General features: G+C 71.8%; 104 protein-coding genes, 2 tRNA genes and 3 pseudogenes (2 of these 109 running past the window's edge). 52 read left to right on the top strand and 57 right to left on the bottom strand.

Annotation, left to right across the window (positions count from 1 at the left end; all coding sequences use genetic code 11):
• Window positions 1–392, top strand: the 3' portion of a protein-coding gene (locus ASG83_RS11495) for a dihydrofolate reductase family protein (RefSeq protein ID WP_055862141.1). The gene continues 250 nt to the left of window position 1, outside the view; the window shows 392 of its 642 coding nt (coding positions 251–642); its start codon lies beyond the left edge, outside the window; its stop codon occupies window positions 390–392.
• 152 nt (window positions 393–544) lie between these two features.
• On the opposite strand, the gene ASG83_RS11490 is transcribed toward ASG83_RS11495, so the two are convergent.
• The gene (locus tag ASG83_RS11490; protein ID WP_055861470.1) at window positions 545–817 is read right to left on the bottom strand and encodes a hypothetical protein; all 273 of its coding nucleotides are present in this window, start codon (window positions 815–817) and stop codon (window positions 545–547) included.
• 249 nt (window positions 818–1,066) lie between these two features.
• Between ASG83_RS11490 and ASG83_RS11485 the strand changes: the two genes are divergently transcribed.
• On the top strand, window positions 1,067–2,122 hold the full coding sequence (locus tag ASG83_RS11485; RefSeq protein WP_055861467.1) for a TerC family protein: 1,056 nt from the start codon (window positions 1,067–1,069) through the stop codon (window positions 2,120–2,122).
• On the opposite strand, the gene ASG83_RS11480 is transcribed toward ASG83_RS11485, so the two are convergent.
• Together ASG83_RS11480 and ASG83_RS11475 are read right to left on the bottom strand one after the other, a co-directional pair.
• Window positions 2,080–2,535, bottom strand: a complete 456-nt coding sequence (locus tag ASG83_RS11480) for an NUDIX hydrolase (RefSeq protein ID WP_055861464.1) — start codon at window positions 2,533–2,535, stop codon at window positions 2,080–2,082. The genes ASG83_RS11485 and ASG83_RS11480 overlap by 43 nt on opposite strands.
• 4 nt (window positions 2,536–2,539) lie before the next feature.
• Entirely contained in the window at window positions 2,540–3,286 is a 747-nt protein-coding gene (locus ASG83_RS11475) for an SDR family oxidoreductase (RefSeq protein WP_369813331.1), read from the bottom strand.
• A gap of 136 nt (window positions 3,287–3,422) precedes the next feature.
• Here ASG83_RS11475 and ASG83_RS11470 point away from each other — a divergent pair, with 136 nt between their 5' ends.
• The 5 genes from ASG83_RS11470 to ASG83_RS11450 all read left to right on the top strand — a co-directional run bounded on the left by ASG83_RS11470 (window position 3,423) and on the right by ASG83_RS11450 (window position 7,056).
• Window positions 3,423–3,905 carry an NfeD family protein gene (locus ASG83_RS11470; RefSeq protein ID WP_055862138.1) on the top strand — a complete coding sequence of 161 codons (483 nt, stop codon included), beginning with the start codon at window positions 3,423–3,425 and terminating at the stop codon, window positions 3,903–3,905.
• Window positions 3,902–4,858: an SPFH domain-containing protein gene (locus ASG83_RS11465; protein ID WP_055861458.1), complete on the top strand. Its 957-nt coding sequence runs from the start codon at window positions 3,902–3,904 to the stop codon at window positions 4,856–4,858. The genes ASG83_RS11470 and ASG83_RS11465 overlap by 4 nt, the downstream gene beginning before the upstream one ends.
• On the top strand, window positions 4,859–5,635 hold the full coding sequence (locus ASG83_RS11460) for a glycerophosphodiester phosphodiesterase family protein (protein WP_055861455.1): 777 nt from the start codon (window positions 4,859–4,861) through the stop codon (window positions 5,633–5,635).
• Window positions 5,636–5,775: 140 nt separating this feature from the next.
• Window positions 5,776–6,144 carry an RNA polymerase-binding protein RbpA gene (locus ASG83_RS11455; RefSeq protein ID WP_055861452.1) on the top strand — a complete coding sequence of 123 codons (369 nt, stop codon included), beginning with the start codon at window positions 5,776–5,778 and terminating at the stop codon, window positions 6,142–6,144.
• A gap of 42 nt (window positions 6,145–6,186) precedes the next feature.
• Complete coding sequence (locus ASG83_RS11450) at window positions 6,187–7,056, top strand: hypothetical protein (RefSeq protein ID WP_055861449.1); 870 nt, start codon at window positions 6,187–6,189, stop codon at window positions 7,054–7,056.
• On the opposite strand, the gene ASG83_RS11445 is transcribed toward ASG83_RS11450, so the two are convergent.
• The 10 genes from ASG83_RS11445 to ASG83_RS11400 are packed head-to-tail and all read right to left on the bottom strand — an operon-like array spanning window position 7,053 to window position 17,785.
• Window positions 7,053–7,841, bottom strand: a complete 789-nt coding sequence (locus tag ASG83_RS11445; protein ID WP_055861446.1) for a polyprenol monophosphomannose synthase — start codon at window positions 7,839–7,841, stop codon at window positions 7,053–7,055. The genes ASG83_RS11450 and ASG83_RS11445 overlap by 4 nt on opposite strands.
• Complete coding sequence (gene lnt / locus ASG83_RS11440) at window positions 7,838–9,469, bottom strand: apolipoprotein N-acyltransferase (RefSeq protein WP_055861443.1); 1,632 nt, start codon at window positions 9,467–9,469, stop codon at window positions 7,838–7,840. Before lnt ends, ASG83_RS11445 begins: the two co-directional genes overlap by 4 nt.
• A gap of 38 nt (window positions 9,470–9,507) precedes the next feature.
• Window positions 9,508–11,970, bottom strand: a complete 2,463-nt coding sequence (locus tag ASG83_RS11435; RefSeq protein ID WP_055861440.1) for an RNA helicase — start codon at window positions 11,968–11,970, stop codon at window positions 9,508–9,510.
• A complete protein-coding gene (gene tatC / locus ASG83_RS11430) occupies window positions 11,967–12,734 on the bottom strand; it encodes a twin-arginine translocase subunit TatC (RefSeq protein ID WP_055861437.1) in 768 nt (255 codons plus the stop codon). Before tatC ends, ASG83_RS11435 begins: the two co-directional genes overlap by 4 nt.
• A gap of 45 nt (window positions 12,735–12,779) precedes the next feature.
• Window positions 12,780–12,995: a twin-arginine translocase TatA/TatE family subunit gene (gene tatA, locus ASG83_RS11425; RefSeq protein ID WP_055861434.1), complete on the bottom strand. Its 216-nt coding sequence runs from the start codon at window positions 12,993–12,995 to the stop codon at window positions 12,780–12,782.
• Window positions 12,996–13,036: 41 nt separating this feature from the next.
• A complete protein-coding gene (locus ASG83_RS11420; RefSeq protein ID WP_055861431.1) occupies window positions 13,037–14,065 on the bottom strand; it encodes a YafY family protein in 1,029 nt (342 codons plus the stop codon).
• Entirely contained in the window at window positions 14,058–15,074 is a 1,017-nt protein-coding gene (locus ASG83_RS11415; protein WP_055861428.1) for a YafY family protein, read from the bottom strand. Before ASG83_RS11415 ends, ASG83_RS11420 begins: the two co-directional genes overlap by 8 nt.
• Window positions 15,075–15,081: 7 nt before the next feature.
• Window positions 15,082–16,050, bottom strand: coding sequence for an FKBP-type peptidyl-prolyl cis-trans isomerase (locus ASG83_RS11410; protein WP_055861425.1), 969 nt, complete (start codon window positions 16,048–16,050; stop codon window positions 15,082–15,084).
• A 29-nt stretch (window positions 16,051–16,079) separates the two neighbouring features.
• A complete protein-coding gene (locus ASG83_RS11405) occupies window positions 16,080–17,081 on the bottom strand; it encodes a tRNA (adenine-N1)-methyltransferase (RefSeq protein WP_055861422.1) in 1,002 nt (333 codons plus the stop codon).
• Entirely contained in the window at window positions 17,078–17,785 is a 708-nt protein-coding gene (locus ASG83_RS11400; RefSeq protein ID WP_255357382.1) for an HAD family phosphatase, read from the bottom strand. Before ASG83_RS11400 ends, ASG83_RS11405 begins: the two co-directional genes overlap by 4 nt.
• A gap of 82 nt (window positions 17,786–17,867) precedes the next feature.
• Here ASG83_RS11400 and ASG83_RS11395 point away from each other — a divergent pair, with 82 nt between their 5' ends.
• Window positions 17,868–18,806 (top strand): PAC2 family protein, encoded by a 939-nt coding sequence (locus tag ASG83_RS11395; RefSeq protein ID WP_055861419.1) that lies wholly within the window; start codon window positions 17,868–17,870, stop codon window positions 18,804–18,806.
• Window positions 18,807–19,252: 446 nt separating this feature from the next.
• Here ASG83_RS11395 and ASG83_RS11390 read toward each other — a convergent pair whose 3' ends face one another.
• On the bottom strand, window positions 19,253–20,092 hold the full coding sequence (locus ASG83_RS11390; protein ID WP_055861417.1) for an undecaprenyl-diphosphate phosphatase: 840 nt from the start codon (window positions 20,090–20,092) through the stop codon (window positions 19,253–19,255).
• A 7-nt stretch (window positions 20,093–20,099) separates the two neighbouring features.
• Window positions 20,100–21,443 (bottom strand): M20/M25/M40 family metallo-hydrolase, encoded by a 1,344-nt coding sequence (locus ASG83_RS11385; RefSeq protein ID WP_055861415.1) that lies wholly within the window; start codon window positions 21,441–21,443, stop codon window positions 20,100–20,102.
• A gap of 90 nt (window positions 21,444–21,533) precedes the next feature.
• Here ASG83_RS11385 and ASG83_RS11380 point away from each other — a divergent pair.
• Window positions 21,534–21,617, top strand: a tRNA-Leu gene (locus tag ASG83_RS11380).
• Between the two features lie 154 nt (window positions 21,618–21,771).
• Complete coding sequence (locus ASG83_RS11375) at window positions 21,772–23,214, top strand: FAD-dependent oxidoreductase (protein ID WP_055861412.1); 1,443 nt, start codon at window positions 21,772–21,774, stop codon at window positions 23,212–23,214.
• On the opposite strand, the gene ASG83_RS11370 is transcribed toward ASG83_RS11375, so the two are convergent.
• Window positions 23,153–23,860: a Pr6Pr family membrane protein gene (locus ASG83_RS11370; protein WP_055861409.1), complete on the bottom strand. Its 708-nt coding sequence runs from the start codon at window positions 23,858–23,860 to the stop codon at window positions 23,153–23,155. The genes ASG83_RS11375 and ASG83_RS11370 overlap by 62 nt on opposite strands.
• A gap of 2 nt (window positions 23,861–23,862) precedes the next feature.
• Window positions 23,863–24,225, bottom strand: coding sequence for a DUF2834 domain-containing protein (locus ASG83_RS11365; RefSeq protein ID WP_055861406.1), 363 nt, complete (start codon window positions 24,223–24,225; stop codon window positions 23,863–23,865).
• On the opposite strand from ASG83_RS11365, the gene ASG83_RS11360 reads away from it, so the two are divergent.
• The 12 genes and pseudogenes from ASG83_RS11360 (at window position 24,214) to ASG83_RS11315 (ending at window position 35,043) form a co-directional block, all read left to right on the top strand.
• Window positions 24,214–25,092 carry a hypothetical protein gene (locus ASG83_RS11360; protein WP_235451464.1) on the top strand — a complete coding sequence of 293 codons (879 nt, stop codon included), beginning with the start codon at window positions 24,214–24,216 and terminating at the stop codon, window positions 25,090–25,092. The genes ASG83_RS11365 and ASG83_RS11360 overlap by 12 nt on opposite strands.
• A gap of 89 nt (window positions 25,093–25,181) precedes the next feature.
• The gene (locus ASG83_RS11355; protein ID WP_369813327.1) at window positions 25,182–25,616 is read left to right on the top strand and encodes an ATP-dependent DNA ligase; all 435 of its coding nucleotides are present in this window, start codon (window positions 25,182–25,184) and stop codon (window positions 25,614–25,616) included.
• On the top strand, window positions 25,613–25,888 hold the full coding sequence (locus tag ASG83_RS11350) for a hypothetical protein (RefSeq protein WP_055861402.1): 276 nt from the start codon (window positions 25,613–25,615) through the stop codon (window positions 25,886–25,888). The genes ASG83_RS11355 and ASG83_RS11350 overlap by 4 nt, the downstream gene beginning before the upstream one ends.
• 90 nt (window positions 25,889–25,978) lie before the next feature.
• Complete coding sequence (locus ASG83_RS11345; RefSeq protein ID WP_156376821.1) at window positions 25,979–26,758, top strand: hypothetical protein; 780 nt, start codon at window positions 25,979–25,981, stop codon at window positions 26,756–26,758.
• Complete coding sequence (locus ASG83_RS11340) at window positions 26,758–28,326, top strand: DNA polymerase Y family protein (protein ID WP_055861398.1); 1,569 nt, start codon at window positions 26,758–26,760, stop codon at window positions 28,324–28,326. The genes ASG83_RS11345 and ASG83_RS11340 overlap by 1 nt, the downstream gene beginning before the upstream one ends.
• 48 nt (window positions 28,327–28,374) lie before the next feature.
• A pseudogene (locus ASG83_RS13270) lies at window positions 28,375–29,012 on the top strand (PHP domain-containing protein); the annotation flags it as partial.
• Between the two features lies 1 nt (window position 29,013).
• Window positions 29,014–29,151, top strand: a pseudogene (locus ASG83_RS13465) (hypothetical protein); the annotation flags it as partial.
• 2 nt (window positions 29,152–29,153) lie between these two features.
• On the top strand, window positions 29,154–31,854 hold a 2,701-nt coding region (locus ASG83_RS11335), incomplete at its 5' end, for an error-prone DNA polymerase (protein WP_235460192.1).
• 21 nt (window positions 31,855–31,875) lie between these two features.
• A complete protein-coding gene (locus ASG83_RS11330; RefSeq protein ID WP_055861395.1) occupies window positions 31,876–32,583 on the top strand; it encodes a type 1 glutamine amidotransferase in 708 nt (235 codons plus the stop codon).
• A 62-nt stretch (window positions 32,584–32,645) separates the two neighbouring features.
• Window positions 32,646–33,458: a DUF1206 domain-containing protein gene (locus tag ASG83_RS11325; RefSeq protein ID WP_055861392.1), complete on the top strand. Its 813-nt coding sequence runs from the start codon at window positions 32,646–32,648 to the stop codon at window positions 33,456–33,458.
• On the top strand, window positions 33,455–34,252 hold the full coding sequence (locus ASG83_RS11320; RefSeq protein ID WP_055861389.1) for a DUF1206 domain-containing protein: 798 nt from the start codon (window positions 33,455–33,457) through the stop codon (window positions 34,250–34,252). Before ASG83_RS11325 ends, ASG83_RS11320 begins: the two co-directional genes overlap by 4 nt.
• Window positions 34,249–35,043 carry a DUF1206 domain-containing protein gene (locus ASG83_RS11315; protein WP_055861387.1) on the top strand — a complete coding sequence of 265 codons (795 nt, stop codon included), beginning with the start codon at window positions 34,249–34,251 and terminating at the stop codon, window positions 35,041–35,043. Before ASG83_RS11320 ends, ASG83_RS11315 begins: the two co-directional genes overlap by 4 nt.
• A gap of 9 nt (window positions 35,044–35,052) precedes the next feature.
• On the opposite strand, the gene ASG83_RS11310 is transcribed toward ASG83_RS11315, so the two are convergent.
• The 4 genes from ASG83_RS11310 to ASG83_RS11295 form a co-directional block, all read right to left on the bottom strand.
• Window positions 35,053–36,126 (bottom strand): alanine racemase, encoded by a 1,074-nt coding sequence (locus ASG83_RS11310; protein WP_055861384.1) that lies wholly within the window; start codon window positions 36,124–36,126, stop codon window positions 35,053–35,055.
• Between the two features lie 50 nt (window positions 36,127–36,176).
• Window positions 36,177–37,958, bottom strand: coding sequence for a DEAD/DEAH box helicase (locus tag ASG83_RS11305; RefSeq protein ID WP_055861380.1), 1,782 nt, complete (start codon window positions 37,956–37,958; stop codon window positions 36,177–36,179).
• 11 nt (window positions 37,959–37,969) lie between these two features.
• The gene (locus tag ASG83_RS11300; protein ID WP_055861378.1) at window positions 37,970–39,277 is read right to left on the bottom strand and encodes a DNA polymerase IV; all 1,308 of its coding nucleotides are present in this window, start codon (window positions 39,275–39,277) and stop codon (window positions 37,970–37,972) included.
• A 103-nt stretch (window positions 39,278–39,380) separates the two neighbouring features.
• Window positions 39,381–39,650: a GlsB/YeaQ/YmgE family stress response membrane protein gene (locus ASG83_RS11295; RefSeq protein WP_055861376.1), complete on the bottom strand. Its 270-nt coding sequence runs from the start codon at window positions 39,648–39,650 to the stop codon at window positions 39,381–39,383.
• 212 nt (window positions 39,651–39,862) lie between these two features.
• On the opposite strand from ASG83_RS11295, the gene ASG83_RS11290 reads away from it, so the two are divergent.
• On the top strand, window positions 39,863–40,639 hold the full coding sequence (locus ASG83_RS11290) for an SGNH/GDSL hydrolase family protein (RefSeq protein WP_055861373.1): 777 nt from the start codon (window positions 39,863–39,865) through the stop codon (window positions 40,637–40,639).
• On the opposite strand, the gene ASG83_RS11285 is transcribed toward ASG83_RS11290, so the two are convergent.
• The gene (locus tag ASG83_RS11285; RefSeq protein ID WP_055861371.1) at window positions 40,640–41,869 is read right to left on the bottom strand and encodes a D-alanyl-D-alanine carboxypeptidase family protein; all 1,230 of its coding nucleotides are present in this window, start codon (window positions 41,867–41,869) and stop codon (window positions 40,640–40,642) included.
• A gap of 35 nt (window positions 41,870–41,904) precedes the next feature.
• A complete protein-coding gene (locus ASG83_RS11280; RefSeq protein ID WP_055861369.1) occupies window positions 41,905–42,930 on the bottom strand; it encodes a LacI family DNA-binding transcriptional regulator in 1,026 nt (341 codons plus the stop codon).
• A 181-nt stretch (window positions 42,931–43,111) separates the two neighbouring features.
• Here ASG83_RS11280 and ASG83_RS11275 point away from each other — a divergent pair, with 181 nt between their 5' ends.
• From ASG83_RS11275 to ASG83_RS11255, 5 genes are all read left to right on the top strand, one after another.
• Window positions 43,112–45,163, top strand: coding sequence for a beta-galactosidase (locus ASG83_RS11275; RefSeq protein WP_082599216.1), 2,052 nt, complete (start codon window positions 43,112–43,114; stop codon window positions 45,161–45,163).
• On the top strand, window positions 45,160–46,053 hold the full coding sequence (locus ASG83_RS11270; RefSeq protein ID WP_235451463.1) for a carbohydrate ABC transporter permease: 894 nt from the start codon (window positions 45,160–45,162) through the stop codon (window positions 46,051–46,053). The genes ASG83_RS11275 and ASG83_RS11270 overlap by 4 nt, the downstream gene beginning before the upstream one ends.
• Window positions 46,050–46,976 carry a carbohydrate ABC transporter permease gene (locus ASG83_RS11265; protein ID WP_082599215.1) on the top strand — a complete coding sequence of 309 codons (927 nt, stop codon included), beginning with the start codon at window positions 46,050–46,052 and terminating at the stop codon, window positions 46,974–46,976. The genes ASG83_RS11270 and ASG83_RS11265 overlap by 4 nt, the downstream gene beginning before the upstream one ends.
• A 98-nt stretch (window positions 46,977–47,074) precedes the next feature.
• Window positions 47,075–48,406, top strand: a complete 1,332-nt coding sequence (locus ASG83_RS11260; RefSeq protein WP_055861366.1) for an ABC transporter substrate-binding protein — start codon at window positions 47,075–47,077, stop codon at window positions 48,404–48,406.
• A gap of 41 nt (window positions 48,407–48,447) precedes the next feature.
• A complete protein-coding gene (locus ASG83_RS11255) occupies window positions 48,448–50,526 on the top strand; it encodes an alpha-galactosidase (RefSeq protein ID WP_235460189.1) in 2,079 nt (692 codons plus the stop codon).
• A gap of 7 nt (window positions 50,527–50,533) precedes the next feature.
• Here the strand turns inward: ASG83_RS11255 and ASG83_RS11250 are convergent, their stop codons facing one another.
• Entirely contained in the window at window positions 50,534–51,334 is an 801-nt protein-coding gene (locus tag ASG83_RS11250; RefSeq protein ID WP_055861365.1) for an RNA methyltransferase, read from the bottom strand.
• Window positions 51,335–51,452: 118 nt separating this feature from the next.
• On the opposite strand from ASG83_RS11250, the gene ASG83_RS11245 reads away from it, so the two are divergent.
• Genes ASG83_RS11245 through ASG83_RS11230 form a run of 4 tightly spaced genes read left to right on the top strand, consistent with a single transcriptional unit; the run spans window position 51,453 to window position 54,007 of the window.
• Window positions 51,453–52,319, top strand: coding sequence for a Sir2 family NAD-dependent protein deacetylase (locus ASG83_RS11245; protein WP_055861361.1), 867 nt, complete (start codon window positions 51,453–51,455; stop codon window positions 52,317–52,319).
• 50 nt (window positions 52,320–52,369) lie between these two features.
• Window positions 52,370–53,014: a histidine phosphatase family protein gene (locus tag ASG83_RS11240; protein ID WP_055861358.1), complete on the top strand. Its 645-nt coding sequence runs from the start codon at window positions 52,370–52,372 to the stop codon at window positions 53,012–53,014.
• The gene (locus tag ASG83_RS11235) at window positions 53,014–53,490 is read left to right on the top strand and encodes a YbaK/EbsC family protein (protein WP_055861355.1); all 477 of its coding nucleotides are present in this window, start codon (window positions 53,014–53,016) and stop codon (window positions 53,488–53,490) included. Before ASG83_RS11240 ends, ASG83_RS11235 begins: the two co-directional genes overlap by 1 nt.
• A 49-nt stretch (window positions 53,491–53,539) precedes the next feature.
• Window positions 53,540–54,007, top strand: coding sequence for a hypothetical protein (locus ASG83_RS11230; protein ID WP_055861352.1), 468 nt, complete (start codon window positions 53,540–53,542; stop codon window positions 54,005–54,007).
• On the opposite strand, the gene ASG83_RS11225 is transcribed toward ASG83_RS11230, so the two are convergent.
• Both ASG83_RS11225 and ASG83_RS11220 read right to left on the bottom strand, forming a co-directional pair.
• Entirely contained in the window at window positions 54,004–55,089 is a 1,086-nt protein-coding gene (locus ASG83_RS11225; protein ID WP_055861349.1) for a glycosyltransferase family 1 protein, read from the bottom strand. The two genes, ASG83_RS11230 and ASG83_RS11225, sit on opposite strands and share 4 nt — an antisense overlap.
• 25 nt (window positions 55,090–55,114) lie before the next feature.
• Window positions 55,115–55,999: an alpha/beta fold hydrolase gene (locus ASG83_RS11220; protein WP_055861345.1), complete on the bottom strand. Its 885-nt coding sequence runs from the start codon at window positions 55,997–55,999 to the stop codon at window positions 55,115–55,117.
• A 123-nt stretch (window positions 56,000–56,122) separates the two neighbouring features.
• Between ASG83_RS11220 and ASG83_RS13265 the strand changes: the two are divergent.
• The 3 genes and pseudogenes from ASG83_RS13265 to ASG83_RS11210 all read left to right on the top strand — a co-directional run.
• A pseudogene (locus tag ASG83_RS13265) lies at window positions 56,123–56,708 on the top strand (alpha-amylase family glycosyl hydrolase); the annotation flags it as partial.
• Between the two features lies 1 nt (window position 56,709).
• On the top strand, window positions 56,710–57,814 hold a 1,105-nt coding region (locus ASG83_RS11215), incomplete at its 5' end, for an alpha-glucosidase C-terminal domain-containing protein (protein WP_235460187.1).
• Between the two features lie 9 nt (window positions 57,815–57,823).
• A complete protein-coding gene (locus ASG83_RS11210) occupies window positions 57,824–58,543 on the top strand; it encodes an exonuclease domain-containing protein (RefSeq protein WP_055861340.1) in 720 nt (239 codons plus the stop codon).
• Between the two features lie 111 nt (window positions 58,544–58,654).
• Here ASG83_RS11210 and ASG83_RS11205 read toward each other — a convergent pair whose 3' ends face one another.
• The 3 genes from ASG83_RS11205 to glgA form a co-directional block, all read right to left on the bottom strand.
• Window positions 58,655–58,903, bottom strand: a complete 249-nt coding sequence (locus tag ASG83_RS11205; protein WP_055861338.1) for a type B 50S ribosomal protein L31 — start codon at window positions 58,901–58,903, stop codon at window positions 58,655–58,657.
• 128 nt (window positions 58,904–59,031) lie between these two features.
• Window positions 59,032–59,814: an ABC transporter ATP-binding protein gene (locus tag ASG83_RS11200; protein ID WP_055861337.1), complete on the bottom strand. Its 783-nt coding sequence runs from the start codon at window positions 59,812–59,814 to the stop codon at window positions 59,032–59,034.
• Between the two features lie 12 nt (window positions 59,815–59,826).
• Complete coding sequence (glgA, locus tag ASG83_RS11195; protein WP_055861334.1) at window positions 59,827–61,014, bottom strand: glycogen synthase; 1,188 nt, start codon at window positions 61,012–61,014, stop codon at window positions 59,827–59,829.
• A gap of 46 nt (window positions 61,015–61,060) precedes the next feature.
• On the opposite strand from glgA, the gene glgC reads away from it, so the two are divergent.
• Together glgC and serB are read left to right on the top strand one after the other, a co-directional pair.
• Window positions 61,061–62,296 carry a glucose-1-phosphate adenylyltransferase gene (gene glgC, locus ASG83_RS11190; protein WP_055861331.1) on the top strand — a complete coding sequence of 412 codons (1,236 nt, stop codon included), beginning with the start codon at window positions 61,061–61,063 and terminating at the stop codon, window positions 62,294–62,296.
• Window positions 62,297–62,333: 37 nt separating this feature from the next.
• Window positions 62,334–62,972, top strand: coding sequence for a phosphoserine phosphatase SerB (gene serB / locus ASG83_RS11185; RefSeq protein WP_055861329.1), 639 nt, complete (start codon window positions 62,334–62,336; stop codon window positions 62,970–62,972).
• Window positions 62,973–62,996: 24 nt separating this feature from the next.
• Here the strand turns inward: serB and fabG are convergent, their stop codons facing one another.
• Window positions 62,997–63,707 carry a 3-oxoacyl-ACP reductase FabG gene (gene fabG, locus ASG83_RS11180; RefSeq protein WP_055861325.1) on the bottom strand — a complete coding sequence of 237 codons (711 nt, stop codon included), beginning with the start codon at window positions 63,705–63,707 and terminating at the stop codon, window positions 62,997–62,999.
• A 68-nt stretch (window positions 63,708–63,775) separates the two neighbouring features.
• Between fabG and ASG83_RS11175 the strand changes: the two genes are divergently transcribed.
• From ASG83_RS11175 to ASG83_RS11165, 3 genes are read left to right on the top strand one after another with little or no spacing between them, the layout of a single operon-like run.
• Complete coding sequence (locus ASG83_RS11175; protein WP_082515065.1) at window positions 63,776–64,060, top strand: DUF3099 domain-containing protein; 285 nt, start codon at window positions 63,776–63,778, stop codon at window positions 64,058–64,060.
• Window positions 64,057–64,308, top strand: a complete 252-nt coding sequence (locus tag ASG83_RS11170; protein WP_082515064.1) for a hypothetical protein — start codon at window positions 64,057–64,059, stop codon at window positions 64,306–64,308. The genes ASG83_RS11175 and ASG83_RS11170 overlap by 4 nt, the downstream gene beginning before the upstream one ends.
• Window positions 64,305–65,129: an SURF1 family protein gene (locus tag ASG83_RS11165; protein WP_055861322.1), complete on the top strand. Its 825-nt coding sequence runs from the start codon at window positions 64,305–64,307 to the stop codon at window positions 65,127–65,129. Before ASG83_RS11170 ends, ASG83_RS11165 begins: the two co-directional genes overlap by 4 nt.
• Window positions 65,130–65,136: 7 nt before the next feature.
• Here ASG83_RS11165 and ASG83_RS11160 read toward each other — a convergent pair whose 3' ends face one another.
• The gene (locus tag ASG83_RS11160) at window positions 65,137–66,735 is read right to left on the bottom strand and encodes an ABC-F family ATP-binding cassette domain-containing protein (protein ID WP_055861319.1); all 1,599 of its coding nucleotides are present in this window, start codon (window positions 66,733–66,735) and stop codon (window positions 65,137–65,139) included.
• Between the two features lie 110 nt (window positions 66,736–66,845).
• On the opposite strand from ASG83_RS11160, the gene ASG83_RS11155 reads away from it, so the two are divergent.
• Window positions 66,846–67,460, top strand: a complete 615-nt coding sequence (locus ASG83_RS11155) for a biotin transporter BioY (protein ID WP_055861317.1) — start codon at window positions 66,846–66,848, stop codon at window positions 67,458–67,460.
• 67 nt (window positions 67,461–67,527) lie between these two features.
• Here ASG83_RS11155 and ASG83_RS11150 read toward each other — a convergent pair whose 3' ends face one another.
• From ASG83_RS11150 to sufB, 5 genes are read right to left on the bottom strand one after another with little or no spacing between them, the layout of a single operon-like run.
• The gene (locus ASG83_RS11150; RefSeq protein ID WP_055861316.1) at window positions 67,528–67,857 is read right to left on the bottom strand and encodes a metal-sulfur cluster assembly factor; all 330 of its coding nucleotides are present in this window, start codon (window positions 67,855–67,857) and stop codon (window positions 67,528–67,530) included.
• A gap of 4 nt (window positions 67,858–67,861) precedes the next feature.
• Window positions 67,862–68,626, bottom strand: a complete 765-nt coding sequence (gene sufC / locus ASG83_RS11145; RefSeq protein ID WP_055861313.1) for a Fe-S cluster assembly ATPase SufC — start codon at window positions 68,624–68,626, stop codon at window positions 67,862–67,864.
• Window positions 68,627–68,639: 13 nt separating this feature from the next.
• Entirely contained in the window at window positions 68,640–68,966 is a 327-nt protein-coding gene (locus tag ASG83_RS11140; RefSeq protein ID WP_055861310.1) for a non-heme iron oxygenase ferredoxin subunit, read from the bottom strand.
• 2 nt (window positions 68,967–68,968) lie between these two features.
• Entirely contained in the window at window positions 68,969–70,153 is a 1,185-nt protein-coding gene (gene sufD / locus ASG83_RS11135) for a Fe-S cluster assembly protein SufD (protein ID WP_082515063.1), read from the bottom strand.
• Between the two features lie 2 nt (window positions 70,154–70,155).
• Window positions 70,156–71,574, bottom strand: coding sequence for a Fe-S cluster assembly protein SufB (gene sufB / locus ASG83_RS11130; protein ID WP_055861305.1), 1,419 nt, complete (start codon window positions 71,572–71,574; stop codon window positions 70,156–70,158).
• Between the two features lie 231 nt (window positions 71,575–71,805).
• On the opposite strand from sufB, the gene ASG83_RS11125 reads away from it, so the two are divergent.
• The gene (locus tag ASG83_RS11125; protein WP_369813394.1) at window positions 71,806–72,765 is read left to right on the top strand and encodes a heme A synthase; all 960 of its coding nucleotides are present in this window, start codon (window positions 71,806–71,808) and stop codon (window positions 72,763–72,765) included.
• Window positions 72,766–72,778: 13 nt separating this feature from the next.
• On the opposite strand, the gene ASG83_RS11120 is transcribed toward ASG83_RS11125, so the two are convergent.
• Entirely contained in the window at window positions 72,779–73,699 is a 921-nt protein-coding gene (locus ASG83_RS11120; RefSeq protein WP_055861299.1) for a heme o synthase, read from the bottom strand.
• Between the two features lie 264 nt (window positions 73,700–73,963).
• Between ASG83_RS11120 and tkt the strand changes: the two genes are divergently transcribed.
• The 6 genes from tkt to pgl all read left to right on the top strand — a co-directional run bounded on the left by tkt (window position 73,964) and on the right by pgl (window position 82,184).
• Complete coding sequence (gene tkt / locus ASG83_RS11115) at window positions 73,964–76,054, top strand: transketolase (RefSeq protein ID WP_055861297.1); 2,091 nt, start codon at window positions 73,964–73,966, stop codon at window positions 76,052–76,054.
• An 82-nt stretch (window positions 76,055–76,136) separates the two neighbouring features.
• Window positions 76,137–77,246: a transaldolase gene (tal, locus tag ASG83_RS11110; protein ID WP_055861294.1), complete on the top strand. Its 1,110-nt coding sequence runs from the start codon at window positions 76,137–76,139 to the stop codon at window positions 77,244–77,246.
• Window positions 77,243–78,838 (top strand): glucose-6-phosphate isomerase, encoded by a 1,596-nt coding sequence (locus ASG83_RS11105; protein WP_055861291.1) that lies wholly within the window; start codon window positions 77,243–77,245, stop codon window positions 78,836–78,838. The genes tal and ASG83_RS11105 overlap by 4 nt, the downstream gene beginning before the upstream one ends.
• Before the next feature lie 24 nt (window positions 78,839–78,862).
• Complete coding sequence (zwf, locus tag ASG83_RS11100; protein WP_055861287.1) at window positions 78,863–80,404, top strand: glucose-6-phosphate dehydrogenase; 1,542 nt, start codon at window positions 78,863–78,865, stop codon at window positions 80,402–80,404.
• Window positions 80,401–81,324 (top strand): glucose-6-phosphate dehydrogenase assembly protein OpcA, encoded by a 924-nt coding sequence (locus tag ASG83_RS11095; RefSeq protein WP_055861284.1) that lies wholly within the window; start codon window positions 80,401–80,403, stop codon window positions 81,322–81,324. The genes zwf and ASG83_RS11095 overlap by 4 nt, the downstream gene beginning before the upstream one ends.
• A gap of 41 nt (window positions 81,325–81,365) precedes the next feature.
• Window positions 81,366–82,184, top strand: a complete 819-nt coding sequence (gene pgl, locus ASG83_RS11090; protein WP_055861281.1) for a 6-phosphogluconolactonase — start codon at window positions 81,366–81,368, stop codon at window positions 82,182–82,184.
• 106 nt (window positions 82,185–82,290) lie between these two features.
• Here pgl and ASG83_RS11085 read toward each other — a convergent pair whose 3' ends face one another.
• From ASG83_RS11085 to coaE, 12 genes are all read right to left on the bottom strand, one after another.
• Window positions 82,291–82,650: an RNA polymerase-binding protein RbpA gene (locus tag ASG83_RS11085; protein WP_055861278.1), complete on the bottom strand. Its 360-nt coding sequence runs from the start codon at window positions 82,648–82,650 to the stop codon at window positions 82,291–82,293.
• Between the two features lie 12 nt (window positions 82,651–82,662).
• Window positions 82,663–82,911 carry a preprotein translocase subunit SecG gene (gene secG / locus ASG83_RS11080; protein WP_055861275.1) on the bottom strand — a complete coding sequence of 83 codons (249 nt, stop codon included), beginning with the start codon at window positions 82,909–82,911 and terminating at the stop codon, window positions 82,663–82,665.
• Between the two features lie 66 nt (window positions 82,912–82,977).
• On the bottom strand, window positions 82,978–83,769 hold the full coding sequence (gene tpiA / locus ASG83_RS11075; protein ID WP_055861272.1) for a triose-phosphate isomerase: 792 nt from the start codon (window positions 83,767–83,769) through the stop codon (window positions 82,978–82,980).
• Window positions 83,760–84,974: a phosphoglycerate kinase gene (pgk, locus tag ASG83_RS11070; RefSeq protein WP_055861268.1), complete on the bottom strand. Its 1,215-nt coding sequence runs from the start codon at window positions 84,972–84,974 to the stop codon at window positions 83,760–83,762. Before pgk ends, tpiA begins: the two co-directional genes overlap by 10 nt.
• A 21-nt stretch (window positions 84,975–84,995) precedes the next feature.
• A complete protein-coding gene (gene gap, locus ASG83_RS11065; RefSeq protein WP_055861266.1) occupies window positions 84,996–86,006 on the bottom strand; it encodes a type I glyceraldehyde-3-phosphate dehydrogenase in 1,011 nt (336 codons plus the stop codon).
• Window positions 86,007–86,132: 126 nt separating this feature from the next.
• A complete protein-coding gene (locus ASG83_RS11060) occupies window positions 86,133–86,759 on the bottom strand; it encodes a superoxide dismutase (RefSeq protein WP_055861263.1) in 627 nt (208 codons plus the stop codon).
• A gap of 143 nt (window positions 86,760–86,902) precedes the next feature.
• The gene (gene whiA, locus ASG83_RS11055) at window positions 86,903–87,880 is read right to left on the bottom strand and encodes a DNA-binding protein WhiA (protein WP_055861261.1); all 978 of its coding nucleotides are present in this window, start codon (window positions 87,878–87,880) and stop codon (window positions 86,903–86,905) included.
• 58 nt (window positions 87,881–87,938) lie between these two features.
• The gene (rapZ, locus tag ASG83_RS11050) at window positions 87,939–88,811 is read right to left on the bottom strand and encodes an RNase adapter RapZ (RefSeq protein ID WP_055861258.1); all 873 of its coding nucleotides are present in this window, start codon (window positions 88,809–88,811) and stop codon (window positions 87,939–87,941) included.
• On the bottom strand, window positions 88,808–90,805 hold the full coding sequence (uvrC, locus tag ASG83_RS11045; RefSeq protein WP_055861255.1) for an excinuclease ABC subunit UvrC: 1,998 nt from the start codon (window positions 90,803–90,805) through the stop codon (window positions 88,808–88,810). The genes rapZ and uvrC overlap by 4 nt, the downstream gene beginning before the upstream one ends.
• A 14-nt stretch (window positions 90,806–90,819) precedes the next feature.
• Window positions 90,820–93,714: an excinuclease ABC subunit UvrA gene (uvrA, locus tag ASG83_RS11040; RefSeq protein ID WP_055861252.1), complete on the bottom strand. Its 2,895-nt coding sequence runs from the start codon at window positions 93,712–93,714 to the stop codon at window positions 90,820–90,822.
• A gap of 54 nt (window positions 93,715–93,768) precedes the next feature.
• Window positions 93,769–95,841: an excinuclease ABC subunit UvrB gene (uvrB, locus tag ASG83_RS11035; RefSeq protein ID WP_055861249.1), complete on the bottom strand. Its 2,073-nt coding sequence runs from the start codon at window positions 95,839–95,841 to the stop codon at window positions 93,769–93,771.
• Between the two features lie 9 nt (window positions 95,842–95,850).
• Entirely contained in the window at window positions 95,851–96,471 is a 621-nt protein-coding gene (gene coaE / locus ASG83_RS11030) for a dephospho-CoA kinase (protein ID WP_055861247.1), read from the bottom strand.
• Window positions 96,472–96,543: 72 nt separating this feature from the next.
• On the opposite strand from coaE, the gene ASG83_RS11025 reads away from it, so the two are divergent.
• Window positions 96,544–97,140 carry a DUF4126 domain-containing protein gene (locus ASG83_RS11025; RefSeq protein ID WP_055861243.1) on the top strand — a complete coding sequence of 199 codons (597 nt, stop codon included), beginning with the start codon at window positions 96,544–96,546 and terminating at the stop codon, window positions 97,138–97,140.
• A 122-nt stretch (window positions 97,141–97,262) separates the two neighbouring features.
• Here the strand turns inward: ASG83_RS11025 and rpsA are convergent, their stop codons facing one another.
• From rpsA to polA, 3 genes are all read right to left on the bottom strand, one after another.
• Window positions 97,263–98,705, bottom strand: a complete 1,443-nt coding sequence (rpsA, locus tag ASG83_RS11020) for a 30S ribosomal protein S1 (protein ID WP_055861240.1) — start codon at window positions 98,703–98,705, stop codon at window positions 97,263–97,265.
• A gap of 224 nt (window positions 98,706–98,929) precedes the next feature.
• Window positions 98,930–100,594, bottom strand: a complete 1,665-nt coding sequence (locus tag ASG83_RS11015) for a DUF885 domain-containing protein (RefSeq protein ID WP_055861238.1) — start codon at window positions 100,592–100,594, stop codon at window positions 98,930–98,932.
• 10 nt (window positions 100,595–100,604) lie between these two features.
• A complete protein-coding gene (polA, locus tag ASG83_RS11010) occupies window positions 100,605–103,268 on the bottom strand; it encodes a DNA polymerase I (protein WP_055861234.1) in 2,664 nt (887 codons plus the stop codon).
• 79 nt (window positions 103,269–103,347) lie between these two features.
• Between polA and ASG83_RS11005 the strand changes: the two genes are divergently transcribed.
• Window positions 103,348–103,773, top strand: coding sequence for a hotdog fold thioesterase (locus ASG83_RS11005; protein WP_055861232.1), 426 nt, complete (start codon window positions 103,348–103,350; stop codon window positions 103,771–103,773).
• A 44-nt stretch (window positions 103,774–103,817) separates the two neighbouring features.
• On the opposite strand, the gene ASG83_RS11000 is transcribed toward ASG83_RS11005, so the two are convergent.
• Window positions 103,818–104,453: an ANTAR domain-containing response regulator gene (locus ASG83_RS11000; protein ID WP_055861229.1), complete on the bottom strand. Its 636-nt coding sequence runs from the start codon at window positions 104,451–104,453 to the stop codon at window positions 103,818–103,820.
• A 46-nt stretch (window positions 104,454–104,499) separates the two neighbouring features.
• Here ASG83_RS11000 and ASG83_RS10995 point away from each other — a divergent pair.
• Window positions 104,500–104,582, top strand: a tRNA-Leu gene (locus ASG83_RS10995).
• Window positions 104,583–104,599: 17 nt separating this feature from the next.
• Here ASG83_RS10995 and ASG83_RS10990 read toward each other — a convergent pair.
• Window positions 104,600–105,712 (bottom strand): AAA family ATPase, encoded by a 1,113-nt coding sequence (locus ASG83_RS10990; protein ID WP_055861226.1) that lies wholly within the window; start codon window positions 105,710–105,712, stop codon window positions 104,600–104,602.
• Window positions 105,713–105,931: 219 nt separating this feature from the next.
• Here ASG83_RS10990 and ASG83_RS10985 point away from each other — a divergent pair, with 219 nt between their 5' ends.
• Window positions 105,932–106,732, top strand: a complete 801-nt coding sequence (locus ASG83_RS10985) for a hypothetical protein (protein ID WP_055861223.1) — start codon at window positions 105,932–105,934, stop codon at window positions 106,730–106,732.
• Window positions 106,733–106,833: 101 nt separating this feature from the next.
• On the opposite strand, the gene pyk is transcribed toward ASG83_RS10985, so the two are convergent.
• The 3 genes in view from pyk to gltB are tightly spaced (at most 60 nt apart) and all read right to left on the bottom strand, a layout consistent with a single transcriptional unit that may run on beyond the window.
• Window positions 106,834–108,291, bottom strand: a complete 1,458-nt coding sequence (pyk, locus tag ASG83_RS10980; RefSeq protein ID WP_055861220.1) for a pyruvate kinase — start codon at window positions 108,289–108,291, stop codon at window positions 106,834–106,836.
• 60 nt (window positions 108,292–108,351) lie between these two features.
• A complete protein-coding gene (locus ASG83_RS10975; RefSeq protein ID WP_055861217.1) occupies window positions 108,352–109,809 on the bottom strand; it encodes a glutamate synthase subunit beta in 1,458 nt (485 codons plus the stop codon).
• On the bottom strand, window positions 109,802–112,288 hold the 3' portion of the coding sequence (gene gltB, locus ASG83_RS10970; protein ID WP_055861215.1) for a glutamate synthase large subunit. It continues 2,097 nt past the right edge of the window; only the last 2,487 of its 4,584 coding nucleotides appear in the window; the start codon falls outside the window, past its right edge; the stop codon is at window positions 109,802–109,804. The genes ASG83_RS10975 and gltB overlap by 8 nt, the downstream gene beginning before the upstream one ends.

The following is a 112,288-nucleotide window of genomic DNA, read 5'->3' as shown; positions in this document are numbered from 1 at the left end:
ACGCCTTCCCGGACGACCCGGACTGGCGCGGCTGGTGGGGCGACGAGCCGCCGTTCCGCGTGCCCGTGCTCGTGCTGACCCATCGCGAGCGCGCGCCGATCGAGTTCGAGAACGGGACGCGGTTCGAGTTCCTGGCGGCGAGCCCGGAGGATGCGCTCGCGCGTGCCCGGCGGCTCGCGGGCGACGCCGACATCCGGATCGGCGGAGGGCTCGGCGTCGCGCGCGCATTCCTCGCCGCGGATCTCGTCGACCGGCTGCACGTCGGCATCGCGCCGATCGTGCTCGGGCGCGGCGGGCGGCTGTGGGACGATCTGCGGCGACTCGACGAGGGCCGCACTGTCACGAGCGAGGTCGCCGAGAGCGGAGTCGTCCACGTCACGATCGCGCGCTGAGCCGTGCCGCCACTGTCAGCCAGCTGACATAATGATGATTATCGGAAACTGGGTCGGCGCAACGACGAGGGTCGGATTCACGAGCTCACCATCGGGCATGGGCCGGGACTAGCGCCGCTCAGCCGCGAAAAGCGAGCAAGTCTTCGGTGTGGTCATGAAAGGGGCGACGGCCCCTGCGCCGTGGGCGGTGATCCCGGGCGGTGTCCGAGCGAGAACCACGCCAGGACGCCGAGCGGACCACCGATGATGACGACGACGATCCAGGCGGTGACTCCCCGGACGCCCAGCCGTTCCACCTGACGCTGGATCGAGCGGATGGCGATCGCGAGCATGACGAACCAGGCGATCAGGATGACCGAGAGCGGCGAGTCGAAGAACGCCGGCACGGTCGGCTCGAGGTCGTACTGCGTGGCCTGGACGGTCATCCGTTCATCACACCATCGGATCGGCCCGCCCAGGTGACCCGAGAGCGAGAATCCGCCGAGAGGATCGCTCCGGATGCGCTCGGAAAGCCTGACGTGTGGTTCACTCGTTCTCGGAGGGGAGTATCCCCGACCCGCGTCGCGTCGTCATTACGTTCCGTCCGCACGGATCCGGCGCCACGGGCCGAATCTGACCGTTCCGGCCGGGAAAGACCTCCTGAATCGCCTCATCGACCATTCAGGAGCTCCGTCATGGACGTACCCCTCTGGCTGTGGTTCGCCGTTCTCGGCGTCATCATCGCCATGCTCGCGATCGATCTCTTCGCCCACCGCAAGGCCCACGTCATCGGCGTGCGCGAGGCCGCCGTGTGGTCCATCATCTGGGTGACGCTCGGCGTCGCCTTCGGCGGCTACATCTGGGCCGAGTACGGCGCCGAGCTCGGGCAGCAGTACTACGCCGGCTACCTCGTCGAGAAGTCGCTCGCCGTCGACAACGTGTTCGTGTGGGCGATCATCTTCGCCTTCTTCCACGTGCCCCGCGAGTACCAGCACCGCGTGCTGTTCCTCGGCGTGCTCGGCGCGCTCGTCTTCCGCGGCATCTTCATCGCCCTCGGCGCGGTGCTCATCGACCAGTTCTCCTGGATCCTCTACCTGTTCGCGGCGTTCCTGCTCTACACCGGCTGGATGATGATCCGGAAGCGCAACGAGCACATGGACGTCGCGAACTCGACGATCCTCAAGGTCTTCCGCCGGGCGATCCCGATGACCGACGCGTACCACGGTCAGAGGTTCCTCATCCGCAAGGCCGGCGTGATCGTCGCCACTCCCCTGCTCGCCGTGCTCGTGCTCGTGGAGGTGACCGACATCATCTTCGCGATCGACTCCATCCCCGCCATCTTCGGGATCACGAGCGAGCCGTTCATCGTCTTCACCGCGAACGCCTTCGCGATCCTGGGGCTGCGGGCGATGTACTTCCTGCTCGCCGACCTCATGCACCGCTTCATCTACCTCAAGCTGGGCCTGGCGTTCGTCCTGATCTGGGTGGGTATCAAGATGCTGCTGCTCGACGTCTACAAGATACCCACGAGCTTCTCGCTCGCGGTCGTCGCGCTCATCATCACCGTCTCGATCGTCGCGAGCCTCCGGGCGACGCGCGGTCAGAGCCGTCACGAGATCGTCGTCGAGAACGCTCCCCCGTTCCGCATCGCGACCGAGGAGGAGATGGCGGAGGCCGAGCCGGTGTGGCGGCGGTCCGCCCGCGTCGATCAGGACGGGGTGATCGAGCGCAGCAGCCGCGGCAGGTCGTAGGGCTCGAAGGGCTGGCCGGTGGCGAGCAGCTCGTCCGCGGTGAACCACCCGTGGGCGGTCACGTCGACGTGCTCGTCATCGGTCCAGTTCGTCGACACCGGCTCGAAGCGCTCGCAGCGCAGAAGAAAGTACTCGGCGTGACCGCGGTCGTGATCCGCGGCATCCCACGTCACCTCGAAGTCGAGGCTCCACACCGGATCGCCGACGCTCTCGACCACGAGCCCCGTCTCCTCGAACAGCTCGCGGATCGCGGCCTGCTCGTGCGACTCCCCCGGGTCCACTCCCCCGCCTGGCGTGATCCAGCGGGCGAAGCGCGTCGTGTCGGGCGATGCCGTGAAGAACAGGAGCGCGGCTCCCGACGGGTCGACGAGCAGAATGCGGGATGTCCGGCGCAGGCCCGGCGTCGGGGCCACGGTGCTACTCCCCCGCGGTCGGCGCGTACTCGGTGAAGTAGGCCACGTCGCCCACGAGACGCGTGCTGTCCGCGGGGACCGGGTCGACGGCGGCCCGGGCGACCTCGGCGGCGAACTCGCTCACGTTGTAGAGCTTCCCCACGGCCTCCTTGCGGGCCTCGATGGCTCCCGGGTTCGCGCGATCGAGGAGCGTCGCGGTGACCGTGCCCTCGATCATGTCGCCGGAGACGACGGTGAAGCCGATGCCGGCGGCCTCGAGCTGAGGGATGAACTCGCGCAGGGCATCCTCGCCCGCTCGCTTCGACAGCGCGACGGGCTCGTACTCGGGCATCGTCGGCACGGTGCGGATGAAGTGCGCCTGGTGGCTCGTGACGAACACGATGCGCGCGCCCTCGTGGAGCAGCGGGAGGGCCTTCGTGAGGACGGTGACCTGCGCGTCGCGGTTGAGGCGCAGCGCGTAGTCCTCGCCCATGCCGGCCTCCATGCCGCCCGAGGCGTTGAGCACGAGGATGTCGATGCGCCCGAAGCGATCCTGCACCTGCTGCATCATCGCCTCGACCGACGCCGGATCGGTCAGGTCGGCGCCGACGGCGAGACCCTCGGTGCCGCCGGCCTCGAGCTCGGCGAGCAGCTTCTCGGCGCGCGGCGCCTTCGAGCGGTAGTTGATGACGACGTTCGCGCCCGCGGCGGCGAAGAAGCGCACGGTGTCGGCGCCGATGCCGCGGGAGGAGCCGGTGACGAGAGCGGTCATGCCGGCGAGCGAGCCGGCGGCGAGGGGGCTGTTCACGAGTCTCGACACTACCGGTCTTCCGGCGCCGTGTCGGGCCCGGAGGAGCGTCGGAGGGCGGTGATAGCGTGAGGAACAATCGACCGTGGAAGAGGCGCCGTTGCCCGACATCGTTCAGTACCTCTGGATCATCTGGATCGTGTTCGCGCTCGTCTGCGTGATCATCGAGCTGCTGACGCTCGAGTTCACCTTCCTCATGATCGCCGCCGGCAGTCTCATCGGCGGGCTGGGCACGAATCTCGCCGGCGGCGAGTGGTGGCTGCAGATCGGCCTCGCCGCGGTGATCTCGGCCCTGCTGCTGTTCACGATCCGACCGCTGCTGCTGAAGACCCTCCGGCGGGGCGGCGATGAGCGCGGGGCGCTCACCAACGTGGATGCCCTGCGCGGGATGCGCGGGCGCGTCACGACCGACTTCCGCGACGGCACGGGCTACGTCCGCCTCAGCAACGGCGAGACCTGGACCTCCCGGCTCGACGCCGCGCACGAGACCATCACCCTCACCGAGGGCGACCGCGTGGTCGTCACCCGGATCGACGGGGCGACCGCCGAGGTCGCACCCGAGGAAAGGAGCACCACCGCGTGATCAGTCCCTCCGAGTTCATCGGGCAGCTCTTCGTGGTCGCCCTCCTGGTCGTCCTCGGCATCTTCGTCGTCGTGGTGCTGCTGCGGTCGATCCGCATCGTGCCGCAGGCGTACGCGGGCGTCGTCGAGCGCCTCGGCCGGTACCACAAGACGCTCAACCCGGGCCTCAACCTGCTCGTGCCCTTCATCGACCGGCTCCGGCCGCTCGTGGACATGCGCGAGCAGGTCGTCTCCTTCCCGCCGCAGCCCGTCATCACCGAGGACAACCTCGTCGTCTCGATCGACACCGTCATCTACTTCCAGGTGACCGACGCGCGTGCGGCGACCTACGAGATCGCGAACTACCTCGCCGGCGTCGAGCAGCTCACGGTCACGACCCTTCGCAACGTCGTCGGCGGCCTCAACCTCGAGGAGGCGCTCACGAGCCGCGACAACATCAACGGTCAGCTCCGCGTCGTCCTCGACGAGGCGACCGGCAAGTGGGGGCTCCGGGTCAACCGCGTCGAGCTCAAGGCGATCGACCCGCCCGCGAGCATCCAGGACTCGATGGAGAAGCAGATGCGCGCCGAGCGCGACCGCCGCGCCGTCATCCTCACCGCCGAGGGCACGAAGCAGTCGCAGATCCTCGAGGCCGAGGGCGCGCGGCAGTCGGCCATCCTCAAGGCCGAGGGTGACGCGAAGGCGCAGATCCTCCGGGCCGAGGCCGAGGCCGAGGCGATCAAGACGGTCTTCGCGGCGATCCACGTCGGCGACCCCGACCCGAAGCTCCTCGCCTACCAGTACCTGCAGACGCTGCCGAAGCTCGCCGAGGGCGCATCGAACAAGATGTGGATCATTCCGAGCGAGCTCACCGAGGCGCTCAAGGGCGTGACGAACGGCTTCGGCATGGGCGGCGGCGCACCGCGCCCGAGCGCCCCGCACACGGACCCGGTTCCCCCGGGGGCGACGTCGTAGGTGCGGTCGGAGTCGGCTGAGGCGTACTTCTCGCCCGCGCGCCCCCGAGTGCTCGCGCACCGGGGGCTCGCGGTCGACGCGCCGGAGAACACGCTGCTCGCGTTCGCGCACGCCCTCGCGCTCGGCGTCGATCACGTCGAGACCGACGTCCACGCCTCGAGCGACGGGGTCGCGATCGTCTCGCACGACCCCGAGCTCGATCGGGTCGCGGGTCTCGCCGGCCGGGTCTCCGAGCTCACGGCCGCCCAGCTGCAGGGCATCGACCTCGGCGAGGGCCAGGGCTTCGCGACGCTCGCCGAGGCCCTCGAGGCGTTCCCCGACGCGCGGTTCAACATCGATCTGAAGAGCATGGATGCCGTCGCCCCCGCCGTCGACGCCGTCCGGCAGACGCGCGCCCACGATCGCGTCCTCCTCACCTCGTTCAGCGAGCGTCGCCGTGCGGCGGCCCTGCGGCTCCTGCCCGACGTCGCGACGAGCGCCTCGGGCCCGCGCTTCGCCGCCGCCCTGTTCGCCGCGCGCCTCGGTCTCGTCCCGCTCGTGCGACGGGCGCTCGAGGGCATCCACGCGGTGCAGATCCCGCTCCGCGCCGCGGGGCTCGAGACCACCGCTCCCCCGCTGCTGCGCGCCTTCCAGTCCGCGGGCGTCGAGGTCCACATGTGGACGATCAACGACCCCGCCGTCATGGCGAGCCTGCTCGATCGCGGCGTCGACGGCATCGTCACCGACCGTGCCGACCTCGCGATGGCGCTCATCCGGGAGCGCGACCCCGACCGCTGACCACCCTTTCCCGATCGTCGACGTAGGGGCGCGTGACACTGGCAATGGTCTGGGAAAGGCGTTCCTCGACTCGACCGCGCACCCCTGACGGGTCTATACCTTTACATGGATTCGGGTACGCGACGAGAGGGGAGAGCACGATGGCCGATCGGACTCTGCGAGGCATGCGCCTCGGATCTCAGAGCATGCAGAGCGAGGAGGGCGTCGAGTTCGCCTCCCGCCAGCGAGCGCAGTATTTGACCACCGATGGCGAGCTGTTCGAGGTCGTATTCTCCGCCGACGCCGAGCTCCCCGACACGTGGGAGTCGCCGAAGTCCGGCCGCGAGGGCGTCCTCCTCGCCCCGGACGGCACGCCGATCGACATCGTCCAGGCCGACGTGAAGGCCGTGCGCACCCACTGGGACATGCTGCTCGAGCGCCGCTCGATCGCCGAGCTCGAGGAGCTCCTCGAGGAGCGCCTGCAGCTGCTCCGCCAGCGTCGCGGCACCGACGAGCGCCTCGGCGCGTAGCCCGCACCGCCGTCCGGAATCGAGCCTCTAGGCTCGATCATCATGGCGCTCCCCTCGCACGACACCCTCGTCAGCTACCCCGACGGCGCGACGGCGTCCACCGGCACCGTCCTCCACGTCGAGCCTCTCGATGACGGCCTCAGCGCCGTCATCCTCGACGCGACAGCCGTCCACCCCATCGACACGGCCTGGCCCGACCAGCCCTCCGATCGCGGCGTCCTGCGCGGCGCCGCCGGCGAGGCGCGCATCGAGCGCGCCGTCATGGGCGGGATCCACGACGGCGCGCTGCTGCTCGGCACCGACCTGCCGGTGCGCACCGGCACCGAGGGCTGGACCTTCGTCGTCGCCCACCTCGTCGACGGCGCAGCGCCCGCCGAGGGCGAGAGCGTCGAGGTCGTCGCCGACGCCGACCTGCGGGCGGCGCTCAGCGCGGGGCACACGGCCTGCCACCTCGCCTCGCTCGCGCTCGATGGCGCGCTCTCGGACTCGTGGACGAAGGAGACGCCGCGCGACGCGCTCGGGAATCCCGCATTCGACCAGCTCGCGATCGTGACCTCGCGCATCCACGAGCACGGGTCGATCGACACCTACCGCATCGGGAAGTCGCTGCGTCGCAAGGGCTTCGCTCCCGCCGGTCTCGACGACGTCGCCGCCGTCGCGGCGCGGGCGAACGCCCTGCTCGCCGGGTGGGTCGCCGCGGGCGGCGCTGTGCGCATCGAGCGTGCCGACGCCGCCATCACGACGCGGCGCACGTGGGTGTGCGCACTGCCCGAGGGCGAGGTGCGGATCCCGTGCGGAGGCACGCACGTCGACGACCTCGCCGCGTTCACGAGCATCGAGGTCGCGCTCGAGCGCACCGACGTCGAGGGCGGTATCGAGCTCGTCATGACGACGACCGCGCGCATGGCCTAGCCGGGCAGCGGGCCCCGTCCCAGGCGGAGGGCGAATCCCCAGGCGGTGACGCGCCACAGGGCCTCCCCGACGATGCCCGCGTGCATCTTCGAGCGGCCCGTCGCGCGCTCGACGAACGCGATCGGGTGCTCGAGCACGCGCCCTCCTCGGCGCTCGATGCGCCAGGCGAGCTCGACCTGGAAGCAGTAGCCGTGCGAGGACACGACCGATTCATCCAGACCGGTGAGGGCAAGGGTGCGGTAGACCCGGAATCCGGCCGTGAGGTCCTGGATGCGCGAACGAAGCATCCCCCGGGCGTAGCGGTTGCCGCCGCGCGAGATCGCCCGCCGGGCCCAGGGCCAGTTGACGACCGCGCCGCCGGGCACCCAGCGCGAGCCGATCACGAGGTCGGCGGACTCGGCGTCGGCGAGGGCGATCATCGCCGGCAGCTCGGCCGGATCGTGCGAGCCGTCGGCATCGATCTCCACGACGAACCGATAGCCCTCCACGGCCGCCCGGGCGAAGCCGGCGAGGTAGGCCGAGCCCAGGCCGTCCTTGCCGGGGCGGTGCAGGACGCGCACGCCGGGGTCGCTCGCGGCGAGCTCGTCGGCGATCCGGCCGGTGCCGTCGGGCGAGGCGTCGTCGACCACGAGGACGTCGGCATCGGGCACCGCGACGCGGATGCGCGCGAGGACGCCCCGCAGGCTCTCGGCCTCGTTGTAGGTGGGCAGAACGATCAGCGTGCTCGCGCCGGAGCGGCTCGCCCCCGCGCCGAGACGATCGCGCGCTGCGCGGTCGGCGGTCATGCGACCTCTCCCCGACGCTGGGATGCGCGGCCGGCGCGGCCGGCGCGGCCGGCGCGGGACGCGGCGCCCGCGACCAGCAGCGCGCCCGCCGACAGCAGGCAGAGGAACCACTCGAGTGCGCGGCCCAGGGCGTGGGCGGGAGTCACGACCTCGCTCAGGGGGACCTCCTGGACCATGACGCCCGCGGTGAAGAGCGGCAGATCGTCGATCGTGGAGCCGTCGGGCGCGATGATCGCGCTCGCACCGACCGTCGAGGCCTGCACGACGCTGCGCCCGGACTCGATCGCGCGCAGGCGGGCGATCGCGAGCTGCTGCACGCTCTGGTCGGTGCGGCCGAAGTCCGCGTTGTTCGTGGGGGCGAGCAGTACGGTCGCATCCTCGTCGATCATGCGGGCGAGGAGGTCGTCGTCGACGATGTCGTAGCAGATCGCGACGCCCGCGACGACGCCGTCGGGCAGCTCGAGCACGGTGTCGCGCTGCCCGAACGAGTAGTCGCGGGGCACGAGGTCGAAGAGGTCCGGGGCGAGGGGGTAGAAGAACTCGCGCTCGGGCAGGTACTCGGCGAACGGCACGGGATGGATCTTGTCGTACTGATCGATCGCGCCGCGGCCCGCCTGCCACAGGAGGACCGAGTTGAAGGTCTTCTCGCCTGCGGCCGTGATCGTCCCGACCACGACGGGGGCGTCGAGCCGACTCGAGACCGAGTCGAGCGCGGCGGCGGCGTAGTCGGAGCGCAGCGGGTCGAGGTCGGAGCCGTTCTCCGGCCAGACGACCACGTCGAGCGGCTCGTCGAGCTCGTACAGCGGCACAGTCGCGTCGAGGTGGTCCTGGAGGATGTCTCCCGGCTCGTACTGCGCGAACAGACCCGTCTGCGAGTCGCCCTGCACCGCGCCGACGCGCACGCTGCCGCTCGTCGCCGTCGGGAACGCCGGCCACACCAGCAGCGTCGCCGAGAGGCCGGCGACGAGCACGGCGCGCGACAGGGCGGGGGTGCGTCGCTCGACCGCGACGGCCGCGAGCACCGCCGCGAGCAGCGCGACCAGGAAGCTGAGCCCGGACAGACCCGCCCACGCCGCCCAGTGCGCGAGCGGCCCCTCCGACTGCGAGATCGCGAGCCTGCCCCACGCGAAGCCGCCCCAGGGCCACACGTTCGAGACGCCCTCGCGCGCCGTCCACAGCCCCGCGAGGACGATCGGGAGCAGCAGCAGACGGCCGGCGACGCCGGGGAAGGCCACGGGCATCCACCGCCAGGCGAGCGCGATCGGGATCGCGCCGAGCGCGACGAAGACGACCTGCGCGAGCGTGAGGGCGAGCCACGGCACGATGCCGAGGTAGACGGTCAGCCACTCGATGAGCGCGCCGTAGTAGACGAAGCCCGCGACGGCGCCGACGAGGAGCGCGCCGCCGGCCGAGCGCCCGCGGAGGCTCCAGAGCACGAGCGCGGTTCCGAGGATCGTGAACGGCCACCAGCCGAGGTCGGGGAAGCCGAGGTCCATCGTCCAGCCGCCGAGGGCCGCGACGAGCACGGCGACACCGAGTCGCGGCCCGGCAGGGGCGGGCGCGGCGAGCGCGAGCGGCGGGGTGCTGGGCGACGGCGCGGCGGCGCGCGGGCCGTCGGGAGCATCCATCACGATTCGATCCTAGAGAGCGTCGAGGGGGCGGATGCTCACGCCACCGAGCTGTAGGCGACGATGCCGCGGCGCACCCGGTCGAGGGCCGCGCGCGCGGTACGCCCGACCTGCCCGTCGGCGACGAGCGAGATCTGGTCGAGGAGGTCGATCGTCTGCTTGCACCAGCGCACGAAGTCGCCCGCGGCGAGGTCGGCGTCGCGCAGGACGACCTCGAGCTGGGCTCCGCTCGCCCACTTGTGCATCGGCAGGGCGAGCGTCGTCGCGAGCGGGTTCGACCCGGGCAGCCGGTGCGCGTGCTCGAGGTCGTCGAGGTCGGCCCAGAGCAGCTGCGTGCGCTCGAGCGCGACGCGGAACGGCCCGCGCGGGAGCGCGTACTCGGGCGCCTGGCCGTCGTCGCGCCGGGCCTCGAAGACGATCGCGCACGCCATCGCGGCGAGGGCGGGAGCGTCGAGATCGTCCCACAGCCCTCGGCGCAGGCTCTCGGCCACGAGGAGGTCGCGCTCGCCGTAGATGCGGCGGAGGGCTCGGCCGTCGGCGCTGAGCCCGAGACGCCCGTGCTCGTCCTTCACGAGGTAGCCGAGCTCGCCGAGCACCTCGGTCACGCGATCGAACACCTGCGCGACGGCCCCCGTGCGGCCCCGGATCTGCCGGCTCACCTTGTCGCTGTCGCGCTTCAGTCGCCACCAGCGCTCGGCCCACCGGGAGTGGGCCTCGCGGTCCGCGCAGCCGTGGCAGGGGTGCTTGCGCATGCGCGAGCGGACGCCCTCGATCTGCCGCTGGCGGCGATCGCGCTCGCCCCGACCGCCCTGCTCGCCCGTGCGGGCGCGCTCGCGCTCGAGGTCGCTGAGCTCGCGGCGCAGCGCGGCATACTCGCCGAAGTCGCCGAGGTGGCACTGCATGCTCTTCTCGTATCCGGCGAGCGACTCCTGCTGCTTGCGGACAGTGCGGGCGAGGTCGACGACGGCCCGGTCCGCCTGGAACTGCGCGAACGAGCTCTCGAGGATCTCGCGCGTGCGCTGCCGGCCGAACTGCTCGATGAGGTTGACGGCCATGTTGTACGTCGGCCGGAAGCTGGAGTTGAGCGGGTACGTGCGGCGGGAGGCGAGGGAGGCGACGGCCTGCGGGTCCAGGCCGCCCGTCCACTGGATGACCGAGTGGCCCTCGGTGTCGATGCCGCGACGGCCCGCGCGGCCGGTGAGCTGCGTGTACTCCCCCGGCGTGATCGGCACGCGCGCCTCGCCGTTGAACTTCTCGAGCTTCTCCAGCACGACCGTGCGGGCCGGCATGTTGATGCCGAGCGCGAGGGTCTCGGTCGCGAAGACGACCTTGAGGAGCTTCTTCTGGAAGAGCTCCTCGACGACCTCCTTGAACGCGGGCAGCAACCCCGCGTGGTGCGCGGCGACGCCGCGCTGCAGGCCGTCGAGCCACTCCCAGTAGCCGAGCACGGCGAGGTCGTCGTCGCGCAGCGTGCGGCAGCGCTCCTCGACGATCTGGCGGATCTCCTCGCGCTCCCACGACTCGGTGAGCTTGAGTCCGGCCCGCAGGAGCTGACGAACCGCGCCGTCGCAGCCCGCGCGGGAGAAGATGAAGAAGATCGCCGGCAGGAGGTTCCGCTGAGCGAGGATCGCGGCGATCTCGGCGCGGTCGGCCTTGCCGTCGGCGCCGGGCCGCTTCTCCCACCGGCGGGGGTGATGCTGCCGGCCGCGGTGCGGCGCGTGCCCTCCGGCCTTCGCGAGCTGCACGAGCTCGGGGTTCACCCGGTTCGTCGCGGCCTGCCCGCTCGAGTCGAAGAGGTCGACGAGCTTCGAGCGCACGAGCACGTGCTGCTCGAGCGGCACGGGCCTCGTCTCGGAGACGATGACGTCGGTGTCGCCGCGCACGGCCTGCAGCCAGTCGCCGAACTCCTCGGCGTTCGACACGGTCGCGCTGAGCGAGATGAGCCGCACCGGGAGCGGGAGGTGGATGATGACCTCCTCCCACACCGCCCCGCGGAACCGGTCGGCGAGGTAGTGCACCTCATCCATGACGACGTACCGCAGGTCGGTGAGCAGCGCCGAGTCGGCGTAGAGCATGTTGCGCAGCACCTCGGTCGTCATGACGACGATGCGCGCGGAGGCGTTGATGTTCGTGTCGCCCGTCAGCAGGCCCACCTCGCTCGCGCCGTACTGGGCGACGAGCTCGTTGTACTTCTGATTGCTGAGCGCCTTCATCGGCGCGGTGTAGAAGATCTTCGCGCGCGGGTCGAACATCGCGAGGAAGACCGCGAACTCGGCCACGATCGTCTTGCCGGCGCCGGTCGGTGCGGCGACGAGCACGCTGCGCCCCTCCTCGAGCACCGCGCACGCGGCCTGCTGGAAGGGGTCGAGATCGAACGCGAGCTGGTCGCGGAAGGCCTTCAGGCGGGGATGCTCGCGCAGCGCCCGCGCGGCGGCGAATCGCTCGGCCGGGCTGGGCTCGGGGGCGACCCCGCCGGCGCCGCTCGTTGAGGACGGGCTCATGCGGGGGCCGCGTCGATGCCGTACTCCGCGGCGAGGGCGGCGTCCTTCTTGGCGTGCCGTCGATCGTTGAGGACGGCGATCCCGGCCGCCAGGAAGTAGAGCCCCACCATCGGGATCGCGAGGATGAACATCGACATGATGTCCGCGGCGGGCGTCGCGAACGCGGTGAAGAGGGTGATCGCCAGGATCGCCCAGCGCCACCCCTTGAGGATGCTCGCGCCCATGAGCACGCGGGCGAAGTTCATCACCACGAGCACGACGGGCAGCACGAAGCCGATACCGATCGCGAGGATGAGCTTGAGAGAGAAGTCGAGGTAGACCTTCGCGGTCAGGAGCGTCGCGGTCCCCTCAGCGGCGAAGCCGGTGAGCAGCTCGACGATGTGCGGGAGCACGAACCAGCCGGCGGCGCAGCCGGCGAGGAACAGCGGGAGCGCGGCGCCGAGGAAGCCCACGGCGTACTGCTTCTCGCGGCGGTGCAGCGCGGGAACGATGAAGGCCCAGAGCTGATAGAGCCACACCGGCGAGCCGATGACGACCCCGAGGACCAGGGCGATGACGAGCTTCGTGTCGAACGCCTCGGTGACGGCGGTGTAATTGATCGTGGCATCGCGGCCCTGAGCCTCGGCGACGACCCTCAGCGGCTCGCTGAGCGCCGCCCACACGGGATCGGCGAGGAACCACCCCCCCACTGCCGCGAGGATGATCGTCACGGCCGTGATGGTCAGACGCTTGCGCAGCTCGACGAGGTGCTCGCCGAGCGACATCCGGCCCTCGGCGTTACGGGGCCGGGCGGGACGGACCGCCACCGGTCAGGACTTGGGGGCGGTGTCGGTCCCCTCCGCGCTCGGGGCGGTCGACGGGGCCGGATCGGCGGGGGCGTCGGGGTTCTTCACCTCGTTCTTGAAGATCTTCATCGACTGGCCGAGGCTGCGCGCGAGAGCCGGGAGCTTCGGCGCCCCGAACAGGAGCAGGATGACGACGAGCAGGATGATCGCGTGCCAGCCGGTGAATGCATTGCCGAACATGGGTGGTCGTCCTCACGGGAAGGGGTCGGAGAGTCTCGAGTCTAAGCGGTCGGCCCCGTGCCCGGGCCGAGCACTCGCTCAGACGATCCCGTGCCGTGACGCTGCTCCGCCGCGGCGAGAGCGTCATCGGCCCATCGCGCGGCGGCGAGTCGGGCATCCGGCGGATCGGTGATCGCCCCGACGCCCGCGATGCGGGCCGCGAGGCGGCCGATCACGCCCTCATGGGCGAGAGGGATGCGCGCGATCGCGCGATCGCCCGCGTACTCGACGGCGTCGTCTGCTCCGAGGTAGTCCGACAGCAGCGGCAGCGCGCTCGCGGGCAGCTCGACGGTCACGAGCAGGTCGCCGGCGTCGCCCCGGAACAGCTCGCCCGCGTCGGTCGTGCTCGGCGCGTGCTCCTCGGCCGGGCCGATCGCCTCGGCGCTCGCCATGCGGTCGAGCCGGAAGGTGCGCTCGGCGTCGCGCGTGAGGCACCAGCCGCGCAGATACCAGACGTCGTCGACCGACTCGAGCCGGATCGGGTCGACGTCACGCTCCTCCCGGTCGCCGCGCGTGGTCACGTAGTCGATGCGCAGGCGCTCCCCCGCCGTGACGGCCGCCGCGACGGTCTCGCGCAGCGCGTCGGAGGTGCGCGACTGCACCGAGACGGGGGCGACCTCGCCGCTCGCGCCGCGGGCGAGCTTCGTCATGAGGCGCTCGACATCGGCGCGCTCGCTGAAGCCGGGCATCGCCGAGACCGCCTGCAGGCCGGCGAGCAGGGCCGCGGCCTCGCGCGAGGACAGACGCGGGCGCTGGTCGAGCGGGGCGTTGCGGAAGCGGATGACGTCGCGCTCCTCGAAGTCGTCCCAGTCGATGTCGAACAGACCCTGCGCGAGGTAGAGCCCCTCGGGCCCCGGGTCGCCCGTGCCGGTCAGGTAGCCGACGAGCGCGCGCATCTGCTCGGGGCTGACGTCGAACTGCGCGGCGGCCTCCGCGACGCTCACGCGCACCTCGTCGATGAGGTACGGCACGAGCCCGAGCAGCAGGGCGAGCTTGTCGCCCGCGCGCTGCGGCGGCCTGCGCTCAGCCATGCGCGCTCACCACCCGGCGCCAGCGCTCCACGACGGCCTCGCGCAGCGGCTCGGGGCCGAGGACGCGGATGTCGGCGCCGAAGGCCGCGAGCTCCTCCGCGAGCACGGCGAGGTCGGTCGTGCGGACGATGAGGGTTTCGCCGTCGACGACGGTGCCGGCGCGATTGCGCAGGACGACATCCGCCTCGCTGCCGGGGCGCGGGACGACCGCGGCGGTCGTCCGCTCGAACACCTCCTGCAGCTCGCGCTGCACGCGCGCGGCCTCGTCGGGGCGAGGAGCCCGAGCCTCGACGTCGTCGATGCGGACCGCGCCGACGATGCGGCGCAGGAGAAAGGTGCGGGGGGCATCCACGCCCTCGTCGTGGGCGTGGAGGTGCCAGCGCCCCTCGTGGTTGACGAGCGCGAGCGGCGAGACGCTGCGCAGCTCGGGCTCGGCCGCCCCGGGCTTGAGGTACGGGAAGGAGACCCGGCGACGGCGGTCGATCGCCTCGGCGAGCGGGTCGTGCGCGGCCTCCCTGGCGCGGATCGACGGCGCGAAGCCGATGACGCTCTGCTCGACGGCGTGCCCGAACGACTTGAGCTTCGTGAGGGCGCGGCGCGACTGCTCCGACAGCGAGCTCTCGCGCCACACCTGCGCGGCGAGGCCGAGCAGTGCGACCTCCTCCGCCGAGAACTCGATGTCGTCGGGCAGCTGGTAGAGCGACTTGGGGATGCGGTACCGCTGCAGCCGCGTGTCGCCCTCGGCGCCCGGCTGATCGACCGTCTCGAGCGGGACGCCGAGCTCGCGGACGTCCTCCTTGTCGCGCTCGAACTGCCGCTCGAGGCTCGCGCGGTCGGAGGAGTCGTCGAAGCGCTCGGCGTAGCCGGCGACGGTCGAGAGGATGTCCTGCTTGGTGAGCCCCTGCTCCGTCGCCATGAGCGCGAGGATCAGGTTGAACTGCCGCTGCTCGGGCGGCACGCGACGGCGCGCGGCGCCGGCCGCGTCGACCGTCGTCCGTCGCCCGGCCATGCGCCGACTACTCCTCGATGCCGAGGACGTCGACGACGAAGACCATGGTCGAGCCCGCGGGGATCGACGCGGGCGCCTGGCCCTCGGGGTACCCGAGCTCGGGCGGGATGACGACGACGACCTGCGAGCCGACCGTCTTGCCCTCGAGCGCCTGAGCGAGGCCAGGGACGATGCCCTGCGGGTCCTCCTCGAAGCTCACCACGGGGAAGGTCGAGGCGGAGCCGCGCTCCCAGCTGGAGTCGAACACTTCGCCCGTCTCCCACACCACGCCCGTGTAGTGGAGAACGGCGCGGTCGCCGGCCTCGAGCGCGGCACCGTCGCCGAGGACGAGGACGTGGTCGATGAGCTCGGCCGACGGGTCTTCGTCGGGGATGGTGATGCCGGGTACGCCCTCGGGCGTCGTCACGACCGCGGGGACGCCCGATGCGCCGAGCTGCGGCGCCCCGTCGGCCTTCGCGAGGTAGGCGTCCTGGACGTCGATCACGAGCACTACCGGGTCGCCGTCCTCCAGGCCGGTCTGCGGGTCGAGCGCGCCGGCGCCGAACACGTCGGCGATGGTGGCGGTCACGGCGATGCGCGAGCCGACCTCGGCGCACTGGACGGCCTCGGCCATGACGTCGATCTCGGCGCCCGCGGTGCGACGCAGCGGCGCGGCCTCCGGGTCGTACTCGGAGGCGGTGATGAGCTCGCCGGTCTCGCCGTCGAAGAGGCTGACCTGCAGGTCGACGATCTGGCCAGCGTCAGCCGTCTCGCCGTCGCCCGGAACGAGGACGGCCTGCTCGGGCCCGTCGCTGAGGAGCGGAGTCGGGAACTCGACCTCGGGCGGCGAGAGGAGCTCGCCCGTCGCCTCCACGTAGCTCGGCTGGTCACCGGTCGGGACGGCGGGCGCGCACGCCTCGGCACCCGACGGGGCGCACGCGGTGAGCGTGCCCAGGAGTGCGGCGGTCAGGATGATGGCGGGTGCGGAAGTGCGCACGGAACCTCTTCTCGGATCGGGTGCGGCCGTCAGAACTCTACCGGGGCGTCGCCTGCGCGCTTCGCCGAGCGCTCGGCGAGCGACTGAGCCTCGCGGACGGCCTTGCGGAGGCGCTTGGGGCTCGCGATGCGGTCGCCGAGGGCGCCCGGGGTCCAGATCTCGACATCCTCATCGCCGTGCTCGGTCTTGCTGCCGCGCTTGGCCTTGACGAAGCGCGCGGTGCCGTCGGCGAGCCGGCGGGCGGTGAGAAGGAAGCCCGTGTGGGCGACCATGCGGTGGTCGGGGCGGACGGAGAGGCCGTCGACGTTCCAGCCGCGGACCATCGTCTCGCTCGAGAGCGGCTCGGTGAAGCGCTCGGCGGCGCGGATCGCCTCGGCGACGCGGCTCAGCTGCGTGGCGGTCGCGACGTAGACGACGAGGACGCCGCCCGGCGTGAGGGCGTCGCCGACGGCCTCCAGGCACTCCCACGGGGCGAGCATGTCGAGCACGACGCGATCGACCGTGCCGTCCTCGCACGTCTCGGGCAGGGAGGCCTGCAGGTCGCCGATCGTGATCGTCCAGTTCGCGGGCGCCTCGCCCAGGAAAGCGGAGGCGTTGCCGCGGGCGATGTCGGCGAACTCCTCGCGGCGCTCGAAGCTCAGCAGGCGGCCGGTCGGTCCGATCGCGCGCAGGAGCGAGAGCGACAGAGCGCCGGAGCCCACGCCCGCCTCGACGACCGTCGCGCCCGGGAAGACGTCGCCCATCGCGACGATCTGGCCGGCGTCCTTCGGGTAGACGATCGCGGCGCCGCGCGGCATCGACATGACGAAGTCGTTCAGGAGCGGGCGCAGCGCGAGGTAGGGCACCCCGCTGGAGTTCTCGACGACGCTGCCGTCGGGGAGGCCGATGAGCGACTCGTGCGGGAGCACCCCGCGGTGGCTGTGGAAGGCCTTGCCGCGCTCGAGGGTCACGGTGTTGAGCCGGCCCTTCGGGTCGGTGAGCTGCACCTGGTCGCCCTCGATGAACGGGCCGGACTGGCGGCGGAGGGTCATGCGGGGGCTCCCGTCGTGGCGCGGTGGTGACGGTGGCGCTCGAGCGCGGCGCCGAGGTCGGCGATGCCGCGGCCGTCGAGCGTGGTCCACAGCTCGTGGGTCGGGGCCTCGTGCAGGCTCACGTGGCACGGGACGCCGATCGTCGCCGCGCCCGAGGCGACGGCGGAGACGAGGCCGAACTCGCTGTCCTCGATGGCGACGCAGTCGCGGATGCTCACGCCCAGCCGATCGGCGGCCGTCAGGTAGGGCTCGGGGTGCGGCTTCGCGTTCGTCACGTCGTCGCCCGCGATGACGACGGCGAAGGCGTCCTCGCCGATCGCCGCGGCGACGCGCAGCGCCATGCGCCGCAGCGACATCGTGACCAGAGCGCTCGGGATGCCCTCGGCGCGGAGCGCGGCGAGCAGCTCGCGCGCCCCCGGGCGCCACGGCACGGCGATCTCGATCTGCTCCATGACGTGGTCGGTGAGGCGCTCGATGATCTCCTCGCGCGCGAGCGCGACCCCGGCGTCCTGGAGCACTCCTGCCGCGTCGAGGAGGCCCGAGCCGACGAGCCGGAGGCCGTCCTCCTGCGTCCAGACGCCGCCGAACGAGGCCACGAGCTCCGTCTCGGCGGAGAGCCAGTAGGGCTCGGTGTCGACGATCGTGCCGTCCATGTCCCACAGGACTGCGGCCGGCGCGGCGGGGGTTCGACTCGGTGCGGTCACGACGGGCCAGTCTAGTTGCGTTCTATTGTGGAGACCGCGCTGCGGGCGACGGGCCGGCGGCGCTCGACCGAGAGCGAGCGACGTGACCCAGAGCGACCTGTTCCGAGGCGGGCGACTGCTCGTCGTCGCCTTCGAGGGCTGGAACGACGCGGGCGAGGCGGCGAGCGGAGCGGTCAAGGCGCTCAAGGAGGTGCTCGACGTCGTGCCCATCGCCGACGTCGACCCCGAGGACTACTACGACTTCCAGCTCAACCGCCCGACCGTGGAGTTCGACGAGGAGGGCCGGCGTCGCGTGCGGTGGCCCGGGGTCACCTTCTACGGCCCCGCGAACGACGATGGGCTGCCGCGCGAGATCGCGCCCGAGCGCTCGGCCGGTGAGCGAATCCTCGACGTGAGCGGCACCAACCACGACAACATCTACCTGCTGCTGGGCACCGAGCCCTCGCGCGGCTGGCGCACCTTCGCGACCGAGACCATCGACCAGGCGCTCACGGCCGACATCACCGGCATCGTCATTCTCGGCGCGCTGCTCGCCGACGTGCCGCACTCCCGGCCCATCACCGTGCACTCCACGAGCGAGAACGCGCAGGTGCGGGAGGAGCTGGGCGTCGAGCGCTCGACCTACGAGGGTCCCGTGGGGATCCTCAGCATCATCGCCGCTGCGGCGGAGGAGGTCGGGATCCCGGTCGTGTCGCTATGGGCCTCCGTGCCGCACTACGTGCACAACGCCCCCTCCCCCAAGGCGACGCTCGCCCTGCTCGACAAGCTCGAGGAGTTCGTCGACGTCACCATCCCCCGCGGCGACCTCATCGACGAGGCTCGCGCCTGGGAGGACGGCATCGACGCGCTCGCCGAGGACGACGACGACATGAAGTCGTACATCGTCTCGCTCGAGCGGGCGCGCGACGCCGTCGAGGCGCCCGAGGCGAGCGGCGAGGCGATCGCGCAGGAGTTCGAGCGCTACCTGCGCAAGCGCGGCGACGACGAGCCGCCGCAGTCGGCGAGCGAGCCGCCCGCGTAGGGGCGCAGACACTTCTCGCGTCGCGAGTACCGCGGCTCGCGGCTCGCGTCCTCCGGCTGACGTCCGGCCAGGTGCGCGCCCTCCGACACGTTCGGAACGAGCGACGGTGTTCCACCGCCCTCGGGCAGCCCGCGGGCGCGTGCAACAATTCCGGAGATCCGGTGCTGCCGGTGCGGGGTGTCGCGCAACTGCGACGCGCGCGGCGCCCGATCTCCGGAGAACGTGCACGCGCGACGCCGCGATCGAGTTCGCGCGGCTCAGGTCTGCCGCGAGTCGAGCGAGCTGCCCGTGCGCTCGCTGACACCTCCACGACTCGGGAGTCCTGGGCGGGCACCGCGTGCGACACGCCGGTGGAGTATCCCGTCAGCGCGCCATGGGGCGCAGGGTTCCTGAATTCTGCGGGCGGGCGGGCAGTCGGGCGAGCGGCGGCGGATGCTCGGCTCGGGCTAGAGAGGGTCGATGACTCCCGCGCCGAGGAGGATGAGCAGCACAGTGCCGAGCACGACGCGGTAGATCACGAACGGCAGGAACGACCGGGTCGAGATGTACCGCATGAGCCCGGCGATGACGAGGTAGCCGACGCCGAACGCGATGACCGTCGCCGCGAGCGTGTCGAACCAGCCGAACGGGCTCGCGCTCGGCTCGCGGATCGCCGTCACGAGCTCGTAGAGACCGCTGCCGAACACCGCGGGGATCGCGAGCAGGAACGCGTAGCGGGCAGCCGCCGGCCGCGTGTAGCCGAGCGCGAGGCCCATCGTCGTCGTCGCGCCCGAGCGCGAGACGCCGGGGATGAGCGCGAGCATCTGCGCGGCGCCGTAGAGGAGGCCGTGCGGATAGGTGAGCTCGTCGAGCTCGCGCGTGCGGCGCCCGAGCCGGTCGGCGACGCCGAGGATGAGGCCGAACACGATGAGCACGACCGCGACGAGCCAGAGCGAGCGGAAGGTCGAGCGGATGTACTCCTGAGCGAAGAAGCCCACGAGAACGATCGGCACGGTGCCGATGATGATGAGCCAGCCCATGCGCACGTCGGGGTCGGTGCGCGGCACGCCCGAGGAGGGCGAGAAGTGCCGGAACCAGCGCCCGATGATGCGCGTGATGTCCGTCCAGAAATACAGGAGGACCGCGAGCTCGGTGCCGATCTGCGTGATCGCGGTGAACGTCGCCCCCGGGTCGGTCGCGCTCGGCAGGAACTCGCCGGCGATGCGCAGGTGCGCGCTGGAGGAGATCGGCAGGAACTCCGTCAGGCCCTGGATGAGGCCGAGGATGATCGCTTCGAGGAGGGACACGCGGCTCCTAGTAGGTCGACAGCAGGTCGGTGAGGGCGCGGTGCCCGAAGTCGAGGGCGCTGAGCGGCACGCGCTCGTCGACGCCGTGGAACATCGCCGGGAAGTCGAGGTCGGGCGTGAGCTTCAGGGGCGCGAAGCCGTAGCCGGTGATGCCGAGCTCGCTGAGCGCCTTGTTGTCGGTGCCGCCGCTCAGCAGGTACGGGATGACCTGCGCCTCCGGATCGTGCCGCATCAGTGTCGCGACCATGGCCTCGACGAGGGCGCCCGAGAAGGGGTTCTCGAGCCCCACGTCTCGCGTCACGACCTCGATCTCGACCTCGTCCGGGAGCATCGCGCGCACCTCGGCGAGCACGGCGTCCTCCTCGCCCGGCAGGGTGCGGATGTCGATGAGCGCCTCGGCCGTGTCGGGAATGACGTTGTGCTTGTAGCCGGCCTTCAGGAGCGTCGGGTTGCTCGTCGTGCGCAGGGTCGCCGTGAGGAACCCCGCCGCGGTGCCCGTGCGCAGCAGCAGCTCGTCGGCGCCGGAGCCGTCGGCGCCCACGGCCTCCGGGTCGGTGCCCAGGATGCGCGAGAGCTCGGCGAGCAGCTGGGTCGTCGTGCCGGTGAGCCGCACCGGCCACTCACGGCGCCCGAGCAGGGCGACGGCCTCGGCGAGCTTCGTCACGGCGTTGTCGCGGATGACCCGTGAGCCGTGCGCCGCCGTGCCGCGCGTGCGCAGGCGGATCCAGACGAGGGCCTTCTCGCCCGTCTGCAGCAGGTACGCGCGCTGGCCCTCGATGTCGACCGAGTAGCCGCCGACCTCGCTGATGGCCTCGGTCGCGCCCGCGAAGAGCTCCCGACGGTGGGTGACGAGGTGGTGCGCGCCGAAGGCGCCGCCGTTCTCCTCGTCGGAGAAGAACGCGACCACGAGATCGCGGTTGGGCCGCCCTCCCCCGGCGAGGATCTCGCGCAGGGAGGTGAGGATCATCGCGTCCATGTTCTTCATGTCGACGGCGCCGCGCCCCCAGAGCATCCCGTCACGGATCTCGCCGCCGAACGGGTCGACCGACCAGTTCGCGGGGTCGGCCGGGACGACGTCGAGGTGGCCGTGGACGACGAGGGCCGGGCGCTCGCCGCGGGCGGTGTCGACGGGGTTCGCGTACGAGCCCTCGACGCGCGCGACGACGCTCGTGCGGCCGGGCGCGGCGTCGATGAGCTCGGGCTCGAGCCCCATCTCGGAGAGGATCGCGGCGACGTACTCGGCCGCCTCCGTCTCGCCGTTGCTGCGCCCCTCGCCGTGGTTCGTCGTGTCGAATCGGATGAGGTCTCGGGCGATGCGGGCGGTCTCGCTGAGCTGCTCCTGGCCTGCCATGCCGACCACGCTACCCCGCGTGCTGGCGGCACCTCGGAACGTGCTATCGTCGTCTCTCGGTTGCCCCGCCACGGCGGAGGAACCGGACCAGCGCGGGTGGCGGAAATGGCAGACGCGCTAGCTTGAGGTGCTAGTGCCCGAAAGGGCGTGGGGGTTCAAGTCCCCCCTCGCGCACGCTGGTCGGTGAGTGATCACCAGCCAACCATTACTGGTTGAGACAGTCCGCTCCGAAGAGCGGTGAACGGCCCCGAGGCTCCGGCCCGGGGCCGTTCTGCTGTCTGCGGAGCCCCGACCGCGAGGCCGACGCGCGCGGGTAGGCTCGCCCGCGATGGGCATCACACGGCGCACCTTCCTGGTCGGGGCCACGGGCCTCTCCGTCGCGGTGCTCGCGGCGTGCACCGATGAGCCGCCGCAGCCCTCGCCCGAGCCGACGCCCGCGCCCGCGGTCGGCCCGACCCGCCCGGCCGGCGTCGCCCGCAGCGACTGGCTCGGCGACTCGTTCTCGCGCGGATCCACGAGCTTCCTGCCCGTCGGCGAGTCGCCGCGGCTGCGCGACGAGCTCGCCTCCCCCTGGCGCGATCGGCTGTTCTTCGCGGGCGAGGCCACCTCGACGGATGCGCCATCCACGGTGCACGGAGCCCTCGCGTCGGGCGAGCGCGCCGCCGCCGAGCTCCTCGCGGTCGCCGCGCCCGGAGAGCGCGTCGTGATCGTCGGGGCGGGCATCGCCGGCGCGGCCGCCGCTCGCCTGCTCGTCGACGACGGCCCGGAGGGCCTCGAGGTCATCGTGCTCGAGGCGCGGGGCCGCACGGGCGGCCGGATCCATACGATCGACAGCGACGCGTGGCCCGTGCCGGTCGAGCTCGGCGCGCAGTGGGTGCGCGAGATCGGTCGGCACGACCTGCTCGAGCGGCTCGTGCGCGCGGGCGTCGACGTCGCGATCGCCGATGCGGCGCGCGGGTTCGACGAGGCAGGCGAACCGATCGCGATCACGCGGCCCTCGACCTCGGCGACGCTCGAATCCGTCCTGCTGCCCGTACTGGAGGCCGCGCGCCAGGCCGCCGCCGCCGTCGAGCCCGACGTGGCGCTCGCGACCGCGCTCGCCTTCCTGAGGCCGTGGGACGGCACGCCCGGCATGGAGGGGGCGCCGAGCGAAGCGCAGTCGATCGCGCTCGCGCTCTCCGGGCTCGTCGAGCCCCGGCTGGGGGCTGCGACGGGCGAGCTCTCGACGCGCGAGGGGCTCGCCGAGCTGCCGCTCGGCGCCGAGAACCTCGTCACGGGCGGGTGGGCCCGGCTCGTCGACGCTCTGCTCGAGGACGTCGACGTGCAGCTCTCGAGCCCCGTCACGGGCATCGCGGTCGGCGACGACGACGTGAGCGTCCGGCTCGGGGTGGGCGACTCGTTCTCGGCCGACCGCGTCCTGCTCACGGCTCCGCTCGGCGTGCTGCAGGCGCGCGGCATCGACCTCGAGCTGCCGGCCGTCAAGGACTCCGCGATCGCCCGCCTCGGGGTCGGAGCGGTCGAGACGATCTGGCTGCGCTTCGACGCGCCCTTCTGGGAGGAGGAGGCCGCGATCTGGGTGCTCGCCGACCCGGAGGCGGCCGTGCCGCTGTGGGTCAACCTGCAGGCCGTGACGGGCGAGCCCGTGCTCGTCGGCGTCGTCGCGGGCGCGCGGGCGATCGGCTTCGGCGCGCTCGGCGAGGGCGACGCGGTCACCGCGGCGCTCGCGGGCCTCGCTCCTCTCGTGGTCGGGCGCGAGCCCACGACCGGCTGAGGGCGGGCATCCGTTCGAGGGGGATGCGCGGCAGCACGCGCACGACCGCTCCGACGAGCGCGAACAGTCCCAGCGCGGCCGCTCCGTAGGCGAGCAGCTCAACCACGCCGCTCACCTGGTCGGGGTCGAGGAAGAAGTACGGGTACCAGCCGACGATCGCGCCGCGGATGAGCGTCGCGAGGCCCCAGCCGAGCGGGTAGCCGACGACGATGAGCATCACGCGCGGATCCGTGCGGCGCTCCCCCGGCGAGAGCAGCCAGTCGAGCAGCAGCCATGCGGGCAGCACGAAGTGGAGCAGCTGATCGCTCAGCGGCACGTCGAGCCGGTAGCCGCGGGTCGCCGCCTGCGAGGCCAGGAGCGCGAAGACGATGCCGGCCACGAGCATCCAGCTGAGGACGGCGACGCGCGCCACGGGCATCCACGCCGGATCGCGGGAGCGGCGCAGCGCGAGCGCGCCCGAGACGATGCCGAGCGCGATCGCCGCGATGTTCGACTGCACGGTGAGGTAGCCGAAGAAGTTGGAGGCGATGAAGACGCTGAAGCCGAGCCCGTACTGGAAGCGAGCCACGAGCGCGATGACCCCGATGAGCGCCGCGAGCAGGCGCAGGCCGCCGACCACCCGCCGTGCCGTCGCGCGCTCGCTCACCGTTACGAGGGTGCCATGCCCTCCGCGGGCTCGGTGGCGCCGAGCTCGGTGAGGCGGCGCTCGCGGTTCGCGAGGAAGAGCGGGAAGGTGAACGCGATCGCCGTGAGCCCCGAGAAGGCGATGTACGCCCACAGGTGCCTCATGCCCAGGCGCCGCCCCTCGATGACGATGAAGGCGCACCCCGCGACCGCCATGATCAGCAGGTCGGTCGTGAGCGAGCCGACGGCCGGGCCATTATTGAACCAGTCCCCCACGAAGTCGTTGCGCTGAAGAATCGCGATGACGTTGTACGTCCACGTGCCGACGAGGCCGATGATCGCGAGAACGAGGAACACGATGGCGCGAGGAGTCCAGTGACGGGTCATGCCGACATCATCGCCCCGTTCGGCCTGCTGCTCGACGTCGACGGGCCGATCGCGAGCCCCGAGACCCGCACGATCGTGCACGCCTCGATCGTGGAGGACCTGCTGACCCTCGCCCATGCGGGGATCCCGGTCGCGTTCGTCACCGGCCGCAGCGACGCCTTCATGCGCGAGCAGGTCGTCTCGCGCCTTCTCGAGCACGGGATGCGCGAGGACGTCGCCCTCTTCGGCGTCTTCGAGAAGGGCGGGGCGTGGGCCCCGATCACGGCCGCGGGCCTCGGCGAGGTGCAGGTCGACCCGACGGTCGCCCTGCCCGACGCTGCCCGCACGGAGGTCGAGTCGATCGCGCGCGAGCGCTTCGCCGACGCGATGTTCGTCGACGAGGGCAAGCGCGTCATGGTGTCGCTCGAGCAGCGCGTCGATGTCTCGTCGGAGGTCTATCGCGAGGCGCAGGAGGAGTTCGAGGACGCGGCGTTCGCGGCGCTCGCCGCCCGCGGGCTCGGCGTCCGCCACCGCGACCGGGTCTCCCCCGACGCCGATGGCGCTGTGCCGTTCCGCATCGACCCGACGATCATCTCGACCGACATCGAGTCGGTGCGGCTCGACAAGGATCACGGTGCGCGGCGCGTGATCGACTGGTTCGCTGCGCGCGGCACGACGGCGCCGCGCTGGTACTCGGTGGGCGATTCGCGCTCGGACTACCTCATGGCCGATCACGTGCACGCGATCGGGCTCGAGGCCGTGCACGTGGACGTGCGCCCCGCGGACGGGGTGCTGGAGCGCCCGTACCCGATCGACGTGCGCGGAGAGCTCGTGCACGATCACGCGGGTGCCGACTTCCTGAGCGAGCGGGTCGCGGCTCTGGAATAGGGGGGTACGGTCAGAGGGCCGACCCGCACGACTCAGCCGGTGCAGCGCCTGCTCGCCCCCCGCGAGCAGCACCCGATCGTGAGGAACCGATGGGCCAGCTGATCTACGCGTCGACGTTCGAGGCGAGATTCGACGACCGGGTGCTCGCGCACCTGCAGATCGTGATCGTCGCCAAGCTCCGGCGCCAGGAGTCGTTCGCGTTCTCGTGGTCGAAGCCCCGCGAGGAGGGCAGCGGGCGGGCGAGCCTGTGGCTGCACCCCGCGATCCCGCTCGTGTTCACCTTCCACGGCGGCCGCGCGCCGACCATCAGCCGCGCCTGGATCGAGGCCCTCATGAGCTCGGCCAACAGCTCGGCGGGGCTCCGCATCGTCCCCGAGCCGAGCGGCGTCGTGCCGCCCGTCACGCGGGTCCACTCGTCGCTCCTCATCGCGCCGGACGACCGCCTCATCGCCGACAGCGGCGACGGCGCGATCGCCGACAGCGCCATCACCGACAGCGCCATCACCGACGGAGGTCGCTCATGAGAGTCGTGCAGGCCAGCATCGGCGAGAGCCGCAACTATCTCGCCGACAACCAGGATCTCGACGCGCTCAAGGAGGAGATCGTGGCGGCGTGCGTCGCCGGCGGTGCCTTCGTGGATGTCCGGCTCTCGGGCGACCGCGTCATGAGCGTGCTCATCACCACGTCGACCTCGATCTCGTTCGAGATCCGCGAGGTCGGCGAGGAGGAGTTCCTCGACGACGAGGCCTCGGAGAACGGCCGCCTCCACTTCGACGGCGACTACTGGGTGGAGTAGGGCGGGGCCGCTGAGGTGGCACCGCTGGCGACACGCCGTCGAATGTCGGTGGCGGTTGCGATATTCGAACGTATGTTCGACCATGGAGGCATGCCCGCTCTCGCCCTCTCCCCCGCCGCGTCGGCCGACGCGGTCGCGGGTGCGGGCTCGGGCGGCGGCGCGCGACTGCAGACGGTCGACACGGTGCAGGCGCTGCAGGCGCGCATCGACGCGCTGCAGCGCACGACGCTCGACTCGAGGCTCACGCCGACCCACGAGGCCCTCGCCGACCTCCTGCCCGACGGCGGGCTGAAGGAGGGGGCGGCGTACTCGGTGAGCCCGTCCAGCGCGCTCGTCATGGCGCTCCTCGCCGGGCCGTCTGCCGCCGGGTCGTGGTGCGGGGTCGTCGGCATGCCCGAGTTCGGGGTCGAGGCCGCGGAGGCCATGGGAGTCGACCTCGACCGCCTCGTGCTCGTCCCGCATCCCGGCGATCAGTGGCTCACCGTCACGGCCTCCATCGCCGACGCTCTCGGCGTCGTCGTCGTGAAGCCCGGCCGCGCCGCGGGCGATGCGGCCGTCGCGCGGCTCGCGAGCCGCCTGCGCGAGCGCGGGTCGACGCTGCTCGTCGTGGGCGCGTGGCCGCAGACCGAGGCCATGATCAGCCTCACCGAGAGCCGGTGGTCGGGACTCGGGCACGGCTCCGGCTGTCTCACGAGCCGGGAGGTCACCGTCACGGTGACGAGCAGGCGCTCGCCTCGGCCCGTGAGCGGGCGGCTGCTCATGCCCGACCCCGAGCAGGGCATCCGTCGTCTCGACCCGCGCGCGGTGCCGGGCGCCGCGTCGCGCACGGCCGCCGAGCGGGCGCGCGAGGCCTGGCGCGAGGTCGGCTGATGCTGCGGGCGCTGTGCCTGTGGGTGCCCGACTGGCCGGTGCTCGCGGCGGTGCGCGACGGCGCCGCGCGCGCCGGGGTCCCGCTCGCGGTCGTCGCGGCCAATCGCGTCGTCGCGTGCTCGTCCGCCGCGCGCGCCCAGGGGGTGAGGCGCGGGCAGCGGCGGCGCGAGGCGCAGTCGCTGTGCCCCGTGCTCGTCGTGCTGCCTCACGACGACGACCGCGACCACCGGCTGTTCTCCCCGCTCGTCGACGCGCTCGAGTCGCTCGTCGCGGGCGTGCAGGTCGTGCGCCCCGGCCTCGTGATGCTCGGCGCCCGTGGTCCCGCGCGCTACTACGGAGGCGAGCGGGCGGCGGCCCTCGCGCTGCGTGCCGCCCTCGCCGAGGAGGGGGTGCCCGACGCGCGCATCGGCATCGCCGACGGCGCGTTCACAGCCGATCTCGCGGCGAGGGATGCCCTCGCCGACGCCCCCGTCCGCATCGTGCCGCCCGGCGCGGCCGCGGCCTTCCTCGCTCCGCAGCCGGTCGCCGCGCTCGACGACCCCGAGCTCGCGGCCCTGCTCGGGCGGCTCGGGGTGCGCACGCTCGGCGAGTTCGCGCAGCTGCCCGCCGAGGCCGTGCGCGATCGCTTCGGCGAGCGGGGGGCCCACCGGCACGCGCTCGCGAGCGCTCTCGATGCGCGCGGGCTCGTGCCGCGCATCCCGCCCCTCGACCTCGAGCGCGTGCTCGAGCTCGAGCCTCCCCTCGATCGCGTCGACCAGGTCGCCTTCGCCGTGCGGCGCCTCGCCGACGAGGTCGTCGAGACGCTCGCGGGGCATCGGCTCGTCGCCACGGCGGTGCGCATCGGGTTCCGCGACGAGCTCGGCGGCGAGAGCGAGCGCGCGTGGCTGCACCCGCGGTCATTCAGGCCGAGCGAGATCGTCGACCGCGTGCGCTGGCAGCTCAGCGGGGCGACCCGCACGGCGGGCTCGGCGCCCGGCGCTCCCACCGGTCCCGATCTGCGCGCCGCGATCGCGCGCGTGCGCATCGTGCCCGAGAGCCTCGACGCCCTCGCGCACCACGAGCCGGGGCTGTGGGGCTCGGGGCCTGACGAGCGCGTGCACCACGCCCTCGCGCGCGTGCAGAGCCTGCTCGGCCACGAGGCCGTGCTCACCGCGCAGCGCTCGGGCGGCCGAACGCTCGCCGAGCGCCGCGTGCTCGTTCCCTGGGGCGACCGCGCGGTGCTCCCCCGGCCGCTCGACCGGCCGTGGCCCGGGGCGCTGCCGCAGCCCGCGCCCGCGACCGTCTACGCCTCGCGCCACCCCGTGGTGGTCGTGGATGCCCGGGGCGAGACCGTCTCGGTCGACGAGCGCCTGCGGCTCAGCGCCGCGCCCGCGGGGTTCGCGCCGAGCGCGGGCGGCGCCGTGAGGCCCATCGCCTCGTGGGCGGGCCCGTGGCCGCTCGAGGAGCGCTGGTGGGATCCGGCGCGCGCGCGGCGGGCGCACCGGCTGCAGGTCGTCGACGCCGGAGGGGTCGCGTGGCTGCTCGTGCTCGAGGGCGCGAGCTGGTGGGCCGAGGCGAAGTATGACTGAGCGCGCGGGAGCTGGGCATCACGCGGCGCACGAGGGTCGGTGCCGCTGATGGCAGGCTGGTACAACCCGCCCATCCCGTGGAGCGAGTTCGAGCGCGCCCTCCGCGACGGCACGCGCCCCGGCACGGCTCCCCCGCCCGGCGCTGACGGCGGCGACTCCCCCGCCTGGTCGCACAAGCGCGCGCCCTACCGCGCGGCCGAGCTCGACCGCCCCGACCCCGAGGCGGTCGTCCCCTACGCCGAGCTGCACGCGCACTCCTCGTTCTCCTTCCTCGACGGCGCCTCGAGCCCGGAAGAGCTGCTGGAGGAGGCCGCGCGCCTCGGTCTGCACGGCCTCGCGCTCACCGACCACGACGGCCTCTACGGCGTCGTGCGCATGGCCGAGGCCGCCGAGCCCTACGGCCTCACGACCGTGTTCGGCGCCGAGCTCAGCCTCGGCCTCACGGGGCCGCAGCAGGGCGTCGCCGACCCCGAGGGCACCCACCTGCTCGTCCTCGCGCGCGGACAGTCCGGCTACCACCGGCTCGCCGCCGCCCTCACCGAGGGTCAGCTCTCCGGCGGCGAGAAGGGCCGCCCCGTGTACGACCTCGACGCGCTCGCCGAGCAGGCCGCCGGCGAGTGGGTCGTGCTCACCGGCTGCCGCAAGGGCGCCGTGCGCGCCGCGCTCGGCGACCGCGCGGTGCCGACNGCGCGCGCAGGTCGAGGCGGCGGGCTCCGCGCTCGATGGGCTCCTCGCCCGCTTCGGCCGCGAGGGCGTCGTCGTCGAGCTCATGGACCACGGGCGCCCGCTCGACTCCGTGCACAACGACGCCCTCGCGGCCCTCGCNNCCGCGATCGAGGCCTGCCCGTCGTGGCGACCGGCGGCGTGCACTACGCGACGCCCGCCCGGCATCCCCTCGCCACCGCGTTCGCCGCGCTGCGGGCGCGGCGCAGCCTCGACGACATGGAGGGGTGGCTGCCGCACGCCGGCACCGCGCACCTGCGCAGCGGCGCCGAGATGGCCGAGCGCTTCGCCCGCCACCCGGGCGCCGTGGCGCGCAGCGTCGAGCTCGCCGACGCGCTCGGGTTCCCGCTGCGGCAGGCGAAGCCGCAGCTGCCGAAGCAGGAGGTGCCGCCCGGCCACACGCCCATGAGCTGGCTGCGCGAGCTCGTCTGGGCGGCCGTGCCGCGCAAGTACCCCGACGTCAGCGACGCCGACCGCGCGCGCATCGGCCGCGAGCTCGACGTCATCGAGCAGAAGGGGTTCCCCGGCTACTTCCTCATCGTCCACGACATCGTCCAGTTCGCCCGAGGCCGCGGCATCCTCTGCCAGGGGCGCGGCTCGGCGGCGAACTCGGCCGTCTGCTACCTGCTCGACATCACCGCGGTCGACTCGATCGGCTACAAGCTGCCGTTCGAGCGGTTCCTCTCGGCGCTGCGCGACGAGGAGCCCGACATCGACGTCGACTTCGACTCCGACCGGCGCGAGGAGGTCATCCAGTACGTCTACGAGCGCTACGGCCGGCGCAACGCCGCCCAGGTCGCGAACGTCATCTCGTACCGGCCGAAGAACGCCGTGCGCGACATGGCGCGCGCGCTCGGGCACTCCGTGGGGCAGCAGGACGCGTGGAGCAAGCAGGTGGAGCGCTGGGGCGCCGTGCTCTCGAGCGACGACCACGACATCCCCGAGCCCGTCGTCGCGCTCGCCCAGCAGGTGCTCACCTACCCGCGGCACCTCGGCATCCACTCGGGCGGCATGGTGCTCACCGATCGACCCGTCGGCGAGATCGTGCCGATCGAGCACGCGCGCATGGAGGGTCGCACGGTGCTGCAGTGGGACAAGGACGACTGCGCCTGGATGGGCCTCGTCAAGTTCGACCTGCTCGGCCTCGGCATGCTCGCGGCCCTGCAGTACGCCTTCGACCTCATCGACGACCACCTCGGCGACCGGTGGGAGCTCGCGACCCTGCCGAAGGAGGAGCAGGCGACCTACGACATGCTGTGCCGCGCCGACTCGATCGGCGTCTTCCAGGTCGAGAGCCGGGCGCAGATGAGCCTCCTGCCGCGCCTGCAGCCGCGCCGCTTCTACGACCTCGTCGTGCAGATCGCGCTCGTGCGCCCCGGGCCCATCCAGGGCGGCGCCGTGCACCCCTTCGTGCGCCGCAAGCTCGGGGAGGAGCCGATCACCTACGACCATCCGAAGCTCGTCGAGCCGCTCGAGCGCACCCTCGGCGTGCCCGTCTTCCAGGAGCAGCTCATGCAGATCGCCATGGCGGTCGGCGGCTGCACGGGCGACGACGCCGACCTGCTGCGCCGCGCGATGGGCAGCAAGCGCGGCCTCGAGCGCATCGAGTCGCTGCGCGAGACCCTCTACGCGGGCATGGCGGGCAACGGCATCAGCGGGCGCCTCGCCGACGAGATCTACGGCCGCATCCAGGCCTTCGCGAACTTCGGCTTCGCCGAGAGCCACTCCATCAGCTTCGGCCTGCTCGTCTACGCGAGCTCGTGGCTCAAGCTGCACTACCCCGGCGTCTTCCTCGCCGCGCTCCTGCGCGCGCAGCCGATGGGCTTCTACTCCCCCGCCTCGCTCGCCGCCGACGCCGAGCGGCACGGCGTCGAGGTGCGCACGCCCTGCATCCTGCGCTCGGGCGTCGAGGCGGGGCTCGAGCGCGTCGACCTCGTGGTCGACGACGCCGTCGCCGCGATCGGGGCGGATGCCCGCCGCGCGACCCCGACGGGGCTCGCCTCCTGCACCTGCCGCATCCAGCCCCCCGTGCCCGAGTTCCGCCCCGACTCCACCGACGGCGACCTCGCCGACTGCGCCCGGCACCGCCGCGACGCCGACCTCGCCGTGCGGCAGGGGCTCGCGGCCGTGTCGGGCATCGGCCGCCCCACCGCCGAGCGCATCATCGCCGAGCGCGAGCGAGGCGGCCCGTACCGCGATCTCACCGAGCTCGCGTACCGCACGGGCCTGACGGGGGCGCAGCTCGAGGCGCTCGCGACGGCCGGCGCCTTCGACGTGCTCGGCCTCTCACGCCGGGCCGCGCTGTGGGCGGCGGGAGCAGCCGCGCAGGCCAGGCCCGAGTACCTGCCCGGCACGGTCGTCGCCGTGCAGCCGCCGCTGTTCAGCGACCTCGACGACGCCGAGACGATGGTGGCGAACCTCGTCTCGACGGGCATCGCCCCCGGCGACCACCCCGTGCGGTACGCGCGCCCGGCCCTCGCGCGCCGCGGCGTGCTCGCCGCGATCGACCTCCGGACCACCGAGCCGGGGCGCCGCGTCGAGATCGCCGGGGTCGTCACCCACCGCCAGCGCCCCGCGACCGCGAGCGGCATCACCTTCCTCAACATCGAGGACGAGACGGGGCTCGTCAACGTCGTCTGCTCGGTCGGGCTCTGGAGCCGCTACCGCCGCGTGGTGCGGGAGAGCCGCGCCCTCATCGTCCGCGGCACGCTCGAGCGCTCGCGCGAGGGCGTCATCGCGATCGTCGCCGACCGGGTCGAGACCCTTCCGCTGAGAGCCAGCCTCGCGAGCCGCGACTTCCGATGATCGGGCCTCTACGGTGGGGGGATGACCTGGCTCGTGCTGCAGCAGATGTCCTTCGAGGGTCCGGCGCTCATCGGCGTGGTCGCGGCGGCCCGCGGACTCGAGCTCCGCGTCGTCCGCACCGACTCCGGCGAGCCCGTCCCGAGCCCTGACGCCGTCGAGGCGTACGAGGGTGTCATCGTCCTCGGGGGCGCGATGGGCGCGCTCGACGACGACGCGCATCCCGCCCTGATCGCCGAGCGCGCGCTCGTCGCCGCCGCCATCGAGCGGGGCGTGCCCGTGCTCGGCATGTGCCTCGGCGCGCAGATCATCGCCGTCGCCGCGGGCGCCCAGCTGAGCCGCGGCGACGAGAGCGAGGACGGTCTGGGAACGGTCGAGCTCACCGACGCCGGGCTCGACGACCCCGTGATCGGCCCCGCCGGGCCGACCGTGCCGGTCTTCCACTGGCACGAGGACACCATCACCCTGCCCGAAGGGGCCGTGCTCCTCGCGAGCAACGAGAACTACCCCCACCAGGCCTTCCGGCTCGGACGCACCGTCTACGGGTTCCAGTTCCACCTCGAGATGGGCCCGGATCAGCTCGCGGGCATCGCCGACGAGCTGCCCGCGCACGCCGACCGCGACCCCGAGCGGGCGCGGGCCGTCGAACGGGTCGGGCGCGGGGTCTTCGATCGCTACTTCGCCCTCGTCGAGGCCGAGCGCACGGGCGCTGCGGCCGGCGGGTCGGCCTAGCTCCTGAGCCGGATCACGGCAACCCCGCTCCGCGAATCCCTTTCGCCCTCTAGCCTGGGCCCATGACCTCTCGCACCGAGGGCGGAGTCGTGCGCCCGCACGGCGTCGCCATCCCCACCCGGACGTACCGCGTCGTCACCCGGACCGGTCTCGCCGTGAACGGCGTCCTGCACGTCCTGCTCGGCGTCATCGCGCTGTCGATCCCCATCGCCGTGCTCATCACGCCCGACTCCGAGCGGGTGGGGGCCCTGCGCGCCGTCGCCGCCAACCCGGGAGGAGCCGTGCTGTTCTGGGTCATCGCGATCGGCTACGTGATCCTGGGCGCGTGGATGCTCGCCGCTCCGTTCCTCGAGCGCCACCGCGACCTGCCGCCCCGTGACCGCGCCGTCAGGATCGGCCGCGGCGTCGCGTACCTCCTCCTCGGCGTCAGCAGCGGGAGCATCGCCGCCACCGGACGCAGCAACCCGCAGGAGGAACCCGGTGCGCTGGCGGCCTCGGTCGTGCAGCTTCCGCTCGGCCCCGTCGTGCTGATCATCATCGCCCTGCTGACCCTGACCGTCGCCACGTACTTCGGCCTCAAGGGATGGCGGCGCGGCTTCCTCGACGACATCCGCCTCCCCGCGAAGTCCTCCGGCCGCCGCCCGATGCTCCTCGCGGGGCGCGTCGCCTACCTCGGCAAGGCCGTCGCGCTGGGCGTCCTGGGCGTCCTGACCCTCGGTGCCGCGTTCGTCCCGGCCGGCCCGGCCGGGGTCGACGGGCTTCTCGCCGCCCTCGCGCTCTCCCCCGCGGGCCCCCTCCTCCTCGCCGTCGTGGGGCTCGGACTCATCGCCCACGGCTTCTACACCGCGGCGCGCGCACGACTGGCCCGGCTGTGAGGGCCCGCGCCGTCCGCGAGGTGCGCGGCAGCCGGCCGTTCCAGCTGGCCGCTCGCGCGGGATTCGCCACGAACGGGCTCCTGCACGTGCTCATGGGCTTCCTCGCCCTCGGGGTCGCCACGGGCGCCGGCACGGGAGGTCGCGACGCCGACCCCTCCGGTGCGCTCACCGCGATCGCGGCGACACCCGGGGGGATCATCCTCATCTGGGTGCTCGCGGCCGGCCTCGTCGCGCTCGCCCTGTGGCTGCTCGTCGAGGGCCTCCTGCTGCTGATCCCCACGGGCGAGATCGGCGACGGCCTCATCACCGCACTGAAGGGCGTCGTGTACGCCGCCCTCGCCGCATCGGCCGTCACGATCGCGATGGGCGGCCGCTCCGACTCCACGGAGGACGCGCGCGAGCTGAGCGCCGTCCTCATCGCGACCCCCGGCGGCGTCTTCGTCCTCGCGCTGCTGGGCCTCGTCATCGTCGGCATCGGCGTGTACTTCGTCGTGAAGGGTCTGCGCCGCCGCTTCCGTCGCGATCTGCGCGTGCCGTCGGGCACGACCGGTCGCACGGTCGTCGCCCTCGGCGTCATCGGGTACGTCGCCAAGGGCGTGGCTCTCGTCTCCCTCGGCATCCTCGCCGTCGTCGCCGCGGTCACGACCGACCCGAGCGAGGTCACCGGACTCGACGGCGCCCTGCGCGCGCTCACCGAGCTCCCCTTCGGCGTCATCCTCCTGAGCCTCGTGGGGCTCGGCCTCGTCGCCTACGGCGTCTACTGCGCGGCGCGCGCACGCTGGGCGCGCCTATGAACGGATCCGCGACCGTGCAGAACGTGCACGGGAGTCGGATCTTCACCCTCCTCGCCCGCTCGGGCTGGGTCGTGACGGGGCTGCTCCACGTCATCATCGGCGCGCTCGCGATCGCGGTGGCCTTCGGCGATCGACGCGTCCTGCCGGATGAGGTCGGCGCCTTCGAGACGATCGCCGCGGCACCGCTCGGCGACGTCCTGCTGGTCGCGGTCATCGTGAGCCTCGTCGGTCTGGGGGTCTGGATGATCGCCGACGCGTTCCTCAATCGCGGCCCCATGCACCGCTGGACCTCGGGGCTCGCGAGCGCCGCGCAGGGGCTGGTGTATCTCGCCCTCGCGATCCCGCCCGGCGTCCTCCTGTTCGGCGGCGACCTCATGTCGGGCCGCAGCGCACGCGCGCTCAGCGCCGCCCTCCTCGACTCGACCACGGGCGCCGTGGTGCTCATCCTGATCGGTGCCGGCATCGCCATCGGCGGCGGCTACTTCGTGGTGAAGGGCGTGCGGCGCCGGTTCTCGTGGGAGCTCCGGCCGATGTCGCGGCGACGCGGCCGCGCCGTGCGCGCGCTCGGCGCGGTCGGCTACGTGGCCCGCGGCATCGCCTTCCTCCTGCTCGCCGGGCTCATCATCGTCGAGGCGATCGAGGTCGATCCGACGGACGTCACGGGGCTCGCCGGCGCTCTGGGAGCCCTCCGGCGCGGATTCCTCGGCCCGTTCTGGCTCGCGTCCATCGGCGCCGGACTCATCATCTACGGCGTCTACAGCATCGCGCGCGCCCGACTCGCGACGATCTGAGCCGCCGGCCTACGCGTTCGCCCCGCGCGCCGCGACGGCCCAGACCCCGGCCTCCGCTTCCGCGGTCTCCACGACGAGCTCGTCGGCGAGGGCGACGGCCATGCACACGTGGTTCGGGGCGATGCTCAGCCGGGAGCCGAGGTCAGGAGCCTCGACGCCGTCCGGCAGCGCGATCGTCGCGTGATGCTCCGAGAGGGCGACGATGCGCGCCTCCGGCAGGGCGGGCACGCGCCCGAAGCCCGTCGTCCACCCCGGGCGGTCGGCTCCGAGCGTCTTGCTGCCGGCATCGACGACGACGACGCCCGGCCGACGGCTCACGACGGTGGCCCGGGCCTGCAGCGCGATGGCCCCCGGTTCGCACGACCCGAGCTCCCACTGCTGGGCGTCGCCGAGCGCGTAGACGCCCGGTCGCAGCTCGGTCAGCACGCCGCGATCGGCCGCGCGGGCGCTCGGCGTCGATCCCCCGCTCACGACGGGGCACGGGATGCCCGCGGCCGCGAGCGCGTCGCGCGCCCTCGCGAGCGCCCCGGCCTCGTCGCGCGCCGCGAGGCCGCCCGCGCCGACCCCGTAGGCGTGCCCGGGGAAGGTGAACACCCCGTCGACCGCGAGTCCGGCGTCGAGCGCCGCGGCGGCGACCTCCGCGGCGCGCTCGGGCGCGAGACCAGAGCGGTGGTGACCGCTGTCCACCTCGACCGCGATCGCGAGCGGGGGCGCGTCGGGGCGGCCGGCGCGCACGGCGTCGGCGAGCATCCGCACGCCCTCGACGGAGTCGGCGCCGACGCGCACGCGCGCCGCTGCTGCGAGCGCGCGGAGGCGGTGGGCGCGGGACCCCTCGGCCCAGACGGGATACGCGATGAACAGGTCGGCGAACCCGGCCGCGGCGAAGATCTCGGCTTCGGCGACCGTCGCCACGGTGAGCCCGACGGCGCCGTGCGCGAGCTGGCGGCGCGCGATCTCGAGCGTCTTGTGCGTCTTCGCGTGCGGGCGCAGCGCGACGCCGACGGCGCGGGCGTGCGCGGCCATCTCAGCGAGGTTCGCCTCGAGCACGTCGGCGTCGATCACGAGGTAGGGGGTGTCGCGCATGGCACCATCCTGCCGCGCGAGGCGCCGACGCGACGGCGCGGGGCCCGCCGTCAGCCCCCTGCGGCCATCTGACGGCGGAGGAAGTCGATCCGCGACTGCAGCTGCGCGACGCTCGCCTGGCCGACCGCGGGCCCGCCGCACACGCGGCGCAGCTCGGCGTGGACGTGCCCGTGGGGCTGCCCGGTGAGCTTCGCGCGGAGGCCGACGAGGCTGTTGAGGAGCGTGCGCTGCTCCTTGAGGGTGCGGTAGAGCGGCGCCGGCTGGCGCTCCGACGGCGGACGCTCGGCGACGCGGCGCATCTGCCGCTGGTAGCGCGAGCGCAGCAGCTCGTGCACCTGGTCGGGCTCGAGGATGCCAGGCAGGCCGAGGAAGTCGAGCTCCTCGAGGCTGCCGACCTCGGCCTGCTGGCCGAACTCGACCCCCTCGTAGAGCACCTTGTCGAACTGGGCGTGCGACTCGAGCGCCGCGAACGCGTACGTCTCGGTGAGCGCGTCGCTCGCGCTCTCGCCCGTCTCGGCCTCGCGCATGAGGTCGTCGGCGAGCAGCTCGTCGCCGGTGCCCTCGCGGTCGAGGGCGTGGTCGCGCTCGCGCTCGAGCTCGTTCGCGAGGCCCATGATGGGCGGCACGCTCGGGATGAAGATCGACGCCGTCTCGCCGCGTCGCCGGGCGCGCACGAAGCGGCCGATCGCCTGCGCGAAGAACAGCGGCGTCGACGAGCTGGTCGCGTAGACGCCGACCGCGAGGCGCGGCACGTCGACGCCCTCCGAGACCATGCGCACCGCGACGAGCCAGCGGCCGTCGCCGTCGGCGTACTGCTGGATCCGCTCGCTCGCGCCCTTGTCGTCGGAGAGGACGACCGTCGGGGCCTCCCCGGTGATCCGGTGCAGCAGCGCGGCGTAGGCTCGCGCGGCCGTCTGGTCGGTCGCGATGACGAGGCCCCCGGCGTCGGGGACGGCGTGGCGCACCTCGGTGAGCCGGCGGTCCGCCGCCGACAGCACCCCGGGCATCCACTGCCCCTCGGGGTCGAGGGCGGTGCGCCACGCCTGCGCGGTGACGTCCTGCGTGTCGCCCTGCCCGAGGTGGGCCTCCATCTCGTCGCCCGTGGTGGTGCGCCAGCGCACCTTCCCCGCGTAGGCCATGAAGAGCACGGGGCGCACGACGCCGTCGGCGAGAGCCCGCCCGTAGCCGTAGGAGTAGTCGGTCTGCGAGACGCGGATGCCCTGCTCGTCGGGCACGTACGACACGAACGGGATCGGCGCGGTATCGGAGCGGAACGGCGTGCCGGTGAGCGACAGCCGCCGCGCGGCGCCCTCGTAGGCCTCGCGGATGGCGTCGCCCCAGCTGAGCGCGTCACCGCCGTGGTGCACCTCGTCGAGGATCACGAGGGTCGAGGCGGTCTCGGTGAGCGTGCGGTGCAGGTAGGGCTTCGCGGCGACCTGCGCGTACGTCACGGCGATGCCGTGGAACGAGCGCGGGATGACCCGCTGACTGTTCCGGAACGCCGGGTCGAGCCGGATGCCCACGCGGTGCGCCGCGTCGGCCCACTGCCGCTTGAGGTGCTCGGTCGGTGCGACGACGATGACGCGATCGACGCTGCGGCGCGCGAGCAGCTCGGTCGCGAGGCGCAGGGCGAAGGTGGTCTTCCCGGCGCCGGGCGTCGCGGCGGCGAGGAAGTCGCGGGGCTCGCGCTCGAAGTAGCGGTCGAGGGCCTCGGCCTGCCAGGCGCGCAGGCGGCTCGCGGTGCCGCGAGCGGCCCGCTCGGGGAAGGACGGGGAGAGATGCTCGGCCGCGAAGGTGCCCACGTGGGGGGCGGTGCGGTCGGGGGTGCTCACTCGACCCGATGCTAGTCGAGGCCGCCGACATCGTCGGTCGACGGGGCCGCGCCGTCGGTCGAGGAGTCCGTCCCGTGGGTCGAGAGCGCCGACCGCCGCCGCCGCTCCCCCGGCGCGAGCAGGGATGCGCGCTGGATCGCCCCGCGGCCGAACCGCTCGGCGACCGCGTCGAGCGTCGTCTCCGTCTCGCGCCACGGCTCGTCGTCGTCCCAGAGGCCGCGCGCCACCGACCCCGCGGGGAGCAGGTTCTCGGCCCTGACCCCGATGAGGCGGATGCCCGTGCCCGCCGGCCGCGCCTCCCCCAGCAGCGCCCGCGCCTCGCGCGAGAGCCGCTCGGCCACGTCGCTCGGCTCGGCGAGCGTGCGCGAGCGCGTGATCGTGCGGAAGTCGCCGAAGCGGATCTTCACCGCGACCGTGCGCGCGACCCAGCCGCCGCGCCGCAGCCGCTCGGCGACGCGCGTCGACAGGCGCAGCAGCTCGCGATCGAGCGCGTCCGCGTCGCTCACGTCGCGCTCGAAGGTGACCTCGTGCCCGATCGACTTCTCGTCGCGCCCGGGCGTCACGGCGCGCGGGTCTCGACCCCAGGCGAGCTCGTGCAGCCGCGCGGCGCCCGCCTCGCCGATGACGGCGCGCAGGGAGTCGAGCGGCGTCGCGGCGAGGTCGCCGATCGTGCGCAGCCCGAGTCGGGCGAGCCGCTCCTCCGTCGAGGCGCCGACGCCCCACAGCGCGGTGATCGGCTGGGGGTGGAGGAAGGCGATCGTGTCGGCCTCGGGGACGACGAGCAGGCCGTCGGGCTTGGCCTGGCTGGAGGCGAGCTTGGCGACGAACTTGGTGGCAGCGGCCCCGACCGAGGCGGTGAGGCCCGTCTCGCTCCGGATGCGCTCGCGCAGAGCGGTCGCGATCGCGAACGGCGGCCCGAACAGCGGAACGGCCCCGCGCACGTCGAGGAACGCCTCGTCGATCGAGAGCGGCTCGACGAGGGGGGTGGCGTCGCCGAGGATCCGCATGACCTCGCGAGAGAAGTGCTGGTAGCGGTCGTAGTGGGGCTCGAGCACGATCGCGTTCGGGCAGCGGCGCAGCGCGAGGGCCATGGGCATCGCGGAGTTCACGCCGTAGCGCCGGGCCTCGTAGGTCGCGGCCGTGACGACCGATCGCGCCCCGCGTTGGCCGACGATGACGGGCCTCCCTCGCAGCTCGGGCCGCTCGAGCAGCTCGACCGAGGCGAAGAACGCGTCCATGTCCAGATGCAGGATGCTCGCGCTCGTGTCGGCGGTCGGCGCGGCCGTGACCTGCCGCCCGCTGCCGTCCTGCTTGCTCACGCGGACATCCTGGCATCGACCGCCGACGACCGACGACCGCCGGACACGCGAACGGGGGCGGACCGCCGAAGCGATCCGCCCCCGTGGGCGGTACTGGTCGCGATTACGCGCGACGGCCCTTGCGGCCGACGATCGCGCCGTAGATCAGGAGCACGATGATGGCGCCGGCGATGGCGAGCAGCCACGTGCTGAGGTCGAAGAACTCCTCGAGGCCGGTGCCGAAGAGCACGCTGCCGAGCCATCCGCCGAGGAGTGCGCCGAGGACGCCGAGGACGAGGGTCATCAGCCAGCCGACGTTCTGCTTGCCCGGGAGGATCAGCTTCGCGATGGCGCCGGCGATGAGCCCGAGGAGGAGGAAAGCGAGGAAACCCATGGGATTGCCCTTTCGTTGTGGCTGAGAGCCAGGTGCCTCTCAGCCTTCGTTCGAACGACTCGGTGGAATCGCTCGGCGAACAGTCAAGCACACCCCCCGTGCGGGGGCCACGAAGCTTACAGATTCCTCCCAGCTAGCCCTGGCGAGGCCGGACGCACCCGGTTCGGCACCCGGAACTGCGCGGGAGCGGCCCCGTCTGTCACGATGGGAGCATGTCTCAGCTGCACCCCTGGTCGCGGTACGTCGCGATCGGCGACTCGTTCACCGAGGGCATCGGAGACCCCGAGCCCGACTCCCCCGGCGGTCACCGCGGGTGGGCCGACCGCGTGGCCGAGAAGCTCGCCGAGCGCACCGACGACTTCGCCTACGCCAACCTCGCCGTCCGCGGCCGTCTGCTCCAGCAGATCGCCGACGAGCAGATCGAGCCGGCCCTCGCGCTGCGGCCCGACCTCATCTCGATCTCCGCGGGCGGCAACGACATCATCCGGCCCGGCACCGATCCGGACGAGGTCGCCGCGCGCTTCGAGCGGGCGATCGTGCGCCTGCGCTCGGATGGCGCCACGGTGGTCATGTTCAACGGACCCGACATCGGCATGACGCCCGTTCTGCGGCGCGTGCGCGGCAAGGTCGCGATCTACAACGAGAACCTGCGGTACGTCGCGGCGACGCACGACGCGATCGTGGTCGACATGTGGGCGCTGCGCGAGCTGCAGGACTCGCGGATGTGGCACCCCGACCGGCTGCACTTCTCCGCCCTCGGCCACCACACGATCGCCCGGGCCACGCTCGACGCGCTCGGCGTCGCCCACGACCTCGAGCCGATGAGGCCCGAGCCGCTCCCGGTGCGCACGTGGCGGCAGGCCCGCACGGAGGACATGGGCTGGGCGCGCGAGTACCTCGTGCCGTGGGTCGTGCGGCGCATCCGCCACCAGTCCTCCGGCGACCGCATCACCGCCAAGCGGCCCGACGCGCTGCCGCCGCGCCGCTGATCACTCCGCGAGGATGCCCCACTCGCGCAGCGGCCGCATCAGCCGCCACCAGGGGTCGGGGCCCGCGATCCGTCCGCTCCACTCGAGCGGGACATCCACCTGCTCGTCGCCGAGCTGCACGATCATGAGCGGATCGGACGGCGCCGCGCCGCCCGGCGGCAGCGACGGGATCGGCACGAACGACTGGCTCGACGCCCCGCCCCAGACCAGCTCGCGCGCGTCTTCGGCGATGCGCAGCTCGGCCTCGTCGCCCCACGGCGCGCGCCAGCGCGCGACGACCTCGCCTGCGGTGCCGAGCGAGACCGTGCGGTAGTCGTCGACGACGCTCGTCAGCAGGGCGCGCGAGTCGGCGGCGGCCCGGGCGTGCACCTCGGCGTCGAGCACGACGCCCACCACCTCCACGGTCCCGCCGTCGACCTCGGCGCGCCCCGAGAACAGCAGGCACGCGCCGGCCTCCTCCGTCGTCCCGGTCTTGAGGCCGGTCACGCCGTCGAGCCCGAGCGCGGTGTTGCGGTTCTCGAAGGCGCCGACGCCGGGCACGTCGATCCGCTGGAGCCCGGCCGAGTCGGCGATGACGGGATTCGCGACGGCGAGCCGGGCGAGGTCGAGCAGCGCGCGGGGGGTCGCGGCGCTCTGCGGCGAGAAGCCGGTGGCGTCGGCGACCTGGAGGCCGTCGAGACCCGCGCGGTCGATCCACGCGCGAGCCGCCTCGACGTAGGCGTCGACCGAACCGAACGCCCAGATCGCGAGGGTGTCCGCGTAGTTGTTGGCCGACCAGACGAGCATGAGGTCGATGAGCTGGCGCTGCGTCAGCTGCAGTCCCTCGCGCGCCGGCGCGACCGAGCCGTTGCGCGCGGTGTACTCCTCGTCGAGCGCGCCCGCGGCGGCGTCGAGGGTGATCGTCGGTCCCTTCTCCCCCGCGGCGAGGGGCTTCGCGTCGAGCACGACGAGCGCCGTGACGACCTTCGTGATCGAGGCGATCGGCCGCGGCGTGTCGAGGTCGGTCCCGGCGTAGACCTCCCCGCGCTCCTCGAGCGGTCCGACGGCGCTCGCCCCGTATCCGGGCAGGGCGACGGTCTCGACCGGGGTCGCGACGCTCGCCCGCGCGATGGCCTCGCCCGTCACGGCGGGCACGGGCGTCATGAGCGCGACGGTCGAGTACAGCCCGGCGCCCGTCGCAAGAGCGCCGGCGGTGATCCCGGCGACGAGGGCGAGGGGACGGCGGCGCATACGCCCAGTCTACGAAGCGGCGACGGATGCTCGGCTCAGGCCGAGGCGCGCCAGATGACCTCGGTGTCGAGAACGACTCCCCCATCGCCGCTCGTGCCTCCCGAGCGGATCTGCTCGAGCACGAGCTCGGCCGCGCGGGCTCCGAGCGATGCGGCGGGCTGCCGGACGGTCGACAGCAGCGGCTGGCTGCGCAGCGCCCAGGCCGAGTCGTCGAAGCCGACGACGCCGACGTCCTCCGGCACTCGGCGCCCGCGGGCGCGCAGGACGTCGATCGCCCCTGCGGCGACCGCGTCCGACGCCGCGAAGACGCCGTCCACGGCCGGGTCGCGCTCGAGGAGCTCGGTCATGCCCGCGACGCCGGCGTCGAAGGTGTAGAAGGGCTGTCGCGAGACGAGATCGGCGTCGTAGTGCTCGCCCAGGGCATCCCGGAAGCCGGCGAGGCGATCGCGGCCGGAGTCGCGGTCGAGGCCGGCGGCGATCATGCCGACGCGTCGGCGGCCGGTCGCGGCGAGCCGCTCGGAGATCTGCTGCGCGGCGCCGCGGTTGTCGATGCCGACCCAGGCGAGCCGAGGCTGGTTGTCGGGTCGGCCGATCATGACGGCCGGAAGGCGCAGCTCGGCGATCGCGCGCGAGATCGGGTCGCCCTCGCGCGCGGAGACGATGATGGCGCCGTCGACGAAGCCGCCGCCGAGGTAGCCGCTCACGCGCTCGGAGTCGCGGTCGGTCTCGATCACGAGCGTGACGAGCTGGTAGTCGGCGGCCGAGAGGGCGCTGTTGGTGCCGAGGAGGATGTTGCCGATGTTGGGGTCGTCGACGAAGACCGAGTGCGGCTCGTGCACGATGAGCGCGATGGCTCCGGAGGACTGCCTGGCGAGGTTCCGCGCGGCGGTGTTCCGCACGTAGCCGACCTTCGCGATGGCCGCCTCGATCGCCTGGCGCGCGGCCTCCGAGACGTACGGCTCGCCGTTGAGAACGCGCGAGACGGTGCCGCGCGAGACACCCGCTTCGGCCGCGACGTCGAAGATCGTGGCGCGTTTGGGGCGCGACGGCGGCGGGGTCATTTCGCCAGTGTAACCACGCGCGACACGCCGGAACGCGCGGTGCATCGTTGACACTCCGACGCCGGGGTGCCTATTCTGTGCACGCTCCCAGAAATCCTCCGAGCGATCGTCACGGGCCACTCTGTGCACGCTCCCAGATTCCTCGAGCGACAACGATGTTGACGATGGAACAGGACGGTCCGTGAGCCTCACCCCCGTACTCCCCCGCACGGCCCCGGCCGCTCTCGTGCCCGGCTGGCCGACGCGGTCGATCGTGCTGGGGTGCGACTACAACCCCGAGCAGTGGGGTCGCGAGGTCTGGCGCGAGGATGTTCGGCTCATGACCGAGCTCGGCATCGACCTCGTCGCGATCAACATCTTCGGGTGGGCGCACCTCGAGCCTCGCGACGGCGAGTTCGACTTCGGCGGGCTCGACGAGATCATCGGCCTCCTGCACGAGGCGGGCATCCGCATCAATCTGGGCACGGGCACCGCCTCGCCGCCGCCGTGGCTGACGCGCCTGCACCCCGAGATCCTGCCGCGCGACAGGAGCGGCGTCATCGCCTACCCCGGTGGTCGCCAGGCCTGGTGCCCGAGCTCGCCCGTGTACCGCGAGCGGTCGCTCGCTCTCGTCGAGCGCGTCGCCACCCGCTACGGGCAGCACCCCGCGATCGCCCTGTGGCACGTGAGCAACGAGCTCGGCTGCCACAACGCGCACTGCTACTGCGACGTCTCGGCGGCCGCGTTCCGTCGCTGGCTCGAGGCCCGCTACGGCACGATCGAGGCGCTCAACACCGCGTGGGGCACCGCCTTCTGGAGCCAGCGCTACAGCGAGTGGGCCGACATCCTGCCCCCGCGCACGACGCTCTCGGCCGGCAACCCGGCGCAGCTGCTCGACTTCCAGCGCTTCTCCTCCGACGAGCAGCTCGCGCAGTACCGAGCTGAGGCCGCTGTCATCCGCCGCGCGTCGTCGGCGCCCGTCACGACGAACCTCATGGTGACCGACCACATCTCGGCGCTCGACTACTGGAGCTGGACCGCCGACCTCGACCTCGTCGCCAACGACCACTACCTCGACCACCGCCTCGCCGACCCGCTCGCCGAGCTCGCCTTCAGCGCCGATCTCACGCGCGGCCTCGCCGGCGGTGCGCCGTGGATGCTCATGGAGACCTCGACGAGCGCCGTCAGCTGGCAGCCGGTCAACCACGCCAAGCGCGAGGGCGAGCTCGCACGCACCGCGCTCGGCCATGTCGCGCGCGGCGCCGACTCGGTGTGCTTCTTCCAATGGCGCGCTTCGCAGCGCGGCGCCGAGAAGTTCCACTCCGCGCTCCTCCCCCACGCCGGCGCGACCGGCCCGGCCTGGCAGCAGAGCGTCGAGCTCTCAGCGCTGCTCGACCGCCTCGAGCCCGTCGTCGGCACGCGCGTCGAGGCGCGCGCCGCCATGGTCGTCGGGTTCGACGCCCGCTGGGCCGCCGAGGTCGACACGCATCCCAGCCAGCTGCTGCGCTATCTGCCCGAGGCGCGCCGGTATCACGCGGCGCTGCGCTCGCTCGGCGTCACGGTCGACATGGTCCGCCCCGGCGATGCGCTCGAGGGCTACGACCTCGTCGTCGTCCCCACTCTCTACGCGGCATCGGATGCCGCTGCCGACGCGATCGCTCGGGCCGCGTCGAGCGGCGCGACGGTTCTCGTCACTCCCTTCACCGGCATCGCCGATGACGAGGCCGCGATCCGCCTCGGCGGCTACCCGGGAGCCTTCCGCGAGCTGCTCGGCCTCGTCATCGACGAGCTGCGCCCTCTCGCCGCCGATGAGACCGTCACGCTCGAGAGCGGCGCGACGGGCACCATCTGGAGCGAGGCGCTGCGCGCCGAGCGCGCCGAGGTGCTCGATCGGTTCGCGACCGGCCCCGCGGCCGGGTCTGCCGCGCTCACGCGCGCCGTGCACGGCGCGGGCGCCGCGTGGTACGTCGCGACGGCACTCGAGGCCGACCCGCTGCGCGACCTCATGCGGCGGCTGTGCGCCGAGGCGGGCATCCCCACGATCGAGGTCGGAGACGATGTCGACATCGTCGTGCGCTCTGCCGCCGACCGCAGCATCATGATCGTCATCAACCACCGCGACGAGCCGCTCGCACTCACGGGCCTCGCGCTCGCGGGTGTCGACCTCGTCTCGGGCAGCGAAGTCGCCCCCGGGTCGACCGTCGTCCCCGCCGGCGGGGTCATCGCCGTGCTCACCGAGAGGAGCGAATCGTGACCGACACAGCCGTGCGGAAGTCGCGCGGAATCCGCCATCGCGGAGCCCTCGCGGTCTTCCTCGTTCCGTTCGGGGCGCTCTTCGCCCTGTTCTACGTCATCCCCATCGGGTACGCCGTCTACCAGTCGCTGCTCGTCGTCGAGCGCGACGGCACCTTCGGCCCCGCCGTGCAGGTCTTCGGCGGCCTGACGCAGTACATCGCCGTGTTCGAGAACGAGGCGTTCTGGTCGTCGATCGGCCGCGTGCTGCTCTTCGGCGTCGTGCAGGTGCCGATCATGCTCGGAGTGGCGCTGATCCTCGCGCTGCTGCTCGACTCGCCGCTCGTGCGCGGATCGAAGTTCTTCCGACTCGCCTTCTTCGCGCCGTACGCCGTGCCGAGCGTCATCGCCGCGATCATGTGGGGCTTCCTGTACTCGCCCAACCTCTCGCCCTTCACGGGAGTGACGCAGACCGTCGACTTCCTCTCGGCCGAATCGGTGCTCTGGTCGATCGCGAACGTCGTCACGTGGGTCTACGTGGGCTACAACATGCTCATCATCTACTCGGCGCTCCTGGCGATCCCGAGCGAGATCTACGAGGCCGCGCGCCTCGACGGGGCGAGCCAGTTCCGCATCGCGTGGTCGATCAAGATTCCCCTCGTCGTACCGGCACTCGTGCTCACGGGCATCTTCTCGATCATCGGCACCCTGCAGCTGCTCGCCGAGCCGCAGGTGTTCCAGTCGTTCAGCTCGGCCGTGACGAGCACGTTCACCCCGAACCTCACCATCTACTCCACGGCATCGATCCCGAACATCAGCCTCGCCGCCGCGATGAGCGTCGTGCTCGCACTCGCGACGTTCGTGCTCTCGTTCACGGTGCTCAAGCTCACGCAGCGGAGGACGGCAGCATGACCGCGACCACAGCATCCCCTCGATCGGCGAAGGCCGTGACGCCGCGCCGCGCGCGCGGGTCGGGCTCGAGCCAGCACAGCGGCATCCGCGAGAGCGCCGTCTCGCGCACGATCGCCATGGCCGTCATGGTCGTCGCGACGCTGTACTTCCTCACGCCGATCTGGTGGCTCTTCGTCGCCTCGAGCAAGACGCGCACCGACTTCACGACGACCGCGCCGCTGTGGTTCGCCGACTTCGCGCTCTTCGAGAACATCGCGGCGCTCTTCGACTACCGCAACGCGGTGTTCCTGCGCTGGCTCGCCAACAGCGCGCTCTACGCGGGCATCGGCGCCCTCATCGCGACGATCATCGCGGCGATGGCCGGCTACGCGATCGCGAAGTACACCTTCCGCGGTCGCGAGACGCTCTTCAACGTCATCCTCGGCGGCGTGCTCGTGCCCGCCACGGCGCTCGCGCTCCCGCTCTTCCTGCTCTTCAGCCAGGTCGGCGCGACGAACACGATCTGGGCGGTCTTCCTGCCGAGCCTCGTGAGCCCCTTCGGCGTCTACCTCTCGCGCATCTACGCCGCGGCGAGCGTGCCCGACGAGATCATCGAGGCGGCGCGCATCGACGGCGCGGGCGAGGTGCGCACGTTCTTCACGGTCGCCACGCGCCTCATGGCGCCGGCGCTCGTGACGATCTTCCTGTTCCAGTTCGTCGCGATCTGGAACAACTTCTTCCTGCCGCTCATCATGCTGCGCGACGAGAGCCTCTTCCCCGTCACGCTCGGCCTGTACGTCTGGAACACGCAGGTGAGCCAGATCCCCGACATCCGCGCGCTCGTCATCATCGGCTCGCTCCTGTCGATCATCCCGCTCATCCTCACGTTCCTCGGCCTGCAGCGCTTCTGGCAGTCGGGGCTCGCGAACGGCGGCCTCAAGTAGGGCCCTCCCCCGAACTCCCGTCCCCCCTGAGGCCGGGCGCACGAAACCGCACGACCCGAACGACCCGCACCACAACCACCAAGAGAAAGGAACATCGCATGGCGATCTCCACCGTCGCCCGCGTCGGAGCCATGGCGGCTCTCACGGCGCTGGCACTCACTGCCTGCTCGACCGGAGGCAGCGAAGCCCCCGGCGCCGCCGGAGGCGACTGCGCTCCCTCCGACGGCCCCGTCACCCTGACCTTCACGAGCTGGCTCCCCGGCGTCGAGGAGGCCGTGGCCATCTGGAACGAGGAGAACCCCGACATCCAGGTCGAGGTCCAGACCGGACCGAACGGCAACGGCGGCACGTACCAGAACTTCTTCAACCAGCTCGAGGCCGGCAACGCCCCCGACCTGGGCCAGATCGAGTTCGACGCGATGCCCAACTTCCGCGTGCAGGACGGCCTCGAGAACATCGCGGCCTGCGAGGGAATCCTCGAGGCCGAGGACCAGTTCGTGCCGTGGACCTGGAGCCAGGTCACCTTCGGCGAGGAGGACGCGGTCTACGCGATCCCGCAGGACACCGGCCCCATGGCCATGTTCTACCGCGCCGACCTCTTCGAGGCCGCTGGCATCCCGGTGCCGACCACGTGGGAGGAGTACCAGGCCGCTGCCGCGCAGATCCGCGAGCAGGGCGGGTACATCAACAACTTCTCGCAGAGCGACATCAACGCCTTCGCCGGTCTCGTCTGGCAGGCCGGTGGCGAGTGGTTCGCCAACGACGGCGAGCAGTGGGAGGTCAACCTCACCGGTGAGGAGACCACTCGCGTCGCCGAGTACTGGCAGGGTCTGATCGACGAGGACCTCGTCGCCGTCTACCCGCCGTGGACCGATGAGTGGAACGCCGCCTACAACTCGAGCGAGATCTGGACCTGGGTCTCGGCCGTCTGGGGCGCCAACACGATCGCGAGCGGCGCGCCTGACACCGCCGGCAACTGGGCTGTCGCGCCGATGCCGCAGTGGGAGGCCGGCGAGTCGGCCGCGGGCAACTGGGGCGGTTCGACCACGGCCGTGCTGAAGGGCTCGGACCACCCGTACGAGGCCGCTCAGTTCGCGCTCTGGCTCAACACCGACGCTGACGCGCTCACCGCGATGAACAAGACCGCCAACATCTACCCCGCGACGATCGAGGGCGCCGACCTGCCCGTCTTCGGCGAGGGCGTCGAGTTCTACGGCGGACAGAAGATCTACGAGGTGTTCGCCGAGGCCGGCAACAACGTCGACCCCGACTTCACGTGGGGCCCGACGATGACGCAGGTCTACAACGACGTCGCCGACGGCTTCTCCGGTGCGGTCTCGGGCAGCGGTACGCTCCTCGAAGCCCTGCAGTCGGGCCAGTCGTCCACGATCGATGCTCTCAAGGCAGCAGCGATCCCGGTCAAGGAGTAACCATCTCCCTGCACCACCTCCGCGCCGCGGGTGTCAGCTTCGTGCTCGACGCCCGCGGCGCGGCCGTGCCCGCCGTCCGCTACTGGGGCCCCGACCTCGGCGATCTGGCTGACGCCGACCTCGCCGTCGTCGCCGCGGCTCCTGCGATCGCACCGAGCTCGCCCGACATCCCGCTCGTGCCCTCGATCCTCCCCACGCCCGCCGAGGGCTGGACGGGACTTCCCGGCATCGAGGCGCATCGAGTGGGGATGCCCGCCTCGCGCTCCCCGCTGCGCCTCACCGCCACGGCCGTGCACCGCTCCGCCCCCGCCGGTCTCGTCGTCTCGCTGCGCGCGCACGACGAGCACGGCCTCCTGCTCGACCTCGACTGGAGCGCAGAGCTCACCGTCGAGGGGCTCGTCGAGGTGTCGGTCTCCGCGACCGCCGCGGGCGAGCATCCCGTCGCTCTCGGTCGGCTCGCAGCGCGACTGCCCGTTCCCGCCCGCGCGAGCGATCTGCTCGACTTCTCGGGGCTCTGGGCCGGTGAGCGCCGCCCGCAGCGCGGCCCCGTGCGCGACGGCGTGCACTTGCGCGAGCAGCGCCAAGGCCGCCCCGGTCACGATGCGCCGTTCCTCACGGTCGCCGGCACACCGGGCTTCGGCTTCGCCGCTGGCGAGCTCTGGAGCCTGCACCACGCGTGGAGCGGCGACAGCCGCATCGCCCTCGAGTCGCTCGCGACGGGCCACCGCCACCTCGGCGCCGAGGAGCTGCTGCAGCCGGGCGAGATCGCGCTCGCCCCGGGCGAGCGCTACGACGCACCCCTCGCCCTCTTCGCCTTCTCGGGCGCCGGCCTCGACGGTCTCTCCGACCGCTTCCACCCCTACGTGCGCCGCATCTCGCCGCCCACGCACCGCCCCGTCGTGCTCAACACGTGGGAGGCCGTGTACTTCGATCAGTCTCTCGACGCCCTCGCCCCGCTCGTCGACGCCGCCGCCGATCTCGGCGTCGAGCGCTTCGTGCTCGATGACGGCTGGTTCGCGGGCCGCACCGACGACCGCCGGGCGCTCGGCGACTGGATCGTCGACCCCGATCGCTGGCCCGCGGGCCTGCACCCGCTCGTCGGTCTCGTCGAGCAGCGCGGCATGGAGTTCGGCCTGTGGGTCGAGCCCGAGATGGTGAGCCCCGAGTCGCGGCTCGCGCGCGAGCATCCCGACTGGCTGCTCGCCTCCTCCGACGGAGCCGTGCCGCCGACGTGGCGCTGGCAGCACGCGCTCGACCTCGCGAACCCGGCGGTGCGCGAGCACCTGCTCGCCGCGCTCGACGCGCTCCTGACCGAGTACCCCATCCGGTTCCTCAAGTGGGATCACAACCGCGCCCTCATGGCCGGAGGCTCGGCGGCGCAGACGCGCGCGCTCTACGCACTGCTCGACGAGCTGCGCGCCCAGCACCCGGATGTCGCGATCGAGTCGTGCGCCTCGGGCGGCGGTCGCATCGACCTCGGCATCGCCCGCCGCACCCACCGCTTCTGGACGAGCGACACGAACGACGCCCTCGAGAGGCAGAGCATCCAGCGCTTCTCGAGCATCCTCGTGCCGCTCGAGCTGCTCGGCGGCCACGTCGGCGCCCCGCGCGCCCACATCACGGGCCGCACGCACGACCTCTCGCTGCGCCTCGCGACGGCGCTCTTCGGCCACGCGGGCATCGAGTGGGATGTCACGCGCGCGAGCGACGACGACCGCGCCCTGCTGCGCGACTGGGTCGCGACGGTGCAGCGTTTCCGGCCCCTGCTGCACTCGGGGCGCACCGTTCGGGTCGACGCCGACGATGACGCGAGCCGTCTCGTGCACGGCGTCGTCGCCCCCGACCGCGGTGAGGCGGTCTTCAGCCTCGCGACGACCGCCGCCTCGCGCGTCTCGGTGCCGCCGCCGCTGCGGCTGCCGGGCCTCGACCCCGATCGCCGCTATCGCGTCGCGCTCGTCCCGCTCGGCACGCCTCCGCGTGCGGTGCAGGATGCTCCCCCCGCGTGGTTCGCGGCCGGCGAGATCACCGCCTCGGGCCGAGTGCTCGCCGAGGCGGGCATCCCGGTGCCGCTGCTCGCGCCCGAGCAGGCGATCGTGCTGCACGCGACCGCGATCGAGTGATCACGGCTCAGCCCTGCAGCGCGTAGAGCGCGACCGCGCTCGCGGCCGCGACGTTGAGCGAGTCGACGCCGTGGGCCATGGGGATCGTCACGACGACGTCGGCCGCCGCGAGCGCCTGCCGCGAGAGCCCGTCGCCCTCGGCGCCGACGAGCACGGCGACGCGCTCGGGCGCGGTCGCGGCGAAGTCGCGCAGCGGGACCGCGTCGTCGGCGAGGGCGAGGGCGGCGATCGTGAAGCCCGCCTCGTGCAGGATCGGCGCCGCGTCCTCCCACTCCGGCAGGCGCGTCCACGGCACCTGCAGCACGGTGCCCATCGACACGCGCACGCTGCGGCGGTACAGCGGGTCGGCGCAGCGCGGCGTCACGAGCACGGCGTCCGCCCCGAGCCCCGCGACCGAGCGGAAGATCGCCCCGACGTTGGTGTGGTCGACGACGTCCTCGACGATGACGACGCGCCGGGCATCCGCCAGCAGCGCCCGGGGGTCGAGCGGCGCTGGCCGGTGCATGCTCGCGAGGGCACCGCGATGCAGGTGGAAGCCCGTGAGCTCCTCGAGCGCGCCCGCCGCGCCGACGTACACGGGAACGTCGCGATCGCCGAGCAGCGCCTCGACGTCCGGCAGCCACTTCTCGCTCGTGAGCACCGAGCGCGGCTCGTGACCCGCGCGCAGCGCCCGGCCGATGACCGTGAGCGACTCGGCCAGGTACAGCCCGCCCTCCGGCTCGGTCAGGCGGCGCAGCGCGACGTCCGTGAGGCGCGCGTAGTCGGCGAGGTCGGGATGCTCCAGGCCTTCGATCCGTACGATCCGCATCGAGACCTCCGCCTTCCGTTCACGCGTTCGCCGAGGGCGCTCCCCGGTCGCACAGCCTCCGGAAACATATCCGAAACCCGGCGCGTTTACTCTGCGAGAGACCCCGCAGGGAGGCACCATGGCGCACTCGTCGGCCCCGGCTCAGCCGCTGCCGCTCGGCGATGCCGCGCGGGCGAGCCTCGACGAGGCGATCGGGCTCCTGCGCGGCGGACGCATCGCCGTCCTCACCGGCGCCGGCATCAGCACCGACTCGGGCATTCCCGACTACCGCGGCGCGGGCGCCCCCGCTCGGACGCCGATGACGTTCAGCCAGTTCCTCGCCGACGAGCCCTACCGCAAGCGCTACTGGGCCGGCAGCCATCTCGGCTGGCGCCGCTTCTCGGACGCCCGGCCCAACGCCGGCCATCGGACGCTCGCGGAGCTGGAGGACCACGGCCGCATCGCCGGGGTCGTCACGCAGAACGTCGACGGACTGCACGTGCGCGCCGGCAGCCGCCGCGTCGTCGACCTTCACGGCTCGATGGACCGCGTCGTGTGCCTGCACTGCGGCCAGGCCTTCGCGCGCGAGTCGATCGCCGACCGCATCACGGCCCTCAACCCGTGGCTCGACGTCGACGCCGAGCACCGCGTGAACCCCGACGGCGACGCCGAGGTCGACGACGTGTCGCGCTTCGCCATCCCCGAGTGCACCGTGTGCGGCGGCACGCTCAAGCCCGACATCGTCTTCTTCGGCGAGTTCGTGCCCCCCGTGAAGTTCGAGGAGGCCCGGGGCATCGTCGCCCGGGCAGACGCGCTGCTCGTGCTCGGCTCCTCGCTCGTCGTGAACTCCGGCGTCCGCCTCGTGGGCCTCGCGGCGAAGCGCCGCATCCCGACGATCATCGTCAACCGGGGAGAGACGAAGGCCGACGCGCGCGCCGCCGTTAAGATCGATGCGGGCACGACCGAGACGCTCGCGGCTCTGCGCGACGCGCTCATCGCCGACTAGCGCTCCCGCCGCCGGCCGGCGCCGCCCGCCCCGCCACCGGAAAGGCCCCCATGACCGCGTTCGCCCTCGTCCGCCACGGCGAGACCGACTGGAACCGCGAGCGCCGCATCCAGGGCTCGACCGACATCCCCCTGAACGACACGGGCCGCGCACAGGCCGCCGCGACGGGCGAGCTGATGCGGGGCCGCCAGTGGTCGCGCATCGTCGCCTCCCCGCTCGGCCGCGCCGCGGAGACCGCGACGATCATCGCCGACGCGATCGGGATGCCCGGCCCCGAGCTCGACGCCGCCTTCGTGGAGCGCAACTACGGCGACGCCGAGGGGCTCACGGGCGCCGAGCTCGACGCCCGCTACCCCGAGGGTGCGGAGGTGCCCGGCCGCGAGACCCGTGAAGCCGTCGCCGAGCGCGTCGTCGCCGCCCTGCACCGCCTCGCCGCCGAGCACCCGGGCGAGTCGATCGTCGTCGTGGCGCACGGCGGCGTGATCCGCAGCGTTCTCGAATCGGTCGCGCCGGGCCGCCACCGCGAGCCGATCACGAACGGCTCGGTGCACTCGTTCCTGCACGCCGACGGCGACCTGTCGCTGTCGCGCTTCGACGACCCCCTCGACGAGCAGTCGATCTTCCCGTTCGCGGAGGACTTCGAGGAGCAGAACGCCCTCGCGCGACGCGAGGAGCACCGAGGGGGCGAGCGCTGATGGCGTCGGGCGCCGAGCGCTTCGCCGCCGCGACCTCCGACCTGGGCCTGAGCCCGGTGCGGATGCCCGACTCGACCCACACGGCCGCCGCGGCCGCGGCCGCCGTCGGCTGCGAGGTCGGGGCGATCGTCAAGTCGCTCGTCTTCGTCGCGCTCGACGGCGACGAGCGCGCGCCGCTGCTCGCGCTCGTCGCGGGCGACCGCCGCGCCGACCTCGACCTGCTCGCCGAGGCGGTCGGGCTGCCGGTCGAGAAGGCCGACGCGAAGACCGTCAAGGCCGCGACGGGCTACTCGATCGGCGGCGTGCCCCCGATCGGGCATCCGAGCCCGGTGCGCACGCTCGTCGACGACAGCCTGCTGCGCTTCGACGAGGTGTGGTCGGCCGCGGGCGACGCGCAGAGCGTCTTCGCCGCCGACCCTGAGCGCCTCATCGCGTGGTCGAGCGGCCGCGTCGCCCGCATCGCGACGCCCGGCTGAGCCCGCTCGTCTGCGCCGTCACGCGCCCCCGCGGGCGTACAGTGCGGCCATGCCCTCCCGCCGGATGCTCACCGCGATCACCGCGGTCGCCCTCTCGACGATCATCGCGGTCGTCGTGCTGCTCGTCGTCGCCGCTCCGCCGGCCGAGGCCCCCGGGTCGAACGAGGGCGGCCCCGGTCTGCCGGCGCAGGTGCCCGGCGAGACCTACACGGGTGAGCCGATCGATCTCGAAGCGGCGCTCGTCGTCGGATCCGAGGGCTGCTTCCGCCTAGACACGGCCGACGGGGAGCGGTTCGTGATCTGGCCGCCCGGGTTCACGACGGGCGGCGACGCGGTCGTCGACGCCGACGGCGAGGTCATCCCCGACGGCGCGACGGTCGGGGCCGAGGGCGTCGAGATGCCCTACGACGCCCTCCTCGCGATCGAGGGCCCCGACGGCTACTGGGCGAACGTCGCCGGCTTCTGCATCGGCGACGACGAGACGGTCCTCGTCCTCGACGCGGTGCGGCTGCTCTAGCGCCGCGGCGTCGCCGCGAGCTCGCGCAGCAGCTGCAGAAGGATGCCCGCGCTGCGCCCCCAGTCGAACCTCGCCGCCTGCGCGTACCCGGCCCGCGATCGCGCCTCCCACTCCCCCGGGGCGAGCAGCTCGCGCACCCGCTGCGCGAACCCGGCCGCGTCGTCCGGAGCCGCGTAGAGCGCCGCCTCGCCCCCGATCTCGCGGAAGATCGCTGTCTCGGCGGCGACGACGGGCGTGCCGCGCCCCATCGCCTCCACGAGCGGGATGCCGAAGCCCTCGTCGCGCGAGGCGTGCACGAGCGCGGTGGCGCCGTCGAGGATCGACGCGTACTCCTCGTCGGTGACTCCGTCGTAGACCACGAGCGCGCCGGCGGGTGCGAGGCCCTCGAGGCGCGCGCGGTCCTCCGGGCGGATCCGGCTGAGCAGGTGCAGGCGCCCGCCGGGCAGCTCGTGCAGAGCCCGGCACAGCGTCTCGACGTTCTTGTACGGCATGAACGAGCCCATGTAGACGAGCTCGACGCCCTCGGGCCGCGCGCGCTCTCGCTGAGCGGGCCGATCGGCCGCGTTCGGCACGACGACGACGCGCCGCGAGGTGAGGCGATGGGTCTCGATGAGGCCGCGCGTCGTCTCGCTCACCGTGACCACGGCATCCGCCCGATTCAGCAGGAGCCGCTGCGGCCACCAGGCGAGGTGGTAGAGCCGCCACAGCACCCGCACGGGCGCGGGCAGGTCGCGCGGCGGGGTCGGGTGCGCGTAGTAGATGAGGTCGTGCAGCGTGAGGGCGAGCGGGTAGCGCCGGCCGATCGTGCCCATCGTCTGCATGGGGCTGAAGACGACGTCGGGGCGGATGCGGTTGACCTGGCTCGCGACCCACGGTTCGCGCGCGCTCGTCGGCGCGCTCACGCGGTGCACCGTGAGCCCCACGGGCAGCATGTCGAGCTGGCGGTCGTCGTGGATGAGCGCGACGAGCTCATCACCGGCACCGAGGAGGGGCAGCAGGTGCTCCACGAGGCTTGCCGTGAACCGGCTGATGCCGTCGTGCCGGCCGATGCGCACGTAGCGGCAGTCGATCGCGATCCTCACGCGCCCACCCCCGCAGCCGCCTCGCTCACGCCAGGAACTCGCGGATCGCCCGCGCCGCGGCGGCCGGCGCCTCGTAGTGCACGAGGTGCCCGACATCGGGCACGACGACGAGCCGCGCGTCGGGGAAGAGCCGCACGAGCCGGTGCTGCGCCTCGAGCGGCGTGATGTCGTCCTGCTCCGCGGCGATGAGCAGCGTCGGCACCGGGATGTCGGCGGCGAAGTCGGAGACGTCGTTCGAGACCGACGCCCGGAATGCCTCGAGCAGGCTGTCGCGCTCGGCGAAGCCCGAGAAGAAGCGGTCGTGCTCCTCGTGTATCCACCGCCGCAGGCTCTTCTCGCGGGTCTTCGCCATCGACACGCTCATGATCCGCGTGATCGCGCGACTGCGCAGCAGGGCGAAACCCGCCCGCTCGGGCAGCAGCGCGCCTAGACGGTAGAAGGCGACCGCGCCGCGGGTGAGGATGCCCCGGGGGCCCGCGAGAGCGGGCTGGCCGATCGGGTTGATGAGCACCGCTCGCGGCGCGGGCACGCCCGCCGCGAGCGCCCCCGCCACGACGATCGAACCGAAGCTGTGGCCGAGCAGCACCGCGGTGCCGCGCACGCCGAGGGCCGAGAGCAGCGCGTCGAGCCATTCGGCGTAGCCCGCGATGTCGTGCTCGCGGTCGGGCAGCGGGGCCGACGCGCCGAACCCCGGCAGATCCGGAGCGATGATGCGCAGGTCGGGCAGGTGCGCGATGACGGGCTCGAGCCCGTGGTGATCGCCGCGGAACCCGTGCACGACGACGAGTGTGCGCGGGGCATCCGCCGGGCCGTACTCGGCGACGTGCGTGCGCGCTCCGACGACCGTCAGGTCGCGATCGCGACGAGGGATCGCGCTGAGCGCGGCGGCGTAGGGAGAGGGCGCGGGCATCCCGCACAGTCTAGGTCGGGGCGCCCGCGCGAGCCGCGGCGGCACCCGGTCTACAGTGGAACGCGATCGCGCCCGCGCGATGCGCCACCTGCCCTCTCCCGCCTCCCTTCGCCGAGGAGCCCCGTGAACTTCACCGCACCCATCACCCTGCCCGGACTCGCGCTGGACCCGCAGTGGTACCGGCGCAGCGTCTTCTACGAGGTCATGGTGCGGTCGTTCATGGACTCCAACGGGGATGGCACGGGCGACCTCGGCGGGCTCATCTCGAAGCTCGACTACCTGCAGTGGCTCGGCATCGACGCCCTGTGGCTGCCGCCGTTCTTCCAGAGCCCGCTGCGCGACGGCGGCTACGACGTGAGCGACTACACGGCGATCCTGCCCGAGTTCGGCACGATCGAGGAGTTCCGCGAGCTCGTCACGAAGGCCCACGAGCGCAACATGCGCATCGTCATCGACCTCGTCGTCAACCACACCTCCGACCAGCACCCGTGGTTCCAGGCCTCGCGGGAGGACCCGGAGGGCCCGTACGGCGACTTCTACGTCTGGAGCGACACGGACGAGAAGTACGAGGACGTCCGGATCATCTTCGTCGACACCGAGGAGTCGAACTGGGCGTTCGACCCCGTGCGCCGGCAGTTCTACTGGCACCGCTTCTTCTCCCACCAGCCCGACCTCAACTTCGAGAACCCGGCCGTCCACGAGGCTCTCTNCCTCTACGAGTCCGACGGGGGCAACGGCGAGGGCGAGCCGGAGACGCACGCGTTCATCGCGAAGATGCGCGCGATGGTCGACAAGGAGTACCCGGGCCGCGTGCTCATCGCCGAGGCGAACCAGTGGCCGCACGAGGTCGTCGAGTTCTTCGGCTCCGAGGAGGAGCCGGAGTGCCACATGGCGTTCGACTTCCCCGTCATGCCCCGCATCTTCTACGCCCTCCGCTCGCAGCAGGCGACCGAGCTTCAGCGGCAGCTGAGCGAGGAGATCAACGCGCCCGAGGGCGCCGCCTGGGGCGTGTTCCTGCGCAACCACGACGAGCTCACGCTCGAGATGGTGAGCGAGGAGTACCGGCAGGCGATGTACGGCTGGTACGCCTACGACCCGCGCATGCGCGCCAACATCGGCATCCGCCGGCGCCTCGCGCCGCTGCTGGACAACTCGCGCGCCGAGCTCGAGCTCGCGCACGCGCTGCTGTTCTCGCTGCCCGGCAGCCCGTTCCTGTACTACGGCGACGAGATCGGCATGGGCGACAACATCTGGCTGCCCGACCGAGACAGCTCGCGCACGCCCATGCAGTGGACCCCCGACCGCAACGCGGGCTTCTCACACGCGGACCCCGGCAAGCTCTACCTCCCCGTCGTGCAGTCGCTCGTCTACCACTACAACCAGATCAACGTCGAGAGCCAGCTCGCGCAATCGCGGTCTCTCCTGCACTGGATCCGCAACGTGATCCATGTGCGCAAGGCCCACCCGACCTTCGGCCTGGGGTCGATCCGCATCCTTCCGACCAACCACGAGTCGGTGCTCGCGTTCGTGCGCGAGTACGCCGGGACCGGCACGCACCTCGGCGACGCCCCCGAGCGCATCCTGTGCGTGTTCTCGTTCGCCCACAACCCGGTCGCCGCGACGATCGACATGTCGGGCTTCGAGGGCGCACCGCTGTGGGATCTCTTCGGCGGCGCCGACTTCCCCTCGGTCGACGAGAGCGGGAACGTCACCCTCACGATGGCGACGCAGAGCTTCTACTGGTTGCACGTCGGCGATCGCGACCCGCACCCGCACCACGGCGGCGGAGGCTTCGGCGTCGGTGCGCACGCCTAGGCTCGCGGAATGACCGCCACTGAACCGAGCGTCCCGGCCACTGGGCACTGGAGCGACCGCCTCGCGGTCTTCGACCTCGAGACCACGGGCGTCGACGTCACGACCTCGCGCATCGTCACCGCGCACATCGGCGTCATCGGCCGCGACGGCGAGCCCGTCGAGTCGTGGTCGTGGCTCGCCGACCCGGGCGTGGAGATCCCGGCCGGCGCGACGGCCGTGCACGGCATCACGACCGAGCGCGCCCGCGCGGAGGGCCGGCCCGCGCGCGAGGTCGTCGCCGAGATCGTGGATGCCCTGCGCGCGCTCCTCGCCCGCCCCCTGCCGCTCGTGGTCTACAACGCGGCCTACGATCTGAGCCTGCTCGAGCACGAGGCCCGACGCCACGGCGTGGAGCCGCTGCAATCGCCCTCCCCCATCGTCGACCCGCTCGTGATCGACAAGGCCGTCGACCGCTACCGCCGCGGCAAGCGCACGCTCGAGGCCGCGGCCGCGCATTACGGCGTCGTGCTCACGGGCGCGCACGACGCGGCCGCCGACGCGATCGCCGCGGGCAGGGTCGCGCAGGCTCTCGCCCGCCAGCACCTCGAGGCGCTGCCCGACGACCTCGCGGCGCTCCACGGCGCGCAGGTGAGCTGGCACGAGCAGCAGTGCGACTCGTTCGAGGACTACATGCGCCGCGAGCGCGACCACCGCTTCACGGCCGACCGCGGCTGGCCCCTCCGCGCCTGACCGAGCGCCGTACCGCACCGCACGCCTGACCGCACGCCGCTCCGCACGCCCCTCCGCGCACGAGAAAGGGCCCCGTCCGAGGACGGGGCCCTTTCTCGATGCTGCTGCGGCTTACTTGCCGAAGTTCTTGAAACGCTGGTTGAACTTCTCGACGCGACCGGCCGAGTCCATGATGCGCTGCTTGCCCGTGTAGAACGGGTGCGAGGCCGACGAGATCTCGACGTCGATGACGGGGTACTCCACGCCGTCGAGCTCGATCGTCTTGTCGCTCGACACGGTCGAGCGCGTGAGGAAGGTCTCACCCGACGCGAGGTCGCGGAACACGATCGCCTTGTACTCGGGGTGGATGTCAGTCTTCATGAACGGTTCCTTGGATTCTCTGTTCAGCGGGGTGCCCCCGCTGCGGGCAGGTTGATGGGCAGGCGAAGGGCGAACCTTCGAGGCCGACTCTCAAGACTAGCAGAGCGCGGCTCGGTGCTCGGGTCGGGTCAGGCGCCCCGCGCGGCGAAGCGGTCGCCCTCGCGGCTGACCTGGAGCGGGATCCCGAAGGCTTCCGTCAGGTGGTCGGCCGTGATGATCTCGTCGATCGGCCCCGCGGCCGAGATGCGACCCTCGGCCAGCAGCAGCGCGTGCGTGAAGCCGGCCGGGATCTCCTCGACGTGGTGGGTGACCATGACCATCGCGGGCGAGTCGGGCGAGCTCGCGAAGCTGCCGAGCAGGAGCACGAGCTCCTCCCGGGCGCCGAGGTCGAGGCTCGCGGCGGGCTCGTCGAGCAGCAGCAGCTCGGGGTCGGTCATGATCGAGCGCGCGATCTGCACGCGCTTCTGCTCGCCGTCGCTCAGGCTGCCGAAGCGGCGGTCGGCGAAGCGCTCGAGGTGCCACTCGCGCAGCACGCGGCGGGCGCGGCGCTCGTCGACGTCCTCGTACTCCTCGTTCCACCGACCCGTGACCGAGTGCGCCGCAGTCATGACGACGTCGAGCACTCGCTCATCGGCGGGCACGCGGCGCGCCATCGCCGTCGAAGCGAAGCCGATGCGCGGCCGCAGCGAGGCGAGGTCGGAGTGCCCGATCTCCTCCTCGAGCACGGTGACGCGCCCGCTCGTGGGGTGCAGGTTCGCGGCGGCGAGCTGCAGGAGCGTCGTCTTGCCCGCGCCGTTGGGGCCGAGGACGACCCAGCGATCGGCGTCCTCCACGTTCCAGCGGATGCCGTCGAGGATGGCGGCGCCATCGCGGCTGAGGGAGACATCGTCGAACTCGAGAACGCTGGCCATGATGCGTCCAGCCTAGACGAGCAGGCTCGCGTAGAGCGCGCGTGTCCGTTCCGCGATCGCTCCCCACGCGAAGTGCTCCTCGGCGCGCGCACGGCCCGCTCGGCCCATGGCCGCGGCGCGCTCGGGGTCGCTCACGACCTCGCCGAGCACAGCCGCGAGATCGGCGACGAACCTCGCGGGGTCGACGGGGATCCCGGTGCCGTCCTGCACCTGCTCGATCGGGACAAGCCGGCCGGTCTCGCCGTCGGCGACGACCTCGGGGATCCCTCCGGTGGCGGTGCCGACGACGGCGACGCCGCAGGCCATGGCCTCGAGGTTGACGATGCCGAGCGGCTCGTAGACGCTCGGGCACACGAACGTCGTGGCGTGGGACAGGACGGCCGCGAGCTCGCGCTGCGAGAGCATCCGCTCGATCCAGACGACGCCCGTGCGCTCCGCCTGGAGCGCGGCGACGCCGTTCTGCACCTCGCGCAGGATCTCGGGCGTGTCGGGCGCGCCGGCGCACAGCACGAGCTGGACGTCCTTCGGCAGCGACCGCACGGCCTCGAGCAGATACGGAAGACCCTTCTGGCGGGTGATGCGGCCGACGAAGACGATCGTCGGGCGGTCCGGGTCGATGCCGAGCGTGCGGACGAACTCGTGGTCGATCGTCCGCTGCCATCCGTCGAGGTCGATGCCGTTGTGGATGACGCCGACCTTCTGCTCGTCGAGCTTCGGGTAGGAGCGCAGGATGTCGCGGCGCATGCCGTCGCTCACGGCGATGACGGCATCCGCCGTCTCGAACGCCTCGCGCTCGATCCAGCTGGAGATCCGGTAGCCGCCGCCGAGCTGCTCGGCCTTCCACGGCCGCAGCGGCTCGAGACTGTGGGCGGTGACGACGTGCGGGATCCCGTGCAGCATCTGCGCGAGCTGACCGGCGGCGTTGGCGTACCAGGTGTGCGAGTGCACGATGTCGGCGCCGTCGACGTCGTCGGCGATCGCGAGGTCGACGCCGAGCGTCGCGAGGGCCGGATTCGCCGAGGAGAGGGCGCCGGGGACGAGGTAGGCGTGCGTGTCGGCCTCGTTGCGCGGGGCGCCGAAGCAGCGCACGCGGACATCCAGCGCATCGTGGCGCAGCGCGCGCACGAGCTCCGCGACGTGGACTCCCGCCCCTCCGTAGACCTCGGGCGGATACTCACGGGAGATGACGTCGACGCGCATGGTGATGACGCTAGTACAGCGCCTGGGAGTCGCCTACTGTGGGGGCATGGCGACCCCCAAGGTGTTCGGAATCGTGCTGGCTGGCGGCGAGGGGAAGCGGCTCATGCCGCTCACGGCGGACAGGGCGAAGCCCGCCGTGCCGTTCGCGGGGGGCTACCGCCTCATCGACTTCGCGCTGTCGAACCTCATCAACTCGGGGCTGCGCCAGATCGTCGTGCTGACCCAGTACAAGAGCCACTCGCTCGACCGCCACGTCTCGCAGACCTGGCGGCTGAGCGGCATGCTCAACGCCTACGTCGCCTCCGTTCCGGCGCAGCAGCGATTGGGCAAGCGCTGGTTCTCCGGCAGCGCCGACGCGATCTTCCAGAGCCTCAACCTGATCCGCGACGAGAAGCCCGACATCGTCGTCGTGGTCGGCGCCGACCACGTGTACCGCATGGACTTCACCCAGATGATCGAGGCGCACATCGCCTCGGGCGCGGGCGTCACGGTCGCCGGCATCCGCCAGCCGATCGAGCTCGCCGACCAGTTCGGCATCATCGAGACCGACCCCGCGAACCCCTCGCGCATCGCCGCCTTCCACGAGAAGCCGAGGCAGGCGGTCGGCCTCGCCGACGCCCCCGACCAGGTGCTCGCCTCGATGGGCAACTACGTCTTCGACGCCGACGTGCTCATGGACGCGGTGACGCGCGATGCCGAGCTCGAGGACTCCGCCCACGACATGGGCGGCGACATCGTGCCCGACTTCGTCAACCGGGGCGAGGCGTTCGTCTACGACCTCAACCACAACGACGTTCCGGGCGCGACCGAGCGCGATCGCTTCTACTGGCGCGACGTGGGCACGATCGAGTCGTTCTTCGACGCCCACCAGGACCTCATCGCGGCCCTCCCCGTCTTCAACCTCTACAACACCGCGTGGCCGATCTACACGCAGCAGCTCAACATGCCGCCGGCGAAGTTCGTGCGCGACGGCGCCGGTGAGACGGGCCACGTGATCGATTCGATCGTGTCGCTCGGCTCGGTGCTCTCGGGCGCCCGCATCGAGCGCAGCGTGCTCGGCACCTGGGTCACGGTCGAGTCGGCCGAGGTCACCGATTCGGTCGTCTTCGAGCGCACGACGATCGGCGCGGGCGCCGTCGTCCGGCGGGCTATTCTCGACAAGGAGGTCGTGGTCTCCCCCGGCGCGCAGGTCGGCGTCGACCACGCCGCCGACCGAGCCCGCGGCTTCACGGTCACCGACACCGGCATCACGGTCGTCGGCAAGGGCATCCGCATCGAGTGATCGGGCGCGTGCGCCCCCGACGAGGAGTGCCCGCCCCATGACCCGCTTCCTCGTCGTCCTCGACGTCGACTCCACGCTCATCGAGCAGGAGGCCATCGCGCTCCTCGCGGACGAGGCCGGATCCGGACCCGCGGTCGCCGCCATCACCGATCGCGCGATGGCGGGCGAGCTCGATTTCGCGGCATCGCTCGCCGAGCGCGTCGCGACGCTCGCGGGCCTCGATGACGGATGCTGCGCTCGCGTCGGCGCCCGCATCACCCTCACGACAGGAGCCCGCGAGCTCGTCGCGGCCGTCCACGCCGTCGACGGGGCCGTCGGCGTCGTGTCCGGCGGGTTCCACGAGCTGCTCGACCCGATCGCCGCCGAGCTCGGGCTCGATCACCACCGCGCCAATCGGCTCGAGGTCGTCGAAGGTCGATTCACCGGCCGCACGCTCGGCCCCGTCATCGATGCCGAGGCCAAGGCGATCGCCCTGCGCGAGTGGGCAGCGGAGCGCGGGGTGCCGCTGGCCCGCACCGTCGCTGTCGGCGACGGCGCGAACGACCTGGCGATGCTCGAGGCCGCGGGGCTCGGCGTCGCCTTCGCCGCGAAGTCCATCGTGCGCGAGCGCGCCGACGTCAGCATCGCCCGCCGCGACCTGCGCGACGTGCTCCCGCTGCTCGGCCTGCGCGGCTGAGCCCGCTGCGGGTCGGGCGGGGCGTCAGTGCCCCATCCCGAGGCCGCCGTCGACCGGGATGACCGCGCCGGAGATGTAGGCGGCGTCGTCGCTCGCGATCCACGTCACGACGCGCGCGACCTCCTGCGGGCTCGCGAAGCGGCCGGCGGGGATGGAGTCCTTGTACGCCTTCTGCTGCTCCTCCGGCAGCTCGGCCGTCATGTCGGTCTCGATGAAGCCGGGCGCGATGACGTTCGCGGTGATGCCGCGGCCGCCGAGCTCGCGCGTGATCGAGCGGGCCATGCCGACGAGGGCCGCCTTCGAGGAGGAGTAGTTGACCTGCCCGGGCGAGCCGTACAGCCCGACGACGGAGGAGATGAGGATGATGCGGCCGAACCGCGCCTTGAGCATCCCCTTCATCGCCCTCTTCACGGAGCGGAAGGCACCCGTCAGGTTCGTGTCGACGACTGTCTGGAAGTCCTCGTCCGACATGCGCAGCAGCAGGGTGTCGCGCGTGATGCCCGCGTTGGCGACGACGACCTCGATGGGGCCGTAGGCGGCCTCGACCTCGCTGTAGGCGGCGTCGAGGGAGGCGGCGTCGGTGACGTCGGCGGTGACGGTCAGCGCGCCCTCCGGGCCGGTGCCCGAGCGGGCGGTGACCGCGACGCGGTGGCCCTGGGCGAGGAACTCCTCGGCGATCGCGTAGCCGATGCCGCGGTTGCCGCCGGTGACGAGAACGGTGCGCTGAGTGGTCATGGCATCAAGCCTATTGGCAGGCTTCGAACCAGTGATCTCGCAGGCGGCGAACGTACACTCGAGACCTCATGAAGCAGCCGACCGGCGCCGCCATCACCAGCCTCCCGTCCTCTCCGACCGACGAGCGGCGCACGCGCATGATCAAGTACTCGGTGGCGATGGCCGTTCGCCTCGTCTGCATCGGCGCGTGCTTCGTCGTGCCCGGCTGGTGGCTGCTCCTTCCCGCCCTCGGCGCGATCGTCCTGCCGTACTTCGCCGTGGTCGTCGCCAACAACGTCGCCCCGAGCGACGGCCGCGCGGTCGAGCGCCCCGGCCAGCTGCTGCCCTACACGCCGCAGGGCCCCGCGGCGTGATCTCGCTCCCCGGGGAGATCTCCGGAACGCGCTGCTCGCGCAGCGGGTGCCGCGCCGAGGCGACCTGGGCGGTGAACTGGCGCAATACGCGCATCCACGGCCCCGAGCGCGTCAAGGTGTGGCTCGCGTGCGACGAGCACCGCGACTTCCTCTACGACTTCGTCGCCCAGCGCTCGTTCCCCGTGACGATCACGCCCGCGGGCGTGGTCGTCGACTCGCTGCCGGATCCGGGAGAATCGAGGGCGTGAGCATCCTGAGCCTGGCCCTGCAGCGCCGCTGGCTCGGCTGGCTCGGCCTCACGGCCCTCTTCGCCGTGGTCTGCGTGGGCCTCGCCCAGTGGCAGTGGCAGCGGCGGCTGGAGGCGGTCGCCGAGATCCGCGTCGTCGCGGCGAACTGGGATGCGGCCCCGGTTCCGCTCACCGAGGCTCTGCCCGAGACCGACGTGCTCGATCCGGACCTCGAGTGGCAGCCCGTGGAGCTCGTAGGCGAGTACCTCGTCGACGAGCAGCTGCTCGTGCGCGCCCGGCCGCTCAACGGCCGGCCCGGCTTCGAGGTGCTCACTCCCCTGCTGCTCGACGACGGCACCGTGTTCGTCGTCGACCGGGGCTGGCTGCCCGTGGGCTCGGAGCAGGACTCGCCCGACGTCGTGCCCGCTCCTCCGAGCGGGCGCGTGGAGGTGCTCGCGCGGCTCAAGCCCGGCGAGCCCGAGCTGCGCGGCCGCGGCGCCCCCGAGGGTCAGATCGCGACCATCCACCTGCCCGACGTCGCGCAGCGGGTCGAGGCGGGCGCCGTCATGACGGGCGCGTACGGCCTGCTCGACAGCGAGTCGCCGGCCCCCGACACTCGTCCGGTCGCGGCGACGCGGCCCGTGCCCGACGAGGGCCCGCACCTCAGCTACACCTTCCAGTGGTACCTGTTCGGCCTCATGGGCTTCATCGGCTACGGCTGGGCGCTGCGCAAGGAGCGCCAGCGCATCGTCGCCGAGGAGACCGGCGAGCCGACCCCGCAGCGGGTGCGCGCGCGGGCGAGCGACGCCGATGAGGAGGATGCCCTGCTCGGGCACCGCTAGACGCGGGTCAGGCGAGCGAGATGAGCTCGGCGTAGTCCTTCGTCCAGAGGTCCTCGACGCCGTCGGGCATGATGAGCACGCGCTCGGGGTTGAGCGCCTCGACGGCGCCTTCGTCGTGGCTGACGAGGATGACGGCGCCGGAGTAGTTCGCGAGCGCTCCGAGGATCTCCTCGCGGCTCGCGGGGTCGAGGTTGTTCGTCGGCTCGTCGAGCAGCAGCAGGTTGGCCTTGGAGACGACGAGCATCGCGAGCGAGAGGCGCGTCTTCTCGCCGCCCGAGAGCACGCCTGCGGGCTTCGCGGTGTCGTCACCCGTGAAGAGGAACGAGCCGAGCACCTTGCGCGCCTCGAGCTCGGTGATCGCGGGCGAGGCCGACATCATGTTCTGCAGGACGCTGCGCGTGACGTCGAGCGTCTCGTGCTCCTGCGCGTAGTAGCCGACCTTGAGGCCGTGGCCGGGCTCGAGCTGGCCGGTGTCGGGCTGGTCGACGCCGGCGAGGATCCGCAGGAGGGTCGTCTTGCCCGCGCCGTTGAGGCCGAGGATGACGACCTTCGAGCCGCGGTCGACGGCGAGGTCGACGGCCGTGAAGATCTCGAGCGAGCCGTAGCTCTTCGAGAGGTTCTTCGCCTGCAGCGGCGTCCTGCCGACGGGTGCGGGCTCGGGGAACCGCAGCTTCGCCACGCGGTCGACCGCGCGCACCTCGTCGAGGCCGGCGAGCATCTTCTCGGCGCGCGCGACCATCTGGTGGGCGGCGGCGGCCTTCGAGGCCTTCGCGCCGAAGCGCGCGGCCTGCAGCTGCAGGGCGGTCGCCTTCTTCTCGACGTTGGCGCGCTCCTTCTTGCGCCTCTCCTCGTCCGACTCGCGCTGGCGCAGATAGTTCTTCCAGCCCATGTTGTAGACGTCGATGACCTGGCGGTTCGCGTCGAGGTAGAAGACCTTGTTGACGGTCTCCTCCACGAGGTGGATGTCGTGGCTGATGACGATGAAGCCGCCCTGGTACGAGCTCAGGAACTCGCGCAGCCACACCACGGAGTCGGCGTCGAGGTGGTTGGTCGGCTCGTCGAGGATCATCGTCTCGGCATCGCTGAAGAGGATGCGGGCCAGCTCGATGCGGCGCCGCTGACCGCCCGACAGCGTCTTCAGCGGCTGGCTGAGGATCCGGTCGGGCAGGTTCAGGTTGCTCGCGATCGAGGCGGCCTCGGCCTCGGCCGCGTACCCGCCGAGCGCGAGGAATCGGTCGGTGAGCCGCCCGTAGCGGTTCATCGCCTTCTCGCTCACCGCCGGGTCGGGGCTCGCCATGTCCAGCGTCGCCTGCTGCATGTCGATGACGATCTGGCCCAGGCCTCGAGCGTCGAGGATGCGCGTGCGGGCGAGCTGCTCGGGGTCTCCCGATCGGGGATCCTGCGGCAGGTAGCCGAGCTCTCCCGTGCGCTGCACGTGCCCGGCGGCGGGGAGCTCGTCGCCTGCGAGAACCTTCGTGAGGGTCGTCTTACCGGCGCCGTTGCGACCGACGAGTCCGACCTTGTCGCCCTTGTCGACGCGGAAGGAGACGTTCTCCATGAGCAGGCGCGCTCCGACTCGGATCTCGAGATCCTGCACAGCGAGCACAGCGAACGTCCGTTTCTTTCGTGGGTTTCGTCAGGGAGGGGCACGGGGGGCCAGCCCGATAGTCTAACCGCAGTCCCCTGGTCCCCGATTCCCGTGAGGAACGCATCCCCGTGACGCTCGCCACCGCTCTCCCCGCCCGCTCGACCCTCGTCGACCGCGTCGTCCCCCGCTCGCTGATCTCCGACGCCGCGCTCGTCATCGCCGGCACGGCGCTCGTCGCGGCGCTCGCGCAGGTCGCCATCCCGCTCTGGCCGGTGCCCGTGACCGGGCAGACCCTCGCGGTGCTGCTCGTCGGCGCCTCGCTCGGCGCAGCACGCGGCGCCGCATCGCTCGGCCTCTATGCGCTGCTCGGCGCGATCGGCCTCCCGATCTACAGCGACGCGGCCTCCGGCTGGAGCGTGCTCGTCGGCCCCACCGGCGGCTACATCATCGGCTTCGTGCTCTCGGCCGCGATCGTCGGCTGGGCGGCTGAGCGCCGCTGGGACCGCGGCTGGCTCAAGGCCGCCGTCACGTTCATCGGTGGCTCGCTCGTCGTCTTCGCGGTCGGTCTGCCGTGGCTGTCTTACTCGCTCGGCGGGTTCGGCCTGCCGAACGACCTGCAGGCGACCCTCGTTGCGGGGTTCTACCCCTTCATCATCGGTGGGCTCATCAAGGCCGCGATCGCTGCAGCGCTCCTGCCGGCGATCTGGAAGGCCGTCGAGCGCAACGACCGCACTGAGGCCTAGTCGTCTCTCGCACCACGAAGGCCCCCTCCCGATCGGGAGGGGGCCTTTCGCGTGGTCGTGACGGGGATCAGATGCTGAAGCCCAGCGCTCTCATCATGTCGCGACCGTCGTCGGTGATGCGCTCGGGGCCCCACGGCGGCATCCACACCCAGTTGATGCGGAACCGCTCGACGATGCCGTCGAGCGAGCTCGCGACCGATTCCTCGATCACATCGGTGAGCGGGCAGCCGGCGGAGGTCAGGGTCATGGAGATGATGAGCGCGTCCGTCTCGTCATCCCACGCGAGGTCGTAGACGAGGCCGAGATCGACGATGTTGACCCCGAGCTCGGGGTCGACGACGTCCTTCAGCCCCTCCTCGACCTGGTCGAAGAGCTTCGGCTCGAGTGCGGTGGGCATGCGACTAGCCTACGGTCGACCCGGTCAGGTAGCGGTCGTAGCCCTCGTTCTCCAAGCGCTCGGCCAGCTCAGCGCCGCCCTCCTCGGCGACGCGGCCGTCGACGAAGACGTGCACGAAGTCGGGGTGGATGTAGCGCAGGATGCGCGTGTAGTGCGTGATGAGGAGCACGCCGAGACCCGTCTGCTCCTTGACGCGATTGACACCCTCCGAGACGATCTTGAGCGCGTCGACGTCGAGGCCCGAGTCGGTCTCGTCGAGGACGGCGATCTTCGGCTTGAGCAGCTCGAGCTGCACGATCTCGTGACGCTTCTTCTCACCGCCCGAGAAGCCCTCGTTGACGTTGCGCTCGGCGAAGGAGGTATCCATCCGCATGGCCTCCATCGAGCCGCGGAGCTCCTTGATCCAGCCGCGCAGCGCGGGGGCCTCGCCGTCGATCGCGGTCTTCGCGGTGCGGAGGAAGTTCGACACGGTCACGCCAGGGATCTCGACGGGGTACTGCATCGCCAGGAAGAGCCCGGCCTTCGCGCGCTCGTCGATGCTCATCTCGAGCACGTTCTCGCCGTCGAGCGTGATCGAGCCGGAGTCGACGGTGTACCGGGGGTGGCCGGCGATCGTGTACGCGAGGGTCGACTTGCCCGAGCCGTTGGGGCCCATGATGGCGTGGATCTCGCCCTGCTTGATGGTCAGGTCCACGCCGCGCAGGATCTGCTTGACGCCCTGGTCGGTCTCGATGCTGACGTGGAGATCGCGGATCTCGAGGGTTGCCATGTCTGTCTCTTCCTTACGTGGTGAGGGTCTGGTCGGCGTCGACGAAGATCTCGCCGTTCTCGACGGTGACCGCGTAGACGGGGACCGGCTCGTAGGCCGGGAAGTTCTTCGGCTTGCCGGTCGCGAGCTCGAACTTCGAGCCGTGCGCCCAGCACTCCAGGCTGTCGTCCTCGACGAAGCCCTCGCTGAGCGAGATGTCGCCGTGGGTGCAGGTGTCGCCGAGCGCGTGCACGGCGCCCGAGGAGTCCTTCACGACGGCGATGGGCTTGCCGTCGATGACGACCTTCATCGCCGTCGCGGGCGCGAGCTCGGCGTCGGTGCAGACGCGTGTCGCGGCCATCGTCACACCACCGCCACGGCGGCGAGCTCGGCCTCGATCGCCGCCAGCAGCCGCGACTCGAGCTCGGGCTGGCCGATCTTCTGGACGACCTCGAGCAGGAAGCCGAGGACGACGAGGCGGCGAGCCTCCTGCTCGGGGATCCCGCGCGAGCGCAGGTAGAACAGCTGCTCGTCGTCGAAGCGACCCGTCGCGCTCGCATGGCCGGCTCCGGCGATGTCGCCGGTCTCGATCTCGAGGTTCGGGATCGAGTCGGCGCGCGTGCCGTCGCTCAGGACGAGGTTGCGGTTCTGCTCGTAGGAGTCGGTTCCCGGCGCGGTGCGGCCGATGAGGACATCCCCCACCCAGACGGTGCGGGCGCCGTCGCCGTTCAGCGCGCCCTTGTAGGTGACGCGACTGACGGTGTTCGGGGCGTCGTGGTGCACGTAGACGCGCTGCTCGAGGTGCTGGCCGGCGTCGGAGAAGTACAGACCGAGGAGCTCGCCCGTGGCGCCCTGCTCGGCGAGGTGCGCCGAGGGGTTGACGCGGACGACCGCGCCGCCGAGGGAGACCACGACGTGCTTGAGCACGGCGTCGCGCCCGATGCGCGCGAACTGGCTCGACAGGTGGACGCTCTCGTCGTCCCACTCCTGCAGGCTCACGACGGTGAGGTGCGCTGCGTCGCCGACGACGATCTCGACGTTCTCACTCAGGCGAGCGCTGCCGCGGTTGTCGATCACGACGATGCCGCGCGCGTTGGGGTCCGCGGTGATGATCGTGTGGGCGGCGCGCGGGGTGCGGTCATCCCCCGTGCGATCGATGACGACCTCGGTGAACTCCTCGGCGGTCAGGGTGACCGCGAGGGCCTCCTGGAAGCTCGACCAGGCGTTCGCCGCCGCGCGCTCCTCCGCGAGGCCCGCGGAGCCGATGCGCGCGTCGTCACGGGCGATCCACTCGCTCGTGACGCCCGCGGCCTCGCTCACGACGGCCGGGAACCGGCCGCCGTCGAGCTCGCCGTCGATGAGGTCGCGGACCTTCTCGACGGGCGTGAGGCGCCACTCGAGCTCGCGCCCGGTGACCTCGGGGAAGTCGTCGTGCACGGCTGAGGCGAAGCGCTCGGAGCGCGTCTGCACGGGGACGTCCCACGCGCCGTCGGTGTGGGCCGTCGAGCCCGGGACAAGAGGCTTCTCAGTCTCGATGGTGGAGCTCATTCCTAGCCGACGCTGCCTTCCATGCTCATCTCGATGAGCTTGTTGAGTTCCAGTGCGTACTCCATGGGGAGCTCGCGCGCGATGGGCTCGATGAACCCGCGCACGATCATCGCCATGGCCTCGTCCTCCGGGAGCCCGCGCGACTGCAGGTAGAACAGCTGCTCCTCGCTCACGCGCGAGACCGTCGCCTCGTGCCCGAGCTGCACGTCGTCGACGCGGATGTCGATCGCCGGGTAGGTGTCGGAGCGCGAGATGGTGTCGACCAGCAGCGCGTCGCAGCGCACGGTGTTCGCCGAGTGATGCGCGTTGGCGTCCACCCGCACCTCGCCGCGGTAGCCCGCGCGGCCGCCGCCGCGCGCGATCGACTTCGAGACGATCGACGACGTCGTGTACGGCGCCATGTGGATCATCTTCGCGCCGGCGTCCTGGTGCTGGCCGGGGCCCGCGAACGCGACCGAGAGCGTCTCGCCCTTGGCGTGCTCGCCCATCAGGAAGATCGACGGGTACTTCATCGTGACCTTCGAGCCGATGTTGCCGTCGATCCACTCCATCGTCGCGCCCTCGTGCGCCACGGCGCGCTTGGTGACGAGGTTGTAGACGTTGTTCGACCAGTTCTGGATCGTCGTGTAGCGGACGCGGGCGTTCTTCTTCACGATGATCTCGACGACGGCCGAGTGCAGCGAGTCGCTCTTGTAGATCGGCGCGGTGCAGCCCTCGATGTAGTGCACGTACGAGCCCTCGTCGGCGATGATGAGCGTCCGCTCGAACTGGCCCATGTTCTCGGTGTTGATGCGGAAGTAGGCCTGCAGCGGGATCTCCACCTGCACGCCAGGGGGCACGTAGACGAAGGACCCGCCCGACCAGACGGCCGTGTTGAGGGCGGCGAACTTGTTGTCGCCGGCGGGGATGACCGTGCCGAAGTACTCCTCGAAGAACTCGGGGTGCTCGCGCAGGGCCGTGTCGGTGTCCATGAAGATGACGCCCTGGGCCTCGAGGTCCTCGCGGATCTGGTGGTAGACCACCTCGGACTCGTACTGCGCGGCGACGCCGGCGACGAGGCGCTGGCGCTCGGCCTCGGGGATCCCGAGCTTCTCGTAGGTCGCCTTGATGTCGTCCGGCAGCTCCTCCCACGACGTGGCCTGCTTCTCGGTCGATCGCACGAAGTACTTGATGTTGTCGAAGTCGATGCCCGACAGGTCGGCGCCCCACAGCGGCATGGGTTTCTTGCCGAAGAGCTCGTAGCCGCGAAGACGCCGCTTGAGCATCCATTCGGGCTCGTTCTTGAGGTTCGAGATGTCGGTGACGACCTCGGCGGAGATCCCGCGGCGAGCCGTGGCGCCCGCGGTGTCGGAGTCGGCCCAGCCGAACTCGTACTGCCCCAGGCCCTCCAGCTCGGGTCGGTCGATGAGCACGTCGGACATGCTGTTCCTCTCTCTTGCCGAACCCAACCGGTCGCGATGTCGACGCATTCCCTCGAACTCCCCTGGACCGCAGGGTGCAACGGGCTGGGGGCTGATGCTCAAAGAGCCAGAACTAGACTGGCCACGGACGGGCCGACCGGCGATTCTGCGCCGCATCGACGCCCGTGATCGACACTGATGGTGAGCTCCATGATTCTACAGGGCCTCACCGGGAATCGGAGGATGCGAGCCGTGAATCGTCTGTGGCAGTCCCGGCTGTGGCAGTGGCTCCCGACGACGGTCGACCGTCGTGTGCGGGTCGTCGCGTGGGCCTCTCTCGTGAGCCAGACGCTCATCGTCGGCACGGGCGGCGCCGTGCGCCTCACGGGCTCCGGTCTCGGGTGCCCGACCTGGCCGCGCTGCACGCCCGAGTCGTTCGTCGCGACGCCCGAGATGGGCATCCACGGCATCGTCGAGTTCGGCAACCGCCTCCTGACCTTCGTTCTCGTCATCATCGCGATCCTCGCGTTCGCCTTCGTGGTGCGGATGCGGCGCGAGCGCCCCGAGCTGATGCGCCTGTCGATCGCGCTCGGACTCGGGATCCCCGCCCAGGCGATCATCGGCGGCATCACGGTGCTCACCGACCTCAACCCCTGGATCGTCGGGTTCCACTTCGTCGTCTCCGCCGTGCTCGTCTCCCTCGCGACCGTCCTCGTCGTGCGGGTCTACCGCGGCCCGGCCGGTGCGCTCGTCCCCCTCCCCCGCGCGGTGCGTCCGCTCGCCACCGCCACCGCCGTCGTCGTCGGGGTGACGGTGCTCGTCGGCATCGTCGTGACCGGCTCCGGCCCGCACGCGGGCGACGGCGGCGCCGCCCGCAACGGGCTCGACTCCGAGCTGTGGCAGCACGTCCACTCGTGGCCCGCCTACGCGTCCTTCGCCGGCGGCGTTCTGCTCGTCATCGTCGCCCGGCGCACCGGCCCCGCGCTCCTGCAGCGGGCGACGCGCGCGCTCGTCGCCGTCGAGCTCGTGCAGATCGGCGTCGGGCTCGCGCAGGCGCGGCTCGGGCTCCCGGTCATCCTCGTCGGGATCCACATGGTGCTCGCGTGCGTGCTCGTCTCGGCGATGACGCTCGTGCTGCTGAGCCTGCGGGCGCCGCGAGCCGCGGACGGGGCCGAGGGCGCGCCGATCGTGCGCGACGCGGTCAGCGCGTGACGGGCATCCCCCGCTAGAACGGCAGGAGCGGGTCGATCCCGACCGCGACGAACAGCAACGTCAGATAGCTGATGCTCGCGTGGAAGACCCGCATCGGCGCCGCCGTCTCGTCGCGCAGCAGGCGCCCGTAGAGCTGGTGGCTCTCGACGATGAACCAGGCGCCCGCTCCCACTGCGGCGAGGACGTACACGAGACCCATGCCCGCGACGGGGATCAGGATGAGCGACATCGCGACGGTCGCCCAGGCGTAGAGGATGATCTGCACGCCGACGACCGTGCCGCCGCGCACGACCGCGAGCATCGGCACGTGGGCCGAGGCGTAGTCGTCGCGGTAGCGCATCGACAGCGGCCAGTAGTGGGGCGGCGTCCAGAGGAAGACCACGAGGAAGAGGATCACCGGAGCCCAGTCGAGCGAGCCCGTCACGGCGCTCCAGCCGATGAGGACGGGGAAGCAGCCGGCGATGCCGCCCCAGATGATGTTCTGCTCGGTGCGGCGCTTGAGCACCATCGTGTACAGGATCACGTAGAAGAGGATCGCCGCGAGCGACAGCGACGCCGCGAGCCAGTTGGCGAACACGCCGAGCCAGACGATCGAGACCGCGCCCGAGGCGAAGGCGAACACGAGCGCCTGACGGTCGGTGAGCTCGCCCGTCACGAGAGGCCGGTTGCGCGTGCGGTTCATGAGCCGATCGATGTCGCGATCGAGGTACATGTTGAACGCGTTCGCCGAACCCGCGGAGAGCGTGCCGCCGATGAGGGTCGCGATGACGAGCCAGGCGTCGGGCAGGCCGTCCTGGGCGAGCACCATCACGGGCGCCGTCGTCACGAGCAGCAGCTCGACCACGCGCAGCTTCATGAGGGCGACGTACGCGAGAAGGGTGCGGCGGAGGGTCGGTCGCCGGGCGACGGCGGGCTGATCCAGCGCTGTGTCCATGTCTCCTCTTCGTACGGCGTGCGGCCTCCAGTCTACGCGAGCCGTTCCGATGCCCCGCCGAGTGCGGTGGGGCCCCGCCTCCCAGCTCACTCTTATACTGGGAGGGCTTGTCCGCCGCCACGTCCGTCTCTCGAAACGGGGGCATCCCGGTCGTCATCCGACCGGGCGCCCGAGCAGGCCGCGGTCTCGATCAACGGTGATCTGGGCAAGAGTCTTTCGCCCGACCACCACCGGGCTCGATTCGAGAAAGGGCTGTACCCCCGAATGACCGACCTCCTCTGGGACGAGATCGACTCCGCCGCGGTAGACACCGCACGACTGCTGGCGGCCGATGCCGTCGAGAAGGTGGGGAACGGGCATCCGGGCACGGCCATGAGCCTCGCCCCCGTCGCGTACCTCCTGCACCAGAAGGTCATGGAGCACGACCCGGGCGACCCGCACTGGCTCGGCCGCGACCGCTTCATCCTCTCCGCAGGGCACAGCTCGCTGACCCAGTACGTGCAGCTCTACCTGGGCGGCTACGGCCTCGAGCTCGACGACCTCAAGGCGCTGCGCACGTGGGGCTCGAAGACCCCCGGGCACCCCGAGTACGGCCACACCGACGGGGTCGAGATCACGACGGGGCCGCTCGGCCAGGGTCTCGCCTCCGCCGTCGGATTCGCCTACGCCGCCCGCTTCGAGCGCGGCCTGCTCGACCCCGGGACGCCCGCGGGCGAGAGCGTCTTCGACCACCACGTCTACGTCATCGCCGGCGACGGCGACCTGCAGGAGGGCGTCACGAGCGAGGCCGGCTCGCTCGCCGGCCACCAGCAGCTCGGCAACCTCGTCGTCATCTACGACTCGAACCAGATCTCGATCGAGGACGACACCGACATCGCCTTCACCGAGGACGTCGCCGCGCGCTACGGCTCCTACGGCTGGCACGTGCAGACGGTCGACTGGAAGAGGACGGGCGAGTACGTGGAGGACGTCCGCGCGCTCCACGCCGCGATCGAGGCCGCGAAGGCCGAGACGACGAAGCCGAGCATCATCATCCTGCGCACCATCATCGGCTGGCCGGCGCCCACGAAGCAGAACACCGGCAAGATCCACGGATCCGCCCTCGGCGCGGAGGAGCTCGCGGCGACGAAGACCGTCATGGGCTTCGACCCCGAGCAGAGCTTCGTCGTGGCCGACGAGGTCATCGCGCGCACGCGCGGCGCCGTCGCCCGCGGGGCCGAGCGTCACGCCGCCTGGCAGGAGCGCTTCGACGCCTGGGCCGCCGCGAACCCCGAACGCAAGGCGCTGCTCGACCGCATGCTCGCGGGCGAGCTGCCCGAGGGCCTCGACGCAGCGCTGCCCGTCTTCGAGGGCGGCACGAGCGTGTCGACCCGCGCCGCGAGCGGCAAGGTGATCAACGCGATCGCGGACGTCCTCCCGGAGTTCTGGGGCGGCTCGGCCGACCTCGCGGAGTCGAACCTCACGACGATCGCGAACGGCGGCTCGTTCGCCCCCGCCGAGCACTCCACGCATGAGTGGCAGGCGAACCCCTACGGCCGCATCCTGCACTTCGGCATCCGCGAGCACGCGATGGGCGCGATCCTCAACGGCATCGCCCTGCACGGGCGCACGCGCGTGTTCGGCGGCACCTTCCTGATCTTCAGCGACTACATGCGCCCCGCCGTGCGCCTCGCGGCCCTCATGCGCGTGCCGGTCACCTACGTCTGGACCCACGACTCCGTGGCGCTCGGAGAGGACGGCCCGACGCACCAGCCGATCGAGCAGCTCGCCTCCCTGCGCGCCATCCCGGGCCTGGACATCGTGCGGCCCGCAGACGCGAACGAGACGGCCGTCGCGTGGAGCACCATCCTCGAGCGCAACGACCGCCCCACGGGAATCGCGCTCACCCGCCAGAACATCCCCGTCTTCGAGCGGGGGGATGACGTCGCCTCGGGCGACGTCCTGGCCGCGGCGCACCACGTGTCCCGGGGCGCCTACGTGCTCGCCGAGGCCGCGAACGGCGCGCCCGACGTGCTGCTCATCGCGACGGGCTCCGAGGTGCAGGTCGCTCTCGCGGCCCGCGAGCAGCTCGCCGCGCAGGGCGTCCACGCCCGCGTCGTCTCGGCCCCCTGCCTGGAGTGGTTCGAGGAGCAGAGCGCGGAGTACCGCGAGTCGGTGCTGCCGAGCGGGGTCACGGCCCGCGTGTCGATCGAGGCCGGTGTCGCGCTCTCGTGGCACCGCTACCTCGGCTCGCGCGGCCGCGCGATCTCGATCGAGCACTTCGGCGCCTCCGCCGACTACCAGACGCTGTTCCGCGAGTTCGGCATCACGGCCGAGGCGGCCGTGGCCGCCGCGCTCGAGTCGATCGCCTCCTAGACGACCGTCCCCCTCCCCCGCCACCACCGGCTCCGCCGCCCGCCGCGCTCTCCGCTCCGGGCACGAGACAAAAGAGGACACCATGAGCTCCACCCCCACCGCCCAGCTGAGCGCCCTCGGCGTCAGCATCTGGCTCGACGACCTGTCGCGCGACCGCATCACCTCCGGTGCGCTCGCCTCCCTCATCGAGAACCGTGACGTCGTCGGCGTGACGACGAACCCGACGATCTTCGCGGCGGCGCTCGCGACCGGTACGACCTACGACGCGCAGGTCCGCGACCTCGCGGCGGCGGGCGTCGACGTCACCGACGCGGTCTTCGAGATCACGACGGACGACGTCGCCGCGGCGTGCGACATCTTCGCGCCGATCTACGCCAGCACTGCCGGCCAGGACGGCCGTGTCTCGATCGAGGTCGAGCCCGGTCTCGCGCACGACGCCGCGGGCACGATCGCCCAGGCCCGCCAGCTGTGGGCGAAGGTCGACCGTCCGAACGCGATGGTCAAGATCCCCGCCACCCAGGAGGGCCTGGAGGCCATCACCGAGACCATCGGCGCGGGCATCAGCGTCAACGTGACCCTCATCTTCAGCCTCGAGCGCTACCGCGCGGTCATCGAGGCCTACCTCGCCGGCCTCGAGAAGGCCCGCGAGGCCGGCATCGATCTCGCGACGATCCACTCGGTCGCCTCGTTCTTCGTCTCGCGCGTCGACACGGAGATCGACAAGCGGCTCACGGCGATCGGCACGCCCGAGGCGCTCGCTCTCAAGAGCAAGGCGGGCATCGCGAACGCGCGACTGGCATACGAGCTGTTCGAGCAGGAGTTCGCGAGCGCCCGCGCGCAGGATCTCCTGGCGTCGGGCGCCAACGTCCAGCGGCCCCTGTGGGCGTCGACCGGCGTCAAGGACCCGGCGCTGCCCGACACGCTGTACGTGACCGAGCTCGCCGTCGGCTCGACCGTCAACACGATGCCCGAGAAGACGCTCGAGGCGACGTTCGACCACGCGCGTCTCGACGGCGACGCCGTGACGGGCTCGTACGACGGCGCCCGCGCAGTTCTCGCGGCGCTCGAGGGCCTGGGCATCTCGATCGCCGAGGTGACTGCGCTGCTGGAGAAGGAGGGTGTGGAGAAGTTCATCGTGAGCTGGAACGAGCTCCTCGACACCGTCTCCGCGGCTCTCGAGAGCGCCCGATGACGGCGACGATCGGAGCCCGCGGGCCCGCCGCGGACGCCATCGAGCGGCACGTCCCCGCGCTCGTCGAGCAGCTCGTCGCGAGCCGCATCACGAACGGCGACGCGAGCCTGTGGGGAGCCGCGGCCGAGGAGGAGGCGGCGAAGCGTCTGGGCTGGACCCAGGCCGTGACCGTCTCCCGGCCGCTCGTGCCCGAGATCCTCGCCCTGCGGGACGAGCTCGCCGAGCGCGGCGTCACCCGCGTCGTGCTGTGCGGGATGGGAGGCTCCTCGCTCGCCCCGGAGGTCATCACGCGGACGGTCGGCACCGACCTCGTGGTGCTCGACTCCACGGACCCCCACCAGGTCCGCTCCGTGCTCGAGAACCGACTCGCCGAGACGGTAGTCGTCGTGTCGTCGAAGTCGGGCTCGACGGTCGAGACCGACAGCCAGAAGCGCGCCTTCGAGGCGGCGTTCGTCGCGGCGGGCATCGACCCGGCCGAGCGCATCGTGATCGTCACCGACCCCGGCTCGCCGCTCGAGCAGGCCTCGCTCGCCGCGGGGTACCGGGTCTTCCGCGCCGACCCGACCGTGGGCGGACGCTACTCGGCCCTCACGGCCTTCGGTCTCGTGCCGTCGGGGCTCGCGGGCGCCGACATCGAGGAGATCCTCGACGAGGCCGAGGCGGCGCTGCTGCCGCTCGCGATCGACAGCGCCTCGAACCCCGGCCTCCGGCTCGGCGCGGCCATCGCCGGAACCGAGCCCCGCCGCGACAAGCTCGTCATCGTCGCCGACGGCACCCACATCGTGGGGCTCGGCGACTGGGTGGAGCAGCTCATCGCCGAGTCGACGGGCAAGAACGGCACGGGCATCCTGCCGGTCGTCGTCGGCGTCGACGCGCCCGAGCTGAGCTCCGTCGCCGACGACGTCCAGGTCGTGCGCCTCGTCGCGAACGCCCGCGCCACCGAGGAGGTCGCCCCCGGCGAGATCGAGCTGTCGGGGTCGCTCGGCGGGCTCCTCATGACGTGGGAGTACGCGACGGCCGTCGCGGGCATCCTTCTCGGGATCAACCCCTTCGACCAGCCCGACGTGGAGAGCGCGAAGATCGCCGCGCGCGGCCTGCTGGATGCCCGACCGGAGCCCATCGCGCCCGCCTTCGTCGACGGCGGCATCGCCGTCACCGGCCCGGCCGAGCTGCTCGCGGGCGCGACGACGGCCGCCGAGGCCGTCGCCCGACTGCGCGACGCCGTGCCCGCCGACGGCTACATCGCCGTCCAGGCCTACCTCGACCGAACCGCGCATCCCGAGCTCGAGGCGATCCGCCACCGGCTCGCGAGCGCGAGCGGTCGCCCCGTGACGTTCGGCTGGGGCCCGAGGTTCCTGCACTCGACGGGGCAGTACCACAAGGGCGGCCCCGCGCACGGCGTGTTCCTGCAGATCGTGGGTGCGTCGTCCGACGACCTCGTGATCCCCGAGCGCCCCTTCACCTTCGGTCAGCTCATCGCGGCGCAGGCCGCCGGTGACGCGCGCGTGCTCGCCGAGCACGGTCGCCCCGTCGTGACGCTCGCCGTCGCGGACGAGGACGCGATCGCGGCGCTCATCGCCGCGATCGCCTGACCCGCACGGCCCACGAGGAGAACCATGGCACCGGTCGATATCTCGCCGGAGAACAACCCCCTGCGCGCCGTCGAAGATCGCAGGCTCCCCCGCATCGCCGGGCCGAGCGGACTCATCATCTTCGGCGTGACGGGCGACCTGTCGCGCAAGAAGCTCATGCCGGCGGTCTACGACCTCGCCAACCGCGGACTTCTGCCCCCGGGCTTCGCGCTCGTCGGCTTCGCCCGCCGCGACTGGGAGGACCAGGACTTCGAGCAGGTCGTGCACGACGCCGTGCGGCAGTACGCGCGCACGCCGTTCGACGAGGCCACCTGGAAGCAGCTCGCGGCGGGCATCCGCTTCGTATCGGGCGATTTCGACGACGACGGGGCCTTCGAGCGCCTGACGGAGACGATCGCCGAGCTCGACCGCGAGCGCGGCACGATGGGCAACCACGCGTTCTACCTGTCGATCCCGCCGAAGTCGTTCCCCGTCGTGACCGAGCAGCTGCGTCGCAGCGGCCTCGCCGAGGCGGAGGACGGCGAGTGGCGCCGCGTCGTCATCGAGAAGCCGTTCGGCAGCGACCTGACGACCGCGCGCGAGCTCAACGCCGTCGTGGAGTCGGTCTTCCCGCCCGACTCGGTCTTCCGCATCGACCACTACCTCGGCAAGGAGACCGTCCAGAACCTCCTCGCGCTGCGCTTCGCCAACATGATGTACGAGCCGATCTGGAACGCGAACTACGTCGACCACGTGCAGATCACGATGGCCGAGGACATCGGGGTGGGCGGCCGCGCCGGCTACTACGACGGCATCGGCGCCGCGCGCGACGTCATCCAGAACCACCTCCTGCAGCTGCTCGCCCTCACGGCCATGGAGGAGCCCGTCTCGTTCGACGCCGCCGACCTGCGCGCCGAGAAGGAGAAGGTACTCTCGGCTGTGCGGCTGCCCAAGGACCTCTCGACGGCGACCGCGCGCGGCCAGTACGCGAGCGGCTGGCAGGGCGGCGAGCTCGTGCCCGGCTTCCTCGAGGAGGAGGGCATGAACCCCGAGTCGGTCACCGAGACCTACGCGGCGATGCGCCTCGACATCAGCACGCGGCGCTGGGCGGGCGTGCCGTTCTACCTCCGCGCCGGCAAGCGACTCGGCCGGCGGGTGACGGAGATCGCGGTCGTGTTCAAGCGCGCGCCGCAGTACCTCTTCGCTGAGAGCCAGACGTCCGCGCTCGGCCAGAACGCGCTCGTGATCCGCGTCCAGCCCGACGAGGGCGTCACGATGCGGTTCGGATCGAAGGTGCCGGGCGCGGGCATGCAGGTGCGCGACGTGACGATGGACTTCGGCTACGGGCACGCGTTCACCGAGCAGAGCCCCGAGGCCTACGAGCGCCTCATCCTCGATGTGCTGCTGGGCGATCCGCCGCTCTTCCCCCGCCACGAGGAGGTCGAGCTCAGCTGGAAGATCCTCGACCCGATCGAGGAGTTCTGGGCCACGCAGGGCCGGCCCGAGCAGTACGCCCCCGGCACCTGGGGCCCGAAGTCCGCGGACGAGCTGCTCGCCCGCGACGGCCGCGTCTGGAGGCGCCCGTGATCATCGACCTGCCCGACACCACCACCAGCAAGGTGTCGAAGAAGCTCGTCACCCTCCGCGAGGAGGGCGGCGCGGTTGCCCTCGGCCGCGTTCTCACGCTCGTCATCGCGACCGCGATCGGAGCCGAGGAGGAGGCCATCGAGGCCGCCAACGAGGCCTCGCGCGAGCATCCGATGCGCATCATCGTCGTGTCGACCAACGGTGCGGGCGAGAAGCCGCGCCTCGACGCCGAGATCCGCGTCGGCGGCGACGCCGGCGCGAGCGAGGTCATCGTGCTGCGCGCGCACGGCGACACGGCCCGCGACCAGCAGGGGCTCGTCACGGGACTCCTGCTGCCGGACGCTCCCGTCGTCACGTGGTGGCCGGGGCAGTGCCCCGACGAGCGCGCCTGCGACACCCCGCTCGGCCGGATCGCGCAGCGCCGTATCACCGACACCGGAGCCGCGGCCGACCCCGTCGCGATGCTCGAGCGCCTCGCCGAGGACTACCAGCCGGGCGACACCGACTTCGCGTGGACCCGACTCACGCTGTGGCGCGCTCAGCTCGCCGCGGCGCTCGACCAGCCGCCGTACGAGCCGATCACGAGCGCCGAGGTCTCCGGGGCTCCCGACTCGCCCTCGACCGTGCTGCTCGCCGCCTGGCTGCGCCGCCAGCTCCAGGTGCCGGTGACGGTCGACGTGGCCGACGGCAACCCGACGGCGGGCATCCACCGCGTCATCCTGCACCGCGCGACCGGCCCCGTGCGCCTGGAGCGCGTGCAGCCCGCCGTCGCCCAGCTCTCGCAGGCGGGTCAGCCGACGCACGAGCTGTCGCTGCCGCGCCGGGGACTCCGGGAGTGCCTCGCAGAGGAACTGCGTAGGCTCGACCCCGATGACGTCTACGGCGACGTGCTCCGCTCGGGGCTCGACGCCCGGGTCTGACCCGCCCGGGTCCCCCGCCGCTCCACCCCCGAAAGGCTCTCGTGACCACCGACCGCCGAGTCCTCGTCCACCCCGACAAGGCCGCCCTCGCCGCCTCCGTCGCCGCCCGCTTCCTCACGAAGGTCATCGACCTGATCGAGGACGAGGGCGAGGCGCACATCGTGCTGACCGGCGGCTCGGTCGGCATCGGAGTGCTCGCCGCGATCGCGGACTCCCCCGCGCGCAATAGCATCGACTGGTCGCGCGTGCACGTGTGGTGGGGCGACGAGCGCTGGCTGCCGCGCGGCGACGACGAGCGCAACGAGAAGCAGGCGCGGGAGGCGCTGCTCGACCACGTTCCCGTCGACGAGGCGAAAGTGCACCCGTTCCCCGCGAGCGACGCCGGGCTCACGCTCGAGGAGGCCGCGGCCGCCTACGAGGCCGAGCTGCGCGCCGCCGCGCGCGAGGGCGAGGACCACCCCGTGTTCGCGATCACCTTCCTCGGCGTCGGCCCCGACGGCCACATCGCCTCGCTCTTCCCCGAGCGCGACGGACCGACGGTCGCGACGGCCGGAGTGATCGCCGTCCGCGACTCCCCCAAGCCGCCGCCGGAGCGACTGAGCCTCACCCTGCCCCTCCTCAACAGCTCGGAGCGGATCTGGCTCGTCCTCGCCGGCGCAGACAAGGCTCCGGCCCTCGGTCTCGCGCTCGCGGGCGCCTCGCCCTCCGACGTCCCCGTCGCGGGCGTCCTCGGCCGCAAGCGCACCGTGTTCTTCATCGACGAGGCCGCCTCCGCTGAGGTGCCCGAGTCGCTCGTCATGCCCACCTCCTACTGGACGGGCGCGATGGACCAGAAGGACTGGATGCCCGGCGGCAGCTGAGCCTCCTCGAGCCATCCGTCCCGTCTCCCGGAGCGGGGGCGGAATGCGGGAAGGGCCCCGACGATCCGTCGGGGCCCTTCCCGGTGGAACGGGATTCGGGTCGGCGTCAGGCCGAGGTGCCGCGGCGCTCGCGCAGCTTCGTGAGGGCATCCTCGAGGATCTGCTTCGCCTCGTCCTCGCTGCGGCGCTCCTTCACGTAGGCGAGGTGCGTCTTGTACGGCTCGTTCTTCGCGAGCTGCGGCGGGTTGTCCTTGTCGCGACCGGCGGGCAGCCCCGAGGTCGGCGAGTCGATGACCTCGGGGATCTCCTCCTCCGGGAGATTCGCCGCGAAGTGGCGGACGGTCTCGTTGCCGTGAGCGTCCCAGTACGAGACCGCGATGCGGTCGGCGTGGACCCCGCGGTCCTGCTCGCCCATCGGGCCGGACCCGACGCGGGACCCGCGGATGGCGCTGCCTCCGGAAACCATGGTGCTCCTGCCCTAGACCGCGTCGAAGCGCGTGATGAGACCGAGGATCACGATCGAGGTCACCCAGGTGAGGGCGAGGATGATCGTGATGCGGTTGAGGTTGCGCTCGGCGACGCCGGACGCGCCGAGGTTGGACGTGACGCCGCCGCCGAACATGTCAGAGAGCCCGCCGCCGCGACCGCGGTGGAGGAGGATCATGAGCGTCAGCAGAAGGCTCGTGATGCCCAGGATGACCTGGAGCACGACCTGAAGGATTTCCACGGGATAGGGGCCTCTCGGGGTGTAGAACAGCGTCCCACTCTAACGCACCGGCAGGGGCCGGTCGGGTCACACGGTGCCGACGTGCTGACGGAACCTCGCGATGGCCGCGAACTCGTCGACGTCGAGGCTCGCGCCCCCGACGAGGGCGCCGTCGACGTCCTTCTGGTTCATGAACCCGGCGATGTTGCCCGACTTCACGCTGCCGCCGTAGAGGATGCGCGTGCGCGCGGCCGCGTCCTCCCCGAGCACCTCGGCGATCGTGGCGCGCAGGGCCGCGCAGACCTGCTGCGCCTGCTCGGGCGTCGCCGCCTGGCCGGAGCCGATGGCCCAGACGGGCTCATAGGCGACGACGATGTCGGCGTCGGCCTCGAGCGCGTCGAGCACGACGCGGAGCTGCGCGACCGGCACCGCGGAGGGCCCGTGGGCCTCGAGGTCCTCGGCGGTCTCGCCCACGCACACGACGGGCGCGACGCCGTGGCGCAGCGCCGCGACGGTCTTCTGCGCGACGACCTGGTCGTCCTCGTGGTGGTACTGACGGCGCTCGGAGTGGCCGATGATGACGTAGCGGCAGGCGAGCGCCGAGAGGAACGCCCCCGAGATCTCGCCCGTGTAGGCGCCGCTGTCGTGGATCGAGACGTCCTGGGCGCCGTGCGCGAGCTCGAGCTTGTCGGCCGCGATGAGGGTCTGGACGCTGCGGAGGTCGGTGAACGGCGGGAAGACCGCGACCTCGACGTCGCCGAACCCGTGCTTCGCGTCCTTGAGCGCCCAGGCGAGCTTCTGCACGAACGCGATCGACTGCAGGTGGTCGAGGTTCATCTTCCAGTTGCCCGCGATGAGCGGGGTGCGGGCTACGCCCATCCGAGGACCTCCAGTCCGGGGAGCTTCTTTCCCTCGAGGAACTCGAGGCTGGCGCCGCCTCCGGTGGAGACGTGACCGAACTGCGCGTCGGTGAAGCCGAGGGCGCGCACGGCCGCGGCCGAGTCGCCTCCCCCGACGACGCCGAGGCCGGGGACGCGCGTGAGCGCCTCGGCGACCGCGCGGGTTCCGCCGGCGAAGGCGGGGAACTCGAACACGCCCATCGGGCCGTTCCAGAACACGGTGGCCGACGACGCCACGAGCTCCGCGAAGCGCGCCGCGGTCTCGGGGCCGATGTCGAGGCCGATGCCGGATGCCCCGGCCGGCCCCGTCTCGATCGCGTCGGCCGCGAGAACGGTGTGGTCGGCATCCGCGGCGAAGCGCTCGGCGACGACGACGTCGGTCGGCAGCACGATCTCGACGCCGCGCTCCTGGGCCTCGGCGAGGTACCCGCGGACGGTGTCGAGCTGGTCCTCCTCGAGCAGGCTCGCCCCGACCTCGTGACCCTGGGCCTTGAGGAAGGTGAAGAGCATGCCGCCGCCGATGAGGAGGCGGTCCACGCGGGGAAGGAGGTGGGCGATGACGCCGAGCTTGTCGCTCACCTTCGAGCCGCCGAGGACGACCGTGTAGGGGCGCTCGGGGCGCTCGGTGAGGCGGTCGAGGACGTCGGTCTCGGTCGAGATCAGCGAGCCGGCCGCGCTGGGCAGCAGCTGCGCGAGCTCGTACACGCTCGCCTGCTTGCGATGCACCACGCCGAAGCCGTCGGAGACCATCGCGTCGCCGAAGCGCGCGAGGCGCTCGGCGAAGGCACGTCGCTCGTCCGCGTCCTTGCTCGTCTCGCCCGGGTTGAAGCGCAGGTTCTCGAGCACCGCCACGCCGCCGTTCTCGAGGGCGGCGACCGTGCTCTCCGCGCCGTCGCCGACGGTGTCGTCGGCGACGGCGACGGCAGCGCCGAGGAGCTCGCTCAGCCGCTGGGCGACCGGCGCGAGGCTGTACTGCGGGTCCGGTGCGCCGTCCGGGCGCCCGAGGTGCGAGACGATGACGACCCGGGCGCCCCGATGGACGAGGGCGTTGATCGTCGGGAGCGAGGCGCGGATGCGACCGTCGTCCGTGACGACGCCGTCCTTCAGCGGGACGTTGAGGTCGCAGCGCAGGATGACGCGCTTCCCGGCGAGCTCGCCGAGGGACTCGATGGTTCTCAGTGCCACGGGGAGGACGCCCTTCCGGAACTAGAGGCGCTCGGCGACGTACTCGGTGAGGTCGACGAGACGGTTGGAGTAGCCCCACTCGTTGTCGTACCAGGCCGAGACCTTGACGAGGTTGCCGCTGACGTTGGTCAGGCCCGAGTCGAAGATCGACGAGTGGGCGTTGAGCTGGATGTCGCTCGACACGATCGGGTCGGCGGTGTACTGCAGGTAGCCGGCGAGGCGGCCCTCCGACGCGGCGGCCTGGTAGGCCGCGTTGATCTGGTCGACCGTGAGGCCCTCGGTCGGGGTGATGATCGTGAGGTCGACGATCGACCCGGTGGGGACGGGCACGCGGTACGACGAGCCGCTGAGCTTGCCGTTGAGCTCGGGCAGGACGAGGCCGATGGCCTTCGCCGCTCCGGTCGAGGCGGGAACGATGTTGATCGCGGCCGCGCGAGCGCGGCGCAGGTCGCTGTGCGGGCCGTCCTGGAGGTTCTGGTCGGCCGTGTAGGCGTGCGCCGTCATCATGAAGCCGCGCTCGATGCCGAAGGCGTCGTTGAAGACCTTGGCGAGCGGCGCGAGGCAGTTCGTGGTGCACGAGGCGTTGGAGATGATGACGTCGGTGGCGGGGTCGTACGACTCCTCGTTGACGCCCATCACGATCGTGGCGTCGTCTCCCGTGGCGGGCGCCGAGATCAGGACCTTCTTGGCGCCGCCGGCGATGTGCTTCTTCGCGTCCTCCGCCTTGGTGAAGCGGCCGGTCGACTCGATGACGATGTCGACGTCCAGGTCGCTCCAGGGCAGGTTCGCGGGCTCGCGCTCGGCGAACACGCGGATGCGCTTGCCGCCGACGGTGATCGAGTCGCCGTCGTGCGAGACGTCGTGCGCGAGCGGGCCGCCGACGGAGTCGTACTTCAGGAGGTGCGCGAGCGCCGCGTTGTCGGTCAGGTCGTTGACCGCCACGATCTCGAGGTCGCTGCCCTGGGCCAGCGCGGCCCGGAGGTAGTTGCGACCAATGCGGCCGAAGCCGTTGATTCCGATCTTCACGCTCACTGCAGACTCCTGGTGTTTCGGTCGGCGCAGAGCGCGCCGGAGGGTGGTGGTGGGGTGGCGGCTCGAGGGTGGTGGCTCGAGGTGGTGAGGGGTGGCCGGGGCGCGTGGCCCCGGCCACGGGACCCGTTACGACAGTAGCAGGAGGGCGTCCGTGCCCGAGCGGGCGGCCTGGAAGCGCTCGGCCACGTTCTTCCAGTTCACGATGTTCCAGAACGCCTTCACGTAGTCGGCCTTGACGTTGACGTAGTCGAGGTAGAAGGCGTGCTCCCACATGTCGAGCTGCAGCAGCGGGACGGTCGCCTGCGCGGTGTTGCCCTGCTGGTCGAAGAGCTGCTGGATGACCAGGCGGCGCCCGATCGGGTCCCACGACAGCACGCCCCAGCCGGAGCCCTGGATGCCCATCGAGGCGGCGGTGAAGTGCGCCACGAACTTGTCGAACGAGCCGAAGAACTCGTCGATCGCCGAGGCGAGCTCGCCCTCGGGCTTGTCGCCGCCCTCGGGCGAGAGGTTCGTCCAGAAGATCGAGTGGTTCACGTGGCCGCCCAGGTGGAACGCGAGGTCCTTCTCGAGGCGGTTGATGTTGGCGAAATCGCCGGACTCGCGAGCCTCGGCCATCTTCTCCAGAGCGGTGTTCGCGCCGGTCACGTAGGCGGCGTGGTGCTTGGAGTGGTGGAGCTCCATGATGCGGGCGCTGATGTGCGGCTCGAGCGCGGCGTAGTCGTACGGAAGGTCGGGAAGGCTGTAAACGGACATCACGTGCTTTCTTCTCGCAGATGGTCCGAGACCGCGGTGGCGGCGGCCCCGCTGACGGCTGTCAGTCTACTGACGGCAACCGTTCAGGCCCCGGGCCTCTTCCCGATGCGCACCGGACGTTCAGTCTTCGTGCGAGCGCGGACTCAGTCGTCGTCCTCGCTCGGGAGGTCGGCATCCGTCCCGGGCACGCCGAGCTGCTCGGCGCGCTTGTCGGCCATCGCGAGAAGGCGACGGATGCGCCCGGCGACGGCATCCTTCGTCATGGGCGGGTCGGCGTGGTGGCCCAGCTCGTCGAGGCTCGCGTCGCGGTGATCGAGGCGCAGCTGGCCGGCGTACCGCAGGTGCTCGGGGATGTCGTCGCCGAGGATCTCCATGGCCCGGGCGACGCGCGCGCAGGCCGCGACGGCCGCCTGGGCCGAGCGGCGGAGGTTGGCGTCGTCGAAGTTGACCAGGCGGTTCGCGGTCGCTCGCACCTCCCGGCGCTGGCGGAGCTCCTCCCACTCGGAGACCGTCTGCGCCGCCCCCATGAGCCGGAGCATCTGGCTGATCTTCTCCCCGTCGCGGATCACGACGCGGTGGACGCCGCGCACCTCGCGGGCTTTCGCGGGAACCCCCAGGCGGCCGGCGGCACCGACGAGGGCCATCGCCGACTCGTTGCCCGGGCAGGTGATCTCCAGCGACGCCGAGCGTCCCGGATCGGTGAGCGAGCCGTGCGCGAGGAAGGCGCCGCGCCAGACGGCCGCCAGCTCGTCCTTCGACCCGGTGGTGAGCTTGTTGGGCAGTCCGCGGACGGGCCGACGCCGGGCATCCAGCAGGCCCGTCTGGCGGGCGAGCGTCTCGCCGCCGTCGACGACCCGCACGACGTAGGTGGGGGTGCGGCGGATCCCGCCGGGCGACATCATCGCGGCGTCGCTGCGCATCCCGTAGAGCTCGGCGAGGTCGCGGCGCACGCGCCGGGCGATCGTCGGAGCGTCGAGCTCGACCTCGACCGCGACGCGGCCGGAGATGAGGTGCAGCCCGCCGGCGAAGCGGAGGATGGTCGCGAGCTCCGCGGCGCGCACCGTGGTCTTGGTGACCGCCAGCTGTGCGAGTTCCTCTTTCACATCGGCGGTCAGTGCCACGGGTCGTCCTCTCGGTGAAGCGGGGGTGAGCAGCGCCCTCGTGGGGCGACAGTCGAGCCTACTCGCGTCCGAGGTCGCGATGCTTCACGGCGACCGCGACCCCGGGCATCCCCCGAAGGTGCGCGGCGACGTCCTCCACGATCGCGACCGAGCGGTGCTTGCCGCCGGTGCAGCCGATCGCGATCGTCGCTGTGCGCTTGTTCTCCCGGGCGTAGCCGCGCAGCACGGTCTGCAGCACGGCCACGTAGCGATCGACGAACTCGCGCGCGCCGTCCTGCGCCAGCACGAACTCGCTCACCCGATCGTCGACCCCGGTGAGGGAGCGCAGCGACTCCTCCCAGAAGGGGTTCGGCAGGAATCGCGCGTCGGCGACCATGTCGGCGTCGCTCGGCAGGCCGTACTTGAAGCCGAAGCTCTCGAGGGTGACGCGGACGGTCGACGCCCCGTCGGGCGAGAAGATCTCCGACACCGTCGTGGCGAGCTGGTGGATGTTGAACTCGCTCGTGTCGATGATGATGTCGCTGAGCTCGCGCACCTCGCGCATCCGCTCGCGCTCGCGGCCGATGCCATCGAGAAGCGTGCCGTCCTCCTGCAGCGGGTGCGGGCGCCGCACCTGCTCGAAGCGCCGGACGAGGGCGGCGTCGGTCGCCTCGAGGAAGAGGACGCGCACCGTGGCGCGGTCGCGCAGCTCCTCCACGATCATGCGCAGGTCGGCGAAGAGCCGGCCGCCGCGGACGTCGACGACGGCCGCCATCTTGGGCAGATGGTTGCCGGGATGCACGGCGAGGTCCACGAGCGGGCGCAGCATCTGCGGCGGGAGGTTGTCGACGACGTACCAGCCCAGGTCTTCGAGGGCGTTGGCGACGGTCGATCGGCCCGCACCGGACATCCCGGTGACGATCACCACATCGTGGGCGGGGCGTTCGGTCATTCGTGTGGCCTCACAGCGCTCGAGTCGGGTGCCTTCAGCTTAGCCGCGGGCGTGCCGACCGCTCGCTGCACGGCCTCGGCGGTCCTGCGGCCGATCCCGTCGATCGCCATGAGCTCCTCGAGGGTCGCCGAGCGCAGTCGCGCGACCGAGCCGAAGCGCGAGAGCAGCTCGCGCACGCGCGCGGGCCCGAGGCCCGGCACGCTCGAGAGCTCGGTCGAGATCGACTGCTTGCGCTTGGTGCGCTGGTGCTTGAGGGCGAAGCGGTGGGCCTCGTCGCGGAGCCGCTGCAGCAGGAACAGCGCGTCGGAGGTCCGCGGGAGGATGACGGGGTAGTCGCTGTCGGGGAGCCAGATCTCCTCGAGGCGCTTGGCGATGCCGCACACGGCCAGATCGGTGATGCCCGCGTCGGCGATCGCGCGGGCGGCGGCCTGCACCTGCGGCTGGCCGCCGTCGATCACGAGCAGCCCCGGGCGGTAGTGGAACGACTTCCTCGCCCCCGCGGCGGGTGACGGCGGAGCGGTGGGCGCCGCGGCGAGGGAGTCCGGATCGGTGCTCGTGTCGGCCGGGACCTCGGCGCCGTCGGCCCCGGGCCGCAGGTAGGCGAGCCGGCGCGAGAGCACCTGGTACACGGCGTCGGTGTCGTCGCGCGCGCTCGCGATCGAGAACGAGCGGTACTGGTCCTTGCGCGGCAGGCCATCCTCGAAGACGACCATCGACGCCACCTGGTTGGTGCCGCCGAGGTGCGAGACATCGAAGCACTCCAGTCGCAGCGGCGCCTCGTCCAGCCCGAGGGCCTCCTGGATGTCCGCGAGGGCCTGCGAGCGCGCGGTGAAGTCGCCGCTGCGTCGCGTCCTGTACACCTGCAGGGCTCCGCGCGCGTTGGCCAGCGCCGTCTCGCTCAGCGCGGCCTTGTCGCCGCGACGAGCGGACCGCACGACGACGCTCCCGCGCTCCCCCGCCGCGCGTCGACGCTCGGTGAGCACCTGCTGGAGTGCGGCGGCGTCGTCGGGGACGGCCGGGACGAGGATCTCGCGGGCGGGCGGCTCGGCGCCGTCGTACGCGTTCTGCAGCACCGAGTCGACGAGCTCGGCGAGCGTCACATCGAGCTCGGTGTCGACCACCCAGCCCCGGACGCCGCGGATGCGGCCTCCTCGCACGATGAAGAGCTGCACGGCGGCGGCGAGCTCGTCGTAGGCGATCCCGAACACGTCGGCGTCGACGTCGTCCGCGAGCACGAGCGCGCTCTTCGACAGCGCCGTCTCGAGCGCCCCGATCTGGTCGCGGTACCGCGCCGCGGCCTCGTAGTCGAGCTCGGCGGCGGCGGCGGACATGCGGGCGCGGAGGTCGCGCACGTAGCTCGCGTCGTTGCCGGCCATGAAGGAGGCGAAGTCGAGCGCGAGCGACTTGTGCTCCTCCGGGCTGACCCGCCCGACGCAGGGCGCGGCGCACTTGCCGATGTCGCCGAGCAGGCACGGGCGGTTCCGGTCCTGCGCGCGCTTGTAGGTGCTCTCGGTGCACGAGCGCACCGGGAAGGCCTTGAGCATGATGTCGACCGTCTCGCGCACGGCCCAGACCTTCGTGTACGGGCCGAAGTAGCGGGCGCCGGGGATGCCTCGGGTGCGGGTGACCATCACGCGCGGCACGCGGTCGCCGAGCGTGATGGCGAGGTAGGGGTAGGTCTTGTCGTCGCGGAACTTGACGTTGAACGGCGGAGAGAACTCCTTGATCCAGGTGTATTCGAGCTCGAGCGCCTCGAGCTCGCTGCCGACGACCGTCCACTCGACCCCGCGAGCGGTGGTGACCATGCGCCGCGTGCGGTCGTGGAGGGCGTGGAGGGGCTGGAAGTAGTTGCTCACGCGTGAGCGCAGGTTCTTCGCCTTGCCGACGTAGAGCACGCGACCGGCTTCGTCGCGGAAGCGGTACACGCCGGGCTCGGTGGGGATCTCGCCCCGGCGCGGGCGCCAGGCCTCCCGGGTCTCGCTCGCGGTCGCCACGATCGTTCTGCGGCTCAGCCGGCCGCTCGGGCGGCGGGCAGGAGCTCGGCGAGGAAGTGGCCGGTGTGGCTGCCCTCGACGCGCGCGAGGTCCTCCGGCGTGCCGGTCGCGAGTACGGTGCCGCCCCCGGAGCCGCCCTCGGGGCCGAGGTCGATGAGCCAGTCGGCCGCGCGGATGACGTCGAGGTTGTGCTCGATCACGATGACCGAATTGCCCTTGTCGACGAGCCCGCCGAGGACGGTCAGCAGCTTCCGCACGTCCTCGAAGTGCAGGCCCGTCGTGGGCTCGTCGAGCACGTAGATGCTGCGGCCGTTCGAGCGCTTCTGCAGCTCGGTCGCGAGCTTGACCCGCTGGGCCTCGCCGCCGGAGAGCGTCGTGGCGCTCTGCCCGAGCCGGACGTAGCCGAGCCCGACGTCGACGAGAGTCTGGAGGAACCGGTGGATCGCGGTGATGGGCGCGAAGAACTCCGCGGCCTCCTCGATCGGCATGTCGAGCACCTCGGCGATGTTCTTGCCCTTGTAGTGCACGGCGAGCGTGTCGCGGTTGTAGCGGTCGCCGCCGCAGACCTCGCACGCGACGTAGACGTCGGGGAGGAAGTTCATCTCGATCTTGATGGTGCCGTCGCCCGCGCAGTTCTCGCAGCGCCCGCCCTTGACGTTGAAGCTGAAGCGACCGGGGAGGTAGCCGCGCGACTTCGCCTCGACGGTCTCGGCGAAGAGCGCGCGGATCCGGTCGAAGACGCCCGTGTAGGTTGCGGGGTTGGACCGCGGCGTGCGCCCGATGGGTGCCTGGTCGACGTGGACGACCTTGTCGAGGTGCTCGAGCCCCGTGATGCGGGTGTGCTTCCCGGGCACCTGGCGGGCGCCATTGAGCTTGTTGGCGAGCACCTTGTAGAGGATGTCGTTGACGAGCGACGACTTGCCCGAGCCGCTCACGCCCGTGACGGCGACGAACACCCCGAGCGGGATGTCGACGGAGACGTTCTGGAGGTTGTTGGCGCGCGCACCCTCGATCGTCAGCCGGCGGCCCTGGTCGATCGCGCGGCGCGGGAGCGTCTCGACGACCTGGCGCCGACCGGCGAGGTAGTCGCCCGTGATCGACTCGCGGTTCGCGAGGAGCTCCGCGTACGAGCCGGAGTGCACGACGCGACCGCCGTGCTCCCCCGCGCCGGGGCCGATGTCGACGACCCAGTCGGCGGTGCGGATCGTGTCCTCGTCGTGCTCGACGACGATGAGGGTGTTGCCGAGGTTCTTGAGCTTCACGAGCGTGTCGATGAGGCGGCGGTTGTCGCGCTGGTGCAACCCGATCGAGGGCTCGTCGAGCACGTACAGCACGCCCGTGAGCCCCGAGCCGATCTGCGTCGCGAGGCGGATGCGCTGCGCCTCGCCGCCCGACAGGGTTCCGGCGGCGCGCGCCATGCTCAGGTAGCCGAGCCCGACCTCGAGCAGGAACTCCAGCCGCGCCCGGATCTCGCGCAGGACGGCCGCGGCGATCGACGCCTCGCGCTCGGTGAGGTGGATGCTCTGCATGAACTCGTACGCGTCGTGGATGCTCAGCTCGGCGACCGAGGAGATCGAGCGGTCGTCCACGAGCACCGCGAGCACCTCGGGCTTGAGCCGCGCGCCCTCGCACTCCGGGCACGGCACCTCCCGGAGGTACTCGGCGAAGCGTTGCTGCGACCAGTCGCTCTCGGCCTCGGCGTACTTGCGCTCGATGTACGGGATGACGCCCTCGAAGCCCGTGGAGTACGTCACGTCGCGCCCGTAGCGGTTGCGCCACTTCACGCGCACCTCGAAGTCGTTGCCGTGGAGGATCGCCTGCTGCGTGCTCTCATCCAGCTCGCCCCAGGGGGTGTCGAGCGAGAAGCCGAGGTCGCGCCCGAGGCCGGCGAGCAGCTTCTGGAAGTAGCTGTACAGACCCTTGCCCTGCTGGTTCCAGGGCAGGATGACGCCGTCGTTGAGAGTCAGACTCGGGTCGCCGACCAGGAGCTCCTCGTCGACCGCCATGCGGGTGCCGAGGCCCGAGCAGACGGGGCACGCGCCGAAGGGCGAGTTGAACGAGAACGTGCGCGGCTCGATCTCGGTGAGCTGGAGCGGGTGGCGGTTGGGGCACGACAGCTTCTCGCTGAAGGTGCGCGTGCGCGGGGGCGTGCCGGCCTCCTCGTCGACGAAGTCGATCGTGACGATCCCGTCGGTGAGCCCGAGCGCGGTCTCGAGCGAGTCGGTGAGGCGGGTCAGGATGTCCGCGCTCGCGACGAGCCGATCGACGACGACGGAGATGTCGTGCTTGTTCTGCTTCTTGAGCGTCGGCGGCTCGGAGAGCTGGATGAGCTCGCCGTCGACGACGGCGCGCGAGTAGCCGCTCGCCGCGAGCTCGGCGAAGAGGTCGACGAACTCGCCCTTCTTCTGGCTCACGACGGGGGCGAGGATCTGGAAGCGCCGCCCCTCGGGGAGCTCCATGAGCTCATCGGCGATCTGCTGGACGGTCTGGCGCTGGATCCGCTCGCCGCAGACCGGGCAGTGCGGGATACCGACGCGCGCCCAGAGCAGGCGCATGTAGTCGTAGATCTCGGTGATCGTGCCGACGGTGGAGCGCGGGTTGCGGTTGGTCGACTTCTGGTCGATCGACACCGCGGGGCTCAGCCCCTCGATGAAGTCGACGTCGGGCCGGTCGACCTGACCGAGGAACTGCCGCGCGTAGGCGGAGAGCGACTCGACGTAGCGCCGCTGGCCCTCGGCGAAGATCGTGTCGAAGGCGAGCGAGCTCTTGCCCGAGCCCGAGAGGCCCGTGAAGACGACGAGCGAGTCGCGCGGGATCACGAGGTCGACGTCGCGCAGATTGTGCACGCGCGCGCCGCGCACGCTCAGGTGCGAATGAAGGTCGAGAGGGGATGCCGGCACTCGCGTCATTCTAGGCGGCGCCTCCGACAGTCCTCCGTGCGCACCCGGTTCCGCAGTGCGCGCTCAGCGTACGTGGCCCGCCTCCACCATCTGCCGCAGCTCGCGCTTCATCTCCTGCACCTCGTCGCGCAGGCGCGCGGCGAGCTCGAACTTGAGCTCGGCGGCCGCCGTGAGCATCTGGGCCGTGAGGTCGCCGATGATCGCCTCGAGCTCGGTGGCCCCTTCGGCCGCCTTGCCCTCGCGGGGGCGGCGCGGCGTGGGCGCGGACTTCCCGCCGCCCAGACCGCGCTGGGCGAGCAGCTCGGCGGTGTCGGCGCCCTCGCGGGCGAGCTGGTCGGTGATGTCGGCGATCCTCTTGCGCAGCGGCGTCGGGTCGATGCCGTTGGCGAGGTTGTACGCGACCTGCTTCTCGCGGCGCCGCGTGGTCTCCTCGATCGCCTGGGCCATCGACGGCGTGACGACGTCGGCGTACATGTGCACAGAGCCGGAGACGTTGCGCGCGGCGCGCCCGATCGTCTGGATGAGCGAGGTCGCCGAGCGCAGGAAGCCCTCCTTGTCGGCGTCGAGGATGGCCACGAGCGAGACCTCCGGCAGGTCGAGGCCCTCACGGAGGAGGTTGATGCCGACGAGGACGTCGTAGACGCCCTGGCGCAGCTCGCTCAGCAGCTCGACGCGGCGCAGCGTGTCGACGTCGGAGTGCAGGTACCGCACGCGCACTCCGGCCTCCGTGAGGAAGTCGGTGAGCTCTTCCGCCATCTTCTTCGTCAGCGTCGTCACGAGGACGCGCTCGTCGCGCTCGACCCGCAGTCGGATCTGCTCGAGGAGGTCGTCGATCTGGCCCTTGCTGGGCTTGACGACGATCTCGGGGTCGACGAGGCCCGTCGGGCGGATGATCTGCTCGACGATCGAGTCGGTGATGCCGAGCTCGTACTTGCCCGGCGTCGCCGAGAGGTAGACCTTCTGCCCCGTCCGGTCGAGGAACTCCTCCCACCGCAGGGGTCGGTTGTCGAGCGCGCTCGGGAGGCGGAAGCCGTGCTCGACGAGCGTGCGCTTGCGCGAGGCGTCGCCCTCGTACATCGCGCCGATCTGCGGCACGGTCACGTGGCTCTCGTCGATGACGACGAGGAAGTCCTCCGGGAAGTAGTCGAGCAGGCAGTTGGGCGGCTCCCCCGGCTGGCGGCCGTCGATGTGCCTGGAGTAGTTCTCGATGCCGTTGCAGAACCCGATCTGCTCCATCATCTCGATGTCGTAGGTCGTGCGCATGCGCAGCCGCTGAGCCTCCAGGAGCTTGCCCTGCCGCTCGAGCTCGGCGAGTCGCAGCTCCAGCTCCTCCTTGATCGTGACGATCGCGCGCTGCATCGTGTCGGGTGACGCGGCGTAGTGCGTGGCGGGGAAGACGGAGACCGCGTCGAGGGTCTTCACGACGTCGCCCGTGAGCGGGTGGAGCGCGTAGAGCGCCTCGATCTCATCGCCGAACATCTCGATGCGGATCGCCAGCTCCTCGTACATCGGGATGATCTCGATCGTGTCGCCGCGCACGCGGAACTTGCCACGCGAGAAGTCGATGTCGTTGCGCTGGTACTGCATGCCGACGAAGCGGCGGATCAGGGCATCCCTCGAGATGCGCTCGCCCACCTGGAGGGCGACCATGGCGTCGAGGTACTCCTCCGCAGCGCCGAGGCCGTAGATGCACGACACCGTCGAGACGACGACGACGTCGCGGCGGCTCAGGAGCGAGTTCGTCGTCGAGTGGCGGAGGCGCTCGACCTCGGCGTTCACCGAGCTGTCCTTCTCGATGAAGGTGTCGGTCTGCGGGACGTACGCTTCGGGCTGGTAGTAGTCGTAGTACGAGACGAAGTACTCGACCGCGTTGTGCGGCAGCAGGTCTCGGAACTCGGTCGCGAGCTGCGCCGCGAGCGTCTTGTTGTGCGCGAGCACGAGAGTGGGGCGCTGCACCTGCTCGATGAGCCACGCGGTCGTCGCCGACTTGCCCGTTCCGGTGGCGCCGAGAAGCACGACATCGGTCTCGCCGGCGTTGATGCGGGCCGCGAGGTCGGCGATCGCCTGCGGCTGGTCGCCGCTCGGCGTGTAGTCGCTGACGACCTCGAAGGGGCGGACGGACCTCGTGGGCTGCATCCCTCCAGACTAGGAGGGACCACCGACAGCGCGCTGGGCGACCAGGCGCTCCCACAGGGCGTCGACCTGCTCGAGCGTGGCGTCCAGCGTGCCGCTTGAATCGATGACGATATCCGCCATCGCGCGGCGCTCGGCGTCGGGGATCTGCGCCGCGACGCGGGCCTCGGCGGCCGCCCGGTCGAGGCCGCGCAGCCGGACGAGCCGCTCGACCCGGACGTCCGGCGGAGCGTCGACGACGACGACGAGTGCGAACTCATCCGCGGCGCGGGCCTCCGCGAGTAGCGGGACGTCGTACACGACGACGGCGTCCGGATCGGACGCGGCGATCGCCTCGACGCGCTCGCGGTACAGTCGCCGGACCTCTGGATGCACAATGGCGTTGAGGTCGCGCCGGTCGACCTCGCTCCCGAAGATGATGGCGCCCAGGGCCGTCCGATTGAGCGCGCCTTCCGCGTCGAGCACCGTCTCTCCGAAGCGCTGGACGACGGCGGAAAGCCCCGGCGTGCCGGGTGCGACCGCCTCGCGCGCCAGCCGATCGGCGTCCACGATGACCGCTCCCAGCTCCGCCAGTCGTGCCGCGACCGCCGACTTGCCCGCGGCGATTCCGCCCGTGAGCCCGATGACCTCCACCCCTCGAGCCTATCCCGCTGACGGCTTCGGCCCCGGCGAGTACCATGTGGCACACCGAGGAGGAGGCGAATCGTGCTCGAAGTCCTGACCGGCACCGGCCTGGCCGTCGCGGCCGGGCTCAACGCCTACATCCCCCTCCTGCTGCTCGGCCTGGCCGGGCGCTTCCTCGACGTCGTGACCCTGCCCGCCGGATGGACCTGGCTCGAGAACGAATGGGTGCTCGGCGGCCTCGCTGTGCTGCTCGTGATCGAGGTCGTCGCCGACAAGGTGCCCGCCGTCGACTCGATCAACGACTGGCTGCAGACCATCATCCGGCCCGCGGCCGGCGGCATCGTCTTCGGCTCGGGAAGCGGAGCGCAGACCGTCGCGGTCAGCGACCCGAGCGAGTTCGTCGCCTCGCAGCAGTGGGTGCCCATCGCCGCGGGCGTCGTGATCGCCCTCATCGTCCACCTCGGCAAGATGGCGGCGCGGCCCGCCGCCAACGCGCTCACAGCGGGCGCGGCCGCCCCCGTGCTGTCGACAGCGGAGGACGTCGGGGCGCTGGGGCTCAGCATCCTCGCCCTGGTCGTGCCGGTGCTCGTCGTCGTCGCGCTGCTCGCCCTCGTCGTCGCGGTGCCGCTCCTCCTCGTGCGCGCCCGGCGTCGTCGTCTCTCCGTCGTCCAGCTCTGAGCAGACCCGGCTCACGCCAGCGCGTCGTCACGGGAACGCGGAACGGGCCGCCCTCCCCGTCAGGGAGAGCGGCCCGCTCGCGATCGGGTCGATGAGACCCGGGTGGCTCAGTCGCCTGTCGTTCAGTTGCCCGAGAGCTTCTCGCGCAGAGCGGCGAGCGACTCGTCGTCGGCGAGGGTGCCCGCGCCGGCCGACTCGGAGCTGAAGGTCGAGCCACCGGGGAGGTCGAGCGTCGACTCCTCCGTGAGGGCCGTGGCGACCTGCTTCTTGTGGGCCTCCCAGCGGGCCTGGGCGGCAGCGTAGTCCTGCTCCCACTTGGCGCGCTGCTCCTCGAAGCCGTCCTTCCACTCGCCCGACTCGGGGTCGAAGCCCTCGGGGTACTTGTAGTTGCCGGCCTCGTCGTACTCGGTCGGCATGCCGTACACCGCGGGGTCGAACTCGGCGCCCTCGGGGTCGACGCCCTCGTTGGCCTGCTTGAGGCTCAGCGAGATGCGACGGCGGTCGAGGTCGATGTCGATGACCTTGACGAACACCTCGTCGCCGACCGAGACGATCTGCTCGGCGAGCTCGACGTGCTTGCCCGACAGCTCCGAGATGTGGACGAGGCCCTCGATGCCGTCCGCGACGCGCACGAACGCGCCGAAGGGGACGAGCTTCGTGACCTTGCCCGGCGCGACCTGGCCGATGGCGTGGGTGCGGGCGAAGACCTGCCACGGGTCCTCCTGCGTCGCCTTGAGCGAGAGCGACACGCGCTCGCGCTCGAGGTCGACCTCGAGGATCTCGACGGTGACCTCCTGGCCGACCTCGACGACCTCGCTCGCGTGCTCGATGTGCTTCCAGCTGAGCTCGGAGACGTGCACGAGGCCGTCCACGCCGCCGAGGTCGACGAACGCGCCGAAGTTGACGATCGAGGAGACGACGCCCTTGCGGACCTGGCCCTTGGCGAGGTTGTTGAGGAACGTGGTGCGGCTCTCGGACTGCGTCTGCTCGAGGAGCGCGCGACGCGAGAGGACGACGTTGTTGCGGTTCTTGTCCAGCTCGAGGATCTTCGCCTCGAGCTCCTGGCCGAGGTACGGCGTGAGGTCGCGGACGCGACGCAGCTCGATGAGCGAGGCGGGGAGGAAGCCGCGGAGCCCGATGTCGACGATGAGGCCGCCCTTGACGACCTCGATGACCTGACCGGTCACGACGCCGTCGGCGTCCTTGATCTTCTCGACGTCGCCCCAGGCGCGCTCGTACTGGGCGCGCTTCTTGGACAGGATGAGGCGGCCTTCCTTGTCCTCCTTCTGGAGAACGAGGGCCTCGACGGTGTCGCCGACGCTGACGACCTCGGTGGGGTCGACGTCGTGCTTGATCGAGAGCTCGCGCGAGGGGATGACGCCCTCGGTCTTGTAGCCGACGTCGAGGAGGACCTCGTCGCGGTCGATCTTCACGACGGTGCCTTCGATGAGGTCGCCGTCGTTGAAGAACTTCAGGGTCTTCTCGACCGCGGCCAGGAAGTCTTCAGCAGAACCGATGTCGTTGATGGCGATCTGCTTGGGGGCCTTGGTCGTTACGGTGGTCATGTAGTGGTTGCTCCGATGCGGACATGGATCGGGCCCGGGGCGACGAGGTGCTGGAAGGTGTCGTCCGGGCGTACGGACAGAACGACGCCAGATTGGCGACCCTCCACCCTATCGCCCCGGCACTCCCCCGGCAAACACGCGATCGGACGACCGCGGCCCCGCCGACCGGTGGTCGACGGGGCCGCGACGATGAGCGGATGCTCGACGCAGGTGAGCGCGACGGCTCAGCCGAGCAGCGCCGACTTCAGCGTGTCGAGGCCGACGCCGCCGAGGTCGAGCGCCTTCTTGTGGAAGGCCTTGTTGGAGAACGCGTCGCCCTCGCGGGCCTTGTACTCGTCGCGGATCTGCTCCCAGATGCGCTGGCCGACCTTGTACGACGGCGCCTGCCCGGGCCAGCCGAGGTAACGGTTGACCTCGAACTGCACGAACCCGTCGTTCATGTTGACGTTCTTGCGCATGAAGGCGAAGGCGTCCTCGCTCGTCCAGACCTTCCCCGTCTCGGGGTGGATCTTGCCGAGGTGCACGCCGATGTCAAGAACGACGCGGGCGGCGCGCATGCGCTGACCGTCGAGCATGCCGAGGCGGTCGGCCGGGTCGTCGAGGTAGCCGAGCTCCTCCATGAGGCGCTCGGCGTAGAGCGCCCAGCCCTCCGCGTGGCCGCTCGTGCCGGCGAGAAGCCGTCGCCACGAGTTGAGCTCGGCGCGGTTGTAGACGGCCTGACCGATCTGCAGGTGGTGGCCGGGAACGCCCTCGTGGTACACGGTCGTGGTCTCGCGCCAGGTGTCGAACGAGTCGACGCCCTCGGGGATCGACCACCACATGCGGCCCGGGCGAGAGAAGTCGTCGGTCGGGCCCGTGTAGTAGATGGCGCCGCCCGGCGTCGGGGCGATCATGCACTCGAGCGCCTTGACGGGCTCGGGGATGTCGAAGTGCGTGCGGGAGAGCTCCTCCACGGCGGTGTCGCTGAGCTGCTGCATCCACTCCTGCAGCGCCTTCCGGCCGTGCAGCTTGCGCGACTCGTCCTTCTCGAGGTGAGCGATGGCCTCCTCGACCGTGGCGCCCGGGAGGATCTCGTTCGCGATGCGCGTCTGCTCCTCGACCATGCGGGCGAGCTCCTGGATGCCCCACTCGTAGGTCTCGTCCAGGTCGATCGTGGCGCCGAGGAAGCGGCGCGACATGAGGCTGTACAGCTCGCGGCCGACCGCGTCCTCCTCACGGGCGGCGGGGGCGAGCTCGTGCTCGAGGAAGTCGCCGAATCGGCCGTAGGCATCGGCGGCCTGCTCGGCGGCGGCGGCGAGCTCCTTCTTGAGACTCTCGGACACCTCGGCTCCGCCGGTGAACTCGGCGAAGAATCCGTCGCGGGCGGCATTGGTGCGCACCTGCGTGAGCACCTCGCGCACCTGGCGGACGGCCGGCGTGTTCTCGTTCGCGATACCCTCGCGCAGCGTCTCGGTGTACCCCTCCAGGGCGTCGGAGACGCGCGTGAGCTTGCGGGCGATGGTCGCCCAGTCCTCCTCCGTCGCGGTCGGCATGAGGTCGTAGATCTCACGGATGCCCTGCGCGGGCGAGGCGAGGACGTTCAGGTCGCGCGCCTCCCACCCGGCCTCGGCGAGCTCGAGCTCGAGGCGGATCTCCGCCGACATGTCGGTGATCGTGACGCGGTCGGTGTCGTCGACGGGAGTGGCGGCCTCGAGCTTCGCGAGGACCTCCCGCCCGGCTGCGTGCATGCGTGCACGGCCCGCGGGCGAGTAGTCCTGGTACTCATCGAGCTTCCCCTCGGCGCCGATGTAGGTGGCGAGCTCGGGGCTCAGGGAGACCAGGGTGGCGACCCACTCCTCGGCGATCGTGTCGACCTCGGTGGGCTGGCGGCTGGCGGCGTTGTCAGTCATGGTCTCGAGCCTAATGCGCCGCGGCATCCCAGTTCGGGCCTGTTCCCACCTGCACGTCGAGGGGGACCGCGAGGTCCGCCGCCGAGCCCATGCGCGCCCGCACGATCGCCTCGAGGTCCTCCCGCTCGCCGGCGGCGACCTCGAAGACGAGCTCGTCGTGCACCTGCAGGAGCATCCGCGATTCGAGCCGCTGCTCGCGCAGGTCGGCGTCGACGCCGAGCATGGCGATCTTCATGATGTCGGCCGCCGTGCCCTGGATGGGCGCGTTGAGCGCGGCGCGCTCGGCGTTCTCGCGCAGCACGCGGTTGGGAGAGTTGAGGTCGGCGAAGGGGCGCCGGCGGCCGAAGATCGTCTCCGTGTAGCCGTCCTCCTTCGCCTGCACGACGACCGACCGAAGGTAGTCGCGCACCGCCCCGAAGCGCGCGAAGTAGTCGGTCATGAGCTGCTTCGCCTCGGCGCTCGAGATGCGCAGCTGCTTGGAGAGCCCGAAGGCGCTCAGCCCGTAGGCGAGGCCGTAGCTCATCGCCTTGACCTTCGTGCGCATCTCGGGCGTCACGTCGGCCGGCTCGACGCCGAAGATCCGCGAGCCGACGAAGCGATGGAGGTCCTCCCCCGTCGTGAACGCCTCGATGAGACCGGGGTCGCCCGAGAGGTGCGCCATGATGCGCATCTCGATCTGCGAGTAGTCCGCGGTCAGCAGGCCCTCGTAGCCCTCGCCGGCGACGAACGCGGCGCGGATGCGGTGGCCGGCCTCGGTGCGCACCGGGATGTTCTGCAGGTTCGGGTCGGTCGACGAGATGCGGCCCGTCGTCGTCCCGGTCTGGTCGTACGTCGTGTGGATGCGGCCGTCGTCGCCCGTGGCGCGCTCGAGCGTCTCGACCATCTGGCGCAGCTTCGTCGCGTCGCGATGCTGCAGCAGCAGGCCGAGGAACGGGTGCGGATGCGCCTCCTGCAGATCGGCGAGGGCCGCGGCGTCGGTCGAGTATCCCGTCTTGGTCGCCCGCGTCTTCGGCATGCCGAGCTCCTCGAAGAGCACCTGCTGCAGCTGCTTGGGCGAGCCGAGGTTCACCTCGCGGCCGATCTCGGCGTACGCCTTCTCGGCGAGGCCCGCCGCGGTCTCGCCGAGCTCGGCGTTGAGAGCCGTCAGGCCGGCGCGATCGACGGCGATGCCCGCGCGCTCCATCGCAGCGATCACCGGGGTGACGGGCAGCTCGATCGTCGTGAGCACGGCCGCGCTCGAGGGAGCGAGCCGCTCGCGCTGCGCACCGACGATGCGGGCGAGGTACCAGGCGCCCGTCGCCGGCGAGAGCGCCGCGGTGTCGGGCACGAGCTGGTTCGGGTCGGGCTCGGGCAGGCTCTCGCCGAGGATGCTCCCGACGAGCTCGGCGAGCGACTGGGTGCTCGACCCTGGGCGCTCGAGCCACGCCGCGAGAGACGCATCCCAGGCGACGCCCGCGAGCGGCAGGCCGGCGGCGGCGAGGATGCTCGTCGCACGCTTGCCGTCGACGACGAGTTTCGGCTCGTCGCTCGCGAGCCACTGCTCGAGGGCGGTGTAGTCGGGGCGGCCCGCGGCCCAGTTGACGTGCACCGTGCCGGCGCCGGCGGCGAGGCCGAAGCCCTCGAGCGAGCCGAGCGGGGCATCCACCACCAGGGCGATCGGATCGCCGGTGGCGACGGCGGCGCGCAGCCACGCCGCGAGCTCCTCGTCGACGAGGGTGCGGACCGCGGGGGCGTCGGCGGCGGCGGACGGAGCCTCGCCGTCAGCGCTCATGTCGGCGCCCTCCGCGGCGGCGATCTTGAGAACGCGCTCGGTCAGGGTGCGGAACTGCAGGCGCTCGAAGACGCGCTTGACCGCGGCGACATCCATGGGCTTGCGCTCGAGATCGGCGGGCGCGACGGGCAGCTCGACGTCGGTCACGAGGCGGTTGAGGCGGCGGTTTCGCTCGGCGCGGTCGCGCTGCTCGCGCAGGTTGTTGCCGACCACTCCACCGATCTCGTCGGCGTGCGCGAGGAGGTTCTCGAGCGAGCCGTACTGCGTGATCCACTTCACGGCGGTCTTCTCGCCGACCTTGTCGACGCCCGGCAGGTTGTCGCTCGTCTCGCCGACGAGGGCCGCGATCTCGGGGTACTGCTCGGGGTTGATGCCGTAGCGCTCGCGCACCGCGTCGGCGTCGTAGCGCTTGAGCTCGGAGACGCCGCGCGCGTTCGGGTAGAGCAGGGTCACGCGATCGTTGACGAGCTGGATCGTGTCGCGGTCGCCCGACACGACGAGCACGTCGAAGCCCTGCTCGCCGCCCTGGTGCGCGAGCGTGGCGAGAATGTCGTCGGCCTCGAAGTCTTCCTTCGTGATCGTCGTCACGTTCATCGCCGCGAGCGCCTCTTGCAGCAGAGGCACCTGGCCCACGAACTCGGGCGGAGTCTCGCCGCGCGTGCCCTTGTACTCGGGGTACTCGCGCGTGCGGAACGAGTAGCGCGAGATGTCGAAGGCGACGGCGACGTGCGTCGGTTTCTCCTTCGCGAGCAGCCCGAGGAACATCGAGATGAAGCCGTGGATCGCGTTCGTGTGCTGGCCGTCATGCGTGACGAAGCTGTCGATCGGCAGGGCGTAGAACGCCCGGAAGGCCAGCGAATGGCCGTCGACGATGAGAAGGGTAGGCTTTGCTGAGTCCGTCACGGGGCCAGCCTAACGGGGCGCTCCGACACCTCAGGAGGGGGCCGGGAGCCGCTCTCCGCGACCTCTTCGAAGGACCTCGATGACGCTGTTCCCCGCCGATCTCGACCCGGAGCTCTACGACCGCCTCATCGCCTCGGGTGGAGGAGCGCTCACCCGCAAGATGGGCATCGAGTTCGTCGAGCTGGGCGCCGAGCGATCGGTGGCGCGGATGCCCGTCGAGGGCAACACGCAGGTCATCGGTCTGCTGCACGGCGGCGCGCACGTCGTGCTCGGCGAGAGCCTCGGCTCGATCTCATCGGCGATCCACGCCGGGCCCGGGCGCTACGCCGTCGGCATCGAGATCAACGCGACCCACTCGCGCTCGACCACCTCTGGCTGGGTCGAGGGCACGTGCACCGCGCTCTCGCTCGGGCGCACCCTCGCGACGCACGAGATCGTCATCCGCGACGAGGAGGGCCGACGGCTCTCCACGGTGCGCATGACGAACATGCTGCGCGACCGCTGAGCGCGCGGGCGCACCGGTTCGACCGCGGGGCGGCCGGCCGCTGATCAGTCGTCGGCAGGGGCCTTCTTGGGCGCATCCTTCTTCGGCGACAGCTGCTCGATGACGGCCTGCGCGACCGCGTGCATCGTCGTGCGGCGATCCATCGACGCCTTTTGGATCCAGCGGAAGGCCTCGGGCTCGGTCAGGCCCATGCGCTCGTTGAGCAGGCCCTTCGCGCGGTCGACGAGCTTGCGGGTCTCGAAGCGCTCGACGAGGTCGGCGACCTCGGTCTCGAGGGTGAGGATCTGCTGGTACCGGCTCAGCGCGATCTCGATCGCGGGAAGCAGGTCGTTCGGGGTGAAGGGCTTCACGACGTAGGCGAGAGCGCCGGCCTCGCTCGCCTGCTCGACGAGCTCCTTCTGCGAGAACGCGGTCAGCAGGACGACGGGCGCGATGTGGTTCTCGCTCAGGCGCTTGGCGGCCTCGATACCGTCCATCTGCGGCATGCGGATGTCCATAACGACGAGGTCGGGGCGCAGCTCGGTCGCGAGCGCGACGGCGGTCTCGCCATCTCCGGCCTCCCCCACGACGTCGAAGCCGTTGTCGCGGAGGATCTCCACGATGTCCATGCGGATCAGCGACTCGTCCTCGGCGACGACGACACGGCGGGGGGCGACGGTGCTCTGTTCCTGGTCACTCACGGAAATGAGCCTACGGTATGGTCGAGCCGTCGGGCCCTGGGCCCGCGCCGGCTTGGCGGAATGGCAGACGCGGCGCACTCAAAATGCGCTGTCCGAGAGGACGTGTGGGTTCGAGCCCCACAGCCGGTACGGTCCGGATCGCGCTCTCACCCGCGCGTCGGCCACGACCAGGCCGCGCCCTCGAGCGGCAGCACCCCGCGCACGGCGGTGGCGAGCCCATGGCGCTCGAGCTCGACCAGGCCTGCGGACGGAGCGAGCGAGCGGACGAGGGGCTCGGCGTGCGAGACGACGACGACCTGCGTCGAGCGCGCGGCCCGCTCGATGAGCGAACCGAGGGCGGGCAGCAGACTCGGATGCAGACTCGCCTCCGGCTCGTTGAGCACCATCAGCCCGGGCGGGCGCGGCGACAGGAGCGCGGTCGACAGCAGGAGGAAGCGCAGCATCCCGTCGCTGAGCTCGGATGCCTCGAACCAGCGCGGCGCACCCGCCTGCCGCAGCCCCACGCGCGCGATGCCGCGGTCGTCCTCCTCGACGACGGCCTGAGCGCCGTCGAAGGCGGAGGCCAGCGCCGACTGCAGAGCATCGGCATCACCGACCCGCATCAGCGTCGCCAGCGCACCGGGGAGAGTGCCGCCGTCGCCGGAGAGGACGGGAGTGAAGGTCGCTGGTCCCGGACGACGAGCGGGCGCGTCCGGGTCGGTGCGCAGAGCGTCGTAGAACCGCCACCCCCGCGCGCGCTCGCGGAGCGCGAACAGCTCCGGCGCGGCCTGCGGGTCGGCGAGAGTGGCCAGCATCGATTCCGTCGCGCTCACCGACCACGGGGCGACCGCGAGGTGGCCGTCGTCGTCGCGCACACGGACCCGGAGCGACCGACGATCGGCGGCGATCGTCGACGGACGCAGGGTCGCCCCCGACCACACCGCCTCCGTCTTCACCTCCGGGTCCAGAGGGAACGGGCTCACCCCCGGTTGCGGCAGCCCCAGGTCGATCGCGTAGGACAGCTCGTCGGCGGCGAACCCGAGTCGCATCGAGACGGGTGCTGCTCCGCGCGAGCCCGCATGGAGCGCGCTGCGGAAGCCTCCCTCGGCGGCCAGAGAGGTCAGCGCGCCCGCTCGGACGATCTCGGACACCAGCCGCAGCGCCCGGTAGACGTTCGACTTCCCGCTGCCGTTCGGGCCCGTCACCACCGTCAGCGGCGAGAGCTCGATGGCCAGGCTCCGCAGGGAGCGGTACTGCTCGACGGCGAAGACACGCAGCATGCCCCCACCCTACGAGCGACCGCCGACTTCGAGCCGGGCCGCCTCCCCCGGCGGCGACTGCGCGGGATCGCGGTGACAGCGACCCTGCCCCGTCGTCGCGCGCGTGCCGGCACGGAGTCTGACCGCACCGTGGATGCGTTCCGATGGTCTCCTGGGAAATCAACCCCGGTGCGGCATCGCTTCGGATGCTCTTGGCTGGAGACAAGAAGGAGGTCCACCATGACGTCAGCCAACGACCGGGACCGCATCGACGGCCCCCGAGAGACCACGCACGACGACCCCCGCATCGACCGGGATCTCGACGGGCGGGACGACCGCACCGAGGCGCTCCACCGGGACCGGATCGACCGCGACCACGACGGAGTCGACGACCGCCGCGAGGCGGCTCCCGTCGTCGCCGACACCGGCCGCCACGGCGCCCCCGACCACGTCGAGGACCCCCGTCTCGTCCAGCGAGAGATGATCGCGCGCGAGAAGGAGGAGTTCGGCGGCATCAAGTGGGGCTCGGCGTTCTTCGGCTGGCTCGCCGCCGTCGGCACCGGCGTGCTGCTCACGGCGCTCGTCGCCGGGACCGGAACGGCGCTCGGTCTCGCGACCGACACGACCGCGGAGGAGGCCGTCGAGGGCGCGGCGCAGGGCACCGACACCGTCGGCATCATCGGCGCCGTGCTGCTCGCGCTCGTGATCTTCATCGCCTACTACGCCGGCGGCTACGTCGCCGGGCGCATGGCGCGCCTCGATGGCGCGAAGCAGGGCCTCGCCGTGTGGCTGTGGGCCCTCGTGATCGCGATCGTCGTCGCGATCATCGGCGCGATCGGAGGCGCCGAGTTCAACATCCTCGCGAACGTCAACGGGTTCCCGCGCCTGCCCATCGGCGAGGGTGAGCTCACCACGATCGGCATCATCACGGCTGTCGTCGTGGCGCTCGTCAGCCTCGGCGGCGCGGTGCTCGGCGGTCTCGCCGGCATGCGCTTCCACCGGCGCGTCGACCGCGCGGGCCTCGGCCTCACTCGCCGCTAGCGGGGTGGTCGCCGCGGCGACCGTGACCTCCGGCAGCGGATGCGCGAACGGGGTGCGACCATCAGGTCGCACCCCGTTCGTGGTCCGCGGACGAAGAGGGATCAGTCGGCGTGGTCGCCGCTCTCCCAGACCGGGGCCTTGGCGTGGATCGCGTCGCCGATCGTGTGCACGCGGATGTCGTTCGTGGAGCCCGGGATGCCGGGAGGGGACCCGGAGATCACGACGACCTTGTCGCCGATCTCGGCGAGACCCGCGTCGAGCAGCGCGACGTCGACCTGGTGGTACATCGCGTCGGTGTGCGTCACGCGCTCCACGAGGAACGACTGGATGCCCCACGTGAGCGCCATGCGGCGCTGGATCGCGGCATCCGGCGTGAACGCCTTCATCGGGATGCGGAACCGCAGCCGCGACATGCGTCGGGCCGAGTCGCCGGACTCGGTGAACACGCACACGTACTTCGCGTCGACGAAGTCCGCGACCTCGGCGGCGGCGAGCGTGATGGCGCCGCCCTGCGTGCGCGGCTTGGTGCCGAGCGGCGGGATGCGCTCGAGACCGTGCTCCTCGGTCGACTCGACGATGCGGGCCATGGTCGACACGGTGATGACCGGGAACTCCCCCACGCTCGTCTCGCCCGAGAGCATGACGGCGTCGGCGCCGTCGAGGACGGCGTTCGCGACGTCGGAGGTCTCCGCGCGCGTCGGGATGGGGCTCGAGATCATCGACTCGAGCATCTGCGTCGCGACGATGACGGGCTTGGCCATCCGGCGCGCGAGCTCGACGGCGCGCTTCTGCACGATCGGCACGGCCTCGAGGGGCAGCTCGACGCCGAGGTCGCCGCGGGCCACCATGATGCCGTCGAACGCGTCGACGATCTCCTCGAGGGCATCCACCGCCTGGGGCTTCTCGATCTTCGCGATGACGGGGATGGTGCGCCCCTCCTCGGCCATGATCTCGTGCACGCGCACGACGTCCGAGGCGTTGCGGACGAACGAGAGGGCGATGTAGTCGGCGCCGAGCTTGAGGCCCCAGCGCAGGTCGTCCTCGTCCTTCTCCGACAGCGCGGGCACGTTGACCGCGACGCCGGGGAGGTTGATGCCCTTGTTGTTGGAGACGGGGCCCGCCACGACGACCTCGGTGCGCACGCGCACGCCGTCGGTGTCGAGCACCTTCACCTTGACCTTGCCGTCGTCGATGAGCAGGAAGTCGCCGGGCTTGACGTCGCCGGGCAGGCCCTTGAACGTCGTGCCGACGAGCTCCTTCGTGCCGAGCACGTCTTCGGTCGTGATCGTGAAGACGTCGCCCTCGGCGAGCTCGTGAGGGCCGTTCTCGAACTTGCCGAGACGGATCTTCGGGCCCTGCAGGTCGACGAGGACCGCGACGGGGCGGGCGGAGTCCTGGGCCGCCTGCCGGACGTTGCGGTAGACCTCCTCGTGCACGGCGTAGCTTCCGTGGCTGAGGTTCATGCGGGCGACGTCGACGCCCGCCTCGATGATGGCTCGGATGTTCTCGTAGCTCGAGGTCGCCGGCCCGAGGGTCGCGACGATCTTTGCTCGTCTCATAACTTCCTTATTCGTGGGGTGGTGGTAGAGGTGGTGCTGCCGCCCCGAGGGGCGGTCGTCTCAGACGGCCAGGGCGCGATCGGTGGCCCTGACGGGTGCCGGGAGGTCGGTGCGTCCCTCCAGGAATCGGTCGACCTCGGCGGCGACGGCGCGCCCCTCCGCGATCGCCCAGACGATGAGCGAGGCGCCGCGGCCGGCGTCCCCCGCGACGAACACGCCCGACTCGCTGGTCGTGTAGTCGGCAGCGCGCGCGACGGTGCCGCGGTCGTCGATCGGGAGGGCGAGCTGCTCGTCGAGCGTCGCGCGCTCCACGCCCGTGAAGCCGAGGGCGAGCAGCACGAGGTCGGCGGGGATCTCGCGCTCGGTTCCGGCCTTCGGGATGCGCCGGCCGTCGACGTACTCGGTCTCGGCGACGCGCAGCGCGCGCACCTCGCCCGCGCCGTTGGTGAGGAACTCCACGGTCGAGGCGAGGTACATGCGCTCGCCGCCCTCCTCGTGGGCGCTCTGCACCTCGAAGAGCGTCGGCTGCAGCGGCCAGGGCTGGTTCGCGGGGCGCTCGGCGGGCGGCTGGACGCCGATGGCGAGGTTGGTGACCGAGAGGGCGCCCTGGCGGTGCGCGGTGCCGATGCAGTCGGCGCCCGTGTCGCCGCCGCCGAGGACGACGACGTGCTTCCCCTCGGCCGTGATCTGCTCGGGAACGCGGTCGCCGGCCTGCACGCGGTTGGACTGCGCGAGGTACTCCATCGCGAAGTGCACGCCGAGCGCGTCGCGGCCGGGGATCGGCAGATCGCGCGGAACGGGCGCGCCGGTGGCGACGATGACGGCGTCGTAGCGCGAGCGCAGATCGCTCCAGCTGATGTCGCGGCCGATCTCGACGCCGGCGCGGAATCGCGTGCCCTCGGCCTGCATCTGCGTCAGGCGGGCATCGAGGTGACGCTTCTCCATCTTGAAATCGGGGATGCCGTACCGGAGCAGGCCGCCGATCCGGTCATCCTTCTCGAAGACGGCGACGGTGTGACCGGCGCGGGTGAGCTGCTGCGCCGCGGCGAGGCCGGCCGGGCCGGAGCCGACCACGGCGACGGTCTTGCCGGTGAGCCGCTCGGGCGGGACGGGCTGGACCCACCCGTTCTGCCAGGCCTGCTCGATGATCGACGCCTCGACCTGCTTGATCGTGACGGGCGGCTGGTTGATGCCGAGCACGCACGAGGCCTCGCACGGGGCGGGGCACAGCTTGCCGGTGAACTCCGGGAAGTTGTTCGTCGCGTGGAGGCGCTCGATGGCCTGACGGCCCTCGCCGCGCCACGTGAGGTCGTTCCACTCGGGGATGAGGTTGCCGAGCGGGCAGCCCTGGTGGCAGAACGGGATGCCGCAGTCCATGCACCGGCCGGCCTGGCGCTTGAGGACGGCGGAGTCGCCGGCCTCATACACCTCCTTCCAGTCCATGAGACGGATCGGCACCGGTCGACGGGGCGGGAGCTCGCGCTCGGGGACGTTGATGAAGCCGCGGGGGTCAGCCACCGGTCACCTCCAGGATGCGGCCCCACACGACGTCGCCGTCGGGGTCGAGGCCTTCGTCGAGCGCGGTCTGCCGCGTCGCGAGGACGGCGGCGTAGTCGCGTGGGAGAACCTTCACGAAGCGGTCGAGCGCGGCGTCGCCCTCGGCGATCAGGCGGGCGGCGAGGGCCGACTCCGTCTCGTCGTGATGGCGCCGCAGGAGCGCGGAGAGCTCGGCGCGGTCGTCGGCGTCCAGCGGGAGGAGCTCGAGCTCTCCGCTGTCGAGGGCGTCGCGGTTGACGCGCTCGCGGCGCAGGTCGTGCACGTAGGCGATGCCGCCGGACATCCCTGCTCCGAGGTTGCGCCCGGTGGAGCCGAGGATGACGGCGCGGCCGCCGGTCATGTACTCGAGCGCGTGGTCGCCCACGCCCTCCACGACCGCGGTCGCGCCGGAGTTGCGCACGAGGAACCGCTCGCCGACGATGCCGCGGATGAACATCTCGCCGCTCGTCGCCCCGTAGCCGATGACGTTGCCGGCGATGACGTTGCGCTCGGCGTGGAAGACGGCGTCGCGCGCGGGGCGCACGATGACGCACCCGCCCGAGAGGCCCTTGCCGACGTAGTCGTTGCTGTCGCCGTAGAGGCGCAGCGTGATGCCGCCCGGCATGAAGGCGCCGAGGCTCTGCCCGGCCGAGCCGGAGAGCGTCACGTCGATCGTGTCGGGCGCGAGGCCCATCTCGCCGTGCTTCATCGTCACGTGGTGGCCGAGCATCGTGCCGACCGCCCGCTCGGTGTTGCGGATCGGCAGGTCGATGCGCACCGGATGCCCGTGCTCGAGGGCATCGGCGCTCAGGCGGATCAGCTCGTTGTCGAAGTGCTCCTCGAGCTCGTGGTCCTGCTCCTCGCGCTTGGTGCGCGGGGCCGTCTCGTCGAACGCGGGGCCCGAGAGGATCGGCGAGAGGTCGAGCCCGTCGGCCTTCCAGTGCCGGATCGCGCGGTCGACGTCGAGCAGCTCGGCGTGGCCGATCGCCTCCTCGAGGCTCCGGAATCCGAGGGCCGCGAGGTACTCGCGCACCTCCTGGGCGAGGAACTCGAAGAAGGTGATGACGAACTCGGGCGTGCCCGTGAACCGCTTGCGCAGCTCGGGGTTCTGCGTCGCGACGCCCACGGGGCAGGTGTCGAGGTGGCAGACGCGCATGAGGATGCAGCCCGAGACGACCATCGGCGCGGTCGCGAAGCCGAACTCCTCGGCCCCCAGCAGCGCCGCGATGATGACGTCGCGGCCGGTCTTCATCTGACCGTCGGCCTGGACGGTGACGCGCCCGCGCATGTTGTTGAGCATGAGCGTCTGCTGCGCCTCGGCGAGACCGAGCTCCCACGGGGTGCCGGCGTGCTTGAGAGAGTTCAGCGGGCTGGCTCCCGTGCCGCCGTCGTGGCCGGAGATCAGGATGACGTCGGCCTTCGCCTTCGCGACGCCCGCCGCGACCGCCCCGATGCCGGACTGACTCACGAGCTTGACGTGGATGCGCGCGCTCGGGTTCGACCGCTTGAGATCGAAGATGAGCTGCTTGAGATCCTCGATCGAGTAGATGTCGTGGTGCGGCGGGGGCGAGATGAGCCCGACGCCCGCGGTGCCGTGGCGCAGCCGCGCGATCCACGGGTACACCTTGTTGGCCGGCAGCTGCCCGCCCTCGCCGGGCTTCGCGCCCTGCGCCATCTTGATCTGGATGTCGTCGGCGTGGCTCAGGTAGAGGCTCGTGACGCCGAAGCGGCCCGACGCGACCTGCTTGATCGCGCTGCGCTTCTCGGGGTCGAGGAGGCGCTCGGGGCTCTCGCCGCCCTCGCCGGTGTTGCTGCGGCCGCCGATGCGGTTCATCGCCACGGCGAGCGTCTCGTGCATCTCGGGGCTGATCGCGCCCATGCTCATCGCGCCCGTCGTGAAGCGGGAGATGATCGACTCGACCGACTCGACCTCGTCGATCGGCACGGGGCGTCGGTCCTCCGTCCTGAGACGGAAGAGCCCGCGCAAGGTCATGAGGTTCTCGGCCTGCTCGTCGACCGCGCGCGTGTAGTCGCGGAAGATGTCGTACCGCTTCTCGCGCGTCGCGTGCTGGAGGCGGAAGACCGTCTCCGGGTTGAACAGGTGCGGCGGACCCTCGCGGCGCCACTGGTACTCGCCGCCGGTCTGGAGGCGCTCGTGCGGGTTCACGGGGGCGGATGCGGGGTACGCGAGGGCGTGCCTGCGGGCGTTCTCCTCCGCGATCGTCTCGATCCCGACCCCGCCGAGCACGCTCGAGGTGCCGGTGAAGTAGCGGTCGACGAACTCCTGGCTCAGACCGACGGCCTCGAACGCCTGAGCGCCGGCGTAGGAGCCGACCGTCGAGATCCCCATCTTCGACATGATCTTCAGCACGCCCTTGCCGAGCGCCTTGATGACGTTGCGGACGGCCTTCTCGGGAGTGATCCCCGTGATCATGCCGCTGCGGACGAGGTTCTCGACCGT

The organism is Yonghaparkia sp. Soil809 (assembly GCF_001429705.1).
In the GTDB taxonomy this organism is placed as follows: domain Bacteria; phylum Actinomycetota; class Actinomycetes; order Actinomycetales; family Microbacteriaceae; genus Microcella.
The sequence above is the reverse complement of the archived record's forward strand: the minus strand, read 5'-3'. Positions and strand labels throughout refer to the sequence as shown.

Bases quoted from the DNA above. Each gene is read 5' to 3' on its own strand.
- tatC (WP_055861437.1), bottom strand. From the start codon at position 12,734: ATGTCGCTCGGCGAGCACCTCGTCGAGCTGCGCAAGCGTCTGACCATC.
- ASG83_RS11325 (WP_055861392.1), top strand. From the start codon at position 32,646: ATGACCTCTCGCACCGAGGGCGGAGTCGTGCGCCCGCACGGCGTCGCC.
- ASG83_RS11435 (WP_055861440.1), bottom strand. From the start codon at position 11,970: ATGAGCCCGTCCTCAACGAGCGGCGCCGGCGGGGTCGCCCCCGAGCCC.
- ASG83_RS11085 (WP_055861278.1), bottom strand. From the start codon at position 82,650: ATGGTTTCCGGAGGCAGCGCCATCCGCGGGTCCCGCGTCGGGTCCGGC.
- ASG83_RS11210 (WP_055861340.1), top strand. From the start codon at position 57,824: ATGACCGCCACTGAACCGAGCGTCCCGGCCACTGGGCACTGGAGCGAC.
- ASG83_RS11150 (WP_055861316.1), bottom strand. From the start codon at position 67,857: ATGCCCACCGCACTCGAGCCGAAGCTCTTCGACCAGGTCGAGGAGGGG.
- ASG83_RS11350 (WP_055861402.1), top strand. From the start codon at position 25,613: ATGAGAGTCGTGCAGGCCAGCATCGGCGAGAGCCGCAACTATCTCGCC.
- tatA (WP_055861434.1), bottom strand. From the start codon at position 12,995: ATGTTCGGCAATGCATTCACCGGCTGGCACGCGATCATCCTGCTCGTC.
- tpiA (WP_055861272.1), bottom strand. From the start codon at position 83,769: ATGGGCGTAGCCCGCACCCCGCTCATCGCGGGCAACTGGAAGATGAAC.
- ASG83_RS11105 (WP_055861291.1), top strand. From the start codon at position 77,243: ATGACGGCGACGATCGGAGCCCGCGGGCCCGCCGCGGACGCCATCGAG.
- ASG83_RS11120 (WP_055861299.1), bottom strand. From the start codon at position 73,699: ATGGACACAGCGCTGGATCAGCCCGCCGTCGCCCGGCGACCGACCCTC.
- ASG83_RS11230 (WP_055861352.1), top strand. From the start codon at position 53,540: ATGCCCTCCCGCCGGATGCTCACCGCGATCACCGCGGTCGCCCTCTCG.
- rpsA (WP_055861240.1), bottom strand. From the start codon at position 98,705: ATGACCACCGTAACGACCAAGGCCCCCAAGCAGATCGCCATCAACGAC.
- ASG83_RS11265 (WP_082599215.1), top strand. From the start codon at position 46,050: ATGACCGCGACCACAGCATCCCCTCGATCGGCGAAGGCCGTGACGCCG.
- ASG83_RS11235 (WP_055861355.1), top strand. From the start codon at position 53,014: ATGGCGTCGGGCGCCGAGCGCTTCGCCGCCGCGACCTCCGACCTGGGC.
- ASG83_RS11385 (WP_055861415.1), bottom strand. From the start codon at position 21,443: ATGGCAGGCCAGGAGCAGCTCAGCGAGACCGCCCGCATCGCCCGAGAC.
- glgA (WP_055861334.1), bottom strand. From the start codon at position 61,014: ATGCGCGTCGACGTCATCTCCCGTGAGTATCCGCCCGAGGTCTACGGA.
- ASG83_RS11245 (WP_055861361.1), top strand. From the start codon at position 51,453: ATGGCGCACTCGTCGGCCCCGGCTCAGCCGCTGCCGCTCGGCGATGCC.
- ASG83_RS11475 (WP_369813331.1), bottom strand. From the start codon at position 3,286: ATGACCGCTCTCGTCACCGGCTCCTCCCGCGGCATCGGCGCCGACACC.
- uvrA (WP_055861252.1), bottom strand. From the start codon at position 93,714: ATGACGCGAGTGCCGGCATCCCCTCTCGACCTTCATTCGCACCTGAGC.
- ASG83_RS11455 (WP_055861452.1), top strand. From the start codon at position 5,776: ATGGCCGATCGGACTCTGCGAGGCATGCGCCTCGGATCTCAGAGCATG.
- serB (WP_055861329.1), top strand. From the start codon at position 62,334: ATGACCCGCTTCCTCGTCGTCCTCGACGTCGACTCCACGCTCATCGAG.
- ASG83_RS11345 (WP_156376821.1), top strand. From the start codon at position 25,979: ATGCCCGCTCTCGCCCTCTCCCCCGCCGCGTCGGCCGACGCGGTCGCG.
- ASG83_RS11200 (WP_055861337.1), bottom strand. From the start codon at position 59,814: ATGGCCAGCGTTCTCGAGTTCGACGATGTCTCCCTCAGCCGCGATGGC.
- rapZ (WP_055861258.1), bottom strand. From the start codon at position 88,811: ATGACCGAACGCCCCGCCCACGATGTGGTGATCGTCACCGGGATGTCC.
- ASG83_RS11175 (WP_082515065.1), top strand. From the start codon at position 63,776: ATGAAGCAGCCGACCGGCGCCGCCATCACCAGCCTCCCGTCCTCTCCG.
- ASG83_RS11205 (WP_055861338.1), bottom strand. From the start codon at position 58,903: ATGAAGACTGACATCCACCCCGAGTACAAGGCGATCGTGTTCCGCGAC.
- ASG83_RS11285 (WP_055861371.1), bottom strand. From the start codon at position 41,869: ATGCGCCGCCGTCCCCTCGCCCTCGTCGCCGGGATCACCGCCGGCGCT.
- ASG83_RS11405 (WP_055861422.1), bottom strand. From the start codon at position 17,081: ATGACCCTCCGCCGCCAGTCCGGCCCGTTCATCGAGGGCGACCAGGTG.
- ASG83_RS11485 (WP_055861467.1), top strand. From the start codon at position 1,067: ATGGACGTACCCCTCTGGCTGTGGTTCGCCGTTCTCGGCGTCATCATC.
- ASG83_RS11280 (WP_055861369.1), bottom strand. From the start codon at position 42,930: ATGACCCCGCCGCCGTCGCGCCCCAAACGCGCCACGATCTTCGACGTC.
- ASG83_RS11415 (WP_055861428.1), bottom strand. From the start codon at position 15,074: ATGGCCGGGCGACGGACGACGGTCGACGCGGCCGGCGCCGCGCGCCGT.
- ASG83_RS10990 (WP_055861226.1), bottom strand. From the start codon at position 105,712: ATGCTGCGTGTCTTCGCCGTCGAGCAGTACCGCTCCCTGCGGAGCCTG.
- glgC (WP_055861331.1), top strand. From the start codon at position 61,061: ATGGCGACCCCCAAGGTGTTCGGAATCGTGCTGGCTGGCGGCGAGGGG.
- ASG83_RS11290 (WP_055861373.1), top strand. From the start codon at position 39,863: ATGTCTCAGCTGCACCCCTGGTCGCGGTACGTCGCGATCGGCGACTCG.
- uvrB (WP_055861249.1), bottom strand. From the start codon at position 95,841: ATGCAGCCCACGAGGTCCGTCCGCCCCTTCGAGGTCGTCAGCGACTAC.
- ASG83_RS11365 (WP_055861406.1), bottom strand. From the start codon at position 24,225: ATGACCCGTCACTGGACTCCTCGCGCCATCGTGTTCCTCGTTCTCGCG.
- ASG83_RS11450 (WP_055861449.1), top strand. From the start codon at position 6,187: ATGGCGCTCCCCTCGCACGACACCCTCGTCAGCTACCCCGACGGCGCG.
- ASG83_RS11420 (WP_055861431.1), bottom strand. From the start codon at position 14,065: ATGGCTGAGCGCAGGCCGCCGCAGCGCGCGGGCGACAAGCTCGCCCTG.
- tkt (WP_055861297.1), top strand. From the start codon at position 73,964: ATGACCGACCTCCTCTGGGACGAGATCGACTCCGCCGCGGTAGACACC.
- ASG83_RS11355 (WP_369813327.1), top strand. From the start codon at position 25,182: ATGGGCCAGCTGATCTACGCGTCGACGTTCGAGGCGAGATTCGACGAC.
- lnt (WP_055861443.1), bottom strand. From the start codon at position 9,469: ATGGATGCTCCCGACGGCCCGCGCGCCGCCGCGCCGTCGCCCAGCACC.
- ASG83_RS11340 (WP_055861398.1), top strand. From the start codon at position 26,758: ATGCTGCGGGCGCTGTGCCTGTGGGTGCCCGACTGGCCGGTGCTCGCG.
- ASG83_RS11260 (WP_055861366.1), top strand. From the start codon at position 47,075: ATGGCGATCTCCACCGTCGCCCGCGTCGGAGCCATGGCGGCTCTCACG.
- ASG83_RS11445 (WP_055861446.1), bottom strand. From the start codon at position 7,841: ATGACCGCCGACCGCGCAGCGCGCGATCGTCTCGGCGCGGGGGCGAGC.
- ASG83_RS11250 (WP_055861365.1), bottom strand. From the start codon at position 51,334: ATGCGGATCGTACGGATCGAAGGCCTGGAGCATCCCGACCTCGCCGAC.
- ASG83_RS11240 (WP_055861358.1), top strand. From the start codon at position 52,370: ATGACCGCGTTCGCCCTCGTCCGCCACGGCGAGACCGACTGGAACCGC.
- ASG83_RS11220 (WP_055861345.1), bottom strand. From the start codon at position 55,999: ATGCCCGCGCCCTCTCCCTACGCCGCCGCGCTCAGCGCGATCCCTCGT.
- ASG83_RS11375 (WP_055861412.1), top strand. From the start codon at position 21,772: ATGGGCATCACACGGCGCACCTTCCTGGTCGGGGCCACGGGCCTCTCC.
- fabG (WP_055861325.1), bottom strand. From the start codon at position 63,707: ATGACCACTCAGCGCACCGTTCTCGTCACCGGCGGCAACCGCGGCATC.
- ASG83_RS11310 (WP_055861384.1), bottom strand. From the start codon at position 36,126: ATGCGCGACACCCCCTACCTCGTGATCGACGCCGACGTGCTCGAGGCG.
- ASG83_RS11490 (WP_055861470.1), bottom strand. From the start codon at position 817: ATGACCGTCCAGGCCACGCAGTACGACCTCGAGCCGACCGTGCCGGCG.
- ASG83_RS11295 (WP_055861376.1), bottom strand. From the start codon at position 39,650: ATGGGTTTCCTCGCTTTCCTCCTCCTCGGGCTCATCGCCGGCGCCATC.
- ASG83_RS10985 (WP_055861223.1), top strand. From the start codon at position 105,932: ATGACGTCAGCCAACGACCGGGACCGCATCGACGGCCCCCGAGAGACC.
- ASG83_RS11015 (WP_055861238.1), bottom strand. From the start codon at position 100,594: ATGACTGACAACGCCGCCAGCCGCCAGCCCACCGAGGTCGACACGATC.
- sufD (WP_082515063.1), bottom strand. From the start codon at position 70,153: ATGAGCTCCACCATCGAGACTGAGAAGCCTCTTGTCCCGGGCTCGACG.
- ASG83_RS11315 (WP_055861387.1), top strand. From the start codon at position 34,249: ATGAACGGATCCGCGACCGTGCAGAACGTGCACGGGAGTCGGATCTTC.
- ASG83_RS11005 (WP_055861232.1), top strand. From the start codon at position 103,348: ATGACGCTGTTCCCCGCCGATCTCGACCCGGAGCTCTACGACCGCCTC.
- ASG83_RS11140 (WP_055861310.1), bottom strand. From the start codon at position 68,966: ATGGCCGCGACACGCGTCTGCACCGACGCCGAGCTCGCGCCCGCGACG.
- zwf (WP_055861287.1), top strand. From the start codon at position 78,863: ATGGCACCGGTCGATATCTCGCCGGAGAACAACCCCCTGCGCGCCGTC.
- ASG83_RS11330 (WP_055861395.1), top strand. From the start codon at position 31,876: ATGACCTGGCTCGTGCTGCAGCAGATGTCCTTCGAGGGTCCGGCGCTC.
- sufB (WP_055861305.1), bottom strand. From the start codon at position 71,574: ATGTCCGACGTGCTCATCGACCGACCCGAGCTGGAGGGCCTGGGGCAG.
- pyk (WP_055861220.1), bottom strand. From the start codon at position 108,291: ATGAGACGAGCAAAGATCGTCGCGACCCTCGGGCCGGCGACCTCGAGC.
- sufC (WP_055861313.1), bottom strand. From the start codon at position 68,626: ATGGCAACCCTCGAGATCCGCGATCTCCACGTCAGCATCGAGACCGAC.
- tal (WP_055861294.1), top strand. From the start codon at position 76,137: ATGAGCTCCACCCCCACCGCCCAGCTGAGCGCCCTCGGCGTCAGCATC.
- ASG83_RS11060 (WP_055861263.1), bottom strand. From the start codon at position 86,759: ATGTCCGTTTACAGCCTTCCCGACCTTCCGTACGACTACGCCGCGCTC.